Annotated in this window: 101 protein-coding genes and 1 pseudogene (2 of these 102 running past the window's edge); 44 read left to right on the top strand and 58 right to left on the bottom strand. The window is 73.0% G+C overall.

Translation table 11 applies throughout. The annotated features are described in order from the left end of the window. Positions 1–738: the 5' portion of a TIGR00730 family Rossman fold protein gene (locus tag AB0O91_RS10560; protein ID WP_363430042.1), read on the bottom strand. Its footprint begins 72 nt before the window's first position; 738 of the gene's 810 nt are visible here — the first part of the coding sequence; its start codon is at positions 736–738; its stop codon lies off the left edge, out of view. Positions 739–848: 110 nt separating this feature from the next. Then, positions 849–1,925 (bottom strand): succinyl-diaminopimelate desuccinylase, encoded by a 1,077-nt coding sequence (gene dapE / locus AB0O91_RS10555; RefSeq protein ID WP_363430040.1) that lies wholly within the window; start codon positions 1,923–1,925, stop codon positions 849–851. A 142-nt stretch (positions 1,926–2,067) separates the two neighbouring features. On the opposite strand from dapE, the gene AB0O91_RS10550 reads away from it, so the two are divergent. Both AB0O91_RS10550 and AB0O91_RS10545 read left to right on the top strand, forming a co-directional pair. Further along, positions 2,068–3,135, top strand: a complete 1,068-nt coding sequence (locus AB0O91_RS10550) for a hypothetical protein (RefSeq protein ID WP_363430038.1) — start codon at positions 2,068–2,070, stop codon at positions 3,133–3,135. Between the two features lie 320 nt (positions 3,136–3,455). Then, positions 3,456–4,265, top strand: a complete 810-nt coding sequence (locus AB0O91_RS10545; protein WP_363430151.1) for a hypothetical protein — start codon at positions 3,456–3,458, stop codon at positions 4,263–4,265. Positions 4,266–4,366: 101 nt separating this feature from the next. Here the strand turns inward: AB0O91_RS10545 and dapC are convergent, their stop codons facing one another. Together dapC and fdxA are read right to left on the bottom strand one after the other, a co-directional pair. Further along, positions 4,367–5,515 carry a succinyldiaminopimelate transaminase gene (gene dapC, locus AB0O91_RS10540; RefSeq protein WP_363430036.1) on the bottom strand — a complete coding sequence of 383 codons (1,149 nt, stop codon included), beginning with the start codon at positions 5,513–5,515 and terminating at the stop codon, positions 4,367–4,369. A 20-nt stretch (positions 5,516–5,535) separates the two neighbouring features. After that, a complete protein-coding gene (gene fdxA, locus AB0O91_RS10535; protein ID WP_363430034.1) occupies positions 5,536–5,862 on the bottom strand; it encodes a ferredoxin in 327 nt (108 codons plus the stop codon). 133 nt (positions 5,863–5,995) lie between these two features. Between fdxA and AB0O91_RS10530 the strand changes: the two genes are divergently transcribed. Both AB0O91_RS10530 and AB0O91_RS10525 read left to right on the top strand, forming a co-directional pair. After that, complete coding sequence (locus tag AB0O91_RS10530; protein WP_363430032.1) at positions 5,996–7,024, top strand: GNAT family N-acetyltransferase; 1,029 nt, start codon at positions 5,996–5,998, stop codon at positions 7,022–7,024. Positions 7,025–7,091: 67 nt separating this feature from the next. Then, positions 7,092–7,964: a transglutaminase-like domain-containing protein gene (locus AB0O91_RS10525; RefSeq protein ID WP_363430135.1), complete on the top strand. Its 873-nt coding sequence runs from the start codon at positions 7,092–7,094 to the stop codon at positions 7,962–7,964. A gap of 39 nt (positions 7,965–8,003) precedes the next feature. Here AB0O91_RS10525 and AB0O91_RS10520 read toward each other — a convergent pair whose 3' ends face one another. Then, entirely contained in the window at positions 8,004–8,633 is a 630-nt protein-coding gene (locus tag AB0O91_RS10520; RefSeq protein WP_363430030.1) for a response regulator transcription factor, read from the bottom strand. Positions 8,634–8,721: 88 nt separating this feature from the next. On the opposite strand from AB0O91_RS10520, the gene AB0O91_RS10515 reads away from it, so the two are divergent. Next, positions 8,722–9,222, top strand: a complete 501-nt coding sequence (locus tag AB0O91_RS10515) for a GNAT family N-acetyltransferase (RefSeq protein ID WP_363430028.1) — start codon at positions 8,722–8,724, stop codon at positions 9,220–9,222. Here AB0O91_RS10515 and AB0O91_RS10510 read toward each other — a convergent pair. The 4 genes from AB0O91_RS10510 to AB0O91_RS10495 all read right to left on the bottom strand — a co-directional run bounded on the left by AB0O91_RS10510 (position 9,219) and on the right by AB0O91_RS10495 (position 14,503). Further along, a complete protein-coding gene (locus AB0O91_RS10510) occupies positions 9,219–10,478 on the bottom strand; it encodes a histidine kinase (RefSeq protein ID WP_363430026.1) in 1,260 nt (419 codons plus the stop codon). The two genes, AB0O91_RS10515 and AB0O91_RS10510, sit on opposite strands and share 4 nt — an antisense overlap. 8 nt (positions 10,479–10,486) lie before the next feature. After that, a complete protein-coding gene (locus AB0O91_RS10505) occupies positions 10,487–11,209 on the bottom strand; it encodes an ABC transporter permease (RefSeq protein WP_363430024.1) in 723 nt (240 codons plus the stop codon). After that, positions 11,206–12,153 carry an ABC transporter ATP-binding protein gene (locus AB0O91_RS10500; RefSeq protein WP_363430022.1) on the bottom strand — a complete coding sequence of 316 codons (948 nt, stop codon included), beginning with the start codon at positions 12,151–12,153 and terminating at the stop codon, positions 11,206–11,208. Before AB0O91_RS10500 ends, AB0O91_RS10505 begins: the two co-directional genes overlap by 4 nt. Before the next feature lie 181 nt (positions 12,154–12,334). Next, positions 12,335–14,503 carry a prolyl oligopeptidase family serine peptidase gene (locus AB0O91_RS10495; RefSeq protein WP_363430020.1) on the bottom strand — a complete coding sequence of 723 codons (2,169 nt, stop codon included), beginning with the start codon at positions 14,501–14,503 and terminating at the stop codon, positions 12,335–12,337. Positions 14,504–14,814: 311 nt separating this feature from the next. On the opposite strand from AB0O91_RS10495, the gene AB0O91_RS10490 reads away from it, so the two are divergent. From AB0O91_RS10490 to AB0O91_RS10470, 5 genes are all read left to right on the top strand, one after another. Further along, the gene (locus AB0O91_RS10490) at positions 14,815–15,009 is read left to right on the top strand and encodes a DUF2304 domain-containing protein (protein WP_363430018.1); all 195 of its coding nucleotides are present in this window, start codon (positions 14,815–14,817) and stop codon (positions 15,007–15,009) included. A 48-nt stretch (positions 15,010–15,057) separates the two neighbouring features. Further along, positions 15,058–15,966 (top strand): N-acetyl-1-D-myo-inositol-2-amino-2-deoxy-alpha-D-glucopyranoside deacetylase, encoded by a 909-nt coding sequence (mshB, locus tag AB0O91_RS10485; protein WP_363430016.1) that lies wholly within the window; start codon positions 15,058–15,060, stop codon positions 15,964–15,966. Further along, entirely contained in the window at positions 15,963–16,421 is a 459-nt protein-coding gene (locus tag AB0O91_RS10480; protein WP_363430014.1) for a DUF6113 family protein, read from the top strand. The genes mshB and AB0O91_RS10480 overlap by 4 nt, the downstream gene beginning before the upstream one ends. A 239-nt stretch (positions 16,422–16,660) precedes the next feature. Next, positions 16,661–19,129 carry a peptidoglycan binding domain-containing protein gene (locus tag AB0O91_RS10475; protein WP_363430012.1) on the top strand — a complete coding sequence of 823 codons (2,469 nt, stop codon included), beginning with the start codon at positions 16,661–16,663 and terminating at the stop codon, positions 19,127–19,129. A 150-nt stretch (positions 19,130–19,279) separates the two neighbouring features. Further along, positions 19,280–20,998: an ABC transporter family substrate-binding protein gene (locus tag AB0O91_RS10470; RefSeq protein ID WP_363430010.1), complete on the top strand. Its 1,719-nt coding sequence runs from the start codon at positions 19,280–19,282 to the stop codon at positions 20,996–20,998. A 31-nt stretch (positions 20,999–21,029) separates the two neighbouring features. On the opposite strand, the gene AB0O91_RS10465 is transcribed toward AB0O91_RS10470, so the two are convergent. The 19 genes from AB0O91_RS10465 to AB0O91_RS10375 all read right to left on the bottom strand — a co-directional run bounded on the left by AB0O91_RS10465 (position 21,030) and on the right by AB0O91_RS10375 (position 47,468). Beyond that, the gene (locus AB0O91_RS10465) at positions 21,030–22,079 is read right to left on the bottom strand and encodes an ABC transporter ATP-binding protein (protein WP_363430008.1); all 1,050 of its coding nucleotides are present in this window, start codon (positions 22,077–22,079) and stop codon (positions 21,030–21,032) included. Positions 22,080–22,235: 156 nt separating this feature from the next. Further along, positions 22,236–23,306 carry a dipeptide ABC transporter ATP-binding protein gene (locus AB0O91_RS10460; RefSeq protein ID WP_363430133.1) on the bottom strand — a complete coding sequence of 357 codons (1,071 nt, stop codon included), beginning with the start codon at positions 23,304–23,306 and terminating at the stop codon, positions 22,236–22,238. A 13-nt stretch (positions 23,307–23,319) separates the two neighbouring features. Further along, a complete protein-coding gene (locus tag AB0O91_RS10455) occupies positions 23,320–24,372 on the bottom strand; it encodes an ABC transporter ATP-binding protein (RefSeq protein WP_363430006.1) in 1,053 nt (350 codons plus the stop codon). Between the two features lie 16 nt (positions 24,373–24,388). Then, positions 24,389–25,303 (bottom strand): ABC transporter permease, encoded by a 915-nt coding sequence (locus AB0O91_RS10450; RefSeq protein WP_363430131.1) that lies wholly within the window; start codon positions 25,301–25,303, stop codon positions 24,389–24,391. A gap of 76 nt (positions 25,304–25,379) precedes the next feature. Next, complete coding sequence (locus AB0O91_RS10445; protein ID WP_363430004.1) at positions 25,380–26,306, bottom strand: ABC transporter permease; 927 nt, start codon at positions 26,304–26,306, stop codon at positions 25,380–25,382. A gap of 112 nt (positions 26,307–26,418) precedes the next feature. After that, positions 26,419–28,044 carry an ABC transporter substrate-binding protein gene (locus AB0O91_RS10440; protein WP_363430002.1) on the bottom strand — a complete coding sequence of 542 codons (1,626 nt, stop codon included), beginning with the start codon at positions 28,042–28,044 and terminating at the stop codon, positions 26,419–26,421. A 212-nt stretch (positions 28,045–28,256) separates the two neighbouring features. Further along, entirely contained in the window at positions 28,257–29,273 is a 1,017-nt protein-coding gene (locus AB0O91_RS10435) for a dipeptide ABC transporter ATP-binding protein (RefSeq protein ID WP_363430000.1), read from the bottom strand. Further along, positions 29,266–30,318 carry an ABC transporter ATP-binding protein gene (locus AB0O91_RS10430; RefSeq protein ID WP_363429998.1) on the bottom strand — a complete coding sequence of 351 codons (1,053 nt, stop codon included), beginning with the start codon at positions 30,316–30,318 and terminating at the stop codon, positions 29,266–29,268. Before AB0O91_RS10430 ends, AB0O91_RS10435 begins: the two co-directional genes overlap by 8 nt. Positions 30,319–30,337: 19 nt before the next feature. Further along, positions 30,338–31,282 carry an ABC transporter permease gene (locus tag AB0O91_RS10425; RefSeq protein ID WP_363429996.1) on the bottom strand — a complete coding sequence of 315 codons (945 nt, stop codon included), beginning with the start codon at positions 31,280–31,282 and terminating at the stop codon, positions 30,338–30,340. Next, the gene (locus AB0O91_RS10420; RefSeq protein ID WP_363429994.1) at positions 31,275–32,201 is read right to left on the bottom strand and encodes an ABC transporter permease; all 927 of its coding nucleotides are present in this window, start codon (positions 32,199–32,201) and stop codon (positions 31,275–31,277) included. The genes AB0O91_RS10425 and AB0O91_RS10420 overlap by 8 nt, the downstream gene beginning before the upstream one ends. Before the next feature lie 141 nt (positions 32,202–32,342). Next, entirely contained in the window at positions 32,343–33,989 is a 1,647-nt protein-coding gene (locus AB0O91_RS10415) for an ABC transporter substrate-binding protein (protein WP_363429992.1), read from the bottom strand. 432 nt (positions 33,990–34,421) lie between these two features. Then, positions 34,422–36,326: a translational GTPase TypA gene (gene typA, locus AB0O91_RS10410; RefSeq protein WP_363429990.1), complete on the bottom strand. Its 1,905-nt coding sequence runs from the start codon at positions 36,324–36,326 to the stop codon at positions 34,422–34,424. Between the two features lie 280 nt (positions 36,327–36,606). Beyond that, positions 36,607–38,427 (bottom strand): ABC transporter family substrate-binding protein, encoded by a 1,821-nt coding sequence (locus AB0O91_RS10405; RefSeq protein ID WP_363429988.1) that lies wholly within the window; start codon positions 38,425–38,427, stop codon positions 36,607–36,609. A gap of 82 nt (positions 38,428–38,509) precedes the next feature. Next, positions 38,510–41,002 (bottom strand): SpoIIE family protein phosphatase, encoded by a 2,493-nt coding sequence (locus AB0O91_RS10400; RefSeq protein ID WP_363429986.1) that lies wholly within the window; start codon positions 41,000–41,002, stop codon positions 38,510–38,512. Positions 41,003–41,354: 352 nt separating this feature from the next. Beyond that, positions 41,355–44,084 carry a SpoIIE family protein phosphatase gene (locus tag AB0O91_RS10395; RefSeq protein ID WP_363429984.1) on the bottom strand — a complete coding sequence of 910 codons (2,730 nt, stop codon included), beginning with the start codon at positions 44,082–44,084 and terminating at the stop codon, positions 41,355–41,357. A gap of 139 nt (positions 44,085–44,223) precedes the next feature. Then, positions 44,224–44,670 carry an NUDIX domain-containing protein gene (locus AB0O91_RS10390; protein WP_363429982.1) on the bottom strand — a complete coding sequence of 149 codons (447 nt, stop codon included), beginning with the start codon at positions 44,668–44,670 and terminating at the stop codon, positions 44,224–44,226. A 10-nt stretch (positions 44,671–44,680) separates the two neighbouring features. After that, complete coding sequence (locus AB0O91_RS10385) at positions 44,681–44,845, bottom strand: SPOR domain-containing protein (RefSeq protein ID WP_363429980.1); 165 nt, start codon at positions 44,843–44,845, stop codon at positions 44,681–44,683. Positions 44,846–45,037: 192 nt separating this feature from the next. Then, positions 45,038–46,501 (bottom strand): DUF4190 domain-containing protein, encoded by a 1,464-nt coding sequence (locus AB0O91_RS10380; RefSeq protein ID WP_363429978.1) that lies wholly within the window; start codon positions 46,499–46,501, stop codon positions 45,038–45,040. Positions 46,502–46,631: 130 nt separating this feature from the next. Next, positions 46,632–47,468: a methyltransferase domain-containing protein gene (locus tag AB0O91_RS10375; RefSeq protein WP_363429976.1), complete on the bottom strand. Its 837-nt coding sequence runs from the start codon at positions 47,466–47,468 to the stop codon at positions 46,632–46,634. Positions 47,469–47,652: 184 nt separating this feature from the next. Here AB0O91_RS10375 and AB0O91_RS10370 point away from each other — a divergent pair, with 184 nt between their 5' ends. The 5 genes from AB0O91_RS10370 to AB0O91_RS10350 all read left to right on the top strand — a co-directional run bounded on the left by AB0O91_RS10370 (position 47,653) and on the right by AB0O91_RS10350 (position 50,370). Next, positions 47,653–48,345: a RibD family protein gene (locus tag AB0O91_RS10370; protein ID WP_363429974.1), complete on the top strand. Its 693-nt coding sequence runs from the start codon at positions 47,653–47,655 to the stop codon at positions 48,343–48,345. After that, positions 48,342–48,815, top strand: a complete 474-nt coding sequence (locus AB0O91_RS10365; RefSeq protein ID WP_363429972.1) for a deaminase — start codon at positions 48,342–48,344, stop codon at positions 48,813–48,815. The genes AB0O91_RS10370 and AB0O91_RS10365 overlap by 4 nt, the downstream gene beginning before the upstream one ends. Before the next feature lie 58 nt (positions 48,816–48,873). Next, positions 48,874–49,539, top strand: coding sequence for an HAD-IA family hydrolase (locus AB0O91_RS10360; protein WP_363429970.1), 666 nt, complete (start codon positions 48,874–48,876; stop codon positions 49,537–49,539). Positions 49,540–49,844: 305 nt separating this feature from the next. Continuing rightward, positions 49,845–50,114: a type II toxin-antitoxin system Phd/YefM family antitoxin gene (locus AB0O91_RS10355; protein ID WP_228990445.1), complete on the top strand. Its 270-nt coding sequence runs from the start codon at positions 49,845–49,847 to the stop codon at positions 50,112–50,114. Continuing rightward, the gene (locus AB0O91_RS10350) at positions 50,107–50,370 is read left to right on the top strand and encodes a type II toxin-antitoxin system RelE/ParE family toxin (protein WP_363429968.1); all 264 of its coding nucleotides are present in this window, start codon (positions 50,107–50,109) and stop codon (positions 50,368–50,370) included. Before AB0O91_RS10355 ends, AB0O91_RS10350 begins: the two co-directional genes overlap by 8 nt. Before the next feature lie 134 nt (positions 50,371–50,504). Here the strand turns inward: AB0O91_RS10350 and ychF are convergent, their stop codons facing one another. Next, on the bottom strand, positions 50,505–51,578 hold the full coding sequence (gene ychF / locus AB0O91_RS10345; protein ID WP_363429966.1) for a redox-regulated ATPase YchF: 1,074 nt from the start codon (positions 51,576–51,578) through the stop codon (positions 50,505–50,507). An 84-nt stretch (positions 51,579–51,662) separates the two neighbouring features. Next, positions 51,663–52,055 carry a VOC family protein gene (locus AB0O91_RS10340; RefSeq protein WP_363429964.1) on the bottom strand — a complete coding sequence of 131 codons (393 nt, stop codon included), beginning with the start codon at positions 52,053–52,055 and terminating at the stop codon, positions 51,663–51,665. A gap of 163 nt (positions 52,056–52,218) precedes the next feature. Between AB0O91_RS10340 and AB0O91_RS10335 the strand changes: the two genes are divergently transcribed. Continuing rightward, positions 52,219–52,809, top strand: coding sequence for a DUF6542 domain-containing protein (locus AB0O91_RS10335; RefSeq protein ID WP_363429962.1), 591 nt, complete (start codon positions 52,219–52,221; stop codon positions 52,807–52,809). Between the two features lie 51 nt (positions 52,810–52,860). Here AB0O91_RS10335 and ppgK read toward each other — a convergent pair whose 3' ends face one another. Beyond that, positions 52,861–53,607: a polyphosphate--glucose phosphotransferase gene (gene ppgK / locus AB0O91_RS10330; protein ID WP_363429960.1), complete on the bottom strand. Its 747-nt coding sequence runs from the start codon at positions 53,605–53,607 to the stop codon at positions 52,861–52,863. A gap of 135 nt (positions 53,608–53,742) precedes the next feature. Next, positions 53,743–54,717 carry a 4-hydroxy-3-methylbut-2-enyl diphosphate reductase gene (locus tag AB0O91_RS10325; RefSeq protein ID WP_363429958.1) on the bottom strand — a complete coding sequence of 325 codons (975 nt, stop codon included), beginning with the start codon at positions 54,715–54,717 and terminating at the stop codon, positions 53,743–53,745. 110 nt (positions 54,718–54,827) lie between these two features. On the opposite strand from AB0O91_RS10325, the gene AB0O91_RS10320 reads away from it, so the two are divergent. Further along, entirely contained in the window at positions 54,828–56,186 is a 1,359-nt protein-coding gene (locus AB0O91_RS10320) for an APC family permease (protein WP_363429956.1), read from the top strand. A gap of 10 nt (positions 56,187–56,196) precedes the next feature. Further along, entirely contained in the window at positions 56,197–57,423 is a 1,227-nt protein-coding gene (gene xseA / locus AB0O91_RS10315; protein ID WP_363429954.1) for an exodeoxyribonuclease VII large subunit, read from the top strand. On the opposite strand, the gene AB0O91_RS10310 is transcribed toward xseA, so the two are convergent. After that, entirely contained in the window at positions 57,417–57,905 is a 489-nt protein-coding gene (locus tag AB0O91_RS10310; RefSeq protein WP_363429952.1) for a GNAT family N-acetyltransferase, read from the bottom strand. The two genes, xseA and AB0O91_RS10310, sit on opposite strands and share 7 nt — an antisense overlap. Before the next feature lie 94 nt (positions 57,906–57,999). Between AB0O91_RS10310 and AB0O91_RS10305 the strand changes: the two genes are divergently transcribed. After that, entirely contained in the window at positions 58,000–58,257 is a 258-nt protein-coding gene (locus AB0O91_RS10305) for an exodeoxyribonuclease VII small subunit (RefSeq protein WP_350515087.1), read from the top strand. A 138-nt stretch (positions 58,258–58,395) separates the two neighbouring features. Further along, positions 58,396–58,998 (top strand): malonic semialdehyde reductase, encoded by a 603-nt coding sequence (locus AB0O91_RS10300; protein WP_363429950.1) that lies wholly within the window; start codon positions 58,396–58,398, stop codon positions 58,996–58,998. A gap of 77 nt (positions 58,999–59,075) precedes the next feature. On the opposite strand, the gene AB0O91_RS10295 is transcribed toward AB0O91_RS10300, so the two are convergent. Continuing rightward, entirely contained in the window at positions 59,076–59,612 is a 537-nt protein-coding gene (locus tag AB0O91_RS10295) for a DUF4245 domain-containing protein (RefSeq protein WP_363429948.1), read from the bottom strand. 215 nt (positions 59,613–59,827) lie between these two features. Here AB0O91_RS10295 and glpX point away from each other — a divergent pair, with 215 nt between their 5' ends. Then, positions 59,828–60,868: a class II fructose-bisphosphatase gene (gene glpX / locus AB0O91_RS10290; protein WP_188309604.1), complete on the top strand. Its 1,041-nt coding sequence runs from the start codon at positions 59,828–59,830 to the stop codon at positions 60,866–60,868. A 139-nt stretch (positions 60,869–61,007) separates the two neighbouring features. On the opposite strand, the gene AB0O91_RS10285 is transcribed toward glpX, so the two are convergent. Beyond that, positions 61,008–61,436, bottom strand: coding sequence for a WhiB family transcriptional regulator (locus AB0O91_RS10285; RefSeq protein WP_350515083.1), 429 nt, complete (start codon positions 61,434–61,436; stop codon positions 61,008–61,010). 263 nt (positions 61,437–61,699) lie between these two features. Then, entirely contained in the window at positions 61,700–62,329 is a 630-nt protein-coding gene (locus tag AB0O91_RS10280) for a DUF1707 domain-containing protein (protein WP_363430129.1), read from the bottom strand. Positions 62,330–62,665: 336 nt separating this feature from the next. On the opposite strand from AB0O91_RS10280, the gene AB0O91_RS10275 reads away from it, so the two are divergent. The 3 genes from AB0O91_RS10275 (at position 62,666) to AB0O91_RS10265 (ending at position 65,133) form a co-directional block, all read left to right on the top strand. After that, on the top strand, positions 62,666–64,333 hold the full coding sequence (locus tag AB0O91_RS10275) for a fumarate hydratase (protein ID WP_363429945.1): 1,668 nt from the start codon (positions 62,666–62,668) through the stop codon (positions 64,331–64,333). Positions 64,334–64,477: 144 nt separating this feature from the next. Beyond that, positions 64,478–64,711 (top strand): type II toxin-antitoxin system VapB family antitoxin, encoded by a 234-nt coding sequence (locus tag AB0O91_RS10270; RefSeq protein WP_363429943.1) that lies wholly within the window; start codon positions 64,478–64,480, stop codon positions 64,709–64,711. Next, a complete protein-coding gene (locus AB0O91_RS10265) occupies positions 64,708–65,133 on the top strand; it encodes a PIN domain-containing protein (RefSeq protein ID WP_363429941.1) in 426 nt (141 codons plus the stop codon). The genes AB0O91_RS10270 and AB0O91_RS10265 overlap by 4 nt, the downstream gene beginning before the upstream one ends. Before the next feature lie 16 nt (positions 65,134–65,149). Here the strand turns inward: AB0O91_RS10265 and AB0O91_RS10260 are convergent, their stop codons facing one another. Then, positions 65,150–65,908 carry a GntR family transcriptional regulator gene (locus AB0O91_RS10260; protein ID WP_363429939.1) on the bottom strand — a complete coding sequence of 253 codons (759 nt, stop codon included), beginning with the start codon at positions 65,906–65,908 and terminating at the stop codon, positions 65,150–65,152. Positions 65,909–66,045: 137 nt separating this feature from the next. On the opposite strand from AB0O91_RS10260, the gene AB0O91_RS10255 reads away from it, so the two are divergent. Then, on the top strand, positions 66,046–66,264 hold the full coding sequence (locus AB0O91_RS10255; protein ID WP_363429937.1) for a hypothetical protein: 219 nt from the start codon (positions 66,046–66,048) through the stop codon (positions 66,262–66,264). Positions 66,265–66,500: 236 nt separating this feature from the next. Here the strand turns inward: AB0O91_RS10255 and AB0O91_RS10250 are convergent, their stop codons facing one another. After that, on the bottom strand, positions 66,501–66,773 hold the full coding sequence (locus tag AB0O91_RS10250) for a hypothetical protein (protein WP_363429935.1): 273 nt from the start codon (positions 66,771–66,773) through the stop codon (positions 66,501–66,503). 216 nt (positions 66,774–66,989) lie between these two features. On the opposite strand from AB0O91_RS10250, the gene AB0O91_RS10245 reads away from it, so the two are divergent. The 3 genes from AB0O91_RS10245 to AB0O91_RS10235 all read left to right on the top strand — a co-directional run bounded on the left by AB0O91_RS10245 (position 66,990) and on the right by AB0O91_RS10235 (position 73,146). Then, on the top strand, positions 66,990–69,965 hold the full coding sequence (locus AB0O91_RS10245) for a BTAD domain-containing putative transcriptional regulator (protein ID WP_363429933.1): 2,976 nt from the start codon (positions 66,990–66,992) through the stop codon (positions 69,963–69,965). Positions 69,966–70,447: 482 nt separating this feature from the next. Beyond that, positions 70,448–71,212 carry a class I SAM-dependent methyltransferase gene (locus tag AB0O91_RS10240; RefSeq protein ID WP_363429931.1) on the top strand — a complete coding sequence of 255 codons (765 nt, stop codon included), beginning with the start codon at positions 70,448–70,450 and terminating at the stop codon, positions 71,210–71,212. Positions 71,213–71,280: 68 nt separating this feature from the next. Next, positions 71,281–73,146 (top strand): ATP-binding SpoIIE family protein phosphatase, encoded by a 1,866-nt coding sequence (locus AB0O91_RS10235; protein WP_363429929.1) that lies wholly within the window; start codon positions 71,281–71,283, stop codon positions 73,144–73,146. Between the two features lie 39 nt (positions 73,147–73,185). Here AB0O91_RS10235 and AB0O91_RS10230 read toward each other — a convergent pair whose 3' ends face one another. Then, on the bottom strand, positions 73,186–75,375 hold the full coding sequence (locus tag AB0O91_RS10230) for an MMPL family transporter (protein WP_363429927.1): 2,190 nt from the start codon (positions 75,373–75,375) through the stop codon (positions 73,186–73,188). A 143-nt stretch (positions 75,376–75,518) separates the two neighbouring features. Here AB0O91_RS10230 and AB0O91_RS10225 point away from each other — a divergent pair, with 143 nt between their 5' ends. Next, a complete protein-coding gene (locus AB0O91_RS10225; protein ID WP_363429925.1) occupies positions 75,519–76,199 on the top strand; it encodes a TetR/AcrR family transcriptional regulator in 681 nt (226 codons plus the stop codon). Between the two features lie 53 nt (positions 76,200–76,252). Here the strand turns inward: AB0O91_RS10225 and AB0O91_RS10220 are convergent, their stop codons facing one another. Next, positions 76,253–77,224 (bottom strand): LysR substrate-binding domain-containing protein, encoded by a 972-nt coding sequence (locus AB0O91_RS10220; protein WP_363429923.1) that lies wholly within the window; start codon positions 77,222–77,224, stop codon positions 76,253–76,255. Positions 77,225–77,416: 192 nt separating this feature from the next. Between AB0O91_RS10220 and AB0O91_RS10215 the strand changes: the two genes are divergently transcribed. From AB0O91_RS10215 to AB0O91_RS10200, 4 genes are all read left to right on the top strand, one after another. Beyond that, positions 77,417–77,968 carry a peroxiredoxin gene (locus AB0O91_RS10215; protein WP_363429921.1) on the top strand — a complete coding sequence of 184 codons (552 nt, stop codon included), beginning with the start codon at positions 77,417–77,419 and terminating at the stop codon, positions 77,966–77,968. A gap of 3 nt (positions 77,969–77,971) precedes the next feature. Then, positions 77,972–78,511 (top strand): alkyl hydroperoxide reductase, encoded by a 540-nt coding sequence (locus tag AB0O91_RS10210; RefSeq protein WP_363429919.1) that lies wholly within the window; start codon positions 77,972–77,974, stop codon positions 78,509–78,511. 135 nt (positions 78,512–78,646) lie between these two features. Beyond that, positions 78,647–79,000, top strand: a complete 354-nt coding sequence (locus tag AB0O91_RS10205) for a type VII secretion target (RefSeq protein WP_363429917.1) — start codon at positions 78,647–78,649, stop codon at positions 78,998–79,000. A gap of 23 nt (positions 79,001–79,023) precedes the next feature. Beyond that, on the top strand, positions 79,024–80,628 hold the full coding sequence (locus AB0O91_RS10200) for an alpha/beta hydrolase (RefSeq protein ID WP_363429915.1): 1,605 nt from the start codon (positions 79,024–79,026) through the stop codon (positions 80,626–80,628). 36 nt (positions 80,629–80,664) lie between these two features. Here the strand turns inward: AB0O91_RS10200 and AB0O91_RS10195 are convergent, their stop codons facing one another. The 4 genes from AB0O91_RS10195 to AB0O91_RS10180 form a co-directional block, all read right to left on the bottom strand. Continuing rightward, positions 80,665–82,185: an AI-2E family transporter gene (locus AB0O91_RS10195; protein WP_363430127.1), complete on the bottom strand. Its 1,521-nt coding sequence runs from the start codon at positions 82,183–82,185 to the stop codon at positions 80,665–80,667. Between the two features lie 511 nt (positions 82,186–82,696). Continuing rightward, positions 82,697–83,455 (bottom strand): lytic transglycosylase domain-containing protein, encoded by a 759-nt coding sequence (locus AB0O91_RS10190; protein ID WP_363429913.1) that lies wholly within the window; start codon positions 83,453–83,455, stop codon positions 82,697–82,699. 432 nt (positions 83,456–83,887) lie between these two features. Continuing rightward, the gene (locus AB0O91_RS10185; protein WP_363429911.1) at positions 83,888–85,222 is read right to left on the bottom strand and encodes a PhoH family protein; all 1,335 of its coding nucleotides are present in this window, start codon (positions 85,220–85,222) and stop codon (positions 83,888–83,890) included. Positions 85,223–85,531: 309 nt separating this feature from the next. Further along, entirely contained in the window at positions 85,532–86,269 is a 738-nt protein-coding gene (locus AB0O91_RS10180; protein ID WP_363430125.1) for an isoprenyl transferase, read from the bottom strand. Positions 86,270–86,699: 430 nt separating this feature from the next. Here AB0O91_RS10180 and AB0O91_RS10175 point away from each other — a divergent pair, with 430 nt between their 5' ends. Further along, complete coding sequence (locus AB0O91_RS10175; RefSeq protein ID WP_363429909.1) at positions 86,700–88,316, top strand: glycosyl hydrolase family 18 protein; 1,617 nt, start codon at positions 86,700–86,702, stop codon at positions 88,314–88,316. 100 nt (positions 88,317–88,416) lie between these two features. Here AB0O91_RS10175 and AB0O91_RS10170 read toward each other — a convergent pair whose 3' ends face one another. Then, entirely contained in the window at positions 88,417–89,133 is a 717-nt protein-coding gene (locus AB0O91_RS10170) for a prepilin peptidase (RefSeq protein ID WP_363429907.1), read from the bottom strand. A 270-nt stretch (positions 89,134–89,403) separates the two neighbouring features. On the opposite strand from AB0O91_RS10170, the gene AB0O91_RS10165 reads away from it, so the two are divergent. Continuing rightward, entirely contained in the window at positions 89,404–90,618 is a 1,215-nt protein-coding gene (locus AB0O91_RS10165; protein WP_363429905.1) for a pyridoxal phosphate-dependent aminotransferase, read from the top strand. Positions 90,619–90,819: 201 nt separating this feature from the next. Next, a complete protein-coding gene (locus AB0O91_RS10160) occupies positions 90,820–91,386 on the top strand; it encodes an RICIN domain-containing protein (protein ID WP_363429903.1) in 567 nt (188 codons plus the stop codon). 153 nt (positions 91,387–91,539) lie between these two features. On the opposite strand, the gene AB0O91_RS10155 is transcribed toward AB0O91_RS10160, so the two are convergent. Next, the gene (locus AB0O91_RS10155) at positions 91,540–93,369 is read right to left on the bottom strand and encodes a phosphoenolpyruvate carboxykinase (GTP) (protein WP_363429901.1); all 1,830 of its coding nucleotides are present in this window, start codon (positions 93,367–93,369) and stop codon (positions 91,540–91,542) included. Between the two features lie 285 nt (positions 93,370–93,654). Between AB0O91_RS10155 and AB0O91_RS10150 the strand changes: the two genes are divergently transcribed. Further along, positions 93,655–94,347, top strand: a complete 693-nt coding sequence (locus AB0O91_RS10150; protein WP_363429899.1) for a hemolysin III family protein — start codon at positions 93,655–93,657, stop codon at positions 94,345–94,347. On the opposite strand, the gene AB0O91_RS10145 is transcribed toward AB0O91_RS10150, so the two are convergent. Continuing rightward, positions 94,318–94,911 (bottom strand): hypothetical protein, encoded by a 594-nt coding sequence (locus tag AB0O91_RS10145; RefSeq protein ID WP_363429897.1) that lies wholly within the window; start codon positions 94,909–94,911, stop codon positions 94,318–94,320. The genes AB0O91_RS10150 and AB0O91_RS10145 overlap by 30 nt on opposite strands. Before the next feature lie 310 nt (positions 94,912–95,221). On the opposite strand from AB0O91_RS10145, the gene AB0O91_RS10140 reads away from it, so the two are divergent. After that, entirely contained in the window at positions 95,222–96,859 is a 1,638-nt protein-coding gene (locus tag AB0O91_RS10140; protein WP_363429895.1) for an MFS transporter, read from the top strand. An 8-nt stretch (positions 96,860–96,867) separates the two neighbouring features. Further along, positions 96,868–97,524, top strand: coding sequence for a TetR family transcriptional regulator (locus AB0O91_RS10135; RefSeq protein ID WP_363429893.1), 657 nt, complete (start codon positions 96,868–96,870; stop codon positions 97,522–97,524). Between the two features lie 135 nt (positions 97,525–97,659). Here the strand turns inward: AB0O91_RS10135 and AB0O91_RS10130 are convergent, their stop codons facing one another. After that, the gene (locus AB0O91_RS10130) at positions 97,660–98,511 is read right to left on the bottom strand and encodes a hypothetical protein (protein ID WP_363429891.1); all 852 of its coding nucleotides are present in this window, start codon (positions 98,509–98,511) and stop codon (positions 97,660–97,662) included. Between the two features lie 8 nt (positions 98,512–98,519). Further along, entirely contained in the window at positions 98,520–99,188 is a 669-nt protein-coding gene (locus tag AB0O91_RS10125; protein ID WP_363429889.1) for a papain-like cysteine protease family protein, read from the bottom strand. 298 nt (positions 99,189–99,486) lie between these two features. Between AB0O91_RS10125 and AB0O91_RS10120 the strand changes: the two genes are divergently transcribed. Further along, positions 99,487–100,419 (top strand): hypothetical protein, encoded by a 933-nt coding sequence (locus AB0O91_RS10120; RefSeq protein WP_363430123.1) that lies wholly within the window; start codon positions 99,487–99,489, stop codon positions 100,417–100,419. Positions 100,420–100,425: 6 nt separating this feature from the next. Here AB0O91_RS10120 and AB0O91_RS10115 read toward each other — a convergent pair whose 3' ends face one another. Beyond that, positions 100,426–100,740, bottom strand: coding sequence for a hypothetical protein (locus AB0O91_RS10115; protein ID WP_363429887.1), 315 nt, complete (start codon positions 100,738–100,740; stop codon positions 100,426–100,428). Positions 100,741–100,768: 28 nt separating this feature from the next. Then, entirely contained in the window at positions 100,769–102,439 is a 1,671-nt protein-coding gene (locus AB0O91_RS10110; protein WP_363429885.1) for an alpha/beta hydrolase, read from the bottom strand. A gap of 84 nt (positions 102,440–102,523) precedes the next feature. Between AB0O91_RS10110 and AB0O91_RS10105 the strand changes: the two genes are divergently transcribed. After that, positions 102,524–102,892 carry a hypothetical protein gene (locus AB0O91_RS10105; protein ID WP_363429883.1) on the top strand — a complete coding sequence of 123 codons (369 nt, stop codon included), beginning with the start codon at positions 102,524–102,526 and terminating at the stop codon, positions 102,890–102,892. 4 nt (positions 102,893–102,896) lie between these two features. Here AB0O91_RS10105 and AB0O91_RS10100 read toward each other — a convergent pair whose 3' ends face one another. The 4 genes from AB0O91_RS10100 to mca form a co-directional block, all read right to left on the bottom strand. Further along, the gene (locus tag AB0O91_RS10100) at positions 102,897–103,763 is read right to left on the bottom strand and encodes a GNAT family N-acetyltransferase (RefSeq protein ID WP_363429881.1); all 867 of its coding nucleotides are present in this window, start codon (positions 103,761–103,763) and stop codon (positions 102,897–102,899) included. A gap of 38 nt (positions 103,764–103,801) precedes the next feature. Beyond that, complete coding sequence (locus AB0O91_RS10095; protein ID WP_363429879.1) at positions 103,802–105,913, bottom strand: thioredoxin domain-containing protein; 2,112 nt, start codon at positions 105,911–105,913, stop codon at positions 103,802–103,804. A gap of 146 nt (positions 105,914–106,059) precedes the next feature. Then, positions 106,060–106,251: a hypothetical protein gene (locus tag AB0O91_RS10090; RefSeq protein ID WP_350515052.1), complete on the bottom strand. Its 192-nt coding sequence runs from the start codon at positions 106,249–106,251 to the stop codon at positions 106,060–106,062. 48 nt (positions 106,252–106,299) lie between these two features. Further along, positions 106,300–107,205 (bottom strand): mycothiol conjugate amidase Mca, encoded by a 906-nt coding sequence (gene mca, locus AB0O91_RS10085; protein ID WP_363429876.1) that lies wholly within the window; start codon positions 107,203–107,205, stop codon positions 106,300–106,302. Between the two features lie 239 nt (positions 107,206–107,444). On the opposite strand from mca, the gene AB0O91_RS10080 reads away from it, so the two are divergent. After that, positions 107,445–107,858, top strand: coding sequence for a DUF4307 domain-containing protein (locus tag AB0O91_RS10080; RefSeq protein ID WP_363429874.1), 414 nt, complete (start codon positions 107,445–107,447; stop codon positions 107,856–107,858). A gap of 379 nt (positions 107,859–108,237) precedes the next feature. Beyond that, the gene (gene greA / locus AB0O91_RS10075) at positions 108,238–108,738 is read left to right on the top strand and encodes a transcription elongation factor GreA (RefSeq protein WP_363429872.1); all 501 of its coding nucleotides are present in this window, start codon (positions 108,238–108,240) and stop codon (positions 108,736–108,738) included. Positions 108,739–108,882: 144 nt separating this feature from the next. Here the strand turns inward: greA and AB0O91_RS10070 are convergent, their stop codons facing one another. From AB0O91_RS10070 to ilvA, 3 genes are all read right to left on the bottom strand, one after another. Continuing rightward, positions 108,883–109,740, bottom strand: coding sequence for an ABC transporter permease (locus tag AB0O91_RS10070; RefSeq protein WP_363429870.1), 858 nt, complete (start codon positions 109,738–109,740; stop codon positions 108,883–108,885). A 1-nt stretch (position 109,741) separates the two neighbouring features. Further along, the gene (locus AB0O91_RS10065) at positions 109,742–110,761 is read right to left on the bottom strand and encodes an ATP-binding cassette domain-containing protein (RefSeq protein ID WP_363429868.1); all 1,020 of its coding nucleotides are present in this window, start codon (positions 110,759–110,761) and stop codon (positions 109,742–109,744) included. 183 nt (positions 110,762–110,944) lie between these two features. Further along, positions 110,945–112,156: a threonine ammonia-lyase gene (gene ilvA / locus AB0O91_RS10060; RefSeq protein WP_363429866.1), complete on the bottom strand. Its 1,212-nt coding sequence runs from the start codon at positions 112,154–112,156 to the stop codon at positions 110,945–110,947. A gap of 159 nt (positions 112,157–112,315) precedes the next feature. Between ilvA and AB0O91_RS10055 the strand changes: the two are divergent. Then, positions 112,316–112,604 (top strand): annotated as a pseudogene (locus AB0O91_RS10055) (MarR family transcriptional regulator); it runs 282 nt beyond the window's last position.

Here is a 112,604-nt window from a genome sequence, read left to right as displayed (position 1 = left end):
GAACAGCTCCAGGTCGTGCGGGGCCGCCTTGCCCTGCGCGACCAGGGTGTTCTTCAGCCACTCGTAGAGGCCTCCCCAGTAGGCGCTGCCGTAGAGGATCACCGGGAAGCGGGTGACCTTCTTCGTCTGCACCAGGGTGAGCGCCTCGAACAGCTCGTCCAGCGTGCCGAGCCCGCCGGGCAGGACCACGAAGCCCTGGGCGTACTTCACGAACATCGTCTTGCGGACGAAGAAGTAACGGAAGTTCAGCCCGAGGTCGACGAACTCGTTGAGCCCCTGCTCGAAGGGCAGCTCGATGCCGAGCCCGACGCTGAGGCCGCCGGCCTCCGAGGCGCCGCGGTTGGCGGCCTCCATCGCGCCCGGGCCGCCGCCGGTGATCACCGCGTAGCCGGCCTCGGCGAGGGCCCGGCCGATGGTCACCCCGGCCTCGTACTCCGGCGAGTCGGCCGGTGTCCGGGCCGAGCCGAAGACGCTGATCGCGGGCGGGAGTTCGGCGAGGGCGCCGAAGCCCTCGACGAACTCGGAGGTGATCCGCAGCACCCGCCACGGATCGGTGTGCAGCCAGTCGGTGGGTCCTGTGGTGTCCAGCAGCCGCTGGTCCGTGGTGCTGGTGCCGACCTGGTCCCGGCGCACCAGCACCGGGCCCTTCTGCTTCTCGGGCCAGGCCTTCTTCTTCCGCGGCACGCCGACCTGCTCGGGGCCGTGTCCGTAGTGCTTGTCGTCTCCTGTGCCTGTCATGACGAAACCCTACGCCGATCTTCCCCCGTTTTCAGGCAACGGGGGAAGGTCGGTTGGGCGACCGGAAGGTGGCGTTCGACCGCCGGGTGGTCGGTCCCGAACGCTTCGATTCAGCTGGTCAGCCAGGTGCGCAGGCGTTCCTCGGTCTCCGCGATGGCGGTCAGCGAGCAGTGCTCCTCGCGCTTGTGGGCCAGGTTCGGGTCACCGGGGCCGTAGTTGACCGCCGGGACGCCGAGCGCGCTGAACCGGGCGACGTCGGTCCAGCCGAACTTGGCCCGGGCCTGGCCGCCGGTGGCCGCCAGGAAGGCCTGCGCGGCGGGCTGGGAGAGTCCGGGCAGGGCGCCCGGGGCGAAGTCGGTCACGGTCAGCTCGAAGCCGTCGAAGACCTCGCGGACGTGCTTCTCCGCCTCGGCCTCGCTGCGGTCCGGCGCGTAGCGGAAGTTGATCGTGACCACGCACTCGTCCGGGATCACGTTGCCGGCCACGCCGCCGTCGATCCGCACCGCGTTGAGGCCCTCGCGGTACTCCAGGCCGTCGATCTCCACCCGGCGCGGCTGGTACTCCGCGAGCCGGGTGAGCACCTCGGCGGCGTGGTGGATGGCGTTGTCGCCGAGCCAGCTGCGGGCCGCGTGGGCGCGCGTGCCGGTGAGCCGGATCTGGGCCCGCAGGGTGCCCTGGCAGCCGCCCTCGACCATGGCACCGCTGGGCTCCATCAGCACCGCGAAGTCGGCGGCCAGCCACTCCGGGCGGTCCTTGGCGAGGTGGCCGAGGCCGTTGCGGTGGGCCTCCACCTCCTCGCAGTCGTAGAACACGTAGGTGAGGTCGCGGTTGGGCTCGGTGAGGGTGGCGGCGAGCCGGAGCGCCACCGCCACACCGGACTTCATGTCCGAGGTGCCGCAGCCGTAGAGCAGGTCGCCCTCGACGTGCGACGGCAGGTTGTCCGCGATCGGGACGGTGTCCAGGTGGCCGGCCAGCAGGACGCGCTCGGCGCGGCCGAGCCGGGTGCGGGCCACCACGTTGTTGCCGTAGCGGTCCACGGTCAGGTGCGGGTACGCCCGCAGGGCGGCCTCGACGGCGTCGGCGAGCGCCTGCTCGTCGCCGCTCACCGAGGGGAAGTCGACGAGCCGGGCGGTCAGCGCGCCACCGTCGATGGTCAGGTCCAGGGGCGTCGGGTTCGGGCTGCTCATGGCGTCAGCCTATCGGCGGGGCCGTGCACTCCGTGTGGTCGTTCTGTGACCAGGAACGCCCGGCGATCGGCAACCGGAGTGCGCCGCACATCCGTCCGAGTGGGTACGGTGTCGGATCAAGAAGGTGGGCTCGAGAGGGGCGATGGTGGCCAGGAGAAAGCACAGCGATGAGCTGGGCGAGGAGCTGGGCGACGAAGTGGTGCCCCGCCGCGGTCCGGTGCGCGCGCTGCTGCTCGTACTGGTCGGGCTGCTCGGCCTGGCGATGGTCGCGGGCCTGGCGGTGGTCGGGATCTGGTGGTTCGGGTTCCGGCAGAGCGCGTCGGAGGAGTGCACGGTGAAGACCGCGGCCGGCAGCGGGACGCTGGAGCTGCCGCAGGCCGCCAACGCCGCGACGATCGCCGCGGTGGCGCGCTCGCGCGGGCTGCCGGACCGGGCGACGGCGATCTCGCTGGCGACCGCGATGCAGGAGTCCAAGCTGCGCAACCTCGCGGGCGGGGACCGGGATTCGATCGGCCTGTTCCAGCAGCGGCCCTCGATGGGCTGGGGCACTCCGGACCAGATCGCGGACCCGGTGTACGCGACCAACAAGTTCCTGGACGGTCTGGTCAAGGTCCCCGGCTACACCCGGATGCCGCTGACCGACGCGGCCCAGGCGGTGCAGAAGAGCGGCTACCCGCAGGCGTACGCCAAGCACGAGACCAAGGCGACCCTGCTCACCTCGGCGCTGGCCGGCCGGGAGCCCGCCTCGTTCACCTGCGTGGTGAAGGACTACGCCAAGCCGGACCCGGGCGACTCGCCGTCGCCGACCGCGGGCGCCTCGGCCTCCCCGGCCGCGCAGCCGGACCGCACCCAGGTGCTGTCGGACCGGGTGCGGCGGGAGTTCGGCCGGACCGTCTCCGCCACGGCGGGCTACGCCTCGACGATCAAGGGCGCCGAGAACGCCGTCGCGCTGACCCCGGACCCGGCCGCCGCCGCGCTGACCACCTCGGCCGACGCCGGGGCCGACGCCGGCGCGGCCGCCGAGCGGGCCAGCGGCTGGGAGGTGGCCCACTGGGCGGTCGCCCAGGCCCAGCAGCTGGGCGTCGCGACGGTCGCCTACGACGGGAAGATCTGGCGCAAGACCCAGTCGGAGGACGGCTGGCAGTCCCAGACCTCGGGCACCTCGACCAAGCTCGTCCAGGTCACCCTGGCGCCGTACGGCAAGGGCTGACGGACAGGTGTTCGGGTAGCCGCCGGACGGGTGATTCCGGTCAACTCCGGTGGACCGGCCGCCCGTTCCGGCGGCGCCCGGCGGTGAACCGTCACTCCCCTTGACCGGGCCGGTCCGAGGGGGTCCGGAGGGGCCCGGAGCAGGCCCGCGCTGCGGTCGTACGATCCGATGGTCGGTCAGGCACTTTCCTTGCGTCGGCCGAAACCTTCTGGCTTCTCAAGCGGTAACAACGTCGTCCGCCAGGTCCTGTCCGCGCCCGGATCGTCCACCCGGGCGTCCACCCGGCGGACGGGACGGACCCAGACCCCTCGAGGAGCCCCATGTCTCACCCCCTCACGCGCCGGATCGCCCAGGCCGCGCTCGTCGTGGCGGCCGGAGCGACCCCGCTGGTCGCGGCCGGCTCCGCGTCCGCCCTGGGCGGGGACGCCCTGCTTCCCAAGAGCGACCTCGCGGCGCCGCTGGGCCAGCTGACCAACACCGACACCGGTTCCACCCTGCAGCACACCACCCACCAGCTCGGCCAGGCCGCCGGCACCACCGGCGCGGCCACCGTGGCCGCGGGCGTACCGGCCTCCGCCGACGCCGCCGGGAACATCGTCGCCCACCAGCTCCCCGAGGCGAACGAGAAGGCCAGCTCGCTGACCGCACCGGTCGACCAGACCGCCGCCACCACCGGCCAGCTGTCCGCCGTCACCCCCAAGGTCGCCTCGGCCCTGGCCGGCAAGCTCGGCGAGGCCGTCACCGGCAAGGGCATGGGCATGGGAACCCGCAGCGCCAACGCCGGCACCAGCCCGGTCGGCGGCCTCGGCCAGGCGGCCTCCCTCGCCCACGCCCTGCCCGGCGCCGACAAGCTCTCCGGCGCCGTGCCCGGCCCCGACGCCGTCACCAGCGCGCTGCCGACCAGCGCGGTCGAGCGCGCCCTGCCGCTCGGCTCGGTCGAGCACGCGCTGCCCGGCGGCCTGCCCGCCACCGACGTGCTCGGCCTCGCGGAGCACGGCTCGGCCAACCGGCTCGGCGGCGCCGACCTCGGCCCGAACAACCCGCTGTCCGGCCTCACCAACTCGCTCGGCCCGGTCGGCGGCCTGCTGGGCGGCGTGAACGGCGGCAGCATCAGCGGCCTGCCGCTCTAGTCCGCGCCGCGGCCGCGACCCGACGCCCCGGGTCGCGGCCGTCCGGGGATGCGTGAAGGGGTCGGTGTCCCGTCCGGGACACCGACCCCTTCGACGTGCCGTCAGCGGGCCGCGGTGAGCCGCTCCACGGCCGCGGCGACCCGCTCGTCGGTCGCGGTGAACGCGACCCGGACGAAGCGGCCGCCGGCCGGCCCGTAGAAGTCGCCGGGCGCCACCAGGATGCCCAGCGCGGCCAGTTCGGCCACCGTCTCCCAGCACGGGCGGTCCTGGGTCGCCCACAGGTAGAGGCTCGCCTCGGAGTGCTCGACCCGGAAGCCGTACGCCTCCAGCGCCGTCCGCAGCGCCGAGCGCCGGGCCGCGTACCGCTCCCGCTGCTCGACCACGTGCGCGTCGTCCGCCAGCGCGGCGACCGTCGCCGCCTGGACCGGCGCCGGCACGATCATGCCGCCGTGCTTGCGCAGCCCCAGGAGCTCCTTGACCACCACCGGGTCGCCCGCCACGAAGGAGGCGCGGTAACCGGCCAGGTTGGAGCGCTTGGACAGCGAGTGGACGGCCAGCAGGCCCTCGTGGTCGCCGCCGCTGACGTCCGGGTGCAGGACGGAGACCGGGTCGGCCTCCCAGCCCAGCTCCAGGTAGCACTCGTCGCTGACCAGCAGCACCCGGTGCTCCCGGGCCCACTCGACGGCACGGCGCAGCTCGTCCCGGCCGAGCACCCGGCCGGTCGGGTTGGACGGCGAGTTCACCCAGAGCAGGCGCACCCGGGAGCCGTCCAGCTCGTCCACGGAGTCGTACTCGACCGGTTCGGCGCCGCACAGCCGTGCGCCCACCTCGTAGGTCGGGTAGGCCAGCCGCGGGTAGGCGACCTGGTCGCCCGGGCCGAGGCCGAGCTGGGTCGGCAGCGAGGCCACCAGTTCCTTGGAGCCGACGGTCGGCAGCACGGCCTGCGGGCCGATCCCCGCGCCGCAGCGCCGGTTCAGCCAGTCGGCGATCGCCTCGCGCAGCTCCAGCGGGCCCCAGACGGTCGGGTAGCCGGGGGTGTCGGTGTGGGCGGCCAGCGCCTTCTGGATCACCTCGGGGACCGGGTCGACGGGGGTGCCGACGGAGAAGTCGCAGAGGCCGCCGGGGTGGGCGACGGCGGTGGCCTTGTAGGGCTCCAGCTTGTCCCAGGGGAACACCGGGAGCCGGTCGGAAACGCGGCGCGCCGCCCCCGGGTGTCCCGGGAACGGCGCGGGCGTGCTGTTGGTGTTCACAGCTCAGTAGCCACCGATCGTCAGTGCTCGGCGTTCTGCGGCGGCAGCGCGGCGATGAACGGGTGGTCCCGCTCGATCAGGCCGAGCTTGGAGGCGCCACCGGGCGAACCCAGGTCGTCGAAGAACTCGACGTTCGCCTTGTAGTAGTCCTTCCACTCCTCCGGAGTGTCGTCCTCGTAGAAGATCGCCTCGACCGGGCAGACCGGCTCGCACGCGCCACAGTCGACACACTCATCCGGGTGGATGTAGAGGGAACGCGAGCCCTCGTAGATGCAGTCAACCGGGCACTCTTCGATGCACGCCTTGTCCTTCACGTCGACACAAGGCTGCGCGATGACGTAGGTCACGCTGTCGTTCCTCCTCGGAAGGGCCTGGCGGCCCGTTCTGTTCTGCTGCCGTGCGCGGTGAGCGCGGCGTCGTCGATGCCCGCCCCTAGTATCGCGGGTCGGAGCAGGCAAATGCACAGGAGGTGGCCGGATCATGACCCGAGACCAGCTGGAACGCCGTCCGGAAGTCCGGATAGACCGCTCTGACGTGGGTCTTCGGGTGTCCGTGCGGCGCCTCTCGGAGTTCGTGGACGACCGTCCGGTGTTCCGCGATGTGATCGGCGTGCTCACATCGTGGGACGAGCACGGGCTCACCGTCGAACCCCGCTCGGGCGGGCCGGTGAGCTTCCCGGAGAAGCTGCTGGTCGCCGGCAAGGTGGTGCCGCTCTTCCCGGCCCGGCGGGCGCCGCTGCCCGCCACCACCCCGGTCGAGCTCCAGCGCACCGCCGGGCGCGGCTGGCCCGGGACGGAGCAGCAGGAGCTCGGCGCCTGGACGCTGCGCGCCGCCGCCGGGTTCACCCGGCGGGCCAACTCCGTGCAGGCGCTGGGCGACCCGGGCGTGCCGCTGACCGAGGCGCTGGCCGCCGTCCGGGACTGGTACGCGGCGCGCGCCCTGCCCGCCCTGGTCGAGGTGGTCACGCCCGGCACCGCGGACGGGCTCCGGGAACTGCTCGGCCCGCCGCGCTCCCCCACCCTGGTGCGCACCGCCCCGCTGGCCGGCCTGGCCCGCACCGGCGCCGGGCACCCGGCGGCCCCCTCGGCCGAAGGCCGGGGACGGGTGCGGCTCGCCCGGACCGCGGACGCCGACTGGATGTCGCTGTACGGGCGGCTCGGCCAGGACCCGGCGGTGCGCGAAGCCGCCCGGCAGGTGCTGCACGGCGGCCCCTCGGTCTGGTTCGCCACCGTGCCCGGCGCCCCCGGACAGCCCCCGCTGGCGATCGGACGCTGCGTCATCGACGGCCCGTGGGCCTGCTTCGGCGCGATCGAGGTGCAGCCGTACGCCCGGCGGGCCGGGCTGGCGACCGCGGTCATGGCGGTGCTCGCCGCCCGGGCGGCGGAGGAGGGGGCGAGCGGCGCCTACCTGCAGGTGGAGGCCGGGAACGACGCCGCGATCGCGCTCTATGACGGACTCGGCTTCACGACCAGTCACACTTACCACTACGCGCTCCTTCCCCAGGAGTAGCCGCCCGACCGTTCCATCCTGGTTTGTCCGCTTGTCCGTCCGTCGTACGAAGGCCGTCGCCGTCACCGTGACCGAGCAGAGCAGAGACCGCTTCCGGACCGCCGCCCGCGCCGAGCAGCCCGACCCCGTGCTGCTGTGCCTGCTCGCCGCCGCCGAGCACGACCCCGTCCTCGACCCGGGGGATCCCGGCGAGCCGCCGGGCGTGGACACCCTGCTGGCCGCCTGCGAGGCCGCGTTCGAACGGCACGCCGCGGCCGTCCGGCTGGCCGTGGCCGAACGCTCGCCGTCCGGACCGGAGGAGACCGCCGCGCTGCTCGCCGCCGTGCTCGGCGGACGCGAACGCTTCCACGGGCGGCAGTCCGACTACCGGCGGCTGGAGTCCTCGCTGCTGCCGGACGTGCTGCGGCGGCGCCGCGGCCTGCCGATCACGCTCTCGCTGGTCTGGATGGCGGTCGCCCGGCGCGCCGGGCTCACCGTCCACGGCATCGCGCTGCCCGGCCACTTCATCGTCGCGGTCGGCGGCCCGACCGGCGGCGAGGAGTACGTCCTCGCCGACCCGTTCCACGGCGGCCGGCTGCTCGACCCGGCCGACGTCGAACACCTGGTCGCCGTCTCCGGGCAGGACTTCACCCCCGCCCTGCTCACCCCGGCCCAGCCGCTGGACATCGTGCTGCGGGTGCTCGGCAACATCCGGGTCTGGGCCGCCGACCGGCCCGAGCACGCCCGCACCCAGCTGTGGGCCACCGAACTCGCCCTGCTGCTCCCCCGGCACCCGGCCCAGCTCCGGCTGGAACGGGCCGAACTGCTGGTGCGGATGGGCGACTTCCTCGGCGGCTCGGCGGAGATGGACTCCTACGCGCAGATCCTGGACGCCTTCGACCCGGACACCGCCGCCAAGGTCCGCCGGGAGGCCAGGGCGGCCCGGCACCGGCTCAACTGACCTGCCCGGCCGCCGGGTTGTCGAGACCCGGCCGGGGAGTCACAGCCAGCCCTTCTCGCGGGCGATCCGGACCGCCTCGGTGCGGTTGCGGGCCTCGGTCTTCTGGATCGCCATCGAGAGGTAGTTGCGGACCGTGCCCTCCGACAGGTGCAGCCGCCGGGCGATGTCCGCGTTCACCGCGCCGTCCGCGGCCGCGCCCAGCACGTCCCGCTCGCGCGCGGTCAGCGGGTTGGCGCCCTCGGCCAGCGCGGCCGCCGCCAGCGCCGGGTCGATCACCCGCTCGCCGCGCAGCACCCGGCGGATCGCCTCGGCCAGCTCGGAGGCGGGCGCGTCCTTCACCAGGAAGGCGTCCGCGCCGGACTCCATCGCCCGGCGCAGATAGCCGGGGCGGCCGAAGGTGGTCGCGATGACCACCTTCACCGCGGGCGCCCGGCGGTGCAGTTCGGCGGCCGCCTCGATGCCCGTCAGGCCCGGCATCTCGATGTCCAGCACGGCGACCTGCACGTCGTTCGCCAGCACCGCCGCCACCACCTCGTCCCCGCGGCCCACCTGCGCGACGACGTCGAGGTCCCCCTCCAGCCCGAGCAGCGCCGCCAGCGCCTCCCGGACCATCCCCTGGTCCTCGGCGAGCAGCACGCGGATCGAGGGGCCGTTCTCTGCGTTACCCATGGCCATGACCTTAGGGCCTGCCACTTCCCGCCACCGGCCCGGCACCGATGCGGTGGCCCGGCCCGGCGCCGCGCGGGACACTGGCCCGATGCCGACCCTGGAACCGCTCCGCCCCGAGCACGCGCCGGCGCTGCTCGCCTTCGAACTCGCCAACCGCGCCTGGTTCGCCCGGAGCATCTCCGACCGCGGCGACGCCTACTTCGCGGAGTTCGCCGACCGGCACGCCGCCCTGCTCGCCGAACAGGCCTCGGGCGTCTGCCGGTTCCACGTGATCCTCGATCCGGCCGGGGCCCTGATCGGCCGGATCAACCTGCTGGACGTGCGGGACGGCGAGGCCGAACTCGGCTACCGGGTCGCCGAGTCCGCCGCCGGCCGGGGCGTCGCCACCGCGGCCGTCGCCGAGGTCTGCCGGCTCGCCGCCCACGACTACGGCCTCGACGCGCTGACGGCCGCCGCCCGGCCCGACAACCCGGCCTCGCTGGCCGTCCTGGCCCGCAACGGGTTCACCGTCACCGGGGAGTTCCTGCTCGCCGGCCGGCCCGCCCTGCGCCACCGCCGCGTCCTGGACCGGTCCCGGGAGGTCTTCTAGGAGGTCTTCGAGGACTCGGAGGACGGCACCGCCACCGTCCGCAACGGCACCGAGGCCCGCACCCGGAAGCCCTTGCCGCGCTCCCCCGGGCCGGTCTCCAGCCGCCCGCCGACCAGGGCGAGCCGCTCCTCCAGGCCCGAAAGCCCGTTGCCCGGCTGGGACTTGCCGGGGCCGCGCCCGTCGTCGGTGATCTGCAGGACGGCGAACCGTTCGCCGCTGCCCTCCCAGGTCTCGTCCGCCGTCACCGTGCAGACGGTGGCGCCCTCGCCGTGCCGGACGATGTTGGTGACGGCCTCGCGCAGCGCCCAGGCCAGCGCGCCCGCCTCCTCGTTGGCCAGCGACGGCCAGGCGTCCACCAGCTCCGGCGCCGCCTCCAGCCGGACCTGGGCGGCGGACAGGGCGGTCCGGGCGGCCGCGAGTTCGACCGGCAGGGTGGGGCGGCGGAAACCGGTCACCGCCTCCCGGACGTCGATCAGCGACTGCCGGGCGACCTGCTCGATGTCGGCGACCTGGGCCCGCGCCGCCTCGTCCTTGCCCGCGTCCATGAACCGGCCGGCCAGTTCGCTCTTCAGGGTGATCAGCGAGAGCGAGTGCCCGAGCAGGTCGTGCAGGTCGCGGGCGAGCCGCAGCCGCTCCTCGGAGGCCGCCAGGTGGGCGACGGCGGCCCGGGCCTCGCGCAGCTCGTTCATGGTGGCGACCAGCCGCTGCATGCCCGTCATCGCGACGCCGGAGAGGAAGGCGCTGAGGGCGAAGGTGGTGGTGTTGTCCGAACCGGCGTGGGTCAGCACGCCGGTCACGGCGGTCAGCACGGCCATGCCGAGCAGCGCGCGCAGCGCGTACTTCACCGGCGTGATCACCGCGAGGCACACCGAGGCGTAGATGAACATGGTCAGGAACGCGCCGCCGAGCACCGCGGAGGAGGCCACCGCCAGCGCGATCATCGTCGCGACGATCACCTGGCAGGCCCGCGGCCACATCCCGGCCTGCGAGCGGAAGATCACCAGCAGGACGTAGGCGCCCACGAAGACCACCAGGCAGGCCCAGCCGAGCACTTGCTCGGCCGGGCGGTGGCCGCCGGTCACCAGGTCGCTCGCCGGGTAGAGCAGGTAGAGCATCCACAGCAGCATCCAGGCGACCTTCACCATCAGCTGCCGGCGGGTCTCCACCGGGCTGCCCGGGACGTTCATGAACGACGCACGCGCCGGACCCGCCGCCGGCGGTTCGTCGGTGCGGTGGGTCCGGCGCTCGTCACTCATGTCGATCATCATGCCTGGCGGGTGTCACGCCGGTACAGCATCGCGGCAGCGGCCGCGAAGACCGCGAAGAAGGCGGCCAGCCCGGCGACCGCGACCAGGTCCAGGGAGTGCCCGGGCTGGATGAAGGTGGCCAGCTTGTTGTACAGGAACACCGGGTTGAACCGGGCGAACTTCTCCAGCGAGCCGGTCACCGGGAACCAGGTGCCGCCGAGCAGCGCCATCGCCATGTAGATGATCATCACGATCGGCTGCACCGCGTCCGGCGCCGCCGCGTAGCCCAGCGCCACCCCCAGCGCGGCGAACACGAAGCTGCCCAGCCAGAGCGCCGCCGCCAGCCCGAGCCACTGCGCGGCGCCCAGCGAGACGCCCTGGCTCGCCCCCACCGCGAACACCACCAGGATCGCCGGCAGCGTGGTCACCGCGGTCGCCGCGATCTTGCCGACGGTGTACGCCCGGCCCGGCAGCGCGGTCAGCCGCAGCTGGCGCGTCCAGCCGCTCTTGCGTTCCAGCGAGATCCGCTGCGCGCTGCCGGTGAGCACCGCGCCGACCGCGCCGAAGGTGGCCATCGAGACCATGAAGTAGGTCTTCACCGGCACGCCCCCGGCCTGGTTGCCGGAGCCGTAGGCGTTGATGAAGAAGACGTACATCAGCGCCGGGTAGACGACGGTGAAGAACAGGTAGCGCCGGTTGCGGAGGGTCCGCAGGATCTCCAGCTTGATCAGGGTGGTCATCGCGCGCTCTCCTCGGCCAGGTCCTGCTTGTCCAGCTCACCCGTGATGGTCAGGAAGGCCTGCTCCAGGCCGACCCCGGTGACCTCCAGCCCGCGCGGGTACAGGCCCGCCCGGTAGACCGCGGCCATGCTCGCGTCCGCGTCGGCGGTGCGGATCCGCACCGTCCGCACCCCGGGGACCCGGGCCGTGACGTCCAGCGACTGCGCCCCCGGCAGCGCGCGCAGCACGGCCTCGTCGAACTCACCGTCCACGGCGTGGAGTTCGAAGGCGATCCGGCGGGCCCCGGCACGCGCCTTGATCTCCGCGGAGCTGCCGTCGGCGATCAGCCGGCCGCGGTGCAGCACCAGCACCCGGTCGGCGATCGAGTCGGCCTCCTCCAGGTAGTGGGTGGCGAACAGCACCGTGCGACCGGCGTCGGCCTGCGCCCGCATGCTCGCCCAGAACCCCTGCCGGACGCTGACGTCCATGCCGGTGGTGGGTTCGTCCAGCACGATCAGGTCGCTGTCCCCGGCGATCGCCAGCGCGAACCGGACCCGCTGCTCCTGGCCGCCGGACAGCTTGTCCACCCGGCGGTCGGCGAACTCGGTGATCCCGGCGTCGGCCAGCACCTCGGCGACCGACCGGCCGCGCGGGTGCACCTTGCAGGCGAGCTCGACGATCTCGCGGACCTTGACGTCGGTCATCAGCCCGCCGCTCTGCAGCATCGCGCCGACCCGGCCGTCCGCGATCGCCGCCCGCGGGGTGCCGCCGAACAGCGTCACGGTGCCCTGGTCGGGCTCGCGCAGGCCGAGCAGCAGGTCCAGGCTGGTGGACTTCCCGGCGCCGTTCGGGCCCAGCAGGGCGACCGTCTCGCCCGGCCGCAGCACCAGGTCCACCCCGTCCACGGCGCGCACCCGCCCGTAGCTCTTGCCCACGCCGCGGAAGGCGGCCACCTCGGTACCCATTCGCCCGGCTCCTCTCCCCTGATGGTGTCGCGTGCGGAGTCGTCCGCACCACCCCAGGGTCCCGTCCGGGCGGGGGCCGGCGGCAGTGTCGGCCGTCGTGCCTTCGCTATGACGGATGTCATGCCGGCGGCCGGCCCCCGCCTTCCGGGTGCCGGCCGCCGATTCCGCTGGTCGGAGGGGTCTAGAGGGCCAGCGAGCGCTTCACGAAGTCGACCTGGAGCAGCAGCAGGTTCTCCGCGACCTCCTCCTGGGGCGTCATGTGGGTGACGCCGGACAGCGGCAGCACGGTGTGCGGGCGCCCGGCGGCGAGCAGCGCCGAGGACAGCCGCAGGGTGTGGGCGGCCACCACGTTGTCGTCGGCGAGGCCGTGGATGATCATCAGCGGGCGCTCCAGCCCGGCCGCGTACCCGGTCAGCGAGTTCGCCGCGTACACCTCCGGCCGCTCGGCCGGGTCGCCCAGGTACCGCTCGGTGTAGTGGGTGTCGTACAGCTCCCAGTCGGTCACCGGCGCCCCGGCGACCGCCGCGTGGAACACGTCCGGGCGGCGCAGCACGGCGAGCGCGGCGAGGTAGCCGCCGTACGACCAGCCGCGGATGGCGACCCGGTCGAGGTCCAGCGGGAACTCCCCGGCGAGCGAGTGCAGCGCCTCGACCTGGTCGTCCAGGGTCGCCCCGGCGAAGTCGAAGGCGATCGACTTCTCCCAGGCCGGCCCGCGCCCGGGGGTGCCGCGGCCGTCGGCGACGACCACCGCGAAGCCCTGGTCGGCGAACCACTGGGAGTTGAGGTGCGGGTTGTGCGCCTGGACGACGCGCTGGCCGTGCGGGCCGCCGTACGGGTCCATCAGGACGGGCAGCAGGCCGTCCCGCTCGCGGTCGTAGCCGGTGGGCAGGAAGACGGCGGCCGGGATGCGGCGCTCCCCGGCGAAGCGGAAGACCGGGCGGGCCGTGAGGACCGGGGTCTCGGCGTGCGAGGCGATGACGGCGACGTCGTCGACCACCAGGCCCTCCGGCAGGTCCCGGGCGACCTGCACCAGGGTGCCGGGAAGGTCCGGCTCGGCGGTGGCCCGGACGGTGATCCCGCCGGCGTGCACCGCGCTGGTGACGGAGGTGAAGGGGCGGCCGTTGGCGGACTCCCAGGCCAGCTGCTTGCCGTCGTGGCCGATCCGGCCGACGGCGATCCAGCCGGGCTCGGGGTCGGTCTCCGCGGCGCCGCCGGAGGCGCTGAAGAAGACCTCCCGGTCGGTGACCGCGACGACCGAGCGGACGTGCAGGTCGGCCCCGGTGACGGCCCGGTCGCCGATCACCAGTGCCCGCACGCCGCCCTCGCCCGCCTCCGCGGTGTCGGAGATCCGGACCAGCTTGCCGTCCGGGGTCCAGGCCGGCACGCCGGGGAAGGCCTCCAGCCAGACCTCGTCGTGCTCCTCGAACAGCACCTCGGTGGCGCCGGTGGCCGGGTCCAGCCCGAGGATCCGCTGGGCGCGCTGGTCGCGGGACTGGACGAGCAGCAGCGGCGCGCCGCCCTCGGACCAGTGCACCCGGGCCAGGTACGGGAAGGCCCCGTGGTCCCAGACCACCTCGGTGCGCCCGCCGTACAGGTCGAGCACGAAGAGCCCGACCTCGGCGTTGGCGGTGCCGGCCGCCGGGTAGGCGACCTCGGCGGGCTCGCGGTCGGGGTTGGCCGGGTCGGCGATCCACCAGCGGCGCACCGGGCTGTCGTCGGCGCGCTCGACCAGCAGCCGCTCGCCGTCCGGGGACCACCAGAAGCCGCGGTTGCGGTCGATCTCCTCCTGGGCGATGAACTCGGCCTGCCCCCAGGTGACGTTCGGGCCGTCCGGCTCGGCGAGCGCCCGGTCGCCGCTGCCGTCGGCGCGGGTCAGCCGCAGCTCGCCGGCCGTGTTGGCGTAGGCGACGTGGCTGCCGTCCGGGGAGAGCCGGGGGTCCAGCAGCGGGCCCACGGCGGGCAGCTCGGCGGTGGCGCCGGTGTCGAGGTCGGCGGTGAACAGCCGGCCGGACAGGGCGAAGGCCGCCAGCCCGGCCCGCGCGTCCAGGGCGTAGCCGACGATGCCGGCCGAGCCCTCCCGGCTGCGCTCGCGGCGGGCCTTCTCGGCCGGGGAGAGGTCCTCCTCGCCGCCGCCGAGCAGGACGGCCGGGTCGGCGGCGATCCGCTCCTCGCCGGTCGCGGTGTCGAGGGTCCAGAGCAGGTTGGCCCGGTCGCTGCCGGACCTCGAACGGAGGAAGACGACCCGTGAGCCGTCCGGGGCGACGGAGAAGGACCGGGGGGCGCCGACGGTGTAGCGCAGGGTCCGCGCGTACTGCCGGGGGAAGGTGTCCGCAGGGGTGTGGGAGCTCATGGCACCAGACCCTACGACGGCTGACTCCCCTGGCCGGGTGACTGACGATCACTCGTTCGGAGCATCACCCCCGAGTACGCCCCAAAGGCGTCCAAACCCCCTCCGACCGGCCCATGCGCCCCACGAGTGCCCCCGTGCCCCGGCGCGCGTGGACTCACTGAATGTAATGCTCCCCTTACCCATCGGGTATGACTTGTCAGGCGAGTGATCGTCGGGCCCCGTCCCGGGCCCCGGTCACCCGGCCCCGGTTCCCGTACCGTCCCACGGCCGCCCTCCCCGAGGGCGGCGCCCGAGAAGGGGTATGAGCCCAGATGGCCATGAACATCTCCGCAGCCGTGCTGATGCTCGTCATCGTGGCGGTGCTGATCCGCCGCTCCGGCCTCAAGCTGGCGCACGCCATCGTCTGCGCGCTGCTCGGCTTCTACCTGGCCTCCAGCTCGATCGCGCCGTCGATCAGCCAGGTCACCAGCAACCTCGCCGGAATGATCAACGGCCTGAAGCTCTAGGCCCCGTCCGGGCCCGGCCCCTTCCGGCCGGTGGTTAGGCTTCCTCCCATGACCGCGACTACCGGCCGCCGCCTCCTCCTGGTGCACGCCCATCCCGACGACGAGTCGATCGGCAACGGCGCCACGATGGCCCGGTACGCCGCCGAGGGCGCCCTGGTGACGCTGGTGACCTGCACCCTCGGCGAGGGCGGCGAGGTGATCCCGCCCGGGCTGGCCCACCTGACGGCCGATCGGGAGGACACCCTCGGCGCGTACCGGATCGGCGAGCTGACCGCGGCCATGGCCGCCCTCGGCGTCACCGACTTCCGGTTCCTCGGCGGCCCGGGGCGCTACCGCGACTCCGGGATGATGGGCGTGCCCGAGAACGACGCCCCCGGCTGCTTCTGGCGGGCCGACGTGGACGAGGCCGCCGGCCACCTGGTCGCGGTGATCCGCGAGGTGCGGCCGCAGGTGCTGGTCACCTACGACGACGACGGCGGCTACGGCCACCCGGACCACATCCAGGCGCACCGGGTCGCGATGCGGGCGTACGAGCTCGCCGCCGACCCGGCGTACGCCCCGGAGTCGGGCGCCCCCTGGCGGATCGCCAAGGTGTACTGGAACCGGATGCCCCGCACGGTGCTCGACGCCGGGCTCGCCGCCACCGCCGCCGCGGCGCGCTTCCCGGGCGTTGCCCAACCCTCCGACGTCCCCGGGGTGGTGGCCGACGAGCTGGTCACCACCGTGCTGGACGGCACCGGGTACGCCGGGCGCAAGGCCGCCGCGCTGACCGCCCACGCCACCCAGATCACCGTGGACGGCGACGCCTTCGCGCTCTCCAACCACCTCGGCCAGCCGCTGCTCGCCACCGAGTACTACCAGCTCGTGCACGGCCAGGCCGGGCCGGAGCGGCCCGAGCGCGACCTCTTCGCGGGCCTCGACCGCGCACCGACCCCGAGCGAGGAGAACGCCCGATGACCGCGCCCGCCGCCAAGCCGAAGCGCCCTTCGATCGCGACGGCCGTCCTCGGCACCCGCGAGGAACGGCTCGCCGAGGCCCAACCCCCGCGCGCCGCCCGGATCGCGGCCTATGTCCTGTTCTTCCTGCTGGGCATCGCGGTGTCGGTCTGCGGATCCTTTGTGCAGGCCCTGTGGCCGCCCGTGGGGGTTCTGCTGGCGCTCGCCGCCACCGCCGCGACCTTCTACGCCGGCCTGCGGGCCACCGGCACCCGGCTGGGCGCCGCGGTGCCCGCGGCGGGCTGGTTCCTGGCGATGATGCTGATGATGGTGCCGCGGCCGGAGGGCGACAACGTGCTGTGGTCCAACGCCACCTCGCTGGCCTGGCTGTTCGTCGGCTCGATCCTCGGCGTGATCTGCGCCACCCTGCCCACCCGCACCGGCTGGTTCCCCGGGGTGCTCAACCCCCCTCGCTGAGACCGGCCGACGGCCGCGTACGGTAGCGCACACAACGCGCAGTCAGGACCACTCCGCCGTACTCTCATACCGGAGGAACCGGACGTATCAGGATCTGTCCGAAGCCGTTCACCGCTCAGTTCTTCCCAGTATGGTGGTCCCGCAGTACGTCGTACCCGACCGCCGTTTGCCCCAGGCCCGGCGACCACGAACCGCGGTCGCGCCGCACGGCCCGCCCGCGAACCCGGAGCAGAGCAGCATTGAGCAGCCGCGAATCTGACAACGCCAACCCGACGCCCCGGCGCACGGGTCCGGACGCCTACCCGTCGGGCACACCGCCCTACGGCACCCCGGGCCCGGGCTTCCCCGGCGGCGACCGGGCCGCGGCCGGCGCCGACGCCGGGTCGGGCGGCGAGGACGACGGTCCGAAGACCGAGACCACCCTGACCACCCGGGTCCGGATCAACATCCCCGGCTCGCGCCCGATCCCGCCGGTCGTCGTCCGCAGCACCGTCAAGAACGAGCCTGCCAAGAGCGAGGAGGGCCCGGCCGAGCAGGCCGCCGACCCGGCCGGCCCGCGGCACCGCTCCGCGCCCGCCTCGCCCGTCCTCGGCGTGATGGAGGGCGGCGGCCGCTCGGCCACCCCGCCGAACCTGCCGCCGGAGTGGCAGATCCCGCCGATCCCGCCGGCCACCTCGGAGTCCGAGTCCACCGGCGCGTGGTTCCGGCCCCGGCAGAAGAAGGCCCCGGCCGCCGAGCCCGCCCCGGCCGCCGTGCCGGCCGGCGCCCCGAGCGCACCGGAGACCCGCTCCGGAACCGCCGCCGAGGCCCGTCCGCAGGCCGCCCCGAACGGTGCCCTCCCGGCCCCGGCCGCCACCGGCCAGGCCCGGCCGAACGGCCGCCCGGTGCCCGCCCAGGGCACGGCGCCGAACCCGGGCGCCGGGCCCGCCGCCCCGGCGTCGCCGTACGGTGCCCAGGCCCCGGCGGAGGAGCCCGGCGTGTACGAGGCCGCCGACCCCTTCGCCCCGGTCGCCGACCCGTTCGCCCCGACCGGCCCCGACACCGGTGCGCGCGGCCCGCGCGGCGGCCGTCCGCAGCCGCAGGCGCCCCAGCAGGCCGGCCTCCCGCAGGACCGGCCCCGGGCCGACCGGGCCCGTCCGAACGGCCCGCAGGCGAACGGCCAGCAGGCCAACGGCTCGCCGGCGAACGGCCGGCGGGGCAACGGCCCGCAGTCGGCCGGCCCGCTGCCCACCGGAGCGCTGCCGGGCACCGACCCGGGCCCGGAGGACACCTCGGTGGACGGCTTCGCGCCGATCCGCGACCACACCCCGCCGCCGACCGCCATACCCGGACTGCCCCCGCACGGCGCCGACGGCCACCCGCAGCCGGGCCTGTTCGCCTCGGCGCCGACCGGAGCCGACCCGTTCGCCGCCCAGCGACCGGCCGCCCAGCCCACCCCCGGCCAGGACCCGTTCGCCCCTCCGGCGGGGCCCGGCGGGCTCTTCCCCGGCGCGCCCCAGCCCGCCCCGCAGCCCGCCGCCGGCGGTCCCCGGCAGGCCGGCCGCGACCCTGAGGCCACCGAGGTCACCCCGCTGCCGACCCCGGCCCCCGGCCCCCGGGCCGCTGCGGGCGGTCCGGCCGCCGCCCAAGCCGTACCCGGCGGGATGCCCGGCGGAATGCCCGGCGCCGGTCCGGCCGCCGGCCCCGTTCCCGCGCCCGCCCCGGCCCCCGCCAAGGCCAAGAGCGAGCCGGCCGCCCCCGCCAAGGCCAAGCGCGGTGGTGCCAAGAAGCTCGTCAAGCTCTGCGTCTACGCCGTCAGCGGTGTGCTCTTCCTCGGCGCCGCCGCGTACGGCACCGGTCTGATGCTCAACCAGTCCGACATCCCCAAGGGCACCGTGGTGCTCGGCACGGACATCGGCGGCAACGGCCGCGACCAGGCGATCCACGCGCTGGACGCGTCGGTCGGCAAGGTCGGTCAGCAGCCGCTCAAGCTGAAGGTCGGCGACCAGGCGGTCGACCTCGACCCGACCGTCGCCGGCCTGAGCTTCGACACCACGGCCACCGTGGACGGCCTCGCCGCGCACAGCTACAACCCGGTCGACGTGATCAAGTCGATCAAGGGCGGCACCAAGGCCGTCGCCCCGGAGGTCCGGGTCGACCGCGCCAAGCTCAAGGCCGCGCTGGACTCGCTGACGGCCGGCTCCGGCCAGGGCCTCCAGGAGGGCTACGTCAAGTTCGCCGACAACGGCGACCCGGTCGTGGTCCCCGGCAAGGCCGGCCAGGCGGTGGACTCCAACGCCGCCGTGGACGTGGTCGAGCAGGCCTACCGCGACCGCGCCGCCGGCAAGCCCGACCAGCCGATCGCGCTCGCCGTCACGGCCGCCCAGCCGAAGGTCTCCACCCAGGCCCTGCAGGCCGCCGCCGACAGCCTCGGCAAGCAGGTGACCAACGGCAAGGTGCGCGTCATGGCGGGCGTCAAGTCCTGGGACTTCGGCCCCCGGACGGCGGCCAAGGTGCTCACGCTCGCCCCGGACGCCTCCGGCAAGATCGCGCCCAAGTGGGACCTCGACGCGCTGGGCTCCCAGCTGAACGGCGTGTTCGACAAGGTGAAGGCCAAGAAGAACGGCCAGACCGCCGCGATCACCCCGCAGGACGTCGCGGACGCCGTCACCTCGCTGTTCGACAAGACCGGCGACAAGGAACGCACCTTCAAGTTCACCGTCGCCTGACCGCAGTCGACCCGGTCGACCCGGACACGAACGAGGGGCGGGTCCGCCGCATCGAACGGATGCGGCGGACCCGCCCCTCGACAACTCCCCCTCCCGTCAGCAAGATGTGACGCCACACCCTCCGTCACAGTCACCCCGGGAGTCACGCCGATGGGCCGCCGCCTCCAGCACCACCGGACGGCACTGCTCGCCGGTCTCACCGTCCTGACGCTCTCCCTCGCGCTCTGCTCCTGCTCCTCCGGGCAGGACGGCACCGCCGCCGACGCCCTGCCCGGCGCCGCCGGGATGCCCAAGCTCACCTCGGTCGACATCAACGCGCACGACCGCGCCCGGCTGCGCCAGGGCGGCACCCTGAACCTGGCGATCGCCCAGTTCTCCCACCAGTGGTCGCCGATCCACACCGACGGCACCGAGTCCTCGACCGTGGCGGTCAGCAAGCCGCTGCTGCCGACCTTCTTCCGCTCCGACGCGGCCGGCACCCAGACCGTCAACCCGGCCTACCTCCAGGAGGCCCACTCGGAGTTCAGGGACGGCCACCAGGTGGTGACCTGGACGCTCAACCCGAAGGCCCACTGGTCCGACGGCACTCCGATCACCTGGCGCGACCTCGAGGCCAACTGGCGTGCCATGAACGGCAAGGACCCGGCCTACCACCCCTCCAGCACCTCCGGCTTCGAACTGGTCGGCTCGGTCGAGCGGGGCAAGGACGACTTCCAGGCCGTGATGACCTTCGACCGGCCGTTCTCCGAGTGGCAGTCGATGTTCAACAGCGCCGCCAACGCCCCGCTGCTGCCCGCGAGCAGGGTCGCCACCCCGGACCTCTTCAACTCGGCCTACCTGGACGCGATCCCGCTCACCGCCGGCCCCTTCAAGGTCGACCGGCTGGACCCGGCCGCCCAGACCGTCACCCTGGTCGCCGACCCGACCTGGTGGGGCGACAAGCCGCTGCTGGACCGCATCGTGTTCCACGCGATGCTGCCCGACGCGATGCGCACCGCCTTCGCCAAGGGCGAGATCGACCTCCTCAACAACGGCCCGGACCTGGCCGGTTACCAGGCCATCAGGAACACCAAGGGCGCGGCCGTCCGCCGGGCCGGCGGCCCGGACTTCCGCCAGCTCACCCTGAACGCCCGCTCCCCGCTGCTCGCCGACCCGACCGTCCGCCAGGCGGTCTTCCAGGCGATCAACCGGGACGCCCTGATCCGCGCCGACCTCAACGGCCTGGACTGGCCCGCCGTCCCGCTCAACAACCACCTGCTGGTCGCCAACCAGAACGGCTACCGCGACAACTCCCTGGGCCTGTCCCGCTTCGACCCGGCCGAGGCCGCCCGCAAGCTGGACGCGGCCGGCTGGAAGCTCGACGGCGGCGTACGGAGCAAGGACGGCCGCGAGCTGAACCTGCGGATGGTCGTCCCGGCCGGGGTCGCGGTGGCCCAGAACGAGACGGCGTCCGTGTCGAAGATGCTCCAGGACGTCGGGGTCAAGGTCACCCCGGTGACCGCCGCCCCCAACGAGTTCTTCGACCGGTACGTCAACCGCAACGACTTCGACATCGCCGTCTACGCGCTGCTCGGCACCCCGTTCCCGGCCAGCGGCAGCCGCGCGAGCTACGTCCAGGGCAGCGCCACCAACCGGGCCGGCGCGGGCAGCGCCGCGGTGGACGCCGCGCTCGACCGGGCGGCCGGCGCGACCGACGCGGGCAACGCCTCCGAGGCGATCAACCAGGCGGACGCCGAGCTCTGGAAGGTGGCCGGCGTCCTGCCGCTCTACCAGCGCCCGCAGCTGTACGGCGCCCGCGCGGACCTCGCCAACATCGGCGCCCAGGGCCTGTCCGACATCGTCTGGGAGAACGTCGGCTTCACCAGATAGCGCCCGCCGCAGCCCCCGACCCCGGCCCGGCTCAGCCGTGCAGGGTCTCCCGCCAGTAGTGGCAGGCGCTGCGGCGGCCCGGCAGCTCGCCCCCCTCCGCGTCCGCCACCGCCACCAGCGGCGGGAGTTCGCTCCGGCAGACGTCCTGCGCCCGGTCGCAGCGCGGGTTGAAGGCGCAGCCCTCGGGGATCCGCAGCAGGCTGGGCGGCAGGCCCTTGATGGCGTGCAGGTCCTGACCCTTCTGGTCCAGCCGCGGGATGGAGTCCAGCAGGCCCCGGGTGTACGGGTGCGCGGGCTTCGCGTACAGGTCGTGCACCGGCGCGGTCTCGACGATCCGGCCCGCGTACATCACGGCGATCTTGTCCGCGACGTCGGCGACCACACCGAGGTCGTGGGTGATCAGGATCAGCCCCATGTTGAACTCGGCCTGGAGCTCCGCCAACAGGTCCATCACCTGGGCCTGCACCGTCACGTCCAGGGCGGTGGTCGGTTCGTCGGCGATGATCAGGTCCGGCTCCAGCGACATCGCCATGGCGATCATGATGCGCTGGCGCATGCCGCCGGAGAACTGGTGCGGATAGTCGCCGACCCGCTGCCTGGCGGCCGGGATGCGCACCCGGTCCATCAGTTCGACCGCCTTGGCCTTCGCCTCCGCCCGGGAGAGCCCCTGGTGCGCCCGGAACATCTCGCCGAGCTGGTAGCCGACGCTGAGCACCGGGTTGAGGGCGGACAGCGCGTCCTGGAAGATCATCGCGATCCTCCGGCCCCGGACGCTCCGCCGCTGCCCGGGGCTCATGGCCAGCAGGTCCTCGCCCCGGAACAGGATCCGCCCCGAGGAGATCCGGGCCGGCGGCACGTCCAGGATGCCCATGACCGCCTGGGCGGTCACCGACTTGCCGGAGCCGGACTCGCCCAGCACCGCCAGCGTCTCCCCCGCCGCCACCGAGTAGCTCACCCCGTTGACGGCCCGGGCGACACCGTCCTGGGTGTGGAACTCGATGTGCAGGTCCTCGACCTCCAGCAACGGGGTGCCGGGCACCAGGTTCTCCCGGCCCCCGCCGGTCACCTCCACCGCGTCCATCCGGGCAGCCCTCCTCCGCGCAGCAGTGAGCATCGACAGGCGCAGAGCAACTATCAAGGAACTGGGTGCACTTGGCGAGTGCGCGGCAGATCTCGGTTCCATCACGGCAAAGGGCGCGCCCGCCGGGAGGAGGACGCGCCCTTCGGTGCGGGGCACTCAGTCGGCGCTCTGCCCCGCCTCCCGCTCCGCCGCGAAGTGACAGGCCGAGTCGTGCACCGCCGCCCCCGCCAGCCAACCCGGCGCGGCCAGCAGCGGTACCTCCGCCGCACACCGCTCCTGCGCCTTCCAGCAGCGGGTCCGGAAGCGGCAGCCGGACGGCGGGTTGGCCGGCGAGGGCACGTCCCCGGCGAGCACGATCCGGTCCCGCGTCTCGCGCGCCGTCGGGTCCGGCACCGGCACCGCGGACAGCAGCGCCTGGGTGTACGGGTGGGTCGCGTGGTCGTAGATCTCGGTGTCGCTGCCGATCTCGACCATCCTGCCCAGGTACATCACGCCGACCCGGTCGGAGATGTGCCGGACGATGGAGAGGTCGTGGGCGATGAACATGTACGAGAGGTTGAACTCGCCCTGCAACTGTTCCAGCAGGTTGATCACCTGCGCCTGCACCGAGACGTCCAGCGCGGAGACCGGCTCGTCGCAGATGATGATCTCCGGCTTGAGCGCCAACCCCCTTGCGATGCCGATGCGTTGGCGCTGCCCGCCGGAGAACTGGTGCGGGTACCGGTTGATGTACTCCGGGTTGAGCCCGACCACGTCCAGCAGGTCCTGGACGGCCTTGCGGCGGTCGCCCTTGGGCGCCACCTCGGGGTGGATCGCGAACGGCTCCCCGATGATGTCGCCGACCGTCATGCGCGGGTTCAGCGAGGTGTACGGGTCCTGGAACACCATCTGGATGTTGCGCCGGACGGCCTTCAGCGCCGCGCCGGACAGCCGGGAGATCTCCTCCCCCTTGTACCGGACGGAACCCCCGGTCGCCGGCTCCAGGTTCATCAGCACCTTGGCCAGCGTGGACTTCCCGCAGCCGGACTCGCCGACGATGCCCAGCGTCTCGCCCTGCATCAGGTCGAAGCTGACCCCGTCCACCGCCTTGACCGCGCCGACCTGCTTCCGGAACAGCACGCCCTTGGTCAGCGGGAAGTGCTTGACCAGGTCCCGGACCTCCAGGATCGGCTCGCCCCGCGGCACCGGCTGCTGGAAGGCGACCTCCTCCGGCACGACGGCGCTCATCGCGCTGGCCCCGTTAACGGCCATGGAGGGTCTCCTTCCAGAAGAAGCAGGCGCTGCCGCGTCCCGCCAGCGGCAGGCCGTCCTCCTCGGCGACCGGGAACAGCTCCGGCACGTCGCTCCGGCAGACGTCCTGCGCCCGGGGGCAGCGCGGGTTGAACGCGCAGCCCCGGGGGATCCGCAGCAGGTTGGGCGGCAGGCCCTTGATGGCGTAGAGCTCCTGGCCCTTCTGGTCCAGCCGCGGGATGGAGTCCAGCAGGCCCCGGGTGTACGGGTGCGCGGGCCGGGCGTAGAGCTCGTGCACCGGCGCGGTCTCGACGATCCGGCCCGCGTACATCACGGCGATCTTGTCCGCGACGTCGGCGACCACACCGAGGTCGTGGGTGATCAGGATCAGGCCCATGTTGTACTCGGCCTGGAGCTCCGCCAGCAGGTCCATCACCTGGGCCTGGACGGTGACGTCCAGGGCGGTGGTGGGCTCGTCGGCGATGATCAGGTCCGGTTCCAGGGCCAGCGCCATGGCGATCATGATGCGCTGGCGCATGCCGCCGGAGAACTGGTGCGGGTAGTCGTTCACCCGCTGCTTGGCGGCCGGGATGCGCACCCGGTCCATCAGCTCGACCGCCCTGGCCTTCGCCTCCGCCCGCGAGAGCCCCTGGTGCGCCCGGTACATCTCGCCGAGCTGGAAACCCACGCTGAGCACCGGGTTGAGGGCCGACAGCGCGTCCTGGAAGATCATCGCGATCTTCCGGCCCCGGATCCGGCGCCGCTCCTCCTTGCCCATCTTCAGCATGTCCCGGCCGCGGAAGCGGATCTCCCCGCGCGGGATCCGGGCCGGCGGCATGTCCAGGATGCCCATGATCGCCTGGGCGGTCACCGACTTGCCGGAGCCGGACTCGCCCAGCACCGCCAGCGTCTCCCCCGCCCGGACGCTGTAGTCGACGCCGTTGACGGCCCGGGCGACGCCGTCCCGGGTGACGAACTCGACGTGCAGGTCACGGACGTCGAGCAGCGGCCCCTGGTAGGGCGCCTCCCGCTCGCTCCGGCCGGCGTCCACAGCTGTACTCACGGTGCGCTCCCCTCGCTCAGCGAAGCTTCGGGTCGAGGGCGTCGCGCACCGCGTCGCCCAGCATGATGAAGGCCAGCACGGTGACGGAGAGCGCCGCGGCCGGGAAGAACAGCACGTACGGCGCCGTACGGATCACCTTCTGGGCCGAGGAGATGTCGATGCCCCAGGAGATGGTCGGGTCCTGGAGGCCGATGCCGAGGAAGCTCAGCGTCGCCTCGGTGGCGATGTAACCGCCGAGGGCGATGGTCGCGACGACGATCACCGGGGCGATCGCGTTCGGCAGGATGTGCCGGAACATCAGCCGTCCGGTCCCGGCGCCGAGCGCCCGGCCGGCCATCACGTAGTCGGACTGCTTGACGGTCAGCACCGCGCCGCGCATCACCCGGGCGATCTGGGTCCAGCCGAGCACGCCGAGGGCGATCACCACGCTCCACACCGTGCGGGTGGCGAAGGCGTTCAGCAGCACCAGGGCACCGAGCAGCAGCGGGATGCCGAAGAAGATGTCGACGATCCGGGAGATCACCGCGTCCACCGCGCCGCCGAAGTACCCGGCGACCATGCCGGTCAGCCCGCCGAGCACGGTGACCGCAGCGGTCACGAAGATGCCGACGGTGATCGAGGCCCGGGCGCCGTAGACGACCCGGGCGAAGATCGAGCGGCCCTGGGCGTCGTAGCCGAACCAGCCGGCCCCGAACACGTCGCCCCAGTTCGGCCGGCGCAGGTAGTCGTTCACCAGGTCGGCCCGGCGCGGGTCGGCGTCGGTGAAGGCGTACGGGAAGACCGCCATCACCACCAGCAGCAGGATCAGCACCGCCGAGATCAGGAAGATCGGCCGCCGGCGCAGGTCCCGCCAGGCGTCGCCCCAGAGGCTGCGGGCCTCCTCCCGCTTCTCCACGTCGCGTTCGACCAGCGTCTCCTGCTCGACCGCCATGCCCTGCTCCCCCGCGTAGTCCAGGCGGGAGACACCGGGCTTGGGGCTCGGCCGGTGGGAGTCCTCGTCGTGGATGTCAGGCATAGCGGATCCTCGGGTCCAGGACCGCGTAGAGCAGGTCGACGAGCAGGCTGGCCACCAGGTAGACGATCACCAGGACGGTCACGATGCCGACCACGGTGGGGCCTTCCTTCGTGTTGATCGCCCGGTACAGGACGTTGCCGATGCCCTGCACGTTGAAGATCCCCTCGGTGACGATCGCGCCGCCCATCAGGGCGCCCAGGTCGGTGCCGAGGAAGGTGATCACCGGGATCAGCGAGTTGCGCAGCAGGTGCCGCAGCACGATGGTGCGCCGGGGCAGGCCCTTGGCGACGGCCGTGCGCATGTAGTCGGCCCGCAGGTTCTCGCCGATCGAGGTCCGGGTCAGCCGGGCCACGTAGGCGAGCGAGAGTGAGCCCAACACCACGGCCGGCAGGACGAGTTGGGAGAGGTCGTAGCTGTCCTGGACGGTCGGGGTGACCCAGCCGAGGTTGGTGGCGAAGACGGTCTGGGCGATGTACGCCAGCACGAAGACCGGGATCGAGATCACCACCAGGGTGAGGACCAGCACCAGGGTGTCCGCGATGCTGCCGCGCCGCAGCCCGGACACCAGGCCGAGGGCGAGGCCGAGGACCATCTCGAACACGAAGGCCAGCAGCGCGAGCCGGATGGTGACCGGAAAGGCCCCGGCCATGATGTCGGAGACCGGGCGGCCGGTGAAGCTGGTGCCGAAGTCCCCCTGGAAGAGGTTCCCCATGTAGTGCAGGTACTGCTTCCAGACCGGCTGGTCCAGGAAGTACTTGTGCTTGATGCTGGCCACCACGGCCGGGTCGGCCGCCTTCTCCCCGAACAGTGCCGCCACCGGGTCGCCCGGCAGCGTGTAGACCATCAGGAAGATCAGCAGCGTGGTGCCGAAGAACACCGGGATCATCTGCAGCACCCGCCGCAGCACGTAACTGCCCATCCGAGCCTCCTTCCAGGACACGCCCTGCGCGCGTGGCCGACCGGGTCGGTCGGCCGAGAGGACCGGGCCCCGCCCCCCGTGCGGGGAGGGCGGGGCCGGCGTGTGGGGCCGGTCAGCCCTTGACCTCGACCTGGGTCCAGGCCGGGTTGCCGAAGGAGTCGAACTTCACGTTCTGGACCTTGTTCGAGTAGCCCGAGTTGGTGCGGTAGTACCAGAGCGGGATGGCCGGCATGCCGCCCGGCAGCACCGCCTCGGCCTGCTGGTAGCCGGTCACCGTGTCGGCGACGCTGGCGGCCTCGTCGGCCTTGGTGGCCGCGTCGTCGAACTGCGGGCTGCTGTAGCCGAAGTCGTTGGAGGCCGCGCCGGTGCGGTACACGTCGGACAGGAAGTTGGCGTTCAGCGGGTAGTCCTGCACCCAGCCGGTGCGGAAGGCGCCGTTGAGCTGGTGCGCGGTGATCGCCGCGCGGGCGGTCTTGAAGTCGGGCTTCGGGTCGCCCAGGCAGTCGACGCCGGTGCTCTGCCGGATCGAGTTGCAGACCGCGTCGACCCACTCCTTGTGGCCGCCGTCCGCGTTGTAGGTGATCAGCAGCTTGTTGCCGGGGACACCCCCGCCGTCCTGGATCAGCTGCTTGGCCTTGGCCGGGTTGAACGTGCAGAAGTCGCCGCAGGCGCCCTCCTTGTAGCCCTCGACGCCCTCGGCGACCCACGCGCTGGCCGGCTTGCGGGAGCCCTGCAGCACCGTCTTGGTGATGGTGTCGCGGTCGATCGCCATCGACAGGCCCTGCCGCACCTTGGCCTTGTCCGGCGCCGACCAGTCGGCCTGGTAGAGGGTGAAGCCGATGTTCTGGATCGCGCCCTGCGGGGCGTCCACCGCCCGGTCGCCGAGGTCGCCCTTGTACGTCGCCAGCGCGGACGGCGGCACCTGGTCCATCACGTCCAGGTTGCTGGACTGGAGGTCCGCGTAGGCGGCCTCGGACGTGGTGTACATCTTGAAGACGATGCCGCCGTTCTTCGGCTTGTCCACGCCCTGGTAGTCCGGGAAGCTCTTGGTGACCACCTCGGTGTTGTGCGCCCAACTGACGAACTGGTAGGGCCCGTTGCCGACCGGCTTCTGCCCGTACCCGGCCGGGTCGTTGAAGAAGCCGTCCGGCAGCGGGGAGAAGGCGATGTAGCCGAGCTTGTACTCGAAGTACGAGACCTTGTGGCTCAGCTTGACCGTGAAGTGCAGGTCGTCGGTGACGGTCAGTCCGGACAGCTTGTCCGCGGTCGGCTTCCCGGTGGCCGGGTGGACGTCCTGGTAGCCCTCGATGTCGGAGAACCAGGAGCTGTTGATCTGGGCGTTGGCCGGGTTGGCGGACCAGTTCCAGGAGTCCACGAAGTTCTTGGCGTGCACCGGGGTGCCGTCGTGGAACTTCCAGCCGTCCTTCAGCGTGATGGCGAAGGTCTGCGAGTCACTGGTGTCGATCTTGTCCGCGACCTGCATCCGGATCTTGGCGTTGCTCGGGTCGTAGTCCACCAGCCCCTTGAAGAGGTTCTGGATGATGCGACCGCCGCCGACCTCGTTCGCGTTGGCCGGTTGCAGCGGGTTCTGCGGCTCGCTGCTCTGGTAGCTGAAGGTCTTGCCGGCGTCCGACGAGCTGCTGCCGCCGCCTCCACCGCCGCTGCTGCACCCGGTGGCCACCAGGACCACGGACGTCGCAGCGGCGAGGACCAGGCGAGCACGAGCGGCTACGGGCATGGAGGTCCCTCCTCATGGGGTGTGTGTCGCATCACACCCCATGAGAAGCGCGCCCCGGCGACGGCGCGAGCCGGGTGCACCCGGACGGGTGCCGTGACCCCCCTCCCGAGTTGACGCGGCGTCCGCCCCGGAGGACGGCGGGGAAAGGACCCCGGGAACGCCGGAAGGGCCCGCGGCCGGAGCCGCGGGCCCTTCCGGGTGCGTACGGGACGTCAGGCCGCGGCCGACTCCCGGACCTCCGGGAAGTGGCAGGCCGAGTCGTGCGCGGCCGGGCCCTCCAGGGTGGTCGGGATCGCCAGCAGCGGGACCTCCTCCGCGCAGCGGTCCTCCGCCTTCCAGCAGCGGGTGCGGAAGCGGCAGCCGGACGGCGGGTTGGCCGGCGAGGGGATGTCACCGCTGAGGATGATCCGCTCGCGGTTCTCGCGCGCCGTCGGGTCCGGCACCGGCACCGCGGAGAGCAGCGCCTGGGTGTACGGGTGGGTGGCGTTGTCGTAGATCTGCTCGTCGGAGCCGATCTCGACCATCTTGCCCAGGTACATCACGCCGACCCGGTCGGAGATGTGCCGGACGATGGAGAGGTCGTGCGCGATGAACATGTACGACAGGCCGAACTCGCCCTGCAGCTGCTCCAGCAGGTTGATCACCTGCGCCTGGACGGACACGTCCAGGGCGGAGACCGGCTCGTCGCAGATGATGATCTCGGGCTTGAGCGCGAGGCCGCGGGCGATGCCGATGCGCTGGCGCTGGCCGCCGGAGAACTGGTGCGGGTACCGGTTGATGTACTCCGGGTTCAGACCCACGACGTCCAGCAGGTCCTGGACGGCCTTGCGGCGGTCGCCCTTGGGCGCCACCTCGGGGTGGATCTCGAAGGGCTCCCCGATGATGTCGCCGACCGTCATGCGCGGGTTCAGCGAGGTGTACGGGTCCTGGAACACCATCTGGATGTTGCGGCGGACGGACTTGAGCGCCGCGCCGGACAGCCGGGAGATGTCCTCGCCCTTGAAGAGCACCTGGCCGGAGGTGGCCCGCTCCAGGTTCATCAGCACCTTGGCCAGCGTGGACTTGCCACAGCCGGACTCACCGACGATGCCGAGGGTCTCGCCCTTCTTCAGCTCGAAGGAGATGCCGTCGACGGCCTTGACGGCGCCGACCTGCTTCTTGAACAGGATGCCCTGGGTCAGCGGGTAGTGCTTGACCAGGTCCTTGACCTCCAGGATGGTCTCAGCCATGGAGGGTCTCCTTCCAGAGGTGGCACGCGCTGCGGCGGCCGGTGAGCTCCGTGCCGTCCTTGTCCGTCACGTGGTGCAGCTCCGGGGTCTCCGTGCGGCACAGGTCGGTGGCGACGTCGCAGCGGGGGTTGAACGCGCAGCCGGCCGGAACCTTCAGCAGGTTCGGGGGCAGACCCTTGATCGCGTACAGCTCCTGGCCCTTCTGGTCCAGGCGCGGGATCGAGCGCAGCAGGCCCTTGGTGTAGGGGTGCGCGGGCTTCGCGTACAGGTCGTGCACCGGGGCGGTCTCGACGATCCGGCCCGCGTACATCACGGCGATCTTGTCCGCGACGTCGGCGACCACGCCGAGGTCGTGGGTGATCAGGATCAGGCCCATGTTGTACTCGGCCTGGAGCTCCGCCAGCAGGTCCATCACCTGGGCCTGGACGGTGACGTCCAGGGCGGTGGTGGGCTCGTCGGCGATGATCAGGTCGGGCTGCAGCGACATCGCCATGGCGATCATGATGCGCTGGCGCATGCCGCCGGAGAACTGGTGCGGGTAGTCGTTCACCCGCTGCTTGGCGGCCGGGATGCGCACCCGGTCCATCAGCTCGATGGCCTTGGCCTTCGCCTCGGCCTTGGAGGCGCCCTGGTGCACCCGGAACATCTCGCCGAGCTGGTAGCCGACGCTGAGCACCGGGTTGAGGGCGGACAGCGCGTCCTGGAAGATCATCGCGATCTTCCGGCCGCGGATCCGGCGCCGCTCCTCGTTGCTCATGGTGAGCATGTCCTGGCCGCGGAACAGGATCTCGCCCTGGGTCACCTTGCCCGGGGGCATGTCCAGGATGCCCATGATGGTCTGGGCCGTCACGGACTTGCCGGAGCCGGACTCGCCGAGGACGGCGAGGGTCTCGCCGGCCGCGACGGAGTAGTTGACGCCGTTCACGGCCTTGGCGATGCCGTCCCGGGTGTGGAACTCCACGTGGAGGTCCTTGACCTCCAGGAGCGGGGTTCCGACTTCGAGACGGTCGTTGTTCTGCTGGTTGTTCTCGATCACGGTGGTCATCGGGTCGTCACCTCTTCTCTCAGCGGAGCTTCGGGTCGAGGGCGTCGCGCACCGCGTCGCCGAGCATGATGAAGGCCAGCACGGTGAGGCTCAGCATGCCGGCGGGGAAGAACAGGGCGAACGGCGCCGTACGGATCACCTTCTGGGCCGAGTTGATGTCGATACCCCAGGAGATGGTCGGGTCCTGCAGACCGATGCCGAGGAAGCTCAGCGTCGCCTCGGTGGCGATGTAGCCGCCGAGGGCGATGGTCGCGACGACGATCACCGGGGCGATCGCGTTCGGCAGGATGTGCTTGAACATGATCCGGCTGGTGCCGGCGCCGAGCGCCTTGGCCGCCGTCACGAAGTCGGACTGCTTGATCGTGATCACCGAACCGCGCATGACACGGGTCATCTGGGTCCAGCCCAGGGCGACCAGCGCGAAGACCACGCTCCAGACGGTGCGCGAGGTGAAGGCGTTGAGGATCACCAGGGCGCCGAGCAGCAGCGGGATGCCGAAGAAGATGTCGGTGATGCGGGAGATGATCGTGTCGACCCAGCCACCGAAGTAGCCGGCCAGCATGCCGGTGATGCCACCGAGGATGGTCACGCCGAGCGTGACGCAGATGCCGACCACGACCGAGGCGCGGGCGCCGTAGATGACGCGGGCGTAGATGCTGCGGCCCTGGAGGTCGTAGCCGAACCAGTCCGCCTGGAAGACGTGACCGTAGTCCGGCTTCGACAGGTAGTGGTTGCGCAGGTCGCCGGCGCGCGGGTCCACCGAGGTGAACAGGCCCGGGGCGATGGCGATGACGATCAGCAGCAGGATCAGCAGCGCGGAGATCACGAAGATCGGCTTGCGGATCAGGTCGTGCCAGGCGTCGGAGCCGAGGCTGCGCGGCTTCTCGGGCTTGGCGGCGGCCACCACGGCGGTGGCCTGGGCCGGGGTCTCCTCGGCCGTCTTCTTCTCGGTCAGGTCAGGCATAACGGATCCTCGGGTCCAGGACCGCGTAAAGCAGGTCGACGATCAGGCCGGCGGCCAGGTACACGAGCACCAGGAAGGCCACGAAGCCGGAGACCGTCGCGCCCTCCTTCAGGTTGATCGCGTGGAAGAGCGCGTTACCGACACCCTTGACGTTGAAGATGCCCTCGGTGACGATCGCGCCGCCCATCAGGGCGCCCAGGTCGGTGCCGAGGAAGGTGATCACCGGGATCATCGAGTTGCGCAGCAGGTGGGTGCCGATCACCTTCCGGCGCGGCAGGCCCTTGGCCACCGCGGTGCGGACGTAGTCGGCCTTGATGTTCTCGGCTATGGAGGTACGGGTGAGACGTGCGACGTAGGCCAGCGAGAGCGAGCCGAGCACGACCGCCGGGAGCACCAGCTGGGTGATGTCGTTGCTGTCCTGGACGGTCGGGGTGACCCACTTGAGGTTGGTCGCGAAGATCGTCTGGAAGATGAAACCGAGCACCGGAACCGGGATCGAGATCAGCAGCAGGGTGAAGACCAGGGCGCCCTTGTCGAACGCCCGGCCGCGGCGCAGACCGGCGAACAGGCCGATCGCGACGCCCAGCACGATCTCGATGGCGAACGCGAACAGCGCGAGCCGGACCGTGACCGGGAGCGCCTCGGTAATCTTGTCGATCACCGGCCGTCCGTCCAGGGCGGTGCCGAAGTCGCCGGTGAGCAGCTTGCCCATGTAATCGGTGTACTGACCGATCAGCGGCTTGTCGAAGCCCATCTGGTGCCTCAGCGCGGCGAGCTGCACCGGGTCCGGCGCCTTGTCGCCCCACATCGCTGCCACCGGGTCACCGGGCAGCGCGTGCACCATGAAAAAGATGAGTGCGGTTGTTCCGAGGAACACCGGGATCATCTGGAGCAGTCGCCTCGCGACAAAGCGCCCCATCGTGCCTCCATGTATGACTCTGCCGGGCCCGTCAACCCGGCAAGAGATAAGTCGGCGTGCCAACGGCCGGTGCCAGTCCTCGCCCTTGTGGGGATGGGACGGGCACCGGCCGTTGTCACCGGGTCAGGCGGTGCCGACCGATTACTTCTTCTTCTTGACCTCGACGTCGGTGTAGACCGGGTCGCCGAAGGAGTTGAACTTCACGTTCTGGACGTTGTTGGAGTAGCCCGAGTTGGTCTTGTAGTACCAGAGCGGGATCGCCGGCATGTCCTTGGCCAGGACGGCCTCGGCCTGCTGGTACAGCTCCGCGGTCTTCTCCACCGTGGTGGCGGCGTCGGCCTGCTTGGCCAGCGCGTCGAACTCCGGGCTGGAGTAGCTGGCGTCGTTCGCCGCGGCACCGGTGCCGTAGACGTCACGCAGGAAGTTCGCGTTCAGCGGGTAGTCCTGCACCCAGCCGGTCCGCATCATGCTCTGGACCTGCTTCTTGGTGACGATGTCACGCGAGGTCTTGAAGTCCGGCTTCGGGTCGCCGAGGCACTCGACACCGGTGGCCTGCTTGATCGAGTTGCAGACCGCGTCCACCCACTCCTTGTGACCACCGTCGGAGTTGTAGAGGATGGTGATCTTGTTGCCGGGAACGCCGCCGCCGTCCTGGATGAGCTGCTTCGCCTTGGCGGGGTCGTACTTGCAGGCGTCGCCGCAGGTGCCGGCCTTGTAGCCCATGACGCCCGGCGCCACGAACGAGTCGGCGGGCTGACGGCTGTTGTTCAGCACGGTCTTGGTGATGGTGTCGCGGTCGATCGCCATCGAGAGGCCCTGGCGGACCTTGGCCTTGTCCGTACCCTGCCACTCCGGCTGGTACATGGCGAAGGAGATGTTCTGGATCGCGCCCTGGGCCTGGTCGATCGCGCGCTTGCCCAGGTCGTCCTTGTACTTCGGCAGGTCGGTCGAGTCGACCTGGTCCAGCACGTCCAGGGTGTCGGACATGAGGTCCTTGTACGCGGCCTCGGGCGAGGTGTAGTTGCGGAAGACGATTCCGCCGTTCTTCGCCTTGTTGGTGCCGGTGTACTTGTCGTACGCCTTCAGCGTGATCGCCTTGTTGTGCTCCCACGAGACGAACTGGTACGGGCCGTTGCCGACCGGCTTCTCGCCGTAGCCCTTCGGGTCGGTGAAGAACCCGGTGGGGAGCGGGAAGAAGGCCGAGTAGCCGAGCTTGTACGTGAAGTACGAGACGGGCTGGGTCAGCTCGACGGTGAAGTGGGTGTCGTCGACGACCTTGAGGCCGGTCATCTCCTTGGCGGTCGGGTCGCCCTTGTCCGGGTGGACGGCGTCGTAACCGGCGATGTCGGAGAACCAGTCGGAGTTGATCTGGTTGTTGGCCGGGTTGGCGGACCAGTTCCAGGAGTCCACGAAGGACTTGGCGGTGACCGGGGTGCCGTCGTGGAAGGTCCAGCCGGACTTCAGCGTGACGGTGTAGTTCTTGGCGTCGGTGGTCTCGATCTTGTCGGCCACCTGGTTGCGCAGCGCACCGGTCGCGGGGTCGTAGTCGACGAGGCCCGTGAAGAGCTGCTTGACGATACGGCCGCCCTGGTTCTCCATGGCGTTGGCCGGCTGCAGCGGACGCTGCGGCTCCGCGCTCTGGAAGCTGAACGTGCCCGAGGGGTCGACCGCGGCGCTGTCCGAGCTCCCGCCGGAGGAGTCGCTGCTGCCGCTGCTGCTACAAGCAGTCGCGGCGAGCGCGACAGCAACAGCTGCGACAACCCACTTGGCCTGGCTCACACCACGCATCGGTGTGCCTCCTGAATTCGACGTTTGCGACGAGGAGGGCAAGGCGGAACGGTGATCACCGGGCCCGCATTGCCGTCCGCGCTCGTGGTTTCGGCGCGCACCCCTGCGCGTTCACCCTTGACCCGAGCCTGACTGCACCCACTATCCGTCACGCACGGACACGAAAGTGACCAGTGACGATCTCAATTAGGTCACATGAACAGTCGGTAAGTTTCGAAAACCGGACATTTGAGACATAGCCAGACAGGCACCAAACGGACAGTCGTCACGGATGACGAACTGTCACGTTCGCTCAGCGGACACCTGGGTGTGATGAGCGCTATTCGGTGAATAGCCGCCCCGACAACTTGGAGTAGTTGAAAAAGTTCGCCCCCCTCTCCATCGGAAAGGGGGGCGAAGCATTCCGGCCAAAGGCCGATCAAGCCGTCCGGATCACGCCTTCTTGGCGCGCGAGGCGGTGCGGCCGCGGTCCTTCGCGTCCAGCACGACCTTGCGGATGCGAACCGTCTCCGGGGTCACCTCGATGCACTCGTCCTCGCGGCAGAACTCCAGCGACTGCTCCAGCGAGAGCTTGCGCGGCGGGACGATCGACTCGGCCACGTCAGCGTTCGAGGAACGCATGTTGGTGAGCTTCTTCTCCTTGGTGATGTTCACGTCCATGTCGTCGGCGCGCGAGTTCTCGCCGACGATCATGCCCTCGTACACCTCGGTGCCCGGGTCGCAGAAGAGCACGCCGCGCTCCTGCAGGTTGGTCATCGCGAAGGCGGTGACCACACCGGCCCGGTCGGCGACCAGCGAGCCGTTGTTGCGGGTGGTCAGCTGGCCGAACCACGGCTCGTGGCCCTCGTGGATCGAGTGGGCGATGCCGGTGCCGCGGGTGTTGGTGAGGAACTCGGTGCGGAAGCCGATCAGGCCGCGGGACGGCACGACGAACTCCATCCGGACCCAGCCCGAGCCGTGGTTGGACATGTTGTCCATCCGGCCCTTGCGGATGCCCATGAGCTGGGTGACGGCACCCATGTGCTCCTCGGGGACGTCCACGGTGAGGCGCTCGACCGGCTCGTGGGTCTTGCCGTTGACCTGCTTGGTGACCACCTGCGGCTTGCCGACGGTCAGCTCGAAGCCCTCGCGGCGCATGGTCTCGATCAGGATGGCCAGCGCCAGCTCACCACGGCCCTGCACCTCCCAGGCGTCCGGGCGCTCGGTGTCCAGCACGCGCAGCGAGACGTTACCGATCAGCTCGCGGTCCAGGCGGTCCTTCACCTGACGGGCGGTCACCTTGCGGTCCACCTTGACGCCGGCCTTGGCGTCCGCGCCCTTGCCGCTGCCGCCGCGGCCGACCAGCGGGGAGGTGTTGGTGCCGATGGTCATCGAGATGGCCGGCTCGTCCACCGTGATCAGCGGCAGCGCGATCGGGTTCTCGGGGTCGGCCAGGGTCTCGCCGATCATGATCTCGCCGATGCCGGCGACGGCGCAGATGTCACCGGGGCCCGCCACCTCGGCCGGCTTGCGGGTGAGCGCCTCGGTCATCAGCAGCTCGGAGATGCGGACGTTCTGGATCGAACCGTCGCGCTTGATCCAGGCCACGGTCTGGCCCTTGCGCAGCTCGCCCTGCTCGACGCGCAGCAGCGCGATGCGGCCGAGGAAGTTGTCGGCGTCCAGGTTGGTGACGTGGGCCTGGAGCGGCGCGTCCTCGTCGTAGCTCGGGGCCGGGACGTGCTCCAGCAGGGTGGAGAAGAACGGCTCCAGGTTGGTGCTGTCGGCCGGGACGGTGCCGTTCTCCGGCTTGGTCAGCGACGCGACGCCGTCACGGGCGCAGGCGAAGACGATCGGGAACTCGATCTGCTCCTCGTCCGCGTCCAGGTCGAGGAACAGGTCGTAGGTCTCGTTGATGACCTCGTCGATCCGGGAGTCCGGACGGTCGGTCTTGTTGATGCACAGGATGACCGGCAGGCGCTGGGCGAGCGCCTTGCGCAGGACGAAGCGGGTCTGCGGCAGCGGGCCCTCGGAGGCGTCGACCAGCAGGACGACCGCGTCCACCATCGACAGACCGCGCTCGACCTCGCCACCGAAGTCGGCGTGGCCCGGGGTGTCGATGATGTTGATGGTGATCGGCGCGCCACCGTCCTTCGGGTGGTACTTGACCGCCGTGTTCTTCGCGAGAATGGTGATGCCCTTCTCGCGCTCCAGGTCGTTCGAGTCCATCATGCGGTCGTCGAGGTGCTGGTGGGCGGCGAAGGCGCCGGCCTGCTTCAGCATGGCGTCGACCAGCGTGGTCTTGCCGTGGTCGACGTGGGCGACGATGGCGACGTTACGGATGTCGTTGCGCGTGGGCATGCCTAGCGGATTCTCCCGGAATCGTGGGTTACGGCGGGCCCGGCCGCGAGACGCGCACTTGCGGCCCTCGGCCGCCGCCACCCGTTCCGCCTGCTACTACCGGTCCACCCGCCGGGCATCTGGACATGCCTCGGCTTTTCCCTATGGTACGGGGAAGCGCCCGACGGGGCAGAAACGGGCAGGTCGGGCGGGATCAAGATCACAACGGGGTCACACCCTCTTCACCCGCCGGCCGTGTCCCGGCACCCTCCCGTTCCTCCCCCGTCGGGCGCCCGGACGGCTAGCGCTTCCAGCCCACGTCCTGGAACCGCGGCCAGCCGAAACCGAACGCCCCGACCCCGACGACCCCGGAGCGCACCCCGACCAGCTCCGGCCGCTGGTACAGCGGCACCGAGTGGCCGAGCTGCCAGATCCGCACGTCCGCCTCCGTCAACAGGTCCAGCCGGGCCGCCGGGTCGAGTTCGGCGGCCGCCCGGTCGAACAGCCGGTCGATCTCCTCGGTGCCGCCGCGGCCGTAGTTGCGGCCGACCTCGGGCGCGCCGTCGGCGTCCGGCCGGGGCTTGGCGTACACGGCGCGCTGTTCGGCGGCCGGGCTGGGGCCGACCGGCCAGGAGAACAGCGCCAGGTCGTACTCCCCGGCGGTCAGCTGCTCCTCGACGAAGCTCTCGGCGGGGGCGGTGCGCGTCTGCACCGCGATGCCGTACTCGGCGAGGCCGGCGGCCAGGGCGTCGGCGGTGCGCCCGGCGGTCGCGGAGCCGGCCGGGACGAGCAGGCCCAGGGTGAGTTCCCGGCCGTCCTTGACCCGGATGGGGCCGCTGGCCAGCTTCCAGCCCGCCTCGTCCAGCAGCAGCGCCGGGTCCGCCGGGGCGGCCGCGGCGCTGTCGTCCCGGTAGCCCTCCTGGTCCGCGGCCAGCAGGTGGCTGCCGAGCGGGGCACCGGGCAGGCCGAGCGGGCCGAGCGCGGCCTCGGCGATCCGCCGCCGGTCGACGGCCCGGCCGATCGCCCGCCGTACGGTCGGGTCGGTGAGCGGGCCGCGGGTGGTGTTCAGGGTGAGCTGGGTGAGCGAGGCGGCGGACGCCCGGTGGACGGTGACCCCGGGCAGCGACTCGGCGCGCCGCAGCGCCAGCACGGCGGCTTCCGGCGGGGCGGCGGGCGGGGCGGCGGCCGGGGCGCCGGCGGTGGCCGTGGCGCTCACCGTGGGGGGCGCCGTAGGGGTCGCCGTGGGCCTGGCCGGCGCCGCCCGGTCCACGGCGGCGGTGAGCGGGGCGACGTCCAGCCGGTCCTGGTCCAGGGCGTCCAGCCGCCGCTCGGGCGCCGTCGCCAGGAAGTCGATCCGGTCGGTCCTCGGCCGGTCCCCCCACCAGAGCGGGTTGCGCTCCAGGGTGACCTTCCCGTCGTCGGCGTCGTAGCGGGTGAGCGCGTACGGCCCGGCGCTCAGGTGGCCGGTGCCGGTGAGCGCCCGGTCGAAGACGGTCGGCTCGGCGGTCTCGGCGGCCGGGTAGAGCGGTCCGAACAGCGCCCGCCACTCGGCGTAGGGCCGCCGGAAGGTCACCTTGACCTCGTGCGGGTCACTGCCCTGGGTGACCGAGTCGATGGCGTCGTACCCGGCCGCCCGGCCGACCCGGTAGGCCGGGTCCAGCCCGGACAGGGCGGCCCGCTGGGCGGTGAGGTCGGCGGCCGACAGCGGGGTGCCGTCACTCCAGACGGCGTGCGGGTTGAGCCGGTAGGTGACCACCTGGGGCTGCTGCCCGGGCGGGGTGGACTCGGCGCCGGCCAGGTAGTCCGGGTCGGGCACGAGCCGGCCGTGCTCGTCGGGCCGGAACAGCGAGGGGTACAGCGCGTGCGCGAGCAGCGCCGCGTCCGCGCCCGCCGCGCGCTGGTAGACGTTGAGCGTGGTCGGGACGCCGTCCAGTGCCCAGCGCAGCGTGCCGCCGTCCCGGACGGCGTCGCGGTCGGCGGGTCGGACGTCCCCGGTGGCGGCGGTGGGATCGGCCTGGGCCGGTGCGGCCGAGGGCCCGCGGGCCGGGCCGTCGGAGCAGCCGCCGAGACCGGCGGCGAGCAGCAGCGCGACGGCTGCGGCGGTGAGCTGGCGGACGCGCATGGCGGCCATCGAACGCCGCCCGCCCGGCCCGGCCGGTGCCGACACGGCGGGCCGCCGGGCTACTGCACCCGGACGGCCCTGTTCACAGCGCCAGCTCGAACCAGACGATCTTGCCCTTGGGCGTGCGGCGGCTGCCCCAGCGCTCGGCCAGCAGGCTGACCAGCTGCAGGCCTCGCCCGCCCTCGTCGGTCTCCTGGGCGCGCCGTTGGCGGGGCTGGGCGTAGCCGTCGTCCCAGACCTCGCAGACCATGCTGCGGTCGCGCAGCAGCCGCAGCCGGATCTCGCCCCGGCCGTGCTTGAGGGCGTTCGTGACCAGCTCGCTGACCAGCAGCTCGGTGGTGTCCACCAGTTCGTCCAGCCCCCGGGCGAGCAGCCAGCTGCAGGCCAGCTCGCGGGCCTTGGCGACGGAGGTGGGCTCGGGCGGCAGGAACCAGTTGCCGACCGCGTCGTCGGGGAAGGCGTGCACCTTGGCCATCAGCAGCGCGATGTCGTCCTCGCCGTGGTGCGGGTCGAGTTCGCCGAGGACGTGGTCGCAGAGGTCCTCGAGGCCCCGGCCCCGGTCGGCGAGCGCGGCCCGGAAGGCCCGCAGGCCCTCGTCCAGCTGGTGCTTGCGGCTCTCCACCAGGCCGTCGGTGTACAGGCCGAGCACGGCGCCGTCCGGGAGGGTCAGCTCGACCTCCTCGAAGGGCTCCCCCCCGACGCCCAGCGGCAGGCCGGGCGGCACGTCGAGCATCCGGGCGGGCTCGCCCGGGCTGAGCAGGACGGGCGGCAGGTGGCCGGCGTTGGCGAACACGCAGCGGCGGGTGACGGCGTCGTAGACGGCGTAGACGCAGGTGGCGAGGTAGACCTCGCGGGCCTCCTCGTCGGCCGTCGAGGTGAGCCGGCCGTACGGGGTGGGCGGGCCGGCCGGGACGGAGTCGTCGCCGAGGCCGCGGGCGATCTCGTCCAGCGCGCCGAGCACCTCGGCCGGGTCGAGGTCGAGCATCGCCAGGGTCCGGACCGCGGTGCGCAGCTGGCCCATGGCGACGGCGGCGCGCAGCCCGCGGCCCATCACGTCGCCGATGACCAGGGCGGTGCGGTTGCCGGGCAGCGGGATGACGTCGAACCAGTCGCCGCCCACCTCGGTGTTGTTGTTGCTGGGCAGGTAGCGGCAGGCGATCTCCAGGCCGCTGGCGGCCGGGTTGCCGGGGGGCAGCAGGCTGCGCTGGAGGATCAGCGCCCGCTCGTGCTCGCGGCGGTAGAGCCGGGCGTTGTCGATGCAGACGGCGGCCCGGGCGACGAGTTCCTCGGCGATCGCGACGTCGCGGGCGTCGAAGGGCTCGCTGCCGATCGCCCGGGAGAGCTGGACGAGGCCGAGCACCTGGTCGCGGGCGACCAGCGGGACGATCAGGGTCGAGCGCAGCAGCGGGTCGCGGCCGGGCTCGGGGACGACGCTGCGGCCGGTGCGCAGGGCCCGGGCGTGCGGGGAGCGGCGCGGGTAGCAGAGGGTGCCGCCGGCTTCGGCGATCGGCAGGCCGGTGACCGAGCCGAGCACCGAGGAGGCGCCGCCGATCACGCTGGAGACGGCGACCCGGCGCAGTTCGCCGCTGCCGTCGGTGAGCACGGTGTCGCCGAGCCGGCCGGCGCTGGGGACGGTCTCGCCGGAGAGCAGCGCGGTGTACAGGTCGACGGTGGCGAGGTCGCAGAACGGCGGGACGACGACGTCGAGCAGTTCCTTGGCAGTGGTCTCCAGGTCGAGGGTGGAGCCGATGTGCGCGCTGGCCTCGTTGAGCAGGGCGAGGTTGCGGCGCACGCCGTCGGCCTCGCGCTCGGCCACGTGCCGGCTGGTGACGTCGGAGACCTGTCCGGCGACCCCGATCGGCTGCCCGGCGGAGCCGTTGAGCCGGTACAGCGAGACGGCCCAGAGCCGGTTGCCCTCGCGGGTCGGGACGGCGCTGTGGAAGCGCAGGTCGAAGACGGGCTCGCCGGTGGCGAGGACCTTGCGCAGGGCGGCGGTGAGCCGGTCCGCCTCGGACGACGGGAAGAGGTCGTGGGCGGTGAGGCCCTCCAGGTCGGTGGGGACCAGGCCCATCCCGGAGGCGAAGGCGTCGTTGACCCGCTGCAGCCGGAGCCGGTCGTCGAAGAGCACGAAGCCGGTGGGCGTCTGCCCGAAGACGGCCTCGGAGGCGGCGAGGTCGGTCTCGATCCGGCGCAGCCGGCCGAGGTCGACGGCCAGACAGGTGGCACCCGCGGTGGGCAGGGCGCTGTCGGGCATCAGGTAGAGCTCGGCGAGGCCCTCGCCGCCGGCGGCGTCCCGGTACGGGGTGGTGCCGACCCACTCCTCGCCGGCCAGGGTGCGCTCCAGCCGGGTGCGGCCGCGCTGCCAGAGCTCGCGGGGGACGAAGGTGGTGATCGGGTCGGCGCCGACGGCCTCGACGGCGGGGACGCCGAAGAACTCGGCGGCGCGCTCGCTCCACTGGCTGATCCGCCCGTCGGGGCCGATCGCGAAGGTGGCGACCCGGATGTAGTCGTAGATCGAGCCCGGGTCCCCGGCGCCCCAGGGCCTGGGTTCGGCCGTGGGGTGGGCGCCGCGCACCGGGTCGGTTCCCCCCGGGACGGGCGGTCCCGCGGCTGCGGGCAGGTGTGGGGAACCGGCCTGCCCGGGCACAGCGGCATGACCGCTGCTGCTCGGCGCGTTCCGCGCCGGAGTGCTGTTCAACGGACCGACCCCTCCAACCCGCGACCGTCCGGATGTCGAGAAGACCGAGTATTCATCATCGAGGGGTACGTTCACACGCCCTCAACATCACAACATCAGATCGGGCGAAGGTTTTTGTCCTACCGCCCGCGCAACCACAATGCCACGCCCGCGCCCCCTGCCGGAGCGCGCGCTCCCCCAGGGCGCCCGATGGCATATGCAGCACTGTTCTCCTGCGGCTCTACTCGCGTCACTCGCCCGACTCATTACCCGGCAGGGCGAGCTCGAACCAGACCACCTTGCCGATCCCCTCGGCCCGGGCGCCCCAGTGCAGCGCCAGCCGGTGGACCAGCTCCAGCCCCCGGCCGCCCTCGTCGGCCTCGGCCGCGTGGCGCTCCCGGGGCGGGTCCGGCAGCGGGTCGGAGATCTCGACCAGCAGCGTCTCGCCGAGCGTCAGCCGGACCCCGATCGGGGCGCTGGCGTACCGGACGGCGTTCGTGACCAGCTCGCTGACCAGCAGCTCGGCGGTGTCGGTGAGGTCCTCCACGCCCCACTCGGCGAGCGCGGCGCGGACCAGCCGGCGGGCCCGGGAGACGGCGGTGGGCTCGGCGGGCAGGGTCCAGCCGACCGTCGGGGTGCCGGCCTGGCCGTGCCCGAGCCGGGCCAGCAGCAGCGCGACGTCGTCCGGCTCGCGGCCCTGCTCCATGGTGTCCAGCACCGCCTCGCAGGCGGCCTGGATGGAGGCGTGCGGGGTCTGGAGGACGGTGACCAGCCGGCCGAGGCCCACGTCCAGGTCCTTGTCCCGGGACTCCACCAGGCCGTCGGTGCACAGCGCCAGCAGGCTGCCCTCGGGGATCTTCAGTTCGACCGACTCGAACGGGACCCCTCCCACGCCGAGCGGGGCGCCGGAGGGCAGGTCGAGGATCCGGCCGACGCCGCCGGGCAGCGGGCCGCCGGTGCGGGTCGGCTCCACGGCCTCCTCCCCCGGCACCACCAGCACCGGCGGGATGTGACCGGCCTTGGCGACCGTCAGCATCGCCGTGCCCGGGTCGAAGACGGCGTAGACGCAGGTGGCGAGCAGCGCCTCGTCCGGGCCCTGGGCGAGGTCGTCGGCCAGCTCGTGGACGTGCCGCAGCAGGACGTCCGGGGGCAGGTCGAGGGCGGCCAGCACCCGGACGGCGGTGCGCAGCCGGCCCATGGTGGCGGCGGCCCGCAGGCCGTGGCCCATCACGTCGCCGACCACCAGCGCGGTGCGGTCGCCGGGCAGCGGGATGACGTCGAACCAGTCGCCGCCGACCTCGGTGCCGCTGCTGCCGGGCACGTACCGGTAGGCGACCTCGACGCCGGTGGGCTGCGGGACCTGCTGCGGCAGCAGGGTGCGCTGCAGGGTGAGCGCGGCGGTGCGCTCGCGGGCGTACAGCCGGGCGTTGTCCAGCGAGCTGCCGGCCCGGTCGGCGAGCTCGACGGTGAAGGCCAGGTCGTCGCGGTCGAAGCCCTCGCGGTAGCCGGCCCGGCTGACCAGCAGCAGGCCGATCACGATGCCGCGGGCGCGCAGCGGGACGACCAGCATCGAGTGCACGCCCAGGTCGTGGGCGGCCTGCATCTTGGGGTCGCCGGGGTAGGTGACGTCGTCCAGCTGGTCGGCGCCGGACAGCAGCTCGGGCACGCCGGTGCGCAGCACCCGGCCGCACGCGGAGTCCTCGGCGAAGGTGATCCGGGCGCCGCGGCGGAGCATCACCTCGACCTCGGGGCCGTCCTGGACGGAGGCGGTGCCGAGCTGGAGCAGCGAGGTGCGCCGGTCGTGGCCGTGCCGGGGGAGGTCGTCGCCGTGCGCGACGGCCTGGAGCAGGATCACCGCGGAGTGGTCGGTCAGCCGGGGGACGACGGAGCTGGCGAGCTCCTGGGCGATCCGGGCGGCGTCGAGCAGGTCGCCGACGCGGGAGCCGAACTCGTTGAGCAGGGACAGCCGGCGCCGGGCGTGCTCGACCTTGGCCACCGCCCGGTACCGCTCGGTGACGTCCATCACGGTGCCGGAGATGCCCAGCACCCGGCCGGAGCGGTCGGTCATCCGGCTGTACGAGATCGAGCGGTAGCCGGCCCGGGTGGTGACCGGGGAGGCGAGGGTGACGTCGATGACCGGCTCGCCGGTGGCCAGCACCTGGCGCTGGATCGCGGTGATCTCGTCGGCGGCGCGCTCGGGCAGGGTCTCGCCGGTGGTGCGGCCGACGTGGTCCGCCAGGGCGACCCCGTTCATCTCGGCCAGGGTCTGGTTGACCGCGGTGTAGCGCAGGTCGGTGTCCATGATGGCGATGCCCAGCGGGGACTGCTCGAACAGCGCGTCGCGCACCGCGAGGTCCCGCTCGACGGCCCGTACGGCGGCCGCCTCGGCCAGGTTGACCTGGAGGAACGGGGTGCCGTCGCCGTCCACCAGCAGGGAGATCCGGGCGTCCACGGCGACCGGCAGGCCGTCCCGGTCGCGCAGTTCGGCGTGGCCCGCCCAGCGGCCGTGCCGCAGGGTGTCCTGGACCGCCGTCCGGATCCGGGCGACCTGCTCCTGGTCCGGGATCAGCTCCTCGATCCGGCGGCCGACCAGCAGCTCGCTCGGCCAGCCGAGCAGTTCCTCGGCGGCCGGGCTCCACAGCACCACCCGGCCCGCGGTGTCCAGGATCGCGATGGCGACCCGCAGCATGTCCAGCAGGCTGCCGCCGGGCGGCGCGCCCAGGCCCTGCCGGGCGTCGGCCGGTCCGCCGGGGAACGGCCGGCCGGGGCGGCTGCGCGGGCCGGGCTGGACGCCGGACTCGGGGACGGCCAGGGTCGGCGCCGGCTGGACGGGCTGCGCGGCCCCCGGGCCGACGGGTTCGCCGCGCCGCCGGCCGGACGGCGGCTGCGGGGCGGCCGGTCGCGCGGCGCGGCGCAGTCGGGCGCGGGCCGCGGCGCCCCCCTGCCGCGCTCCCCCGCCGCCGTTCCCGGTACTCGACACCGACGGGGCCTCCGGCTCTGGTCGGGATCGGCTTCGCCGGCTGGGACGGCTCACCGACCGGTGACGAATAGTGCCGAAAAGTGACATACCCAGCAGGACCCAGGCTATCCCGGCCGCCGGGTCGTCTTGTCCGATTGACCTATCCGGCGGATTGCGCGTCGTCGGCCGCCGCGAGCAGCGCGACGACGTGCGGCAGCACCTCGCGGTCGTGCCCGATCCAGTCCACCCCGTCCAGCTCCGCCGGGGCCAGCCAGCGCAGCTCGTCGTGGTCCTCCAACGGGCTCGGCTCGCCGGCCAGCAGCTCGGCGGCCCAGAACCGCAGCTCCAGCCCCGGCCGCACCGCCCAGCCGCCGGGCAACCGCCGCAACGCCCGGGCCCGTACGCCCAGTTCCTCCAGCAGCTCCCGCTCCAGCGCCTGCGCCTCGGTCTCGCCGGGCTCGGCCTTGCCGCCGGGGAACTCCCAGCGACCGGCCACCTCGGCGGGGGCGCTGCGGCGGGCGGCGAGCACCCGGCCGGCCCGGATCAGCACGCCGCCGACGACGATCCGGGGCGGGGGCTCGACGGGGATCTCACGGGCCTGGTCCATGCCCCCGACCCTACGGGGCCGGGGCGGCGCCCTCGGGCTCGACCCAGTACAGCTGCTTGTGGCCGCGCGCCTCGAACTCGGCCGCCAGCCGCCGTGCCTCCGCCTCGGCCAGGCCCGCGGCGACCAGGAAGCGGTTGCCGTTGTCGTCCTGCCGCATCACCCGAAAGGTGCCCATGCCGGGAGGGTACCGGCACGGGTCCGCCGCGCTGCCCCGACCGCGGCGCCCCGGCCGCGGCGCCCCGGCCGGCGTGGGGGTCCGGCCGGGGCACACCGGTGACCGTACGGGCCGCTCGCTACCGGCAGGTACGGGCCGGGTTAACGCCGGGTAACCCGGCCCGCGGGCCCGAGGGCCTGCGGGCCGCGGAGCTCAGGCCCGCAGGTCGGGCGCCTGCTCGCCGGTGGACAGGCCCAGCGAGCGCCGGATGTCCACGCTGACCGGCACCGTCCGGGCGACCAGCGTCCGGGCCCGGCGCAGGTCGCCCGCCGGGTCGTCCCCGGTGGCGACGGCGTCCCAGGCGGCGGCCGCCTGGGACTGGGCCTCGGCCAGCTTGTCGACCTTCGGCTGGATGTCGGTCGGCCACTCGGCCGTCGGCCTGCGCAGCGCGGCGGCCTCGGCCCGGGAGGCGGTGGCCATCCGCCGGGCCCAGGCGCGGTACTCGGCCTCGGCGGTGGTCAGGTCCTTCTTCGGCTCGTCGCCGTAGGCCGTGTTGAAGCCCCGGATGGCCTCCAGGTAGGCCAGCTGGACGGAGGTCAGGCTGCGGCGGTCGGTCCGGACCGTCCCCAGGTGCTGGTCGTCGGGGTCCTCGAAGGCGCAGGTGACGTACCGTTCGCCGACCGCCCAGTTGCCCGCGCTCGGGTAGAGGTAGACGTCGTCCATGCCGTCCGGGACGGCCCACTGGTCCAGCGCGTAGTCGTCCAGCACCGTGCGGCACAGCGCGGCCGCCCGCTCGCGCACGACCGCCTCGCCCGGGTACCGGCCACCGGCGTCCGGCACCCGGGCGGTGCCGGCCACCTCGCCGTTGTGCCGCTCCGAGCAGGCCACCCGGCGCACCCAGTAGACCGTCTCGTCACCGTTCCCGTCGGTCTTCCCGGCCACCTCGGGCGAGGTGTAGCAGTCCCCGGCCTTCAGGGCCGACCAGCGGACCGCCCCGGCGGGCGGTTCCTGGGCGTACCGGCCGGGGCGGCCGTCCCGGACGGAGCCGAAGTCCCCCGCCCCCAGCGCGAGCGAGAGCAGCAGGGTGCCGACCGCCCCGAGCACCAGACCGGTCACCGCCATGCCGCGGCCGCGCTGCCCGCGGCGCTTGATCTGGGACAGCGCGATGATCCCGAACACCAGGGCCACCGGCGAGAGCAGGGTCAGACCGGTCGCCAGGGAGCCGACGGCGAAGCCGTTGGTCCGGGGCTCCGGCCGGGGGGCGTACGGCTGGTAGGGGTAGGGGCCGTGGGCGTACGGGCCGCCGGGGTACGGGCCGTGGGCGTACGGCGGGTACGGGTGCGGCGGCTGCGGGTTCGGGCGTGAACGGTCGGGCCCGGGGCCGGGCTCGGCGGAGGGCGCCGCCGAGGCCCAGCCGCCGGCGGGCAGCGGTGGAGGCGGTGGCGGGGGCGGGGCCTGCGAGGGGCCGGGGACGGGAGGCGCCGCCGGTCCGGGCGGCGCCCAGTCGGCGGGGGCCTGCCCGGTCGGACCGGTCGGCGCCGGCTCCGGCTCCGCCGCCACCCGGCCGGGCTCCTCGGCGGCCGCCGGCTCCCGCTCCCCGACGTCCGGCTCCTTGCGGAAGTCCACCCGCGGGTCCGGTCCCGGAACGGTGGGCGGCCCGGACTCAGGCTCGGACACGTGGACTCCCCCGACCCGCCGGGGCGGGCCTCGACTCGGTGCTTCGGCTGTGACACCGCCACCGGGCCGGCGCGGCCCGATCGAACGGTCGCGCGACTTTACCCGATCTTTCCGAAGGCCCGCCCGGCCGTCACCGCCCCGGCCCGTCGGCCCGGACCACGGCCAGGACCTCCCCGTGGAGCATCGAGAACCACCCGTCCTCGGCGGCGCTCCACTCCCGCCAGCCGTCCGCGATCCGCGCCAGCTCGTCCCGGTCCGCGAAGCCCCGCTCCACCGCCGTCCGGCCGAAGGCCGTGCCGGTCACCCGGTCCGCCCACAGTCCGCCCCACCACTCGCGCCGCTCGGGCGTCGCGAAGGTCCAGGTGCCGGTGGTCGCGGTGACGTCCGTGAGACCGGCCGCCCGGGCCCAGGACAGCAGCCGCCGACCGGCGTCCGGCTCACCGCCGTTGGCCCGGGCCGTCCGCCGGTACAGCGCCAGCCAGCGGTCCAGCGCGGGCGCCTCCGGGAACCAGGTCATCGACGCGTAGTCGACGTCCCGGGCCGCCACCAGCCCGCCGGGCACCGTCACCCGGCCCATCTCGCGCAGCGCGCCCACCGGGTCGGCCAGGTGCTGCAGCACCTGATGGGCGTGCACCACGTCGAACTCGCCGTCCCGGTACGGCAGTCGGTGGACGTCGGCGAGTTCGAACACCACATTGGACAGGCCGCGCCCGGCGACGTACCCGGCGGCCTGCTCCAGCACCTCGGCGGACGTGTCCACCGCCACCACCCGGCCGGTCGGGCCGACCAGCTCGGCCAGGTCGGCGGTGATCGTGCCGGGACCGCACCCGACGTCCAGCAGCGCCTGCCCGGGCCGCAGCCGGTCCAGCAGGTAGGCGGCGGAGTCGGCGGCGGTGCGGGAGCGGTGCGACCGCAGCACGGCCTCCTGGTGGCCGTGGGTGTAGGCGGCGGGCTGTGGTCCGGTCATGGGTCCCCCCTGGGGGCGTGGTCGGTGTTCCGTCGTGCCGTTTCCGCGACACCCCGACGCTACGCCTCATCCGGATGCCGAGAAGAACTGTCTCGCATCGCGGTCACCCGGCGTGTCGACCGCACCCGGCCGCCGTACCGTGGAGGCGCCCCGACCGAACGGCCCCGACAGAACGGTCCCGCCCATGCCCGGCCCCGGCCAGCGCCCCTTCGTCCTGCTGAGCGCCGCGGTGTCGCTCGACGGCCACCTCGACGACGCCTCCCCCGACCGGCTGCTGCTCTCCAACGCCGCCGACTTCGACCGGGTCGACCAGGAGCGGGCGGCCGCCGACGCGATCCTGGTCGGCGGCAACACGCTGCGCGCCGACAACCCCCGGCTGCTGGTCAACGACCCCGCCCGCCGGGCCGCCCGGGTCGCCGCCGGCCGCCCGGAGCACCCGCTGAAGGTGACGCTCAGCGCCGGCGGGGCGCTGGACGCCGACCTGCGCTTCTGGCACACCGGCGGCGCCAAGCTCGCCTACACCACGGAGGCCGGCGCGGCGGTGCTGCGGCCCCGGCTCGACGGGCTGGCCGAGGTGGTCCCGCTCGGCGCCGCGGTGGACCTCGGCGCGGTGCTGGACGACCTGGGCGCGCGCGGGGTGCACCGGCTGATGGTCGAGGGCGGCGGCGGGGTGCACACCCAGTTCCTCGCCCTGGGGCTGGCGGACGAACTCCAGCTCGCCGTCGCCCCGTTGTTGGTCGGCCAGGCCGAGGCGCCGCGGTTCGTCCGCCCGGCCGGGTTCCCGGGCGGCCCGGCCCGGCGGATGCGGCTGCTGGAGGCACGTACGGTGGGCGACGTCGTCCTGCTCAGGTACGCCCCGAAGGAGCCCGCGCCGTGAACCGCCCCGCGCCGAACCGCCCCGCCGCCACCGACCTGGACCACCTGCGCCGGGCGGTCGAACTCTCCCGCCGCTGCCCACCGTCCGGGACGGCCTTCTCGGTCGGGGCGGTGGTCGTCGGCGCCGACGGCGAGGTGCTGGCGGAGGGCTTCAGCCGGGAGGGCGACCCGCACGACCACGCCGAGGAGGCGGCCCTGGCCAAGCTCCCGGCCGGCGATCCCCGGCTGCGCGGGGCGACCGTCTACAGCAGCCTGGAGCCCTGCGGCCTGCGGGCCTCCCGGCCGGTGCCGTGCGCCCGGCTGCTGATCGCGGCCGGCGTACCGCGGGTGGTGGTCGCCTGGCGCGAGCCGGACCTGTTCGTCACCGACTGCCAGGGCACGGCCCTGCTGGCGGCGGCCGGGGTCGAGGTGGTGGAGCTGCCGGAGCTGGCCGAGGAGGCCCGGGCGGTCAACGCCCACCTGCTCCACTGATCTTTTGTATCATCGAGAAACAAAGAGCTCGCCTTTCCCCGCCCCCAGGAGTGTCCCCATGACCACCGCCCCCGTCCGGTTCACCACCCGCGCCCTCCTGCTCGACATGGACGGCACCCTGGTCAACTCCGACGCCGTGGTCGAGCGCTGCTGGACCCGCTGGGCCGAACGGCACGGCCTCGACCCGGTCGCGGCGCTCACCGTGGTCCACGGCCGCCAGGGCCACGCCACCATGGCCGCCCTGCTGCCGGACCGCCCGGTCGAGGTCAACCTCGCCGAGAACGAGCAGATGCTCGCCGAGGAGCGCGCCGACACCGAGGGCGTCGTCCAGGTCCCCGGCGCCGACGCCTTCCTCGCCTCGCTGGCCGACCTGCCGCACGCCCTGGTCACCTCCGCCGACCTGCCGCTGGCCCGGGTCCGGATGGACGCCGCCGGCCTGCCGATGCCGCCCGTCCTGGTCACCGCCGAGTCGGTCGGCGCCAGCAAGCCCGACCCGGAGGGCTTCCTCAAGGGCGCCGCCGCCCTCGGCTTCGCCCCCGCCGACTGCCTCGCCTTCGAGGACTCCGGCGCCGGCATCGCCGCCGCCCGCGCGGCCGGCATGCGCGTCGTCGGCATCGGCCCCCGCGCCACCGCCCACCACCCCGACGCCCTCGCCCCCACCCTCGAAGCCGTCACCGTCACCACCGCCCCCGACGGCACCCTGACCGTCACCGTCCAGGCCTGACCCACCCGCCGGCGGGGCCGTCGCCGTGCCACCCCGCCGGCGCAGGCGGCGGCAGGCCTCGGAGCCTGCACCACCACGAGAGCCGAACCGGCGGCACGGACACCGAAGGGGCCGGACTTCCCATGGAAGTCCGGCCCCCGGCACGGGAGTTGCGGAACCCGTCGGACGTTGGAGCGGAACCTTCAACCCAGAGCCATGCCCTCCGGAAACGTCGCACCGCCCGGCGCATCCGGCACACATGACCCCACCCGCACCGCCTGCGGGCGCCGTTGTGTACACATGGAACACTCGGTACGCTTGAGCGCATGACGCAGCCACTGCCCATAGAGTCCATCCGGGATGTGCGCGCACATCTGGCCGAGGTCGTGGAGCGGGCCGATCGGGACGATGTGCCCACGGTGATCACACGCCGGGGCAAGGAGGTCGCCGCCGTCGTCTCCATCGAGGTGCTGCGCAAGTACCAGGAATGGGAAGAGCGCGAGATCAACCGGATCATCGACGAGCGCATGGCCAACCCGGCTCCCGGCGTCCCGATCGAGGACATCATGAGGGAGACACTGGCGCGCGGTGAGTGAGTACCGAACCGTCTTCCGTCCCGAGGCGCAGGCCGAACTCCGGAAGATCCCTCGCGACATGGCGCTGCGCATCCTGGCCAAGCTGACCGAGTTGGAGAGCGACCCCCTCGGCTTCAACACCACCGCGCTCGTCTCCCAGCCCGAACGACGCCGCCTGCGCGTCGGCGGCTACCGGGTCGTCTACACGATCGACAACGGTGAGCTGGTGGTCTGGGTCGTTCACGTGGGACACCGGTCCACCGTCTACGAGACCTGACCGCCACTGACGCACCGCCGGATAGTCCGGCACCCGTCCAGCGCGGGGACGACGAAGGGGGCGGACTCGACCGAGTCCGCCCCCTTCCGGCCTGCGTGTCCGCCACGTCTGCGACGTGGCGTTCCTTCGCCTGCTCAGACGTTGAAGCGGAACTCCACCACGTCGCCGTCCTGCATGACGTACTCCTTGCCCTCGATGCGGGCCTTGCCCTTGGCGCGGGCGTCGGCGATGGAGCCGGTCTCGACCAGGTCGTCGAAGGAGATCACCTCGGCCTTGATGAAGCCCTTCTGGAAGTCGGTGTGGATGACTCCGGCGGCCTCGGGGGCGGTGGCGCCCTTCTTGATGGTCCAGGCGCGGGTCTCCTTCGGGCCGGCCGTGAGGTAGGTCTGCAGGCCGAGGGTGTCGAAGCCGACCCGGGCGAGGGTGGCGAGGCCGGGCTCCTCCTGGCCCATGGACTGGAGGAGTTCGAGGGCCTCGGCGTCGTCGAGCTCGATCAGCTCGGACTCGATCTTGGCGCTGAGGAAGATCGCCTCGGCGGGGGCGACCAGCGCGCGCTGGGCGTTCTTGAAGTCCTCGTCGGCCAGCTCGTCCTCGTCCACGTTGAAGACGTAGAGGAAGGGCTTGGCGGTCAGCAGGTGCAGCTCACGGATCGGGGTGGTGTCGAAGCCCGCCTCGAAGAGGGTCTTGCCGGTCTCCAGGACCGCCTGGGCGGCCTCGGCCGCGGCCAGCACGGGGGCGGTGTCCTTCTTGAGGCGCGCCTCCTTCTGGAGTCGCGGCAGGACCTTCTCGATGGTCTGGAGGTCGGCCAGGATCAGCTCGGTGTGGATGGTCTCGATGTCGTCCTTGGGCGACACCTTGCCGTCCACGTGCACCACGTCCGGGTCGGTGAAGGCGCGCACGACCTGGCAGATCGCGTCCGACTCGCGGATGTTGGCGAGGAACTTGTTGCCCAGACCCTCGCCCTCGCTGGCGCCGCGCACGATGCCGGCGATGTCGACGAAGTCGACGGTGGCCGGGAGGATCCGCTGCGAACCGAAGATCTCGGCGAGCTTGGCCAGCCGCGCGTCCGGGACGCCGACGACGCCCACGTTCGGCTCGATGGTGGCGAACGGGTAGTTGGCCGCCAGCACGTCGTTCTTGGTCAGGGCGTTGAACAGGGTCGACTTGCCGACGTTCGGCAGGCCGACGATTCCGATCGTGAGCGACATGAAGCGCAGTCCCGTGGGCTTGGAGGAGTTGGGTCGGCACCGTACGGGCCGACCCCCAAGTCTACGGGCAGGTCCCGCGTCGGCTCACGCCTCGGTCGGCGCGGGCAGCGGCTCCAGGAACTCCAGCCGGTTGCCGAGCCGGTCCGCGGAGTAGAAGCGGCGGTGGCCGGGGTGGTGGTCGTCCCAGGTCACCTCGTGGCCGTGCGCGGCCAGCCGCTCGGCCAGCGCGTCCAGCGAGGTCACCAGGATGCCCGGGTGCCCCTTGCGGGCCGGGCGGAAGTCCGGGGTGACGCCGAGGTGGACCTCGACCCCGCCGCCGCGGAACCAGCAGCCGCCGCGGGCCGCCAGCACCGGCGGCTTCGGCAGCTCGGTCATGCCGAGCACCCCGGACCAGAAGGCCCGGCACTCGTCCTCGGCGCCGGCCGGGATGTCGAGCTGGACGTGGTCGAGGCGCTCGAAGGTGAAGTCCGCAGTCATTCCCGGTCCCCGTACAGTCATCGGATGATCATCGTGAGTCGATTCGGCCGAGCAGGTCAGCGCTTTGAGTGACGATCACAGGAGTACGCCATCCGGGGACACGGGACAAGACCTGAACGGTCCATTACACAGTGTGGCGATGATCGGACCGTACGTTGGGCGGGTGGAGCAGAGCATCCGTACCCAGCCGCCCGGTCCCAGACGCCGCCCGCCGAACAGCGCGGGCCCGGCCGCCGTACCCGGTCCCGGCCGGGCCCCCGAGAGCGCCGGGGCCCCCGCCGCGTCCCCCTCCCGGCTGCGCCCGGTGGCCGACCGGCCCGCCGCGCGGCAGGCCCCGAAGCGCCGGCTGCGGGTGTACGGGCGGCGCCGGACCGGCCGGCCGACCCGGCTCACCGCGATCGGCACCGGCGTGGTCGCCGTGCTGGCCACCCTCGCGGTGGCGGGCCTGGACCGGCTGCTCTTCGACGACCTCGGCTGGCTGTTCGGCCTCGGCTACCTGGTGGTCTGCTTCCAGCTGGCCGTCCGGGTCCGCTACGCCGACCTGCTGGCCGCCCCGATCAGCGGGCCGATCGCCTTCGCCGTGGGCCTGCTGGCGCTCGCGCCGGTCAGCTCCTCGGGCGTCACCGCCCAGGTGGTGGCGCTGGCGACCGGGCTGGCGCTGCGGGCCGGCTGGCTGTTCTCCGGGACCGGGCTGGCCGCGCTGATCGTGCTCGCCCGCTTCGTCGCCCAGCGCCGGATCCACCGCTCCCGCTGACCGCCCGCCCGGCCCCGCGCCGCCCGAACGCCCGCCCCGCCGCCCGGACGCTCAGCCCGCCGCCCGGGCCGCCGCCATGGCGGCCCCGACGATGCCCGCGTCGTTGCGCAGCTCCGCCGGCGCCACCCGCGCCCCGCGGTCCTTCAGCAGCGGCAGGAACTTCTCGTGCTTGCGGCTCACCCCGCCGCCGATCACGATCAGCTGCGGCGAGAAGAGCATCTCCACCAGGTCCAGGTACTCGTCGACCCGCCCGGCCCACTGCTCCCAGGTCAGGTCGTGCCGCTCCTTGGCCGCCGAGGAGGCCCGGCGCTCGGCGTCCTTGCCGCGCAGCTCCAGGTGGCCCAGCTCGGTGTTGGGCACCAGCACGCCGTCCACGAAGAGCGCGCTGCCGATGCCGGTGCCGAAGGTGAGCACTAGGACCACGCCGGACTCGCCCCGCCCGGCACCGTGGGCGGTCTCGGCGAGGCCGGCCGCGTCCGCGTCGTTGAGCACGGTCGCGGGCAGGTCCAGGGCGTCCCGGAACAGGGCCTCGGCGTCCAGCCCGATCCAGCCCTTGTCCACGTTGGCGGCCGTCCGGGTGCACCCGCCGACGACCACCCCGGGGAAGGTCAGCCCGACCGGGCCCTGGTGGTCGAAGGCACGGACCACCTCACGGACGGCGGCGACCACGGCCTCCGGCTCGGACGGCTGCGGGGTGAGCACCTTGTGCCGCTCCTGGGCGAGCACTCCCCGGGCGAGGTCGACCGGGGCCCCCTTGATGCCCGAACCGCCGATGTCCACGCCGAATACCGCCGTCATCGTTCCACCCTCCGCCGTCCGGCCGCGGACCGGCTTGTCCACAGCCTGTGCACAAAACTACGAGAGCCGGGGCGGCGGTGCACAGCAGAAGGACCCGGCGCCCTGACCGGGCACCGGGTCCGACACGTTCGGGCCTCAGAGCTTGCCCGCGGCCTCGGCGCGCAGGTCGCGGCGCAGTTCCTTGGGCAGCGAGAAGGTCAGGTGCTCCTCGGCGGTCTTGACCGTCTCCACCGTGTCGTAACCGCGCGCGGCCAGGAACTCCAGCACCCCGTCGACCAGGATCTCCGGGACGGAGGCGCCGCTGGTCAGGCCGACCGTGGTGACGCCCTCCAGCCAGGACTCCTGGATCTCCTCGGCGAAGTCGACCAGGTGGGCCGCCTTGGCGCCGTACTCCAGGCCGACCTCGACCAGGCGGACCGAGTTGGAGGAGTTCTTGGAGCCGACCACGATCAGCAGGTCGGTCTCCGGGGCCAGCTGCTTGACGGCGACCTGGCGGTTCTGGGTGGCGTAGCAGATGTCGTCGCTGGGCGGGCTGACCAGGGCCGGGAAGCGCTTCTTCAGCTCGCCGACCGTGGCCATGGTCTCGTCCACCGACAGCGTGGTCTGGGACAGCCAGACGATCCGGGACTCGTCCCGCACCTGCACGTTGGCGACGTCCTCGGCACCGTCCACCAGGTGGATCCGGTCCGGGGCCTCGCCCATGGTGCCGATGACCTCCTCGTGGCCCTCGTGGCCCACCAGCAGGATGTCGTAGCCCTCGTCGGCGAAGCGCACGGCCTCCTTGTGCACCTTGGTGACCAGCGGGCAGGTGGCGTCGATGGTGGCGAGCCGGCCGGCCCGCGCCTCGTCGTGGACGGCCGGGGCGACCCCGTGCGCGGAGAACACGACGATCGAGCCCTCGGGCACCTCCTCCGTCTCGTCGACGAAGATCGCGCCCTTCTTCTCCAGGGTCTGCACCACGTACTTGTTGTGGACGATCTGCTTGCGGACGTAGATGGGCGCCCCGTACTGCTCCAGGGCCTTCTCCACGGCGATCACGGCGCGGTCGACACCCGCGCAGTAGCCCCGGGGGGCGGCGAGCAGGACACGGCGCTGCGCGGTGTTGGACATGGCTCCATCGTACGGGCGGGCGCGGGGCGCGCCGTCCGGGGCGGTCTCCCTCGGCGACCCCGGACCCTTTCCGGTCGCAAAGGGTCGGAACTTGCCCAAATCTGGTCTCCATGAGCGCTGTGAGTGATCAGCCGACGCCGAGCGGCCTGCGCCGCACCCTGGGCGTCCGCGATCTGATGGTCTACGGACTGCTGTTCATCGCCCCGATGGCCCCGGTCGGCGTGTTCGGCGTGCTGGACGCCAAGAGCCACGGCGCCGTCGCCACGGTCTACCTGGCGGCGACGGTGGCGATGGGCTTCACCGCCTTCTCGTACGCCCAGATGGTGCGCGCGGTGCCGCAGACCGGCTCGGTGTTCGCCTACGCGCGGGCCGGGCTGGGCGAGGGGCCGGGGTTCGTCGCCGGGTGGATGGCGATGCTGGACTACCTGCTGATCCCCGCGGTGGCCTACCTGTTCTCCGGGATCGCCCTCCACTCGCTGGTGCCCGGCGTCTCGCGCTGGGTGTGGACGGCGGTCGCGGTGGTGGTGACCACGGCGCTCAACCTGGTCGGGGTGCGGACCGCGGCCGCGGTCGGCTTCGCCGTGCTCGCGCTGGAGATCGCGGTGCTGGCGGTGTTCGTCGCCGCGGCCGTGGTGGTGCTGGCGCAGGACGGCGCCCGGCGCGGCTGGGACACCCCGTTCACCGCCGTCGGGGACTTCTCGTTCACCGCGGTGCTCTCGGCGGTGTCCGTGGCGGTCCTCTCCTACCTGGGCTTCGACGCGATCGCCACCTTCGTCGAGGAGGCCGTGGGCGCCTCGGCGGCGGTGGCCCGGGCGGTGCTGTGGTGCCTGGTGCTGGCCGGGGTGCTGTTCGTCGCCCAGACCTACCTGGCGGCGCTGCTGGAGCCGACCACCCCGCAGCAGTTGGCCGCCGACCCGGCCGCGCAGGGCTCGGCCTTCTACGACACCGTGGAGGCCGGCATCGGCCACTGGCTGCACGTGCTGGTGGCGGCCAGCAAGGCGATCGGCGCGGCCTTCGCGGCGCTCGCCGGGCAGGCCGCGGCCGGGCGGCTGGTCTTCGCGATGGGCCGGGACGGGCGGCTGCCGAGGCTGCTCGGCTCGGTCGACCCGGGCAGCGCGGTGCCGCGCCGGGCGCTGCTGGCGGCCGCGGTGGTCACCATGGCGGCCGCGGTCTGGGCGGCGACCCGGGACGACGGGCTGGACCAGCTGACCTCGGTGGTGAACGTGGGCGCGCTGACCGCCTTCGCGCTGCTGCACGCCTCGGTGGTCGGTTGGTACACCGTCCGGCACGGCTCGCGGGACCGGCTGCGACACCTGGCCGTCCCGGTGCTGGGGATCGCGGTGATCGGCGCGGTGGTCTACGAGGCCTCGACCACGGCGCAGTTGGTCGGGCTGGTCTGGCTGGCGGTCGGCCTGGTGGTGCTCGGCGTGCAGGGCGCCGCGACGGACGGTGTCGGCGGGCGCCGCTAGCCTCGTACGCATGGCCAACACCAGCTCCCCCGAAGCGCCGCTCCCGGTCGGCAAGGTCTCCGCGCTGATCGGCGGCTGGGTCGACCGGCTCGGCGCGGTGTGGGTCGAGGGGCAGATCACCCAGCTCAGCCGCCGCCCGGGGGCGGGAGTGGTGTTCCTGACCCTGCGCGACCCGCAGGCCGACGTGTCGCTCACAGTGACCTGCTTCCGCTCGGTGTTCGACCAGGTCGCGGACGTGGTCCAGGAGGGCTCGCGGGTCGTCGTGCACGCCAAGCCGGAGTGGTACGCGGCCCGTGGGCAGCTGTCGCTGCGGGCCGCGGAGATCCGCCCGGTCGGGTTGGGCGAACTGCTGGCCCGGCTGGAGCAGTTGAAGCGGCGGCTGGCCGGGGAGGGCCTGTTCGCGGCCGAGCGCAAGCGGCGGCTGCCGTTCCTGCCGCAGTGCGTCGGGCTGGTCACCGGGCGCGGCTCGGCGGCCGAGCGGGACGTGCTGGAGAACGCCCGGCGGCGCTGGCCGGCCGTCCGCTTCGAGGTGCGCAACGTCCCGGTGCAGGGGGTCAGCGCGGTGGAGCGGGTGAGCGCGGCGGTGCGGGAGCTGGACGAGCACCCCGAGGTGGACGTGATCATCGTGGCCCGCGGCGGCGGCAGCGTGGAGGACCTGCTGCCGTTCTCGGACGAGGGGCTGGTGCGGCTGGTCGCGGCCGCCCGCACGCCGGTGGTCAGCGCGATCGGGCACGAACCGGACCAGCCGCTGCTGGACTTCGTCGCCGACCTGCGCGCCTCCACCCCGACCGATGCCGCCAAACGGGTGGTTCCGGACGTCGGCGAGGAGCTGGCCAAGGTGCGCCAGCTGCGCGACCGGGCCCGCCGGCACGTGCAGTCCCGGGTCGAGCGCGAGCAGCACGGGCTGGACGGGCTGCGCAGCCGCCCGGCGCTGGCCGCCCCGCACCGGATGCTGGACGGCCGCGGCCAGGAGGTGGAGGGCCTGCTGGAGCGCGCCCGGCGGACGCTGCGGCACCGGCTGGACCACGCCCAGAGCGACCTCGGGCACACCCTGGCCCGGGTGGTCGCGCTCTCCCCGGCGGCCACCCTGGAGCGCGGCTACGCGGTGCTGCAGCGGGCCGACGGCACGGTGGTGACCGACCCGGCGCAGGTCGCGGCCGGGGACGGGCTGCACGCCCGGGTCGCGGGCGGCGGCTTCGACGTGACGGTGGCGGGGGAAGCCGCGCCGGCTCAGTAGGAGCGCCGGCGGGACAGTGCGGTCGAGTACTCGCCGAAGCCGAGGCTGCGGTAGAGCGCCTCGCCGCCGCTGCTGGCGTGCAGGTCGATCCGGCCGGCCCGGCGCTCGTCGAACCAGGCCAGCAGCGCCTCGGTGCAGGCCCGGGCGTAGCCGCGCAGCCGGTGGTCGGGGTCGGTGCAGATGTTGAAGACGGAGCCGAACCGGCCGTCCGGGCTGCCGGGCCCGGGCAGCCGCTGCTCCAGGGTGCCGACGGCGCAGGCGGCGAGCCGGCCCGGCCGCCCGGGGGCGTCGACCACGAAGACCGGCATGGTCAGGTCCTCGGCCGGGACGGCCAGGCGCTCGCGCAGGATCTGCTCGGCGGTGGCCTGCCAGGGGCCCGGACCGGCCAGCGCGGCCATGCTGGGCATCGCCTCGAACATCAGGTTGCGCAGCCGGACGAGCTCGGGCGCGTCGGCGGGGACGGCGGGTCGTACGTCGGTCATGCGGCGGAGGCTAGCGCCGGCCCCCGGCCGGGTGCACCGGGATTTCGGCCCGGGAAAGCGCAGGCTGTCGGCGCCAGCCCCTACGCTGGCACGCATGGCAGAGCAGCAGGAGCAGCAGGACGCGGCGGCGCCGACCCCGGACGACGCGCTGGGCTACGAGCACGCCCGGGACGCGCTGCTGGACGTGGTCCGGCAGCTGGAGAACGGCGGCACCTCCCTGGAGGAGTCGCTGGCGCTGTGGGAGCGCGGCGAGCAGCTGGCGAAGGTCTGCCAGCGCTGGCTGGACGGCGCCCGGGCCCGGCTGGACGCCGCGCTGGCGGCGGAGGAGGGCGCGGCCCCGGGCGGGGAGTGACCCCGCCGGGCGCCCGCGGTCGGCGTGAGGCGGGTCACAGCGGCTTGGGGAATCGTTGAAACTTCACCTATGTTGGAGGAAGTGATCGGCCGCGCCGGTCACACCGACGAACCCCCCTCCCGCATGAGGTGCAGAAGCATGACCACCGACGCCCTGGTACTCGACGCCGCCGCTCAGGACCTGCTGTTCCGCGAGGCCCGCACCGCGAACACCTTCACCGACGAGCCGGTCACCGAGGAGCAGGTCCAGGCCATCTACGACCTGGTCAAGTACGGCCCGACCGCCTTCAACCAGCAGCCGCTGCGCGTCGTCCTGGTCCGCTCGACCGAGGGCCGCGAGCGCCTCGTCCAGCACCTGGCGGACGGCAACAAGGCCAAGACCTCCACCGCCCCGCTGGTCGCCATCCTGGCCGCGGACAACGAGTTCCACGAGGAGCTGCCGACCCAGTTCCCGCACTTCCCGCAGGCCAAGGACGTCTTCTTCTCGGAGCGTTCGGTCCGCGAGTCCTCCGCCGCGCTGAACGGCGCCCTGCAGGCCGCGTACTTCATCATCGGCGTGCGCGCCGCCGGCCTGGCCGCCGGCCCGATGACCGGCTTCGACGCCGAGGGCATCAACAAGGAGTTCTTCGGCGAGGGCGACCACTCGGTGCTGGCCGTCGTCAACATCGGCAAGCCGGGCGACGACGCCTGGTTCCCGCGCTCCCCGCGGCTGGCCTACGACGAGGTCGTCACCACGGTCTGATCGCGCCCCGCGCACGGCGAAGGGCCCGCACCGGTTCGTCCGGCGCGGGCCCTTCCGCGTGCGCGGCCGGCCGGGCGCTACTTGAGCGCCTGGGCCAGCTCGGCCAGTTCCTCGTAGGAGGCGGTGCCGGTGATCAGGGTGGTCGCCGAGCCGGTCTGGGCGGCCAGCGCCCGGGACTTGTCGCCCTGCACCTTGTCCCAGCTGTGCCCGGCGGCGTCCGAGGTGCCGTCCGGCTGGGCGCCGGCGACCTTGTCGGCGAGCAGCCGGTCGCGCGGCACGTCGGCCTGCTCGACCGCCGCGTACTGGCCGGAGGGGGTCACGAAGCCCAGGTGCCAGGCGTTGCCCTTGCCGTTGTTGATGGCGGCCGGGGTGTAGCTGACCGAGGTGGCCCGCCACTTGTCGGACAGCCCCTCCGGGGACAGCAGCGGATAGGGCGCGGCGCGCTTCGCCGAGGCCGCCTCCACCTTGTACCCGACCACGTGCACCGGGTCGCTGTTCGCGTCGTGCGGGAGGAACAGGTACCCGATCCAGACGACGAAACCCACCGCCAGCATCGACAGGACCATGTCCCGTACGGTCTGCCGACCCCTCATGCCCTTGCTCTCTGCAGCCACCCCCACATGGTGACTCATCCACATCCCGGCCCGCCCACCCGGGGTGGGCACGTACGGGTGAACCGGGACGAACCGGCGGTTTCCGACCCCGGGTGGCGACCCGCGCCACAGACAGTCATCTCGTGGGCAGATACGATCGCACTACCCTCACCACGGCGTTCGACCAGGCAGTAGTCGGGCGCTCACTGGCCGTCGCGTACAGAGAGGTAACGACGATGACCACGCAGTACCCGCACCACCTTCCCAGCGCCCTTGAGGTCGCGCCGGAGGCTCCGGACCGGAACCTCGCGCTCGAACTCGTCCGGGTCACCGAGGCCGCCGCGATGGCAGCCGGCCGATGGGTCGGCCGGGGCGACAAGAACGGCGCGGACGGTGCCGCCGTGAAGGCGATGCGCACCCTCGTCTCGACCGTCTCGATGAACGGCGTGGTCGTCATCGGCGAGGGCGAGAAGGACGAAGCCCCGATGCTCTACAACGGCGAGCGGGTCGGCGACGGCACCGGCGCCGAGTGCGACGTCGCGGTCGACCCGGTGGACGGCACCACGCTGACCGCCAAGGGCATGAACAACGCGGTGGCCGTGCTGGCCGTCGCCGACCGCGGCACCATGTTCGACCCCAGCGCCGTGTTCTACATGGACAAGCTGGTGGCCGGCCCGGAGGCCGCCGACTTCGTCGACATCACCGCGCCGCCGGCCGTCAACATCCGCCGGGTCGCCAAGGCCAAGGGCAGTGCCGTCGAGGACGTCACCGTGGTCGTGCTCGACCGCCCGCGCCACGACGACCTGGTCCGGCAGATCCGCGAGGCGGGCGCCCGGATCAAGTTCATCTCCGACGGCGACGTGGCCGGCGCCATCATGGCCGCCCGCGAGGGCACCGGCATCGACCTCCTGATGGGCGTCGGCGGCACCCCCGAGGGCATCATCGCGGCCTGCGCGATGAAGTGCATGGGCGGCGTCATCCAGGGCCGACTGTGGCCCAAGGACGAGGCCGAGCGGCAGAAGGCCCTCGACGCCGGGCACGACCTGGACCGGGTGCTCACCACCAACGACCTGGTCAGCGGCGAGAACGTGTTCTTCGTCGCCACCGGGATCACCGACGGCGAGCTGCTGCGCGGCGTGCACTACCGCTCCGAGACCGCCACCACCAGCTCGCTGGTGATGCGCTCCAAGAGCGGCACCATCCGCGAGATCAACTCCGTCCACAAGCTGTCGAAGCTGCGGGCCTACAGCGCGATCGACTTCGACCGCGCCAACTGACCCTGGTGGCCGGTACCCGCCGGGGCGCACCCGGCGGGAACCGGCGGCCGGGCCGAGCACAGCACGCGGCCCCGGCGGAATCCCCCTCCGCCGGGGCCGCGCGGCGCTCCGGCCGTCGGCGCGGGTCTTCGGCCCGCCGTCAACCCGCTATCCGGCGACCGGCGGTGGCCACCCGGGCCGCCTCGCGCAGCTCCGCGTCCCGGCGGCGGCGCCGGGCCAGCACCACCCGGCGCTCGGCGGCCGTCAGGCCGCCCCAGACCCCGTACGGCTCCGGCTGGGCCAGCGCGTGCTCACGGCACTCCAGCAGCACCGGACAGCGGGCGCACACCTGCTTGGCCTGCTCCTCCCGCGACAGCCGGGCCGCCGTCGGCTCCTTCGAGGGCGCGAAGAACAGCCCGACCTCGTCCCGCCGACAGGCCGCACCGGTGTGCCACGGATTGTCCTCACCCGCGGCCGTACCCGCCGTGCCGCCCGGGGGCTGCGGCTGCGGACGGACGGCCGGACGGCGCTCCAGCAACTGGGCGGCGGCGACTGGCGAGGTGGTGCGGGACTCGATCGGATGCAGCACGGCCGTACTCCTGACGAGGCTCTCGGACACGGGGAACCTCGCTCCCCTGCGCGGCTGCGAGCCCCCGCTGTCCAACGCCGGGGACGGCCGCAGGGCCGCCTCCGGCGCACAGCCGTTCAAGAAGCGATGTGCGGAAGGAACTACCCCGCCCGGCCGCGATTCATGCACACTGCACGCAATCGACTACGGAGTGCACTGGCCGCAACGCCGAACGCCCGGCCGGGAGTTGATCCCCGACCGGGCGCCCAACGGGTCAATTCGGGCTATTCCGTACCGAGTTGCTTGCGCACCCACTCCTTGAGCTTCTTGCCCCGGCGCGGCTTGGCCTCACAACCACCGAACAGGGCAAGGCCCTTCACCCGCACGACCGGAGCGTACGGGTCCGCTGCGGTCTGCTCGCGCACGTCGAAGCCGCCGAAGATGCCGACCCCGGACCCGAGCAGGGTCACGTTCTCCGGCACCCGGATCTCGACCCCGCCGAAGATCGCGGTCACCACGATCTCCACCTCGGGGGACTCGAAGACGGCGTCGGTCAGGTCGATCTCCACCCCGCCGAACGCGGTGAAGGCGGTCAGCTGCGAGCCCACCCGCCAGCGGCCCTTGCGCGACGCGCCGCCGAAGATCGCCACCACCGACGGGGCCTCCTCGCGCGCGGGCGGCAGCGGCCGGGCCGCCGCCGGGGCCGGCTCCGCGGCGTGCAGCGGCGGCTTGTCGAAGGACACCGCCCGGTGCGACGGCAGGTCCCTGGTCAGCGGGACCAGGTCGCCGAAGGTCTTGGCGGCGTACGCGGCCCCGATCCGCTCGGCGTGCTCGTCCGCGTCCAACCGCCCCTCGGCGTAGGCGTCCCGCAGCAGTTCCGCGATCCGCTCGCGGTCGGCGTCCGAGACCCGCATCTCCGCCTGCGCCACCGGCGCGTGCGACGGCCGCGGTCCGGCGGCGGACGCGGGTTCGGGCTTCGGTTCGGGCCTCGGTTCGAGCCGCGTCTCGGGCTGCGGCTCGGGCTTGGTCAGGGGTACGGGCGCCGGCACCGGCGGCTGCCCCGGATCGTCCTGCGACGGCGAGTTGTCCGGCGTGTTGTTCACGGCCCAAGCCTAGTCGCTCGCACTGCTGCCCGAGTGAGCCCCGTCACGCAAGGCTGACCTGTCCGACCGCGTCCCGCGGGCGGGTCCTACCCTGGATGGTGCTTCGCCGACGCAGCCGGACCAACTGGACACCTAAGGACCGCCCCGATGGCTCCCACGCCAGACTTCGAGTACAGCGACCTGCTCCCCCTGGGCGCTGACCCGACCCCGTACCGCAAGCTCACCTCCGAGGGCGTCTCCACCTTCGAGGCCGGCGGCCGCACCTTCCTCCAGGTCGAGCCGGAGGCCCTGCGGCTGCTCACCGCCGAGGCGATGCACGACATCTCGCACTACCTGCGCCCCGCGCACCTCGCCCAGCTGCGCCGCATCCTGGACGACCCGGAGGCCAGCCCGAACGACCGCTTCGTCGCGCTCGACCTGCTGAAGAACGTCAACATCTCGGCCGGCGGCATCCTGCCGATGTGCCAGGACACCGGCACCGCGATCGTCATGGGCAAGCGCGGCCAGCAGGTGCTCACCTCCGGCGCCGACGAGTCCGCCATCGCGCGCGGCGTGTACGACGCGTACACCAAGCTCAACCTGCGCTACTCCCAGATGGCCCCGGTGACCATGTGGGACGAGAAGAACACCGGCAACAACCTGCCGGCCCAGATCGAGCTGTACGCCACCGACGGCGACGCGTACAAGTTCCTGTTCATGGCCAAGGGCGGCGGCTCCGCCAACAAGTCGTACCTGTACCAGGAGACCAAGGCCATCCTGAACGAGGCCAGCATGCTCTCGTTCCTGGAGCAGAAGATCCGCTCGCTCGGCACCGCCGCCTGCCCGCCGTACCACCTGGCCATCGTGATCGGCGGCACCAGCGCCGAGTTCGCGCTCAAGACCGCCAAGTACGCCTCCGCGCACTACCTGGACAACCTGCCGACCTCCGGCGACGCGAAGACCGGCCACGGCTTCCGCGACCTGGAGCTGGAGGCCAAGGTCACCGAGCTGACCCAGAAGATCGGCATCGGCGCCCAGTTCGGCGGCAAGTACTTCTGCCACGACGTGCGGGTCGTCCGGCTGCCGCGCCACGGCGCCTCCCTGCCGGTCGCGATGGCCGTCTCCTGCTCCGCCGACCGCCAGGCGCTCGGCAAGATCACCGCCGAGGGCGTGTTCCTGGAGCAGTTGGAGACCGACCCGGCGAAGTACCTGCCGGACACCACCGACGAGCACCTGGACGACGACGTGGTGCGCGTCGACCTCAACCAGCCCATGCCCGCGATCCGCGCCGAGCTGTCCAAGTACCCGGTCAAGACCCGGCTCTCGCTCACCGGCACCCTGGTCGTCGCCCGCGACATCGCCCACGCGAAGATCAAGGAGCGGCTGGACGCCGGGGAGGGCATGCCCAAGTACCTCCAGGACCACCCGGTCTACTACGCCGGCCCGGCCAAGACCCCCGAGGGCTACGCCTCCGGCTCCTTCGGCCCCACCACGGCCGGCCGGATGGACTCCTACGTCGACCAGTTCCAGGCCGCCGGCGGCTCGCTGGTGATGCTCGCCAAGGGCAACCGCAGCAAGCAGGTCACCGACGCCTGCGCCGCCCACGGCGGCTTCTACCTCGGCTCCATCGGCGGCCCGGCCGCCCGCCTGGCCCAGGACTGCATCAAGAAGGTCGAGGTGCTGGAGTACGCGGAGCTCGGCATGGAGGCCGTCTGGCGCATCGAGGTCGAGGACTTCCCGGCCTTCATCGTCGTCGACGACAAGGGCAACGACTTCTTCCGCGAGACCACCGAGGGCCCGCTGATCACCAACCTGCGGATCCGCTCCAAGGAGTAGCCGCCCCCAGCACGCCCCCGCACGCCCCTCGAACCGCCCCGGCCGCCCCTGCGACCGGGGCGGTTCTCCGTACCGGCCGGGTCGGAGTGTGGGTAGCGTGGGTGATGCACGTGGCCCATCCACATCGTCCACGGAGGTGCACCGATGAGCATGACCAACGTCGACATCGACGACGCGATCCTCGCGGAAGCCATGCGGCTGATGGGCACGACGACGAAGAAGGACACCATCAACAACGCGCTCGCCGACTACGTCAGCCGACTGAAGCGGCTGGAGGCGATGGAGAAGCTGTCCCGCCGCGCCGCCGAGGGCCGGTTCGAGCCCACCGTGCGGCTGCACGAGGCCCGCAAGCGGGCGCTGCGGGAGGAAGCCGGATGATCGGCAGCTTCCTGATCGACACCTCGGCCTTCGTCCGGCTCACATCGGACCGCGACCTCAGGTCGCAGTGGGGGCGGCACATCGAGTCCGGCCTGATCCGGATCAGCAGGTCGACCCGGACCGAGATCCTCTACTCCGCCCGGAGCCCGGCGGACCGGGACGACCTGGAGGAGGAACTCGCGGCCCTGTTCGGCCCGACCGTCGGCATCCCGAAGTCGATCTGGGACTGGGTCGACACCGCCCAGTACAAGCTCACCCAGAAGGCACAGCACCGGGCGGCCGGGCTGGCGGACCTGCTGCTCGCCGGGACCGCCGTCCACCACGACATGACCGTGCTGCACCTGGACGAGGACTTCGCGACGGTCGCCCGGGTGATCGGCGAACTGCGCGAGCAGGACATCCGCCGGCCCGCCGCCGACTGAGCGCTCCGGGCGCCGGTCAGGCGTCGAAGTCGTACTCCAGGACGTAGGAGGCGGCGTCGAGGATCATCTCGTTGAGCTCGACGACCTGGCCCTCGTCGGCGAAGGCGGTGCGGCAGATCAGGATGACCGGGGTGCCGGCGGAGAGTTCGAGGCGGGTGGCCTCCTCGGCGGCCGGCATCCGGGAGCGGACCTCCTCGCGGAAGTGCACGGGCTTGGCGCCGATCTCGGCCAGCCGGGCGTAGGTGCCGCCGGGGCCGGTGTCCTCGCGGGTGATCGCGGTGCCGGCCACCAGCACGGCCGGGAGGTAGGAGGTGGAGAGCAGCACCGGCTTGCCGTCCAGGACGAAGCGGCGGTGCCGCACGCACATCGGGGCACCCGGTTCCACCCCCAGCACCCGGGCCACGTGCTCGGGCGCGCCCCGCTCGGTGACCGACACCTGGTCCACCACCAGGCAGCGGTTGTCGATGTCCGCGGACCATATCGACCGGCCCGAGCCCCACTGCCCCTGCGCCAACCGCTGGATGCCGCGCCGGCGCAGCGGCCGGAAGTCCCGGACGAACACCCCCGCGCCCTTGCGGGCCTCCGCGATGCCCTCGCTCTGCAGCACGCCGAGCGCCTGACGGGCGGTCATCCGGGCCACCCCGTACTCGTCCATCAGGTCGTTCTCGCCGGGCAGCCGATCGCCCGCCCGGTAGCGGCCGGAGTCGATGGCCGCCTTCAGGGAATCGGCGATCCGCTGGTACTTGGGCTGTTTGTCGCCACCGCTGCCGTTCATCGCCGCTCCCTCTCCCTCGGATGAATCGTAAGCGCGCCCGCGGTCGCTGATAAGGAGATACGACCGTTGACATCTCTAGAGATATTAGCTTCTCTAGAGATGTCTGCCAGTCGCTGACCGAGCGAAGGAGCAGTGCGGTGAGCACCCGACAGCGCAACGCCCCGGCCTACCGGCCGCACGTGGGTGAACTCGTCCTCGACCGGAGGACCGGACGCACCGGCATCTACATGGACACCATCGGCGGCGAGTACTACCTGCGCCCCGAGCACGGCGGTCGGGAATGGGCCGCCGAACCCCACGACGTGACACCCGCCCCCGAGCCCCGCGATTCGGCTGAATGCGATCAGCCCCGGTAATTGCGGATGAATCCACGCAAACCACGGCATTCGACCCCGGGTAATCCCCCCGGTGAATCCGGAATTCCGGAACGTCCGGCGCGCGCCGCCGGGCACGTTACGGATGACGGCGGTCACCACGCGTGCACGGGGGGCGGGAATCGGCCACCGATGGACCCGCACACGAATTGGCACGTGCATCACCGACAGTGCCCCCACGCCCGGACGGGGGCGCGGGGGCACTCGGCGGAGACCTCTTACGGGTGGCCGCCGACGATGCTCTCCGGCTTGAGCGGACCCCCCGGCGCACCGACGGGCTCGTCCACGTACTCACCCTCGTCACCGAACGAGCCGTTCTCGAACGCGGCCTTGTCGGCATCGGTCGGCGCGGTGTACCCGGTCGGGTTCGAGGCTGCGGCGACCGCACCCTCGACAGCCTTGCCCGCCTCCACAGCGGCGGCCGGAGCCTCGGTCTGCGTCGCGGTCTGCGGCGTCGACGGCACCGGGGTCTCGCTCTGGTCATTGGCCATTGGGCGGCCGCCTTTCGGTCATCAAATGTGTTCGGCCCGACCTCCGTGGCGCGGGCGCGCGGACAGTATCGTAGGGTTGATTAAATGTCCGATAAACATCGTGCGGCTTGCGGTGCCGTCCGGCAGAGTCGGCCGTCCGCCTAAGCTGAAGCACCACACGGCGGACCGCCGAGCGCCCTTTCACAGAATCGACACCAGAGGCCATCGGGGGACTTCATGGAGTTTCGGGAGACGCCGCAGGCCCCTGCGCTGCGCTTCCAAGTCCTCGGTCCGGTCCAGGCCTGGCTCGACGGAAAACCCCTCTCCCTCGGATCCCCCCAGCAGCAAGCGGTTCTGACGACCCTTCTGCTGCACTCCGGGCGCCCGGTCACCACCCAGGGCCTGGTCGACGCGCTCTGGGGCGACCGCCCTCCGGCCCAGGCCGTGGCCGCCCTGCGCACCTACGTCTCGCGGCTGCGCTCGGTCATCGAGCCCCGGCGGGAGGTGCGCCGCCCCGCCGAGCTGCTGGTCTCGGTCGCCGACGGCTACGCCCTGCGCATCCCGGGCGAGGCCCTCGACCTGTCGGTCTTCGAGCGGCTCTTCACCGAGGCCTCGGCCGCCCGCACCTCGGGCGACAAGCACGAGGCGCACCGACTGCTGGCACAGGCCCTGGACCTGTTCAGCGGCCGTCCGCTCACCGGAATCCCCGGCCCGTACGCCGACACCCAGCGACTGCGCCTGGCCGAGCGTCAGGTCGCCGCCGCCGAGGAGCTCTGCTCGGCCGCCCTCGACATCGGCCTGCACGCCGAGATCGTCGTCGAGCTCAACAACCTGACGGCCGAACACCCGCTGCGCGAGCGCCTGCGCGAGCTGCTGATGCTGGCGCTGTACCGCTGCGGGCGCCAGGCCGAGGCGCTCGGCGTCTACACCGACACCCGCAAACTCCTGATCGAGGAGCTCGGGGTCGAACCGGGCACCGGCCTGTCCCGGATGCACAACCGCATCCTGGCAGCCGACCCGGCGCTGGCCGTCCCGGTCGTCCCGGCGTCGGCCATCCACGAGGACGGACCGGCCTCCCCACCGGCTCCCGCCCAACTCCCCGCCGACGTATCGGACTTCAGCGGACGCTCCGAACTCGTCGACGACCTCTCGACGGTCCTCATGAACGCCACCGGCCAGGCCGTGGTGGTGACTTCACTGGCAGGCATCGGCGGCGTCGGCAAGACCACCCTCGCCGTCCACGTCGCCCACCGTGTGCGCACGGAGTTCCCGGACGGGCAGCTGTACGTCGACCTTCGTGGCGCCGGTGCGTCACCGGCCGATCCGGCCGTGGTCCTGGGCGACTTCCTGCATGCGCTCGGCGTCGCGGAGAACCCCGACTCGCTCGACCAGCGAGCGGCCCTCTACCGCTCGCTGCTCGCCAGCCGGCGGATGCTCATCCTCCTCGACAACGCGCGCGACGCCGAACAGATCCGGCCGCTGATCCCCGGGGTCTCCGGCTGCGCCGTGCTCGCCACCAGCCGCTCCCGGCTGGCCGGGATCCCGGGCGCCCAGCTGTTCGACGTCGAGGAGCTGACCCCGGCCGAAGCGCTGGCGCTGTTCTCGGCCATCGTCGGCGAACACCGGGTCGCCGCCGAACCCGAGGCCGCCATGAAGGTGGTCACCGCCTGCGGGTTCCTGCCGCTGGCCGTCCGCATCGCCGCCGCCCGGCTGGCCAGCCGACCGCGCTGGAGCGTCTCCGACCTGGCGAGTCGGTTAGCCGATCAGCGGCGGCGACTGGACGAACTGCAGCTCGGCAACCTCGCCGTGGAGACCACCATCGGGCTCGGCTACGGACAGCTGTCCGTGGACGAGGCCCGTTCCTTTCGGCTGCTCGCCCTGATCGACTCGCCCGACATCCCGCTGGCAGCCGCCGCGGCGATGCTCGGTGTGGACGAGTACACCGCCGAGGACCTCGCCGAGGCCCTGGTCGAGGCGAACATGCTGGAGTGCTTCGCCCCCGGCCGCTACCGCTACCACGACCTGCTCCGGCTCTACGCCCAGCGGAAGAACGAGCGGATCGGGGACGTCGACGAGCAGGAGCGGGCCGTTCAGCGGTTGCTCGGCCTCCTGATCCCGACCGTCCGCAACGCGGCCCAGGTCATCGAGCCGGACGACCCGCGTCCCGTGCTCCTGACCGCCCTCACCTCACCCGGCCTCGATCTGCCGACGAGCCAGGCCGCGCAGGATTGGATCCGCACCGAGGGCTCGTTGCTGCTCAGCGCCATGGCCGCAGCGGCGAGCGGGCCCCGATCCTCGCAGCACGCGGCGATCGACCTGCTCATCCTGCTGTACGGTCTCGGCCCGGATCCCACTCACGGTCCGCAGGTGCGTCCGATCCTGGAAACCATCTGCCGCAACGCGGAAGCCCGCGGCGATTCGGCCGTACTCGCCAGAGTGCACTTCGCGTTCGGCACCCTGCAGTCCGCCACCAGCGACTTCCAGAGCTCGGAGCAGTCGTTCCGGCGCAGCCTGGACCACCAGGCGGCGAAGGAGCCGACCATCCTGCTCCTGGCCACGGCGAACATGCTGGGCGTGATCCTGAACCTGGGCAACCGTCCGGCCGAGGCCCTGCTGTTCCTGGAACAGGCCCGCGCCACCAGTCAGGCCGTCGGGGCGCCCGTCCTCGAAGCCCGCATCGTCAGCAACATGGCCCGGGTGCAGCAGCGGCTCGGCATGACCGAAACGGCGATCAAGTCGGCCGGGGACGGAGTCACCGCCGCACGGACGTCAAAGAACGGTCCGCTGCTCGCCCAGACCCTTTACCAACTCGGCGTGGTGCTCTCCTCCAGCGGAGACCCCGGAACCGCCGTCGATCACTTGAGTGAGGCCCACCAGCTCTACCAGTCCCAGCGCAACGCCCTCTGGGAGGGCTACACCCTGGCCCGGCTGGCCTCCGCCCTGCTCGTCGCCGAGCAGCCGGCCGAGGCCGCCGAGGCGGCCGGCGGCTCCCTCGCGATCGCCCAGGAGCTGGGCTCCGCCTACTGCCAGGGCCTGGCGAACGCCGCCCTGGGCGAGGCGCTGCTCGCCCTGGCGCAGCCGGCCCGTGGGCTGGCCTGCCTCCAGGAGGCGCACGCCATCTTCACGCGGCTCGGTGTGCCGGAGGCCTCCCCCGTGGCGGACCTCATCTCCCGACAGCACACCGAGCCCTTCTCATCTCCCCCCGCGCCGTGAGGCCTCCGCTCCCCCGCGGAGCACCTCCCCCGATCTGCGCGTCGGCGCCCCCGCAGCCCCCCGGCTGCGGGAGCGCCTTCAACGCTTCCCCGGCGCTGGGCTCCACTGTGCACCTCGCCGATTGACGTTCGATAAACGCCCGATTGTCAGTCCGCGCACCGGCAGAGCCGCAGGTCAGCGCCGCCACCCCGGCGCGCCATCCGGCGTGCGGGGCCGGCCGCACCACCCGACCCGCACCCCCGTGCTTCCGCGGACCCGGTCCAGATCGGCCCAAGCATGACGAGTTGGCCGGAAAGGGACCCCATGGCGCAGTGATCACGCATATTCTCAGATGCCAGTACGCACACGAGTGTCTGCCGGCAACGTGTCGGGGTGCAGGCCGTCTGTGTGATGCGGGGAGCGTGACGTACCGCCACCGGCAGCGGCCCAGGAGGCTGCGGAGGAGCCGACCGGAGGCCACGGGTGGAAGGGTGCCCCTCAACGTGACGACCGGACAGATATCCGACGCGTTCCCCGTCGGCGAGGACGCCGGCGACGACGGTCCCGACGTGCGACGACGCCGGGCGGCCCGGGCCCTGCAGGCGGTCGCCTTCGACACCATCGGGGCCTGCTACGGCGAGGCGTTCCCGGCCAAGGACGGCCAGCTGGAGTGCGGGCGGATGCTGCTCGCCGAGCTCGAACCCGGGGCCCGGGTGCTGGACGTGGGCTGCGGCACCGGCGAGCCGACCGTCCGCCAGCTGACCGCCGGCGGGCTGCGGGTGACCGGGATAGACCTCTCCGACGGGATGCTCACCCTGGCCCGGCAGGCCCGGATCACCGGTCCGCACCCGGCCGAGTTCCACCGCATCGACCTGTACGATCTGGCCACCGAACGGGCCGACCGGGTCTGGGCGGCGCCCGGGCTGGGGCCGGCCGGCCGCGGCCGCTTCGCCGCGATCACCGCCTTCTTCTCGCTGATCCTGCTGCCGCAGGACGAGATCCCGACGGTGCTCGGGCGGCTGCGCGAACTCCTCCGGCCCGGCGGACTGCTGGTGCTCGGTATGGTCGAGGCGGACCTGGATCACGTTCCGCTTCCGTTCCTTGGCAGAGAGCTGCGGATCAGTGGGTATCTGAGGGAGGATCTGGAGCGGGTTCTGGTCGCGGCCGGTTTCGCCGTCGAGGAGTGCTCGGGGCATCCGTACGCGCCGGCCAGTACCACGCTGCCGCCGGAGGAACAGTTGTTCCTGTGCTGTCGACGCGTCGGCTGACCGACCGCAGGACCAGCACAGCCCACCGACCAGACCTCCCGACCACACCGATTCCAGGACAGGCAGCCGTGCGCGACCAGCTCAAGACCGAGGCGGAGCAGCCGCCCGCCGTCCCGGGCCAGCGCAGCGTGGTCCCGTCCAGGGTGCCCGCCCCGGTGAAGCCGCCGGCCGCCCGGCCGGACCACGCCCGGCCGCCGGAGGGGGCCGCGGACGGAGTGGCGGACCGCCTCGCCTACCTCGACGCGGCGACCCGGCGGATCAACAGCGCCCTCGACCTGGCCGCGACCCTGCGCAACATCGGCCGGGTGCTGGTCCCGACCCTCGCGGACGCCGCCGTCGTGCACCTGCGCGACCCGCTGCCCAACGTCGAGCGCGAGCCCGGCTTCCCGGACGAGCTGCGGATCCACCACAGCACCGGCACCCGGATCGGCCGGCGCGGTCGCAAGAGCGGCGCGGACGACCGGCACCGCTCCCGCTTCGGCTCCCGCTCGACCGCCGACTCCGGCCCGGCCACCCCGGTCACCCGCGGCGGCCCGCTGGCGCACATCCTGCTGAGCCGCCGCCCGGCCGAGTCCGCCGTCCTCGGCACCCCCGCCGCCGAGCGCACCGAGGCGCTGCTGCGCGAGCTGTACGGCACCCGCGGACTGGCCCGGCTGGCCGCCGGGACCTCGGTGGTCGCCCTGCCGTTGCGCGGCCGCAAGGCCGTCCTCGGTCTGCTGGTGCTGATCCGCCGTCCCCCTGAACGCACCGGCCGACCGGCCTTCGACGCGGCCGACACCGCGACCGCCGCGCACCTGGCGACCCAGGCCGGGCTGGCGGTGGACACCGCGCTGCGCTACGCCCGCGAGTGGGAGATAGCCAACGAACTCCAGCGCAGCATGCTCCCGTTGCGCCTGCCGCAGTCGCACGGCGTCCGGCTCGCCCAGCGCTACCTGCCCGGTGAGCGCGGCGCCCAGGTCGGCGGCGACTGGTACGACGCGGTGCCGCTGCCCGGCAACCGGGTCGCCCTGATCGTCGGCGACGTGATGGGCCACTCGCTCACCTCGGCCGCCATCATGGGCCAACTGCGCACCAGCGCCCAGACCTTGGCCGCTCTCGACCTGCCGCCGCACGAGGTGCTCTACCACCTGGACGAACAGGCCCAACGGCTCGGCCGGGAACAGCACCTGGCCACCTGCGTGTACGCGGTGTACGACCCGATCGCCAACCGGGTGGTGCTGGCCAACGCCGGGCACGTCCCGCCGGTGCTGGTCCGGCCGGACGGCACGGCCGAGTTGGTGGAGCTGGACTCCGGGGCGCCGATCGGGGTCGGCGGGGTGGACTTCAACTCGGTCGAGCTGCCCGCGCCGCCCGGGTCGGCGCTGCTGCTCTTCACCGACGGCCTGGTGGAGACCCGCACCCGCCCGCTCAGCGACGGCCTGGAGGTGCTCCGTTCACGGATCGAGTCCGCCCGCTGGCAGTCCCCCGAGCAGCTGTGCCAGGAGGCGCTGCGGATCCTGCCGCCCGGCGACCGCGGCGACGACATCGCCCTGCTGGGCGCCTGCTTCGACGGCATCCCGGCCGGGGACGTCGCCCACTGGTACCTCCAGCCGCGCAACGAGACGCCCGGCCGGGCCCGCCGGCTGGCCGCGCACACGCTGCGCCGCTGGGGGCTGGACGAGCTGAGCGAGGCGACCGAGCTGATGGTCAGCGAGCTGGTGACCAACGCCGTCCAGCACGCGACCCGGCCGGTCACCCTGAGCCTGGTCCGGACCGCCCGGCTGCGCTGCGAGGTCGGCGACGACAGCCCGCTGCTGCCGCGCCCGCGCCGCACCGGCCCGGAGGACGAACGCGGGCGCGGGCTGCAGATAGTGGCCCGGTGCGCGGACCGCTGGGGCGCCACCCGGCTGGGCACCGGCAAGGTGGTCTGGTTCGAGCAGCGGCTGCCGCAGTAGCGGAGCGGGCCCGGCGGGGTCCGCCGGGCCCGCCGCGGGTCACACCTTCACCGGCTCCTCGGCCCGCTCCCGGTCCCGCTCCAGCCGGGCTATCAGCTGCTCGCCCTCCATGTCGACCTTCGGCACGACCCGCTCCAGCCGCTTCGGGAACCACCAGGCCGCCTTGCCGAACAGCGCCATCGCGGCCGGCACCAGGGCCATCCGCACCACGAAGGCGTCCACCAGCACCCCCACCGCGAGGGCGAAGCCGATCGGCTGGACGATCGGGTCGTGGCCGAGGACGAAGGCGCCGAACACCGAGATCATGATCAGCGCGGCCGCCGTCACCACCCGGGCGCCGCCCTTCACCCCGCCGACGACCGCCTCGCGCGGCGCCTTGCCGTGGACGTACTGCTCCTTCATCCCGGAGACCAGGAACAGCTCGTAGTCCATCGCCAGCCCGAACAGCACGCCGATCAGCAGGATCGGCACGAAGCTGACCACCGGGCCGACCTTGGGCACGTCGATCAGGCCGTCCAGCCAGCCCCACTGGTAGACCGCGACCACCGCGCCGAGCGAGGCCAGGATGCTGAGCAGGAAGCCCAGCACCGCCTTGAGCGGCACCAGCACCGAGCGGAAGGCCAGTGCCAGCAGCACCAGGGCGATGCCGACGATCACCGCGACGAACGGCGGCAGGGCCTGGCCGAGCTTGCTGGAGACGTCGATGTTGGCGGCGGTGGTGCCGGTGACGGCGATGCTCGCGCCGGTCGCGGTCCCGATCCCGGCGCGCTGGTCCCGGATCTCGCTGACCAGCGCCTCGGTGGCCTTGTCGTCCGGGCCGGTCTTCGGAATGACCGGCACCAGGGCGGTGCCGCTGGCCCGGTCGACCTTCGGCGGCAGCAGGGTCTGCACGCCCTTCAGGCCCTGGAGCCGGCCGGCCACCTCCTGCACCGCCTGCTCCGGGTGCGGCGCGCCGTGGGCGTCCACGACCACCACCAGCGGCGCGTTGAAGCCCGGCCCGAAGCCCTCGCTGACCAGGTCGTACGCCTTGCGGGCGTCCGTCCCGACGGCCTGCGAACCGCCGCCCGGCAGGCCCAGGTTGAGGCTCGCGGCGGGCACCGCCATGGCGCCCAGTCCGGCGAGGCCGACCAGCAGCACGGGCAGCGGGCGGCGGACCACGAAGCGGGCCCAGCGCTCGCCCAGGGTGACCTTGCCGTGGGTGGTCAGCGCCCGCTTCCAGATCGGCAGCCGGTCGATCGCCCGGCCGGTGAAGCCCAGCACCGCGGGCAGCAGCGTGATCGCGACCAGGACGGCCACCACGACGGCGCCGGAGGCGGCCAGGCCCATCACGGTGAGGAACGGGACGCCGGCGACGGCGAGTCCGGCGAGCGCCACGACCACGGTCAGACCGGCGAAGACGACGGCGCTGCCGGCGGTCGCGGTGGCCCGGGCGGCGGACTCCTCGGGCTCCAGCCCCTCGTCGAGGTGGCGGCGGTAGCGGAACAGGATGAACAGCGCGTAGTCGATGCCGACCGCGAGACCGACCATCAGTGCCAGCACCGGCGCGGTGGTGATGATCTCGAACGAGCCGGTCAGCGCGAGCAGGCCGGCCATCGCGACGGCGACGCCGACCAGTGCGGTCAGCAGCGGCAGCCCGGCCGCGACCAGGGTGCCGAGGGTGATCACCAGCACCACCCCGGCCACCACCAGGCCGATCGCCTCGGAGCCGCCCTCGATCTGGGCGAACTTGTTGTACGCGTCGCCGCCGAAGGCCACGTCCAGCCCGGCCGCGCGGGCCGGTTCGGCGGCGGCCCGGACCGCGTCGCGCTGCTCGTCGGTGACCTCGGCGAGCTTGTGGTCGAAGGAGACCAGCGCGATCGCGACCTTCCCGTCCGGGGAGACCGCGCCGGTGGCGTACGGGTCGGGCACCGCGGCCACGCCCGGGACGTGGGCCATCCGGGCGACGGCCTCGCCGACTGCCCGGCCCGCCTCGGGCGAGCTGACGCCGCCCGGCGCACCGGCCGCGAACACCACCTGGGCGGAGCCGTGGCCCTGCTCGGGGAAGGTGCCCTTGATCCGGTCCAGGGTGGCCTGCGCCTCGGTGCCCGGGACCTTGAACTCATCGCTGGTCTTGCCCGCGAACGCGCCCGCGGCTCCGCCGATCGCGATCAGCAGCGCGATCCAGACGGCCAGCACGGCGCGCCTTCTCCGGAAGCAGTGGCGGCCCAGTCGGTACAGGTACGTGGCCAAGGTCTGACCCCTCGCGGTGCGGTCGGCGGACAGGCGGGTGCCTGAGCGAACCCCTCCACGGTAGACGCAACTTTGTCACCTGACAAAGTTGATCGACCAGATCGATCGACGCAGTTGCCCGACCATGGCGCTACTCTGGCTGAATGGCTCATGTCCCCGCCTCCGAACGCCGACCGCAGCTGGTCCGGGCCGCGATCGACCTGATGACCCGGGAAGGGGTCTCCGCCGGCAGCACCCGCGCGATCGCGGCCGAGCTGGGCGTGGCACAGGCGACGGTCCACTACACCTTCGGCACCAAGAAGGACCTCTACCGGGCCGTCGTCGAGGAGGTCGCCGCCCAGTTCATCGGCCAGGTGCGGGCCGCCTCCCCGGGTGACGGCCCGTTCGGCGAGCAGATCCGCACCCTGGTGCACGCGCTCTGGGACGCCGCCACCGGCGAGGAGGGCCGCTGCGTCCTGCTGAGCGAGTTCGGGGCGCTGGCGATGCGCGACCCGGACGTACGGGAGATCATGCTCGGACTCCAGCGCGCCATCGAGGGCACCGCCGCCGAGATGCTCGCCACCCTCGCCACCGCCCACGGACTGACCCCGGCGCTGCCCGCCGAGCGGATCGCCGTCCACTTCCTGAGCGGCTTCGACGGCCTGACCGCCCGCCACCTGATCCGGCAGCAGCCCGGCGAACAGCCCGACCGGGAGACCCTGGAGGCGCTGGACCTGCTGGTCGCGAGCACGGTCGGGCTCTGCCTCGGCGAACCGGCCGACCACACCGGGCCCGGGACCGAAGCCGGAGGCGGGACCCCGACCCGGCCGAGCACCCGGACCTGAGCCGAGGACCCGGGTCCGAGCCGAGGACCCGGGCACGAGCCGGGGGCCGGTGCCTAGGCCGGGGCCGGCTCCTCGCCGCCGACGATCCGGACCGGAAGGTCCGCCAGCACCTCCCGCAGCGCCGCCGCGAAGCGCTCGTACTCGGGGCTGCGGGCCGAACCGGGCCGGGTGGCCAGGCCGATCCGGCGGCCGGGCGCCGGGGCGGCGAAACGGACGGCGGCCAGCCGGTCGGTGCGCCCGGCCTCGACGTCCAGCGCGGTGGCGGGCAGCAGGGTCACCCCGAGCCCCCCGGCGACCAGTTGGACCAGGGTGGACAGGCCCGCCGCGCGGGTGGTGGCGCCGGCCGGGTCGGCGCCGACCTCACGGCAGATGTCCAAGGCCTGGTCGCGCAGGCAGTGGCCCTCCTCCAGCAGCAGCACGTCCAGGTCGAGCAGCGCGTCGCGCGGGACGTCGATGCGCCCGGCGAGCGCGTGCCCGGCCGGGGTGACCAGCACGAAGTCCTCGTCGAACAGCGGGATGTCCCGGGTCGGCGAGGAGCCGCCGGCCGGGAGCGCGAGCAGCAGGACGTCCAGCCGTCCGGCGGCCAGGCCCTCCAGCAGCGAGGGGGTGCGCTCCTCGTGGACGTGCAGCTCCAGCTCCGGGAAGCGGTCGCGGACCAGCCGCAGCACGGTGGGCAGCAGGTACGGTGCGACGGTCGGGATCACCCCGAGGTGCAGCGGCCCGGTGAACGGGCGGCGGGCGGCCTCGACCTCCTCGGTGAGCGCCTGCAGGGAGGCGAGCACCCGGCGCGCGTGATCGCGCACACGCTCCCCCAGGGGAGTGACGATCACCTTGCGCGTCGTACGCTCGACCAGCTGCGCACCGAGCGACTCCTCCAGCGCGGCGACCGCCCCGGACAGCGCCGGCTGACTGGTCCCGGTCGCGGCGGCGGCCTCCCGGAAGTGCCGGTGCTCGGCGACCGCCACGAAGGCCTTGAGCTGGGCCACCGTCGGGGTGCGCGGGCTGCGGACTGTGGCGCTCCCCACAGCGGGCTCGGGTTTGCCGGCGGCGGCCCTGCGGGGGCCGGGGCGGGGCGAGGGCGATTCGGTACTGATAGCAATCTCCGATCAGACACATCCAGTCTAGCTATTTCCCTGATCAGTCCACGATGTGGAATTGTGGATGGCGTCCGGAATCCGGACAAACCTCCCCGCAGTCTCACTTCAGGAGAAGCGAACGTGCTCACGATCGGTGACAAGTTCCCCGAGTTCGACCTCAAGGCCTGTGTCGACCTGGATGCCGCGAGCGCCTTCGCCGACATCAACCACAAGTCCTACGAGGGCAAGTGGAAGGTCGTCTTCTTCTGGCCGATGGACTTCACCTTCGTCTGCCCGACCGAGATCGCCGCGTTCGGCAAGCTGAACGACGAGTTCGCCGACCGCGACGCCCAGATCCTCGGCGTCTCCGGTGACTCCGAGTTCGTGCACCACGCCTGGCGCAAGGACCACAAGGACCTGCGCGACCTGCCCTTCCCGATGCTGGCCGACGTCAAGCACGACCTGATGCGCGCCTGCGGCGTCGAGGGCGAGGACGGCACCGCCCAGCGCGCCGTGTTCATCGTCGACCCGAACAACGAGATCCAGTTCGTCATGGTGACCGCCGGCTCCGTCGGCCGTAACCCCAAGGAGGTCCTGCGGGTGCTGGACGCCCTGCAGACCGACGAGCTGTGCCCGTGCAACTGGACCAAGGGCGAGGACACCCTCGACGCCCAGGCCCTGCTGGCGGGCTGACCCATGGCCCTCGACGAGCTGAAGGCCGCCCTCCCGGACTACGCCAAGGACCTCAAGCTCAACCTGGGCTCGGTCATCGGCAACTCCGACCTCCCCGCCCAGCAGCTCTGGGGCACCGTGCTCTCCTGCGCGATGGCCACCCGCAGCCCCGGTCTGCTGCGCGAGCTGGAGCCCGAGGCCAAGGCCAACCTCTCCCCGGAGGCGTACACCGCCGCCAAGGGCGCGGCCGCGATCATGGGGATGAACAACGTCTACTACCGGACGCTGCACCTGCTCTCCGACAAGGAGTACAGCACGATGCGGGCCGGTCTGCGGATGAACATCATCGGCACCCCCGGCGTCGAGAAGATCGACTTCGAGCTGTGGTGCTTCGCCGTCTCGGCCATCAACGGCTGCGGCCAGTGCCTCGACTCGCACGAGGCCGTCCTGCGCAAGGCCGGCGTCGAGCGCGAGGTCATCCAGGCCTCGATGAAGATCGCCGCCGTGCTCCAGGCCGTGGCCGCCGTCCTCGACTCCGAGGCCGCCCTCGCCGTCAACGCCTGACGCACCCGGTACCCCTGACGGGGCCCCTCCGCTCGCCGGAGGGGCCCCGTCGGCGTTCTCCCGGCGGCGGGGCGGCCCAACTCCGCTACAGTGCAAGGCGATCCGTGCACGACCTCCGGACCGAGGGGAACCGCAGTGCCCGAACTCCCCGGCTTCCGGGTCGACCCCGCCGCACTCCACCGGGCCGCCGCCCGGGCCGGTGAGACGGCGGCCCCGATCCCGGACCAGGCCAGGGCCGTCCTCGACGCGTCCCGGCAGGCCGCCGCCGGACTGCGCGCACTCCGCTGCGGCGGCGCGCTCGACGACTGCACCGACGCCTGGCACCGGCTGCTGACCGACCTCCACGCCACGATCGGCCGCCACGCCGGGCGGCTGGAGACCGCCGCCCACCACTACCGGGACGCCGACCGCTTCCCGGGCGCCGACCAGCGGACCGGGCCCGCCCCGACCCCGGAGCAGCGGCGGAACTTCGTCCGGCACTTCGGCTAGGCCCTCTCCTGTGGAGCCCCTCCATGGACCTCGCGACGCTGCGCGACACCGACTTCGCCCTGCTGCACGGCGCCGCCGACGCCTACGACCGCCTGCGCGACGACGTCGGACGGCACCTGGAGAACTGGCGCACCGGCGTCGACCACCGGATCGCCGCCGACTGGAGCGGCCACGCCGCCGACGCGGCGGCACCGTCCCTCCGGCTCACCACCGGCGAGCTGACCGCGGCCCGGAGCGGCACCGGGCAGATCGGCCGGCTCCTGCGGACCGGCGCCGACGCCCTCCTGCTCGCCCAGTCCGCCCTGCGCAAGGCCCTCGCCGACGCGGGGGACGCCGGCCTGTCGGTCGACGAGCACGGCACGGTCGGCTGGGGGCCCGCGTCCGCCGCCGACCGGCACGACCCCGACCACCGGCGGACCAGCGAACACGCCGCCCGGCTCCTGGCCGCCCGCATCGCCGCCGCCCTCGCCGAGGCCGACGCCGTCGACCGGGCCGTCGCGGTCCGGCTCCGGCACTACACCGCCCGCGCCCACGACGGCACCGGCCTCGACCCGGCCGCGGCCGACCGGGACCGCCTCGACCCGGCGCTGGCGCTACGGCCCGTGCTGGACGCCGCCGTACCGGGCGCGGACGCCCCGCCGGCCGAGGTGAACGCCTGGTGGCGGAGCCTGCCCGCCGACCGGCGGCAGCGGCTGATCGAGGACCGTCCCGACCTCGTCGGCAACCGGGACGGCATCCCCGCCGCCGACCGGGACCGGGCCAACCGGATCCTGCTGCCGGAGCTCATCGCCGCGTACGAGCGGAGCTCCCCCTCCTGCGACCCGCACCACGGCCTGAAGCTGGACGGGTACCGCACGATCGCCGAGCGGCTGCGGCGGACCGACGGGACGCGACCGCCGGTCCTGCTGCTCGGCCTCGGCGAGCAGGGCCAGGGCCGGGCCGTCCTCTCCTTCGGCGACCCCGACACCGCCCAGGACGTCACCTCCCTGGTCGGTGGCCTGGGCACCACGCTGCGGCGCATCGGCGGCGGCGACGCGGACCGGGCGAAGGCCGTGCACGACGCGGCCCGGCGGGCCGACCCGACCCGCAGCACGGCGTCCGTCGCCTGGCTGGGGTACGACGCGCCGCTCGGGCCGGCGGAGGCCGGCACCGTCGGGCGCGCCCGCGCCGGCGTCGAGGCCTACCGCCGCTTCCTCGAGGGGCAGCGCGTCACCCACCGGGGCGCTCCGGCCCACGTCACCGCCGAGGGCCACAGCTACGGCTCCCTGCTGGTCGGCCTCGCCGCGCAGGGGCCGACCGGGATCGCGGCCGACGACGTCGTCCTCGTCGGCAGCCCCGGCACCGGCGCCCGCCACGCCTCGGAGTTCTCCGTGGGAGCCGGTCACACCTACGTCGGCGCCGCCTCCTGGGACCACGTCTCCCACCTCGGCTGGTACACCGGGGACCCGGCCCGCGCTGCCTTCGGCGCCCACCGCTTCGCCGTCGCCGGCGGCTCCCCCGACTTCACCGCGCACTCCTCGTACTGGGACGACGGGCCGCACGACGACCACACCTCGGTCGACAACATCGGCAGGATCGTCAGCGGCCACGGCGACCGGATCAGGCCCGCGCCGGGGCGCGGCGGCTGACGCCGCTGCGCCGCCCGCCGGGGAAGCCCGCCCCTGCTAGAGCTGCTCCGCCGCCGGTTGGACGACTGCCGGTTGGCCGGCCGCCGCCCGGGCCGGCGCGGGCTGGGCCGGTGCCGGCTGCGCGGCCGCGGTGCGCTCGGCGGCCTCCCGGGCCGCTTCGAGCGCCGTGAACACGGCCTGGCCGGCCTCGTTGCGGCGCCGCAGGTGGGCGACCACGGTGTTGATGACGGCGATCAGCGGGACGGCGACCACCGCGCCGCCGATGCCGCCGATGATGCCGCCGGCCGCGACCCCGAGGACGACGCCGAGCGGGTGGACCCGGACGGCACGGCCGAGGATGAGCGGCTGGAGGATGTGGCTCTCCACCTGCATCACCGCGATCAGCACGACCAGCACCATCAGCGCGGTCCACGGCCCCTGGGTGACCAGGGCGATCAGGACCGCCACCGTTCCGGTGACCAGGGCCCCGACCAGCGGGACGAACGCGCCCAGGAAGATGATCACGGCCAGCGGCATCGCCAGCGGCACCCCGAGCAGGTCGATGCCGACGCCGATGCAGACCGCGTCGATGAAGGCCACGCAGACGGTGCCGCGCACGTACGCGGTGAGCGTGGTCCAGGCCTTCGGGCCGGCCCCGGCCATCGCGAAGCGGGACTGCCGGGGCAGGCCGCGCAGCGCCCAGTTCCAGATCTTCGCGCCGTCGTAGAGGAAGAAGAAGGTGGTGAAGAAGGTCATCAGCAGCGCGGTCAGGATCTCGACGGCGATCTGCGCACCGGTGATCGAGGCCGAGGTGATCTGGTCGGTGTTGGTGGTGATGGCCTTGGTGATCTGGTTGGCGAAGTCGGTGATCTGCTGCTGGGTCAGGTGGAACGGCCCGGTGATCAGCCAGTCCCGCAGCTGGTTGACGCCGGTCTTCACCTGGTTGGTGACGTCGGGCAGGTTGGTGGACACCTGCCAGACCACGAACCAGCCGACCAGCCCGATCCCGGCCAGCCCGCTGAGGAACACCCCGCCGGCGGCGAGCGAGCGCGGCACCCCGCGCCGGCGCAGCCAGGAGACCGAGGGCTCCAGCAGCGCGGTGATCAGCAGCGAGGCCAGGACCGAGAAGGCGACCAGGCGCAGCATGTCGACGACGTAGAAGAGGACGTAGAGCGCGGCCCCGAGCAGCAGCAGCCGCCAGGTCGACTCGGCGGCCACCCGCAGGCCCCAGGGCACCGCCTCGGCGGGGGTGGCCGGCCGACCGGGGTGGTACTCCCGGCCGAGTCCGGTGGCCGCGGCCGGTGCGGGCGCCGCGGGCGCGGGCGCCGGGGTCTCGACGGCGGTCCCGACGGCGGTCGCGGTGCTCGGCGCCGCCGAAGGGGCCGGAGCAGCGGTGGGTGCGGGGTCGACGCGCGGCACCGGGACCGGGCCGGGCGCGTCCGCGAGGGCGGGACCGGGGAGCTCGTTCGGGTCGGCCGCCATCGCGGCGCGTCGGCGCCGTTCGATCACGGCGGCCGCGCTCGCCACCACGGCCATGCCCTTGGCCACGGCCTTGAAGGCCTTTCCGCCCCGCGCCATCCTCACGACCACCGTTTCCCTGCCGGATCCGCCGAGTCCGGCGGTACGCCGTGGGTCCCGCCACGGCCGTCAGGGATGACGCTACCCGCCGGGGGCGGGGCGAGTCCGCCCGCCGGGGGTGTTTCGACGCGACGGCTTCGTTCCACGAACCGGGACAAAACGCCAGCATTGCGGTGGTTTCGTCCGGATTCCGCCGGGGAGGAGTCCGAACGGGACCACGAGTCGTCCCCTGCGGACCACTCGTCCCGATCGTCCCCGTGAAGCCAACTGTCGGCGGACCGGCCGGCGCGGGAGGCAACCAGGACCCCTTCCCGTGCCCCGCGTCCGCACCGGGACCGCACCGCCCGCGGGCGCACTGGTCAGCGCCGCCCGGGCGGCGCGGCCCGCCCGGCGACCGCCGGAGCACGCCTGGAGAACGCTGTTGGAGAACGCCACGGCCCCCGGCTCCCGTCCAACGGGACGGGAGCCGGGGGCCGTGCGAGGAGTCGCCGCCCGGGGGCGGCGGGTCCTCCTAGTACCAGCTGTGGGCCTGCCAGAACGACCAGGCGCCGCAGGGGCTGCCGTAGCGGCTGTTCATGTAGCCGAGACCCCACTTGATCTGGGTCGCCGGGTTGGTGCGCCAGTCGGCACCGGCCGAGGCCATCTTGGAGCCGGGCAGTGCCTGGACCAGACCGTAGGCGCCGGAGCCGCTGTTGGTCGCGGTGTAGTCCCAGCCGCTCTCGCGCTTCACGATCTGGCTGAAGCACTGGAACTGGGCGTCGTTGCCGACGATCTGCCGGGCCATGTCCTGGATGGAGCCGGGGCTGACCGAGACCGGCGGCGCGCTGTTGTCGACCGCGGACATCGCCGAACGCGCCTTGGAGCGGTTGGCGGCGGCGGCGTCGGCGGCGCGCTGGTCGGCGGCGGCCTTGGCGGCCTTGTCCGCGTCGGCCTTCGCCTGGGCGTCGGCCTTGGCCTGGGCGTCCGCGGCGGCCTTCTGGCGCGCGGCCTCCTCGGCGGCCTTCTGCTCGGCGGCGGCCTTGGCGGCGGCGTCGGCGGAAGCCTGCTGGGCGGATGCCTGTTGCCCGATGTTGTCACTGGCGGTCTGTGCCTGGGCGCCTGAGGGGACTTCGGCGAGCAGGGTCGCGCCGGCGACGTCGACCGTCTGCGTGGTCTTGCCCTCGCTGCCCGAGGCCACACCCACGACGGCACCGACAGCGGTGACGGCGGTGGCGGAGGCCACAGCAACTCCCCGGACCGAGATCCGAGTCACATGGTTTCCTTCCAGCATCGCCCACGCGTGACCGTGCGGACGCAACATGCCCCTTGGCACGGACCTCCGTAAGTGCTCTGGTCACGGGAGGTGCTGGCCCGGCGTCCGGTCGGGTTGAGGCGACCGGGCGTTGGAATCGGGCGGCGTACGGCTCATCGGTCTTCAATTGTGCGTCCACCGACCGGAGTTGGCGGACCATCCGGGGCCGGACTTCCGTACTCCGGAAGCCCTGCCGCGCCGTACGCGGGGCCTGACAGAACCCTCACCATGCCGCACCGGGCACTGTCGACGCAATTCCCGCCTGCGTGGCGCATGTCACATTCACCGTGCGGGAGTTCCCCGGACAGAAAGCACTCGATGTGATGAAAGGGACGGGGCCTGCCCCGTCAGGAGCAGGCCCCGCGCCGCGAGTTGACCCTATTGTCCGACTATGCCCCGATCAGGGGCAGTTCACGGGTGGATGTCCTCCAGCATCTCCGTGACCAGCGCCGCGATCGGCGAACGCTCCGAGCGGGTGAGCGTGATGTGGGCGAAGAGCGGGTGCCCCTTCAACTTCTCCACCACCGCCACCACGCCGTCGTACCGGCCGACCCTGAGGTTGTCCCGCTGCGCCACGTCGTGGGTGAGCACCACCCGCGAGCCCTGGCCGATCCGGGACAGCACCGTCAGCAGGACGTTGCGCTCCAGCGACTGGGCCTCGTCCACGATCACGAAGGCGTCGTGCAGCGAGCGGCCCCGGATGTGGGTCAGCGGCAGGACCTCCAGCATCCCGCGGGCGATGACCTCCTCGATCACGTCCGGGGTGGTGACCGCCGAGAGGGTGTCGAAGACCGCCTGCGCCCAGGGGCCCATCTTCTCCGCCTCGGAGCCCGGCAGGTAGCCGAGTTCCTGGCCGCCGACCGCGTAGAGCGGCCGGAAGACCATCACCTTGCGGTGCTGCCTCCGCTCCAGCACCGCCTCCAGACCCGCGCACAGCGCCAGCGCCGACTTGCCGGTGCCGGCCCGACCGCCCATCGAGACGATCCCGATGTCCGGGTCGAGCAGCAGGTCCAGCGCCACCCGCTGCTCGGCGCTGCGGCCGCGCAACCCGAACGCCTCGCGCTCGCCGCGCACCAGCCGGACCCGCCCGTCGCCGGTCACCCGGCCGAGCGCCCGGCCGCGCTCCGAGGTGAGCACCAGTCCGGTGTGCACCGGCAGCTCCTCGACCCCCTCGATGTCCACCGCCGCGTCGTGCCCGGCCGCGAACAGCGCGTCGACCTGGTCCGCCGCGACGTGCACCTCGGACATGCCCGTCCAGCCGGAGGTGATCGCCAGCTCGGCCCGGTACTCCTCGGCGAGCAGGCCCACCGAGCTGGCCTTGATCCGCAGCGGGAGGTCCTTGGAGACGACGGTGACGTCGTAGCCCTCGGCCTGGAGGTTGCGGGCGACCGCCAGGATCCGGGTGTCCGCCTCGCCGCCGCCCGCCCGGTAGCCGGCCGGCAGTATCGAGACGTCCGAGTGGTTGAGCTCGACCCGGATCGTGCCGCCCAGCTCGCCGACCGGGATCGGCTCGTCGAGCCGGCCGTGGCGGATGCGGTAGTCGTCGAGCAGGCGCAGCGCCTGGCGGGCGAAGTAGCCCAGCTCGGGATGGTGGCGCTTGGCCTCCAGCTCGGTGACGACCACCACCGGGAGGACGACCTCGTGCTCCTCGAAGCGGCTCATGGCGAGCGGGTCCGCCAGGAGCACGCTGGTGTCGAGAACGTACGTGCGCCGGTCTGGTGTCCGGCGGCTCTTGGAACTGACCACTAGGCCTCCAGAGCGGATGACCCTGCGTCATCCGCGGCATGCCGGCCCCCGCTGCCCCGGTGGCCTCGGGGCCGGACTGCCTGGAGTATTCCCAGGCGGGGGGCGGTGCATTCGCGCCCCCGGCGAACTGACGGATCATTGCCGGTGAACGTTTGGCCTCGCGCGGAGCCCGGGTAGGCCAGCCCTACGGCGGTCATTCCACCCGAATGCGCGCCCGGGGGCCCACCCGAATGCCCGTCGGGAGCTGCCCGGACGCGGTCGGGGAGGGGTCGGAAGAGGCCGGGGAGGCGCCCGGGAGGGCGCCCCGGGTCAGAGGCCGAGCCGCCGGTTCCGCTGTTCGAAGGCGCGCAGCGCACGCAGGAAGTCGACCTTGCGGAAGGCCGGCCAGTACGCCTCGCAGAAGTAGAACTCGCTGTGGGCGCTCTGCCAGAGCAGGAATCCGGACAGCCGCTGCTCGCCCGAGGTGCGGATGATCAGGTCCGGGTCGGGCTGGTTCGCGGTGTAGAGGTGCTCGGAGATGTGCTCGACGGTCAGGATCTCGGCCAGTTCCTCGATCGCGGTGCCGCGCCCGGCGTGCTCCTGGAGAAGCGAGCGGACGGCGTCGGCGATCTCGTGCCGGCCACCGTAGCCGACCGCGACGTTGACGGTGATCCCGTCGATCCCGGCGGTCTCCTCGGCGGCGCGCTTGAGCACGTCGGCGGTGTGCTGCGGGAGCAGGTCCAGCGCGCCGACCGGGTTGACCCGCCAGCGGCGGGCGGCGGCCAGGCCGGTGACGGCGTCCTCGATGATGCCGAGCAGCGGGACCAGCTCGTCGGCCGGGCGGTCGAGGTTGTCGGTGGAGAGCATCCACAGGGTGACGACCTTGACGTGGGTCTCGTCGCACCAGCCGAGGAACTCGGAGATCTTGTCGGCGCCGCGCTGGTGGCCGTACGCGGTGGAGCCGCCGGCGGCCTTGGCCCAGCGGCGGTTGCCGTCCAGGATCACGCCGATGTGGTGCGGGGTGCGCGCCAGGTGGACCTCGACCCGGCGGCCGTACAGCCGGTACATCCCGCCCAGCAGAGTGCGCAGCCCCGGCGTCCGTTCGGCGACATCGCGCAGACCCATGTTTCCCGGCCCCTCCGTGCTCGTTCGGGCTGGTGCGGCACCGCCCCGGCGCAGCCTACTCCCGCGTCCGGGTGCACGGTAAAGCCGCAGGTAGCGGTCTGGTCACGGTCCTGTACGGAGTCTGTCCCGACGGGCGTGTCCGGGCCCCCGGGGCGGCCTCCCTGTCGTGGACACGGAACGGTCTCCGGTTCCTTAAGGGAGCCGTAAACCGGTCCACCGATGCTTGACGTCCGGCAATGGTCTAGTCCAGCTTTTGACCCGGGGCGGAACGAAGTCGGAACCGCCCCGTGAGTCACCTGCGGACCCCTCCCCCACACGCGGCCGCCGCGCCCCCCACCGCGGCGGCCGCTCCTTCCCCAGGAGCGTCACCCCCATGGCCCGTACGCCGAACCAGCCCGCGCACAAGCGCCGGCGCAGCCCCCTCCCGGCCCTCGCGGCCGGTGCCACCGCCCTCGCCCTGGCCGGCGGCGGTCTCGCCCTCTTCGCCGGCGGCGCCAGCGCGGCGGACGGCAACCTGGTCACCAACGGCGGTTTCGAGAGCGGACTGGGCGGCTGGTCCTGCACCGGCGGCGCGGCCGCGGTGTCCACTCCGGTGCACTCCGGCAGCGGCGCGCTCCAGGCCACGCCGGGCGCGGGCGACACCGCCGAGTGCACCCAGACCGTCAGCGTGCTGCCCAACACCAGCTATTCGCTGAGCGCCTGGGTGCAGGGCCCGTACGTCTACCTCGGGGCCCGCGGCACCGGCGGCACCGACCCGTCCACCTGGTCGAACCAGACCACCTGGAACCAGCTGTCCAGCACCTTCACCACCGGGGCGAACACCACCAGCGTCACGGTCTACCTGCACGGCTGGTACGGGCAGGGCGCCTACCTCGCGGACGACGTCGCGCTGGTCGGCCCGGGCGGCGGCTCCACCCCCTCGCCGACCGCGACCCCCACCTCCACCCCGAGCCCGACGGCCACGGCCAGCCCGTCCCCGACGGTCACCCCCACCGCCACCCCCACGGCGACGCCCACCCAGACGCCGACCTCCACCCCGACCCCCACGGCCACCCCGACCGGCACCCCCACCGGCACCCCGCCGGCCACCGGCCTGCCCGCGCACGCGCTCACCGGCTACTGGCAGAACTTCGACAACGGCTCCACCCCGCAGCGCCTGAGCGACGTCCAGAACGCGTACGACATCATCGCGGTCTCCTTCGCCGACGCCGTGCCGACCCAGACCGGCGCGATCAGCTTCACCCTGGACCCGGGCCTGTCCAAGGCGCTCGGCGGTTACACCGACGCCCAGTTCCGCGCCGACATCAAGGCCAAGCAGGCGGCCGGCAAGAAGGTCGTCCTCTCCATCGGCGGCCAGAACGGCGCGATCAGCGTCGGCGACGCCACCGCCGGCGCGAACTTCGCCAACAGCGCCGCCGCGATCCTCAAGGACTACGGCTTCGACGGCATCGACGTCGACCTGGAGAACGGCGTCCAGGCCGGGCCGCTCGGCAACGCGCTGCACGCCCTCCAGGCCAAGGTCGGCCCCGGCTTCGTGCTCACCATGGCGCCCGAGACGATCGGGATGTACAGCACCTCCGGCGCCTACTTCCAGCTGGCGCTGAACACCAAGGACATCCTGACCGTCGTCAACACCCAGTTCTACAACTCGGGCGGCATGAACGGCTGCGACGGCAAGGTCTACAACCAGGGCACGATCGACTTCATCACCTCGCAGGTCTGCACCCACATCCAGGGCGGCCTGCGGCCCGACCAGGTCGGCATCGGCGTCCCCGCCTCCGGCAAGGCGGCGGGCGGCGGCTACGTCGACCCGTCGGTGGTGAACAACGCGCTCAACTGCCTGGCCACCGGCAACAACTGCGGCAGCTTCGTGCCGCCGGCCAAGTGGCCCACCATTCGCGGTGCGATGACCTGGTCGACCAACTGGGACGCCAACAACGGCAACGCGTTCTCCAACACCGTGGGCCCGTTCGTCCACAAGATGTCCTAGAGCCGCAACTCCCCTCGGCGCGCGGCTCCTTGAGGGTGGGGCCCGCGCGCCGACGGCGGGGCCCGTCGTACCGGTGCCGGTACGACGGGCCCCTTCCGCGTCAGCGGGCCAGCACCGCGGCGAGGGCGCCGAGCAGCAGGAACGGGCCGACCGGCACCTCGAGCCCGCGCCACGGGCGGCGGCGGACCAGCAGGGCGACGACCCGCAGGGTGCCCCACAGCCCGGCCAGCACCACCGCGGCGACCAGGCCGCCGATCGCGACCCACCAGCCGTACCAGCCCAGCAGCCCGCCCAGGACCAGCCCGAGCGGGGAGTCGCCGGGCCCCAACACCCCGACCTGGACGGCCACTTCGAGCACCGCCCCGACCGCCAGTGCGACCAGCAGGCAGCGCAGCAGCACCCCCGGACGCCCCTCGGCCAGCGCCGCCGCCGTCAGCAGCACGGCCACCCCGGCCAGCAACGGCCCGGTCAGCCGGTAGGGCAGCCGGCGCACCCGGGCGTCGGTGAAGCCGAGCGCCACCCCGAGCGCGCCCGCCCAGCCGAGCGCCGCCGCCGACGACCCGTCCGCCGCGTACGCCACCCCGACCGCGACCGCCGCCGCGACCGCCTCCACCGTCCCCGCGCCGGCGCCCAGCCGCGCCCGGCAGCCCGGGCAGCGGCCGTTCGGCGGCAGCAGCAGTCCGACCGCCCGGCCGCACAACGGGCAGGCCCCGCAGCGGGGTTCGCCCTCAGGCACGGCGAAGCGGGCGATCAGTCCGCGCAGCAGCGGAGCCAGCAGGAGCCCGACCAGCACGGCCCCGGTCACGACCGCCACCACCGGCCCACCCCCTCCTCGTCGACGCACCGGGCCCCATCTTCCCGTCCGGGGCCGGGCGACGGTGTGCCGTCCGTCTCGTTCCGCACGGAAATCCGGACGAGGAATCGACGGCCTTCCTCGCATACATGAGCATTCCGGACATTCGGCCATCGGTTTGGAAGGCCTTTCGATGCCACCGCCTGTTGATCCAAGGGGGCCCCGAGGAGCCCGGCGAGCCGTCTCCCGGCACACCCCGCGCGGGGCCCCGGCGTGCCCCTAAAGTAGGCAGGCATGCAGGTCATCCAGTCCAGCAAGCTCGCCAACGTCTGCTACGACATCCGCGGCCCGGTGCTCGACGAGGCGATGCGGCTGGAGGAACAGGGCCACCGCATCCTCAAGCTCAACACCGGCAACCCCGCCGTCTTCGGCTTCGAGGCGCCCCCGGAGATCCTCCAGGACATCCTGCGCAACCTCGCGAACGCGCACGGGTACGGCGACTCCAAGGGCCTGCTCTCGGCCCGCCGCGCGGTGGTCATGCACTACGAGGACCGCGGGCTGCACGGGCTCTCCGTCGACGACGTCTTCCTCGGCAACGGCGTCTCCGAACTGATCCAACTCGCCATGACCGCGCTGCTGGACGACGGCGACGAGGTGCTCGTCCCGGCGCCGGACTACCCGCTGTGGACCGCCTCGGTCTCGCTGGCCGGCGGCACCGCGGTGCACTACCGCTGCGACGAGCAGTCCGAGTGGTACCCGGACCTCGCCGACATCGAGGCCAGGGTCACCGACCGGACCAGGGCCATCGTGGTGATCAACCCGAACAACCCGACCGGCGCGGTCTACCCGCGCGAAGTGCTGGAGGGGATCGCCGAGATCGCCCGCCGGCACCAGCTGGTGATCTACGCGGACGAGATCTACGACAAGATCCTCTACGACGACGCCGAGCACGTCCCGCTGGCCACCCTGGCCCCGGACCTCTTCTGCGTCACCTTCAACGGACTGTCCAAGGCGTACCGGGTCGCGGGATTCCGCTCCGGCTGGATGGTGCTCTCCGGCGACCGCCAGCGCGCCCGCAGCTACGTCGAGGGCCTGACCGTGCTCGCCTCGATGCGGCTGTGCGCCAACATGCCGGCCCAGCACGCGGTGGCCGCCGCGCTCGGCGGCCGACAGTCGATCAAGGACCTGCTGCTGCCCGGCGGCCGGCTGCTCGCCTCCCGCGACGCCGCGTACGAGCTGCTCAACGCGATCCCCGGGGTCAGCTGCGTCAAGCCGAAGGGCGCGCTGTACGCCTTCCCCCGGCTGGACCCGAAGGTCTACAAGATCAAGGACGACGCCCAGATGGTGCTGGACCTGCTGCGCTCCCAGCGGATCCTGCTGGTCCAGGGCACCGGCTTCAACTGGCCCGAGCCGGACCACTTCCGGCTGGTCACGCTGCCCCGGCCGGAGGAGATCACCGACGCGGTGACCAGGATCGGCGACTTCCTCAGCGGCTACACCCAGCCTTGACCTCTCCTTTAGCCGGACGCCTCCGACCGCGGCGTAGGATTCCCGCGCGTCGGCGGCCCGGGTACCTCTCCGGGTTGTAGGGGGGACGGGCCGATCGGCGGTGTGCCGTGTGGGCCCGGTCCGACGCGGACACCGGGACGCCGCTGCGCCCGGAGGGCTCCGCTCCCCTGCCTTCGATCATCCGCAAGGGACCGGTCCGCCTTGATCCTCCGTACCCCGCTCTCGCGCGCCCGCGCCGCCGTGGCCGTCGCCGGTACCGCCGTCGCGCTGGCCGCCGCCCTGCCGGCCACCCCGGCCGCCGCCTACTCCGGGGGCTTCCGCACCCCGTCGTCGAGCACCCTGGTCAACGCCAACTCCGGGAAGTGCCTGGAGATCGCCGACTGGCGCACCGACAACGGCGCCCCCGCCCGCCAGTGGGACTGCACCGGCGGCGCCAACCAGCGCTGGGACTACCGGCATGCCAACGGCATCATGATGCTGGTCAACGACTACTCCGGGAAGTGCCTGGAGATCGCCGACTGGCGCACCGACGACGGCGCCCCCGCCCGCCAGTGGGACTGCACCGGCGGCTGGAACCAGGGCTGGCTCTACTCCGGCCAGATCGGCTCGAACAAGGAGCTGGGCCTCTCCAACCTCAACTCCGCGGCCCTGCTGGAGATCGCCGACTGGCGCACCGACGACGGCGCCCCCGCCCGCCAGTGGCACTCGTCCACCGTGGGCGTCTGCCAGGGCAACAAGGCGTGGATCACCGACATCACGCTCATCTGAGCCCTGCTCCCGGCAACACTACGGCCGGAGTCCCGGCCCGGGTGGTCTCCTTGGTCGGGGAAAGACCACCCGGCGGAACTCCGGCCGTCCTGTCACTCGGTCGGCACGCCGTTCGTGCGGCGCGCCGACCTCTCGCTCGGCTGAGGCTCAGGCTCAGCCGAGGCGCGCGACGAGGCTCCGGTACTCGTCCCACAGCTCCTTCGGGGTGTGGTCGCCGAACAGCTCCAGGTGGGCCGGCACCAGCGCGGCCTCCTGGCGCCAGATGTCGGCGTCCACGGTGAAGAGCAGGCCGAGGTCCTCCTCGGACAGCTTCAGGTCGCCCAGGTCGAAGCCCTCGACCGTCGGCAGCACGCCGATCGGGGTCTCGACGCCCTCGGCGGTGCCCTCCAGGCGCTCGACGATCCACTTGAGCACGCGGCTGTTCTCGCCGTAGCCGGGCCAGACGAACGCGCCCTCGGCGTTCTTCCGGAACCAGTTGACGTAGTAGATCTTCGGCAGCTTGGCGGCGTCCGCCTGGGCGCCGACCTTCAGCCAGTGGGCGAAGTAGTCGCCCATGTTGTAGCCGCAGAACGGCAGCATCGCGAACGGGTCGCGGCGCAGCTCGCCCACCGTGCCCTCGGCGGCGGCGGTCTTCTCGGAGGCGATGTTGGCGCCCAGGAAGACGCCGTGCTGCCAGTCGAAGGACTCGGTGACCAGCGGGACGGCGGTGGCACGGCGGCCGCCGAACAGGATCGCCGAGATCGGCACGCCCGCCTGGTCCTCCCACTCCGGGGCGATGGTCGGGCACTGCGCGGCCGGGACGGCGAAGCGGGCGTTCGGGTGGGCGGCCGGGGTACCGGACTCGGGGGTCCAGTCGTTGCCGCGCCAGTCGGTGAGGTGCGCCGGGGGCTCCTCGGTGAGGCCCTCCCACCACACGTCGCCGTCGTCGGTCAGGGCGACGTTGGTGAAGACGGTGTTGCCCCAGAGGGTGTCGATGGCGTTGGCGTTGGTGTCCACGCCGGTGCCGGGGGCGACGCCGAAGAAGCCGGCCTCGGGGTTGATCGCGTAGAGGCGGCCGTCGTTCTTGTTGAACCGCATCCAGGCGATGTCGTCGCCGATGGTCTCGACCTTCCAGCCCGGGATGGTCGGCTGGAGCATGGCCAGGTTGGTCTTGCCGCAGGCCGACGGGAAGGCGGCCGCGACGTACTTCACCTCACCGGACGGCGGGGTGAGCTTCAGGATCAGCATGTGCTCGGCCAGCCAGCCCTCGTCCCGGGCCATGGTCGAGGCGATGCGCAGTGCGTAGCACTTCTTGCCGAGCAGGGCGTTGCCGCCGTAGCCCGAGCCGAAGGACCAGATCTCCCGGGTCTCCGGGAAGTGCGAGATGTACTTGGTGCTGTTGCACGGCCACGGCACGTCCGCCTGGCCCGCGGCCAGCGGGGCGCCGACGGTGTGCACGGCCTTGACGAAGTCCCCGTCCTCACCGAGCTGGTCGAGCACGGCCCGACCCATCCGGGTCATCACGCGCATCGACACCGCGACGTAGGCGGAGTCGGTGATCTCGACGCCGTACGCGGCCAGCGGGGAGCCGACCGGGCCCATCGAGAAGGGCACGACGTACATCGTGCGGCCCTTCATCGCACCGCGGAACAGGCCCTGCTCGCCGCGGAAGACCTCCCGCATCTCGGCGGGGGCCTTCCAGTGGTTGGTCGGGCCGGCGTCCTTCTCCTGCTCGGAGCAGATGAAGGTGCGGTCCTCGACGCGCGCCACGTCCGAGGGGTCCGAGGCGGCGTAGTAGGAGTTGGGGCGCTTCTCCTCGTTCAGCTTCCTGAAGGTGCCCTGAGCCACCAGCAGGTCCGCGAGGCGCTGGTACTCCTCGTCGGAACCGTCGCACCACTCGATGCGGTCCGGCTGGGTGAGCTCGGCGATCTCGCTCACCCAAGCGAGCAGCTGCTTGTGGCGGGTGGGCGCGGATGCGCTGAGAGCAGAGATCTCGTACGACACGATCGCTCCGTTTCACGCCATCCCGGCGGGGAGATGGCGTTGCGGGGGTCTGAGGGTGCTTGCAGCGTAGCTCCGGGTTCTGGCCCTCAACGCGGCGCTGCGGCGAAATTGACGCATCTTTTACTACACTAAGTATGATTACTGGCCAGTAGCCAGCCATCTGCCTCCAAGCCGGAGTGCGCGGCGCCACACTTCAATTGCTCCAAAACGTCCAAGAGTGATGAGCGCCACTTCCTTACGCGCTAGTAACCTACGCTTCCGTAGGTAGCGGGTAGCATGCTGCCCATGACTGCTGCTGCGCTCGCGGAGAGCACTGGGGAGGGCCCGGCCGAGCACCGGGAGGACAAGCCGAAGTGGCGCGGCTGGCTGCACGCCGGGATGTTCCCCGCCACCGTCGCCGCCGGGATCGTGCTGATCTGCCTGGCCGACTCCACGCCGGCCAGGATCGCCTGCGCGATCTACTCGGTCAGCGCCTGGCTGCTGTTCGGCGTCAGCGCGGTGTACCACCGCTTCGACTGGGGCCCGCGCGGGGACGCGATCCTCCGGCGGCTGGACCACGCGAACATCTTCCTGATCATCGCGGGCACCTACACGCCGTTCACGATCCTGCTGCTCAAGGGCGCCGACCAGCAGATACTGCTCTGGGTCGCCTGGGGCGGGGCGCTCGCCGGCATAGCGTTCCGGGTGTTCTGGGTCGGCGCGCCGCGCTGGCTGTACACCCCCGTGTACATCGCGCTGGGCTGGGCCGCCGCGTTCTTCCTGCCGGACTTCCTGCGCACCGGCGGGGTCGCCGTGCTGGTGCTGATGATCGTCGGCGGGGTGCTCTACAGCATCGGCGGCGTGGTGTACGGGCTCAAGCGGCCCAACCCCTCACCGCGCTGGTTCGGCTTCCACGAGGTGTTCCACGCCTTCACCCTCGGCGCCTTCATCGTGCAGTACGTCGGCGTCTCACTGGTGGCGTACAGCGCGGCCGGCTGAACCCGGCGCACCCCGGCGGGCGGCCGTCCGGTCCACGGACCGGGCGGTCGCCCGTTCGGCCGTCCAGGGCCGCTCGTGCCCGGCCCGGCCCTGCGGGCGGCGCGGGTGCGACGCGTGGTCGGCGGCGGACTCGGCCGACTGGTCCGGCGACGGGTCCGCCGCCGGGATCGACGGCGATCCGGGCAGCAGCCCCGACGGCGCCTCGGCCGACGACGCGGCGGAGGGCACGGCCGACGGCTGCGACAGCGGCGCGGGCCGCGCGGAGCGCGCCGTCCGCGCCTGCCGGGCGTCCAGCGCCTCGCGGGCCCGACGGCAGCGCTCGCAGTGGGCGGCGTCCGGAGTGCCCCGCCGCGGCCGGTGCCCGGCCGGGGAGGCCCGGTGGTGCAGGGCCCGCCAGCGCCGGCCGACGTACACCATGACCAGCAGCGTCTCGACCCCGGCGACCGCGAGCACCAGCGGCGCGCCGTTGATCAGATAGGCCGCGACCACGGCCAGCGCGGAAACCACCACCACGACCGCACCCCACACCTGGGCGCTCGCCTGGCTGTCGTCACTGTCGGCCACTTCGGATCCCCTTTCCCGGCGCCGGGCTCGTGGTCGGCTCCTGCCGCCCCACCCCTTCTCCGCTCTCGGCACGCGTCCGGTCAGCACTGACCGATTGCCACATGCTATCTACCGTCCGTCACCCGGGAGCGCACCGAGGCGGCGAACGACAGATCAACGTTGCGTCAATTCCTTGTGCGGAAGCAGCACTTCCAGGACACATCACGGAGCGTGACGGGGTGATCGCCGGATTTTCGGATTGACGACCGACAGATTTTGAGAGTTACTGTCATTTGACAGCATCTTCCATCAGGGGGCTCTGGAGGTCGCCATGCCCGCCGCACCCACCCCTTCCGCCGCACCCGCCGTCGAGGCCGCGGACCCGCGCCGTTGGCTCGCCCTGGTCGCCGTCGCCCTGAGCGTCCTGGTGATCAGCTTCGACATGACGATCCTCAACGTCGCCCTGCCCACCCTGGCCTCGCAGCTCCGGGCCGACACCGGCCAGCAGCAGTGGATCGTCGACGCCTACACCGTGGTCTTCGCCGCCGTGATGCTCCCGGCCGGCCTGCTCGGCGACCGCTACGGCCGCCGGCGCACCCTCACCGCCGGGCTCGCCCTGTTCGGACTCGCCTCCGCCGTCGGGATGCTCACCGACTCCCCCGGCACCCTGATCGCCGCCCGCGCCGCGATGGGCCTGGCCGGCGCCCTCGTCATGCCGATGTCGCTCGCCGTGATCCCCGGGCTCTTCCCCACCGCCGAACGGCGCCGGGCCACCGCCGTCCTCACCGCCGCGATCGCCGGCGGCGCCCCGCTCGGGCCGCTGATCGGCGGTCTCCTGCTCCAGCACTTCTGGTGGGGCTCGGTCTTCGCCGTCAACGTCCCGCTGGCCGCCGTCGGCATCGTCGCCTGCGTCCTGCTGCTGCCCGAGAGCCGCAACCCGGCCGCGCCCCGGATGGACCTGCCCGGCACCGCGCTCGCCGCCGCCGGACTGGGCGCACTCACCTACGGCATCATCGAGGGCGCCGACCGGGGCTGGACCGACCCCCTGGTGCTCGGCACCCTGATCGGCTCGGTGCTCGCCCTGACCGCCCTGGTCCGGCGCAGCCACCGCCGACCCGACCCGATGCTCGACCTCGCCCTGCTCGCCGACCGGACCTTCCGCTGGTCCTCCGTCGCCGCCACCCTGATCTCGCTCGTCCTGTTCGGTGCCTTCTTCGTCCTGCCGCTCTACTTCCAGAGCGTGCTCGGCACCGACGCCCTCGGCTCCGGGCTGCGGCTGATGCCGATGATGCTCGGCCTGCTGGTCGCCGCCCGGCTCACCGAGCGGCTGGTCGACCGGATCGGCACCCGCACGGCGGTCTCCCTCGGCCTGGCCCTGCTCGGCGCCGCCCTGCTCTTCGGCAGCCGCACCGGTCCGGCCGACGGGTACGGACGGGCCGCGATCTGGCTCACCGTGGTGGGCTTCGGCATGGGCCTGGCGCTGATCACCGCGCAGTCGGCCGCCCTGATCACCCTGCCGCCCGCCCGGGCCGGGGTCGGCTCCGGACTGCTCCAGACCCTGCGGCAGGTCGGCGGCGCGATCGGGATCGCCGCCTTCGGCAGCCTGCTCGCCGGCGCGTACCGGGGCGCCCTGGACACCGGCACGCTGCCCGCCGCGGCCGCGCACCTGGCCGGGAAGTCGGTGGTCGCCGCCGACGCCGTCGCCCGGGAGACCGGTCGACCCGCGCTCAGCGCCGCCGCGCACGCGGCGTACGTGCACGGCATGACGGTGGTACTGCTGGCCGCCGGGCTGGTCGCGGTGGTCTCGGCGGTGCTGGTCGCGGCCCGGATGCCCGACGCGTCCGGCGACCACCCGGCCGGTCCCCCCGCCGGCTCCCCCGCCGGTTCGACGGGGGAGCCGGCAGACGGTTCCGCCGGAGGCCCCCCGGCCGACCGGCCCGAACCCGCGGCCAGCGGAGATCACCGATAATCGAGAACATGAACGCCTCGCAGCCGACCGCGGCCCTCCCGGACGCCCCGACCAACCCGGTCCAGGCGCTGCTGGAGGCGCCGCTGTCGCTGCGCGAGCGCAAGAAGCTGAAGACCCGCCAGACCGTCCGCCGCGAGGCCTACCGGCTGTTCTCCGAACAGGGCTACGAGAACACCACGGTGGAGCAGATCGCCGCTGCCGCCGAGGTCTCCCCCTCCACCTTCTTCCGGTACTTCGCCACCAAGGAGGACCTGGTCCTCACCGACGAGTACGACCCGGCGATCCTCGCCGCCCTGCTGGAGCGCCCCGCCGACGAGCCCTTCCTGCAGTCCTGCCGGACGGTGCTGATCGGGCTGATCCACCAGTTGCTCGAACACGAGCGGCGGGAGATGGTCACCCGGATGCGGCTGATCACCGAGGTCCCCGCGCTGCGCGCCGGACTGAGCCGCAGCGGCAGCAGCCCGCACGAGCTCTTCCTCACCGCCCTCACCCGGCGGGCCGGCGTCACGGAACCGACCTACGACATGCGGGTCACCGCCGCCACCCTCGGCGCCGCCGCCACCGAGGCGGTACTGCAGTGGGCGGCGGGCGGCGGTCGGGAGGACATCGCGGAGCTGGTCGACCGCACCTACGCGCTGCTGGAGAGCGGCTTCGCCGGGGTGTGACCGAAGTACGGCCGGGGACGGCGGCGGGGTCGGGAACGGTGTCCGGGCCGGTGCCGGAGACGGGGTGCGGCCGGAGACCGGGCACGGGTGAGGGGCCCGGCCGGGGTGAGCCGGGCCCCCGCGGTGCGCTGCCCGTCAGCCGGCGCTCCGCCGGCGCCGCAGCACCGCCCCCGCGCCGACCAGCGCGGTGGCGCCGAGCGCCGCGGCCGCCGTCACGGCCGGCAGCGTCGAACCGTCGCCGGTCGCGGGCTGCTGGGCGGCCGCGTCCACCGCGTAGCCGCCGCCCTTGCCCTCCCGGTCGTACGCCGAGCCGGGCAGCTTGTCCCCGTACCGCTGGTGCACCAGCTTCTGGTACCCGGCCAGCGACACCCCGCCCGCGCCGACCGAACGCCGGGCCTCGTCGTCCAGCGGCAGCACCCGGCCGTCGCGCAGCACGTACCAGGCGTTGACCTGCGGCTCCCGGAAGGCCGTACCGCCACCGGTGCCGGCCGCCTTCGCCGCGTAGTCGCTCTCGTCGCCCCCGGAGGCGATGTTGACGACCCGCCAGGAGTCGCCCTGGCGGACCGTCCAGACCGAGGCGCTCTGCCCGTCCGCGGCGACCACCTTGCTCGCCGTGAACTCGGCCTTGGCCACCGGCGCGCCCGGGGTGCCGGCCACGAAACCGGCGTCCAGCGTGTAGACCGGCACGGTGTCCCCGGCCAGCCGGGGTGCCGCGTCGCCCGCAGCCTTCGCCTCCTCGGCGGCGCCGATGGTCAGCTGCTGGGTCGGCGGGACGCCCTTGCGGGCGAAGAAGTGGCCCACCTTGTCGAGCACCGACGGGTCCTGGACCGCGCTGCGGGCCTGGGCCAGTTCGGTGGCGGGCACCGGCTCGGGGGCGCCCGGTGCGGGCTGGATGTCGGCCTGCGCGGCCGGGGCGAGCGCCAGCGCGAGGCCGGCGGCGAGCAGGGCGGTGACGGCGGCCCGACGGGTCCTACGGAGCTCGGTCATGGTCGTCCTCACGCGCCGATCCGGTACAGGGAGTGGGTCCAGGAGAACGTGTCGTTGTTCACGTAGTACCAGTAGTCCGCCCAGTTGTAGCGGTAGTTGGACGGCCACGGGTCGCCCCAGTAGACCCAGTTGTTGCCGGTGTCGTAGCCGTACAGGACGTGCATGTGACCGCCGCCCGAGCTCCACTGGATGCGCGTCTCGACCGGCCGGTTGGCGTCCACCTCGGCCTGCACGGTGCTGTAGCGCAGGTAGCCGGTGACGTACGAGCCCGGGGTGATGCCGACCCAGCCGAGCCCGTTCTGCACGTCCGCCAGCGAGGCCTGGCTGTTCGGGCAGTTGGAGTCGATCGAGCGGCCGAACGCGGCGTTGCAGAACTGGTTCTGGCTGTAGTTGTAGCCGAACCAGGTGGCGATGGTGTTCCCGCTCGCCGCCCAGCACCAGTTGGTCTGCTGTTGCTGCTGCATGGTGATGTTGAGCTTCTTGAAGGTGCCGGCCAGGTCGGCCGTACTGCCGGGCGCGGCCGCCTGGCGGACCTGGACGTGGCGCCCCTGGACGCCGGTGGCGGCCGACGCGGGTGTCGACACGGCGGCGGTCAGCGCCGGGGCCAGGACACCCAGGGCCAGCAGCGAGACCGCGCGGCGCAGCCGGCCGCGGGTCCGTATCCGTGGAACTGGCATGGGGGAATGCCTCCTTGCACGAGTGGAGCGAGGTGCTGTGTGGGGGGCGCGGTCCGGATCGCGCCCCGAGCATCGCGCCCTTGACGAAGTCTGGTCAACGGCCCCGGACCGGGCCCGGCCCCGGTGTGAACGCGGCGGCGTGAATGTGAACGGCGCCCCGGAAGCCGCCGCGCGAGCTGCCCGGACCGGTGACAAACCGTCGTGCGGATGTGAATATTCACGGTCAAAACCCGGTCCGTCGGGATCCGTCGATGTCCACCGGGCCCCGCGCCCGGTCCGCATCCGCCAGGAGGCCGCCATCCACCGAAGCGACCCAGCCGACCTCGCCGCCGCCCTGCGCACCGGCCCGTTCCACCTCGCCCTGCGCACCGCCATCACCGCCCGCGGCCTCGCCCTGCACCGGGTCCGCCGCCACCTCGCCCTGCGCGGCGTCAACGTCGGCCTCACCAGCCTCAGTTACTGGCAACAGGGCCGGCGCCGCCCGGAACGCCCCGAGTCGCTGCGCGCCGTCGCCGCCCTCGAAGCCGTCCTCGACCTCCCCGAACACTCCCTCACCCGACTGCTCGGCCCCCGCCGCACCGCCACCACCACCGCCGCCGGACCACCCGTCCGCCCCTACCGCGACCTGATCTCCCCGGCCACCGCCGTCGACGGCCTCCTCGCCACCCTCGCCGGCCCCCGCGACACCGGCCTGCACACCATCACCCACATCGAACGCATCCGGATCGGCCCCGACCGCCAACTCGCCCGCCGCGACTCCCAACACGCCCTGCGCGCCCACCGCGACGGCATCGACCGCTACCTCGCCCTCTACCAGGGCGACCCCGGCAGCGACATCACCCGCGTCGGCGTCCGCGCCGAGGAGAACTGCCGCCCCGGCCGGATCCGCCGCGACCACGCCCACCACCTCCTCGCCGCCGAACTCCTCCTCGACCGCCGCCTGCGCGCCGGTGACACCCATCTCCTCGGCTACGGCTTCGACGACGCCCCTTCCCCCACCCCCAGCTGCGAGTACGTCCGCGGCTTCAACTCCGGCGCCGGCCAGTACGTCCTCCAGGTCACCTTCCACCCCACCGCCCTCCCGGTCCGCTGCCACCGCTTCGCACTCCACTCACCGGGCGAAGCCCCCTACGAGACCGAGGAGTTGACCCTGGACGGCCACCACTGCGTCCACCTGGTCGCGACGGCGGTGCGGCCCTGCCTGCTGGGGATCCGGTGGGACTGGGAGTGAGGAGGGTCAGTGCGACCAGTAGGGGTCGTCGAGGTCCGGCACGGGCTCGCGGCCGGTCGGCCGCTCGCCGATCGGCGGGGCCCCGTAGTCCTTCTCGCGCTGGTTGCGCACCATGAAGGCCTGCGCGCTGATCCGCACCTCCACGCTCGAGTCGGTCGTGGAACCGACCACTGACAGCTCGAACAAGGTGTCGCCGCGCCCGGAGCAGTGCAGGTCCGTGTAGCGCTTCCCCGCGGACTCCACGGTGTCCGCAGGACGGCACTGCCCGTTCCAGAACCGGTTCATCTGCTCCAGCAGCACCGGCACCTTCGCCGGGGACACCCGCGTCCGGACCGAGACCGAGGCCGCCTCACCCGCGCTGACCCCGCAGTCTGACGCCCCCGGTACCGGTGACGACGGCCGCGATGTTGTCCAGCGAGGGGCCACCTCGCCCGTTCAGGTATTTGGTGTGGGCGTCGACGGGGTTGCCACGGCTCCAGTCGTCGACGGTGAAGCGGTTCGCGCCGAAGTGCTTGCTGGAGGGATCCCGGCCGTACCAGCGCTCGTCCGGATCGATGCTCACCTTCGACGGAACGTGCGTCACGACGTCGTTGTCGGCGGCGCCGACCCATACGTGACCGGGGGGCATCCTGAGGTCGGAGGCCTTGTCCACGCCGACACCGGGGCTGCCGATGAACACCACGTCGTCCGGCGGCGCGTAGTGCGATCCGGGCTGGGTGGCCAGCTTGGTGGCCTGGCCGACCAGGTACGAACCGTAGCTGTGCCCGACCGAGGTGATGTGCGGAGGCTCGGCCCCCTCATGGCTCGCCCGTACCCCGCTGAGGAACCTCGCGTACGCCGGGGCGCCCTCCTTGCCCGCCCTGGTCGACGCGGCTCCGAGGTCCATCCCCGGCGCGTCGTAACCGAGCCAGAGCACCGAGGCGACGGAGTGGCCGGCCCCCGCCTTGCCGCTCGCGGCACGGTAGAGGTTCAACCCGTTCTCGGCCTCGTTGGTCCCGTCGTTCTCGCCCGGCCCGAGGCTGGCCGTGGTGGTGGTGATGCCCGGGACGTAGGCGGAGATGTCGGTGGCGGTGTCGGGGTTCCCGTAGGACAGGACCGCCCGGCCCTGGCCCTCACTGCCGAGTCCGAGCAGGTACAGGGGCGGTTCTCCCCCGTGCTGTGAGAGACGCGCGTCGATGGGGCCGTAGAGGGCGAGCAGGTGTTTCTCGCTGGAGTTCAGTTCCTCCGGCTTCTTGCGCCGGATGGGCCCCATCAAGTCGTCCAGGTGCTCCCGGTTCACCTTGTCCCGCACCTCCGCCGGAATGCCGTCGAGGTTGCCCACCGCCTCCGGGTGGTGACCGAGGTACCACTGCTGTCCCTGCGGCCCGAGGCCCTGCCACCAGGAGTTGACCTCGGTCGGATCCGCGTCCTTGTCCGGCAGGTACCGCTTCCACCACGGGTTCGCGGTGTCCGCCCAGGTCTCCAGGTACGCGTCGGCCGCAGCCGTTTTCTCGTCCAAGCCGGTCCTGTCCTCGGCACGGCCGGTGTACCGGTTGAGCGCGGCGGCCAGCGCGGTGTCGGCGGCGGTGGCGTCCGCCAGGGCCTTGCCGATCTGCCAGCCGATCCGCTCCGCGAGCGCCTGCTGCCGGGCCTCCCAGTCGGCGGCCCGGTACGGGTTGGTCGGGGCGGGCCAACTCACCGCGCCGGTGTCACTGACCGAGAAGCCCCTGGCCCGCGCGTCGGAGAGCGCCCGGGTGAGCATGCCCTGGGCGAGCGTCAGCTCGTCGGCGGAGTCCCGGATGTCCTTGCCGATGCAGCTCAACTCGGTCGTGGCCGCGCACAGTTCGGCGGTGAGACCGTCCAGCACGGGGGTCGCCGCGTCGGCCGAGGGACCGGTCCACCGGGATCCGTGCACCCGGTCCGTCGTGCCGCCCTTCCAGTCGTCGACGTGTCGGCGGAACGCCCTGGTCAGCGCGTCGTAGGCCTCCGCCGCCGCGTGGAGGTCCGCCGGCCTGGCGTTCCGCAGACTCGTGATGTCCATCCCCGACCCCCGCATGCTCCGTGTCCGCCGCGACACTCACCGTTACCATAACGTCCGCAGCCGACCCGGAGGTCAGGGGAACACATGGGCCAGGATCCTGGATTCACGGTCAGGCCGGGCGAGTTGACCGCCGCCGGGAACAACGCACTGGCGGTCGCCGGGAAGGTCCCCGAGGAGACCGCGAAGCTCGCCGAGCCCAGCGGCAAGGCCGCCGCGGGCCTGGTCGGCTGGCAGAGCGCGGCGGCGCTGACCGGGTGCGGCGGCGCCTGGAAGACGCTGTTGGACGGACTGGCCGCCGACATGAAGGCGGCCGGCGGCAACCTGATCGCCTGTGCGCAGGGCTACCGGGACGCCGACCACCTGCCGCCGCCGTCCGTATCCATGGCGGTCCCCGACCCGTTCGACACCAGGGTGGTCGGCGTGGCGGGCGTCCACCGGACCGAGGACACGTGACCCGCTACCCCTGCCGGAAGTCCAGCACCAGGCAGTCCTCCACCGGCCGGTACCCGATCTGCTGATAGATGGAGTTGCTGGTCGGATTGGCGAGGTCGGTGTAGAGCAGCACCTCGGCCGCGCCCTGCCCGAGCGCGTGGGCGGACGCCGCCGCGGTGGCGGCGCTCGCGTAGCCGCGGCCGCGGCTCTCGGGCGGCGTGTAGACCGGGCCGACGCGGGACATCCCGGCGAGCACCGGACTGGTGGCGGCCATCGCGACCGGACGGCCGCCGTCCTCCCAGAGATGGAGGCCGCCGACCGCGATCCGGTCGTCCACCACCCTTGCCACGTCGGAGAGTTCGGGGACCTGCGCCTCGACCGTGAACTCCTGGTACCAGCGGATCAGCAGCTCGCGGTCGGCCGGTGCGGCGAGCCGGTGGCGGCCCGCCGGCGGGCGCGGCGGGTCGGTCAACTCGGCGAGCCGGTACAGCCGTTCCTCGACGCCGCCGACCCGCACCGCGCCGGTGGCGGCCGTCCAGGCGTCGGCGAAGGCCCGGACCGCCCCGGCCTCACCGCCGACCCCCGTCACCTCGCCGAACCCACCCTCGACCCGCGCCAGTTCGAGCGCCAGCTCGGCGGCCGCGGCCTCCGGCATGCGGGAGAGCCGGTGGGCGTACGGCGGGGTCCGCAGGAAGGCACCGCCGACCGGGCCGCCCGGCTCGGCCCGCCACCAGCCGAAGACCGGCGGCCGGTCCCCGTACGCGTCGAGACCGGCCGTGGTGAGGCGGTCGACGAGGGTGAGCAGCACGGTGTTCTCGGCCGGGCCGGCCGCCAGGAAGGCGCCCGCCCGGGCCCGGAAGTCGTCGAGCGAGGCGCTGAAGGTCCAGGTCATGACCCATCCTCACCCGCTCGACGCCCTCCCGCCAGGGATTATCCGACGACCGCCCCGAGCCGCTCGGCGAGCACCGCCGGGTCGGTGGTCGGCGCCTCGCAGGCGAAGTGCCGGCACACGTACGCCGCGGGCGCGCCGCCGACCAGCGGCCGGTCCGCCAGCAGCGGCACCTCGGCGGCGTCCTGCCCGGACTCCGCGGACTCCCCGTCCTCCCCGAGCTCCCCGAGCTCCCCGAGCTCCCCGGACCCGCCGGGCTCCCCGACGGCGACGACCGCGCCCGGCGCCGTCCCGAGCAGCGCGGCCCGGCGCAGCGCCGCGGTGGCCGGGTCGCCGGCCGGGCCGACGACGGCGACCTCGCGCGGCCCGTCCAGCAGCGCCTCGGCGACGGCGAGGCCCCAGCCGATGAACCGCGGGGCCCGCCCGGCGAGTGCGCCGACCACGCCGAGGGCGCGCTCGGCGGCGGTGCGGTGCCGTTCGGAACCGGTGTACGCGGCGTAGCCGAGCAGGGCGCCGGCGGCGGCGGTCCAGCCGGACGGGGTGGCGTTGTCGGTCGGGTCCTGGGGGCGGCGGATGAGCTCCTCGGCGTCGTCGGCGGTGTCGTACAGGGCGCCGGAGGCCTCGTCGGTGAAGTGCTTGAGGACGGTGTCGAGCAAGCCGCCGGCCAGTTGGAGCCACTCCGGCTCGCCGGTGACGGCGTACAGCGCGAGGAAGCCCTCGGCGGTGTCGGCGTAGTCCTCCAGCACACCGGCGTTGGCGCCGGCCCGGCCGTCCCGGGAGGTGCGCAGCAGCCGCCCGTCGGGGGTGAGGTGGACGGCGAGCAGCAGGTCGGCGGCGCGTTCGGCGGCCTCGACCAGGTCGGGGCGCTCCAGCAGGGCGCCGGTCTCGGCGAGCGCGGCGATGGCGAGGCCGTTCCAGGCGGCGACCACCTTGTCGTCCCGGGCGGGTGCGGGCCGGGCGGCCCGGGCTTCGGACATCCGTCGCCGGATCTCCTCGAACTCGGCGAAGTCCGCCGGGTCGGCAAGGAGTTGGAGCACCGACTTGCCGTCCTCGAAGGTCCCGGTGGCGGTCACCGTGAACAGCCGGGCGGCGGTGGCCGCGTCGGCCGGGCCGAGCAGGTCGACCAACTGGCCGGGCTCCCAGGCGTAGTAGGCGCCCTCGGCCATCGCCCCGCTCTCCTCGTCCAGGCTGTCGGCGTCCAGCGCGGAGGCGAACGCGCCTTCGGGCGTGCGGAGTTCACGCAGCAGGAAGTCGGCCGTGGACAGCGCGACCCGCCGCCACAGGCCGGTGCCGGTGGCCCGCCACAGGTGCAGGTAGGCGCGCAGCAGCAGGGCGTTGTCGTACAGCATCTTCTCGAAGTGCGGCACCACCCAGCCGGCGTCCACCGCGTACCGGGCGAAGCCGCCGCCGAGCTGGTCGTGGATGCCGCCGCGGGCCATCGCCTCACCGGTGCGGACGGCCATCTCCAGCGCCGCCTCGGAGCCGGTCCGGGCGTGGTGGCGCAACAGGAACTCGATCACCATGGCCGGCGGGAACTTGGGCGCCCCGCCGAAGCCGCCGCGGGTCTGGTCGAAGTCCCGGCTGAGCGTGACCAGCGCCTGGTGCAGGTCGGCGTCGGCGGGCGGCCGGTGGGCGCCGGCCGAGTAGACGGCGGCCCGCTCGGCCAGGTCGGCCCTGATCCGCGCGGCGACCTCCCCGACCTCCTGCCGCCGGTCCCGCCAGGCCGCGTCGACCCCCTCCAGCACCTGCCGGAACGACGGCATCCCGTGCCGCGGCTCCGGCGGGAAGTACGTCCCGAAGTAGAACGGCTCCTTCCCGGGCGTCAGGAACACCGTCATCGGCCACCCGCCCTGCCCGGTCGCCGCCTGCACGGCCTCCATGTACACCGCGTCGACGTCCGGCCGCTCCTCCCGGTCCACCTTGACCGCGACGAACCGCTCGTTCAGGTACCCGGCCAGCCCGGCGTCCTCGAAACTCTCGTGCGCCATCACATGGCACCAGTGGCACGCCGCGTACCCCACGCTCAGCAGCACCGGCACCCCCCGGCGCTCGGCCTCCGCGAAGGCCTCCGGCCCCCAGGGCCACCAGTCGACCGGGTTGTCGGCGTGCTGCAGCAGGTACGGCGAGGTCGCGTCCGCGAGACGGTTCGGCATGCGCCCATCCTCCCGCATCGGGTGCCCCTCCGGGCGCGCCACACGCGCCGGGCGGGCCGACGGCGGGCGACGTGCGGCGCACCGCCGGGCCGGCTCCACGGAGCCGGCCCGGCGGTGGTCGCGTCCTCATCCGCGGCGCGCGCGGGTCACTCCTTGGGGGCCTCCGGCTCCTCCGCGAAGTCGACCTTCTTGAACTGGCGGTTCATCGACTTGGCCAGGAACCACGTCGCCACGCCGAGGGCGGCGAAGACGACGAAGCCGAGGAGACCGGGGGTGACCTTGGCGTCGTCGACGGCGAGGTCAGCGGCGAGGTGGATGAGGTTCACGGGGGCACTCATATCTCTATGGTCGCCCGGCTCACGCCGAGCCGGACCGTCGGGGGTGGGTCAGTCGCGCGGGTCGGCGGCCTCGGCCGCCAGGGTGGGGGTGCGCAGGCCGGCGAACAGGTCGTCCTCCGGGAGGTCCACGTCCAACAGGGTACGGGCGAGCTCGTAGTCCTCGGTGGGCCAGACCTCGCGCTGGACGTCCAGCGGGACCCGGAACCACGGGCCGTCCGGGTCGATCTGGGTGGCGTGGGCGATCAGCGCGCGGTCGCGGGTCTCGAACCAGTCGCCGCAGCGCACCCGGGTGGTGATCTCGCGCTCGGTGCGGCCGCTCTTCTCCCAGCCGGCGATCCACTCGCCGTACGGGGAGTCGTGGCCGTGCTCGGTGAGGTACTGGTGCAGGGCCCGGATCCGGCCCATCGGGAAGCCGTGGTTGTAGTAGAGCTTGAGCGGCTGCCAGGGCTCGCCGGCCCCGGGGTAGGCGTCCGGGTCGCCGGCGGCGTCGAAGGCCAGCATGGTGATCTTGTGGGTCATGATGTGGTCCGGGTGCGGGTAGCCGCCGTTCTCGTCGTAGGTCGTGATGACCTGCGGCTTGAACTCGCGGATCAGCCGGACCAGCGGCTCGGCCGCCTCCTTGACGTCCTCCAGGGCGAAGCAGCCCTCGGGCAGCGGGGGCAGCGGGTCGCCCTCCGGCAGGCCGGAGTCGACGAAGCCCAGCCAGGCCTGCTTGATGCCGAGGATCGCGCGCGCCTCGTCCATCTCCTTGCGGCGCACCTCGTGGATGTTCTCCTCGATGTACGGGTCCCCCTGCAGCTTGGGGTTGAGAACCGACCCGCGCTCGCCCCCCGTGCAGGTGGCCACGAGCACGTCCACACCCTGCTCGACGTACATGGCCATGGTGGCCGCGCCCTTGCTGGACTCGTCGTCCGGGTGGGCGTGCACCGCCATCAGTCGCAACTGCTCAGTCAACGCCTTGCGTTCCTTCCACATCGTCGGGCGTTCCGCGAAGTCCGGTCTGCCCACCGTACGAACCGCTCACTTCGGGACCGCGTCGCCGCAAGGCCGGCCGGCGGCCGGTCTCCGGCGCGGCCGAGCCCCGCCCCCGCCGGACCGGCCGCGGGCGTGCCCCTCCTATAGTGACGGACTGGAGGACCGTCGCATTCCCCGCACCGCCCGCACGGTCCCTCCCGAGGAGAGGACGGAGTCCGATGACCGCACAGAGCACCGCCACCCAGCCGCCCGCGGGCCGGTACGGCCGGAGCGGCGACGGCGAGTCGGACCGCCGCCTGAAGGTGGTCGGCGCGGTGTGCGGCGTGCTCGGACTGGGGCTGATCGCCTGGCTGGGCGGCTCCTACATGCTCCGCGAGTCGAAGATCAACGGTTCGGTGCCGACCTTCCAGGTGCTGTCCGACTCCGAGGTGCAGCTGCACCTGACCGTGCGCAAGAGCGACGGGACGGCCGGCTCCTGCACCGTCCGCTCGCAGAGCGACGACCACGCGGTGGTCGGGGTGGCCGACTTCCCGGTGCCGGCGGCCGGGTCGAGCTACGAGGCGACCGTCACCCTGCGCACCACCGCCCGCGGCACCACCGCCGAGCTGCTGGGCTGCACCCCGGCGAAGTGAGCGGGGCGGACGCCGCCGACGCCCGCCCGGGCGGGGGGACACTCCCGGGCGGCACGGCCCCGGAGTGACCCCGAAGCGCCCCGGGCGACGCCCCCGGAGCGCCCCCGGAACACCCCGGGGACGCATACTCGCCCGGCGGAGCGGGCATCCGTAGGGAGTCCCGCACCCGGTCGCCGTACACCGGGGCGCAACGCCCGCGTCAATGCCGCGACAACACCTCTCCCGCTCGTCGGCAGTACTTGTTAGGCTCGTGGTTTCGCCCCTTCCGTACCGGATGGCACGGGAGCGGGCGTTGCTTTGTAGTTAAGACCGTTATCACCGTCGACCCTGCTGACGACTCACACCCTCAGCACAGCCCCAGCACCTACGAGGAGCACCCGTGACCCAGACCAGCGAGAACGTGACCTGGCTCACTCAGGCCGGCTACGACCAGCTCAAGGCCGAGCTGGATCACCTGACCGGGCCCTGGCGCATCGAGATCGCCCAGAAGATCGAGGCGGCGCGCGAGGAGGGCGACCTCAAGGAGAACGCCGGCTACCACGCGGCGAAGGAGGAGCAGGGCAAGTACGAGCTCCGCATCCGCCAGCTGACCCAGCTGCTGGAGCGCGCCAAGGTCGGCGAGGCCCCGGCCGACTCCGGCGTGGTGGCCCCGGGCATGATCGTCACGGTCGCCTTCGACGGCGACGAGGACGACCTCATGGAGTTCCTGCTCGCCTCGCGCGAGGTCGCGGCCTCCGGCGACCTGGACGTGTACTCGCCGCAGTCGCCGCTGGGCCGCGCGATCGACGGCAAGACGATCGGCGACGAGGCCACCTACGAGCTGCCGAACGGCAAGCCGGCCATGGTGAAGATCGTCAAGGTCGTCCCGCACGCCGGCTGACCCGACGGTCCGCCCCCCGCACACCGCCGAGGGCGGTCACCGAGTCCTGGGACCCGGTGACCGCCCTCGGGCGTTTCCACCGGAAGCGGCGGACGGGACGGCCCCACCGGCGGCCGAAACGGTTCAGCTCGCGGCCGAAACGGATCAGCCCGCGGCCGAGCGGTACCTGCGCACCGACAGCCAGGAGAACACCGCCGTGATCACCACCGACCACAGCACCGACACCAGCGCCGCGTGCTGCATCGGCCAGGCGCTGTCCACCGGCCCGACCTGGTTGCCGAAGAGGTCCCGGCAGGCCTGCACCGTCGCACTGAACGGGTTCCAGTACGCGACGGCCTGCAGCCAGCCCGGCATCGAGCTGACCGGCACGAACGCGTTGGAGACGAAGGTCAGCGGGAACAGCCAGATCAGCCCGGCCGAGGTGGCCGCCTCGGGGCTGCGCACCGACAGCCCGATCAGCGCGCCGATCCAGGAGAAGGCGTAGCCGAGCAGGAGCAGCAGGGCGAAGGCGCCGAGCGCCCGGAGCGGCCCGTCGTGGATCCGCCAGCCGACCAGCAGCGCCACCAGGGCCAGCACGACCAGGGTGAACGCCGTCTGGCACAGGTCCGCGAGGGTGCGGCCGACCAGCACCGCCGAGCGGGCCATCGGGAGCGAGCGGAACCGGTCCACCAGGCCCTTGGTCATGTCCTCCGCGATGCCGGCCGAGGCCCCGGCGACGGCGAAGGTGACGGTCTGGGCGAAGATGCCGGCCATCAGGTACTGGATGTACGTGCCGGAGCTGGAGTTCGTCCCGGGGATCCGGATCGCCCCGCCCATGACGTACGAGAACAGCAGCACGAACATCACCGGCTGCATGAGCCCGAACACCACGATCTCGGGGATCCGGGACATCCGCCGCAGGTTGCGCTTGGCGACCACCCAGGAGTCGTGCAGGGTCGCGGACAGGCCCCGGCGGGGCGTCGGCATCGCCTCGCCGATGGCGTGCTCGGTGGCGGTGGTCATCTCAGCGCTCCGTTCCGGCCGTGACGGCCCGCTGCCGGTCCGGATCCGGGCCGCCGGCGTCGCCGGTGTCCTCCTCGACCGTCTCGGCGACGTGTCCGGTGAGGGTGAGGAAGACGTCGTCCAGGGTCGGGCGGCGCAGGCCGATGTCGTCGATCTCGATGCCCCGGCCGTCCAGTTCGCGGATCACGTCGGCCAGCACCCGGGCGCCGCCGCTGACCGGCACGGTGATCCGCCGGGTGTTCTTCTCCACCGCGGGCTCGCCCAGCGCGTACCCGGACAGGGCCGCGACCGCGTCGGCGACCAGGCCCGGGGCGTGCACCACGACCTCGATCCGCTCGCCGCCGATCTGCGCCTTCAGCTGGTCGGCGGTGCCCCGGGCGATCACCCGGCCGTGGTCGACCACCGCGATGTCGTGGGCGAGGCGGTCCGCCTCCTCCAGGTACTGGGTGGTCAGCAGCAGCGTGGTGCCCTGCTCGACCAGGGTCTCGATGACCTCCCAGAGCGCGAGCCGGTTGCGCGGGTCGAGCCCGGTGGTCGGCTCGTCCAGGAACATCACCGGCGGGCGGACGACCAGCGCGGCGGCCAGGTCGAGGCGGCGGCGCATGCCGCCGGAGTACGTCTTGGCGGTGCGGTCCTTGGCCTCGGTGAGGTTGAACCACTCCAGCAGCTCCAGCGCGCGGGCCTTCGCGGCGCGGGTGCTCATCTGGTAGAGCTCGCCGACCATGGTGAGGTTCTCGAAGCCGGTCAGGTACTCGTCGACCGCCGCGTACTGGCCGGACAGCCCGATCAGGCTGCGGACCGCGTTCGGGTGCTTGAGGACGTCCACGCCGGCGACCACCGCGCGGCCGGAGTCGGGACGGAGCAGGGTGGTGAGGACGCGCACGGTGGTGGTCTTGCCCGCCCCGTTCGGGCCGAGCAGCCCGAGCACCGTGCCCTCCGGGACGTCGAGGCTGACGCCGTCCAGGGCTCGTACGTCACCGAAGGTCTTCACCAGGTTCTCGGCTTGGATGGCTGGCGCCATGGCCTGCCTCATCTCCTCGGACGAATGTGAGCGATCTGTCCCACTTTGCCCCCCGTTCGGGCGTGCGGGCGACTCGGTTTCCGGCCACCGACACAGAACGCGATGTATCGCGAGTCTGGCAACTCGCGATACATCGCGTCAAGGGGGTTTGCGGACGAGCGCCCGCGGACCGGACCGCCGCCCTCAGCCGGCGACCACGTACCCCGCCTCCCGCAGCTCGCCCACCACCAGGGCGCAGTGCTCCGGCCCCTTGGTCTCCAGTTGCAGGTCCACCTCGACCTCGGTCAGGCCCAGCCGCGGGTCGATCCGCACGTGCGCGACGTCCAGCACATTGGTGTCCACCCTGGTCAGCACCGCCAGCAGGCCCGCCAGCGCGCCCGGCCGGTCCGCCAGCCGCACCCGCAGCGACAGGTAGCGCCCGGCCGCCGCCAGCCCGTGCCGCAGCACCCGCTGCATCAGCTGCGGATCGATGTTGCCGCCGGAGAGCACCGCCACCACCGGGCCCTCGAAGGAGTCCGGCTGCTCCAGCAGCGCCGCGATCGGCGCCGCCCCGGCCGGCTCGACCACCAGCTTCAGCCGCTCCAGGCCGAGCAGCAGGGCCCGCGACAGCGCGTCCTCGGAGACCGTGCGGATGCCGTCCGCCAGGGTGTTCACCACCTCGAACGGGATGTCCCCGGGGCGCCCGACCATGATCCCGTCGGCCATGGTGGCGAAGCGCTCCAGCGACACCGGCCGCCCGGCCGCCAGCGAGGGCGGGTACGCGGCCGCGGCCGCCGCCTGCACCCCGACCACCCGGACGTCCGGGCGCAGCGGCTTGACCGCCGCCGCGATCCCGGCCAGCAGCCCGCCGCCGCCCACCCCGACCAGGATGGTGCGCACCTCGGGGCACTGCTCCAGGACCTCCAGCCCCACGGTCGCCTGGCCGGTGACCACGTCCCAGTGGTCGAAGGGGTGGATGAACACCGCGCCGGTCGCCTCCGAATACCGCTGCGCGGCCTGCAAAGCCTCGTCCACGGTGGCGCCGTGCAGCCGCACCTCGGCACCGTACTCACGGGTGGCGGCGACCTTCGGCAGCGGGGCCGCGACCGGCATGAACACGGTCGAGCGCACCCCCAGCAGCGAGGCCGCCAGTGCCACCCCCTGGGCGTGGTTCCCGGCACTGGCCGCCACCACCCCGCCGGCCCGCTGCACCGGCGAGAGCCCGGCGATCCGGACGTACGCCCCGCGCAGCTTGAAGGAACCGGTGCGCTGGAGGTTCTCGCACTTCAGGTGGACCGGCGCGCCGACCAGCCCGGACAGGTGCCGGCTGGTCTCCATCGGGGTCACCCGGGCGACCCCGGCGAGCATCTTCTGGGCGCCGCGGACGTCGTCGAGGGTGATCGGCCAGTTGTGCATGATCCCCACCCTAGGGCGTGCCCGGCCATTCCCGCGGGGCACGCCCCGAGGCACCCCGACCCCGGCAATCCGGGACGTCCGCGCTGTTCCCGGGCCCGCTCCGCCCGCGTACGCTGCTGCTTCTGAGCTTCTCTCACCGCATGACGATCGTGAGCCGCGATGCCGACGACCTCGCCCCAGGCCACCGACCGAACCGAGCCCGTCCACACCCAACTCCAGTACCAGCTGGCGGTGTTCGCCCGCCGGATGGAACAGGTCCGGACCTCCGGCGGCGGCGTCGCCGCACTGGACCGGGCCGCCTACCTGCTGCTCGACCGCCTGGAGCGGCACGGGCCGGCGAACGTCAAGGCGCTGGCCGAGGCACTCGGCGTGGACTCCTCCACGGTGACCCGCCAGGTCGCCCCGCTGGTCGCGACCGGGCTGGTCGGCCGGGTCCAGGACCCGGCCG

This window comes from Kitasatospora sp. NPDC089797, assembly GCF_040684795.1.
In the GTDB taxonomy this organism is placed as follows: domain Bacteria; phylum Actinomycetota; class Actinomycetes; order Streptomycetales; family Streptomycetaceae; genus Kitasatospora.
Note: the sequence above shows the minus strand (reverse complement) of the source record. Positions and strands in the feature narration are given on the sequence as shown.

Bases quoted from the DNA above. Each gene is read 5' to 3' on its own strand.
- dapE (WP_363430040.1), bottom strand. From the start codon at position 1,925: ATGAGCAGCCCGAACCCGACGCCCCTGGACCTGACCATCGACGGTGGC.
- AB0O91_RS10550 (WP_363430038.1), top strand. From the start codon at position 2,068: ATGGTGGCCAGGAGAAAGCACAGCGATGAGCTGGGCGAGGAGCTGGGC.
- AB0O91_RS10545 (WP_363430151.1), top strand. From the start codon at position 3,456: ATGTCTCACCCCCTCACGCGCCGGATCGCCCAGGCCGCGCTCGTCGTG.
- AB0O91_RS10530 (WP_363430032.1), top strand. From the start codon at position 5,996: ATGACCCGAGACCAGCTGGAACGCCGTCCGGAAGTCCGGATAGACCGC.
- AB0O91_RS10520 (WP_363430030.1), bottom strand. From the start codon at position 8,633: ATGGGTAACGCAGAGAACGGCCCCTCGATCCGCGTGCTGCTCGCCGAG.
- AB0O91_RS10515 (WP_363430028.1), top strand. From the start codon at position 8,722: ATGCCGACCCTGGAACCGCTCCGCCCCGAGCACGCGCCGGCGCTGCTC.
- AB0O91_RS10510 (WP_363430026.1), bottom strand. From the start codon at position 10,478: ATGAGTGACGAGCGCCGGACCCACCGCACCGACGAACCGCCGGCGGCG.
- AB0O91_RS10505 (WP_363430024.1), bottom strand. From the start codon at position 11,209: ATGACCACCCTGATCAAGCTGGAGATCCTGCGGACCCTCCGCAACCGG.
- AB0O91_RS10500 (WP_363430022.1), bottom strand. From the start codon at position 12,153: ATGGGTACCGAGGTGGCCGCCTTCCGCGGCGTGGGCAAGAGCTACGGG.
- AB0O91_RS10495 (WP_363430020.1), bottom strand. From the start codon at position 14,503: ATGAGCTCCCACACCCCTGCGGACACCTTCCCCCGGCAGTACGCGCGG.
- AB0O91_RS10490 (WP_363430018.1), top strand. From the start codon at position 14,815: ATGGCCATGAACATCTCCGCAGCCGTGCTGATGCTCGTCATCGTGGCG.
- mshB (WP_363430016.1), top strand. From the start codon at position 15,058: ATGACCGCGACTACCGGCCGCCGCCTCCTCCTGGTGCACGCCCATCCC.
- AB0O91_RS10480 (WP_363430014.1), top strand. From the start codon at position 15,963: ATGACCGCGCCCGCCGCCAAGCCGAAGCGCCCTTCGATCGCGACGGCC.
- AB0O91_RS10470 (WP_363430010.1), top strand. From the start codon at position 19,280: ATGGGCCGCCGCCTCCAGCACCACCGGACGGCACTGCTCGCCGGTCTC.
- AB0O91_RS10465 (WP_363430008.1), bottom strand. From the start codon at position 22,079: ATGGACGCGGTGGAGGTGACCGGCGGGGGCCGGGAGAACCTGGTGCCC.
- AB0O91_RS10460 (WP_363430133.1), bottom strand. From the start codon at position 23,306: ATGAGCGCCGTCGTGCCGGAGGAGGTCGCCTTCCAGCAGCCGGTGCCG.
- AB0O91_RS10450 (WP_363430131.1), bottom strand. From the start codon at position 25,303: ATGGCGGTCGAGCAGGAGACGCTGGTCGAACGCGACGTGGAGAAGCGG.
- AB0O91_RS10445 (WP_363430004.1), bottom strand. From the start codon at position 26,306: ATGGGCAGTTACGTGCTGCGGCGGGTGCTGCAGATGATCCCGGTGTTC.
- AB0O91_RS10440 (WP_363430002.1), bottom strand. From the start codon at position 28,044: ATGCCCGTAGCCGCTCGTGCTCGCCTGGTCCTCGCCGCTGCGACGTCC.
- AB0O91_RS10435 (WP_363430000.1), bottom strand. From the start codon at position 29,273: ATGGCTGAGACCATCCTGGAGGTCAAGGACCTGGTCAAGCACTACCCG.
- AB0O91_RS10430 (WP_363429998.1), bottom strand. From the start codon at position 30,318: ATGACCACCGTGATCGAGAACAACCAGCAGAACAACGACCGTCTCGAA.
- AB0O91_RS10425 (WP_363429996.1), bottom strand. From the start codon at position 31,282: ATGCCTGACCTGACCGAGAAGAAGACGGCCGAGGAGACCCCGGCCCAG.
- AB0O91_RS10420 (WP_363429994.1), bottom strand. From the start codon at position 32,201: ATGGGGCGCTTTGTCGCGAGGCGACTGCTCCAGATGATCCCGGTGTTC.
- AB0O91_RS10415 (WP_363429992.1), bottom strand. From the start codon at position 33,989: ATGCGTGGTGTGAGCCAGGCCAAGTGGGTTGTCGCAGCTGTTGCTGTC.
- typA (WP_363429990.1), bottom strand. From the start codon at position 36,326: ATGCCCACGCGCAACGACATCCGTAACGTCGCCATCGTCGCCCACGTC.
- AB0O91_RS10405 (WP_363429988.1), bottom strand. From the start codon at position 38,427: ATGCGCGTCCGCCAGCTCACCGCCGCAGCCGTCGCGCTGCTGCTCGCC.
- AB0O91_RS10390 (WP_363429982.1), bottom strand. From the start codon at position 44,670: ATGGACCAGGCCCGTGAGATCCCCGTCGAGCCCCCGCCCCGGATCGTC.
- AB0O91_RS10385 (WP_363429980.1), bottom strand. From the start codon at position 44,845: ATGGGCACCTTTCGGGTGATGCGGCAGGACGACAACGGCAACCGCTTC.
- AB0O91_RS10375 (WP_363429976.1), bottom strand. From the start codon at position 47,468: ATGACCGGACCACAGCCCGCCGCCTACACCCACGGCCACCAGGAGGCC.
- AB0O91_RS10370 (WP_363429974.1), top strand. From the start codon at position 47,653: ATGCCCGGCCCCGGCCAGCGCCCCTTCGTCCTGCTGAGCGCCGCGGTG.
- AB0O91_RS10360 (WP_363429970.1), top strand. From the start codon at position 48,874: ATGACCACCGCCCCCGTCCGGTTCACCACCCGCGCCCTCCTGCTCGAC.
- AB0O91_RS10355 (WP_228990445.1), top strand. From the start codon at position 49,845: ATGACGCAGCCACTGCCCATAGAGTCCATCCGGGATGTGCGCGCACAT.
- ychF (WP_363429966.1), bottom strand. From the start codon at position 51,578: ATGTCGCTCACGATCGGAATCGTCGGCCTGCCGAACGTCGGCAAGTCG.
- AB0O91_RS10340 (WP_363429964.1), bottom strand. From the start codon at position 52,055: ATGACTGCGGACTTCACCTTCGAGCGCCTCGACCACGTCCAGCTCGAC.
- ppgK (WP_363429960.1), bottom strand. From the start codon at position 53,607: ATGACGGCGGTATTCGGCGTGGACATCGGCGGTTCGGGCATCAAGGGG.
- AB0O91_RS10325 (WP_363429958.1), bottom strand. From the start codon at position 54,717: ATGTCCAACACCGCGCAGCGCCGTGTCCTGCTCGCCGCCCCCCGGGGC.
- AB0O91_RS10320 (WP_363429956.1), top strand. From the start codon at position 54,828: ATGAGCGCTGTGAGTGATCAGCCGACGCCGAGCGGCCTGCGCCGCACC.
- xseA (WP_363429954.1), top strand. From the start codon at position 56,197: ATGGCCAACACCAGCTCCCCCGAAGCGCCGCTCCCGGTCGGCAAGGTC.
- AB0O91_RS10310 (WP_363429952.1), bottom strand. From the start codon at position 57,905: ATGACCGACGTACGACCCGCCGTCCCCGCCGACGCGCCCGAGCTCGTC.
- AB0O91_RS10305 (WP_350515087.1), top strand. From the start codon at position 58,000: ATGGCAGAGCAGCAGGAGCAGCAGGACGCGGCGGCGCCGACCCCGGAC.
- AB0O91_RS10300 (WP_363429950.1), top strand. From the start codon at position 58,396: ATGACCACCGACGCCCTGGTACTCGACGCCGCCGCTCAGGACCTGCTG.
- glpX (WP_188309604.1), top strand. From the start codon at position 59,828: ATGACCACGCAGTACCCGCACCACCTTCCCAGCGCCCTTGAGGTCGCG.
- AB0O91_RS10280 (WP_363430129.1), bottom strand. From the start codon at position 62,329: ATGCGGGTCTCGGACGCCGACCGCGAGCGGATCGCGGAACTGCTGCGG.
- AB0O91_RS10275 (WP_363429945.1), top strand. From the start codon at position 62,666: ATGGCTCCCACGCCAGACTTCGAGTACAGCGACCTGCTCCCCCTGGGC.
- AB0O91_RS10270 (WP_363429943.1), top strand. From the start codon at position 64,478: ATGAGCATGACCAACGTCGACATCGACGACGCGATCCTCGCGGAAGCC.
- AB0O91_RS10265 (WP_363429941.1), top strand. From the start codon at position 64,708: ATGATCGGCAGCTTCCTGATCGACACCTCGGCCTTCGTCCGGCTCACA.
- AB0O91_RS10260 (WP_363429939.1), bottom strand. From the start codon at position 65,908: ATGAACGGCAGCGGTGGCGACAAACAGCCCAAGTACCAGCGGATCGCC.
- AB0O91_RS10250 (WP_363429935.1), bottom strand. From the start codon at position 66,773: ATGGCCAATGACCAGAGCGAGACCCCGGTGCCGTCGACGCCGCAGACC.
- AB0O91_RS10245 (WP_363429933.1), top strand. From the start codon at position 66,990: ATGGAGTTTCGGGAGACGCCGCAGGCCCCTGCGCTGCGCTTCCAAGTC.
- AB0O91_RS10225 (WP_363429925.1), top strand. From the start codon at position 75,519: ATGGCTCATGTCCCCGCCTCCGAACGCCGACCGCAGCTGGTCCGGGCC.
- AB0O91_RS10210 (WP_363429919.1), top strand. From the start codon at position 77,972: ATGGCCCTCGACGAGCTGAAGGCCGCCCTCCCGGACTACGCCAAGGAC.
- AB0O91_RS10200 (WP_363429915.1), top strand. From the start codon at position 79,024: ATGGACCTCGCGACGCTGCGCGACACCGACTTCGCCCTGCTGCACGGC.
- AB0O91_RS10195 (WP_363430127.1), bottom strand. From the start codon at position 82,185: ATGGCGCGGGGCGGAAAGGCCTTCAAGGCCGTGGCCAAGGGCATGGCC.
- AB0O91_RS10190 (WP_363429913.1), bottom strand. From the start codon at position 83,455: ATGCTGGAAGGAAACCATGTGACTCGGATCTCGGTCCGGGGAGTTGCT.
- AB0O91_RS10180 (WP_363430125.1), bottom strand. From the start codon at position 86,269: ATGTACCGGCTGTACGGCCGCCGGGTCGAGGTCCACCTGGCGCGCACC.
- AB0O91_RS10175 (WP_363429909.1), top strand. From the start codon at position 86,700: ATGGCCCGTACGCCGAACCAGCCCGCGCACAAGCGCCGGCGCAGCCCC.
- AB0O91_RS10165 (WP_363429905.1), top strand. From the start codon at position 89,404: ATGCAGGTCATCCAGTCCAGCAAGCTCGCCAACGTCTGCTACGACATC.
- AB0O91_RS10150 (WP_363429899.1), top strand. From the start codon at position 93,655: ATGACTGCTGCTGCGCTCGCGGAGAGCACTGGGGAGGGCCCGGCCGAG.
- AB0O91_RS10140 (WP_363429895.1), top strand. From the start codon at position 95,222: ATGCCCGCCGCACCCACCCCTTCCGCCGCACCCGCCGTCGAGGCCGCG.
- AB0O91_RS10135 (WP_363429893.1), top strand. From the start codon at position 96,868: ATGAACGCCTCGCAGCCGACCGCGGCCCTCCCGGACGCCCCGACCAAC.
- AB0O91_RS10130 (WP_363429891.1), bottom strand. From the start codon at position 98,511: ATGACCGAGCTCCGTAGGACCCGTCGGGCCGCCGTCACCGCCCTGCTC.
- AB0O91_RS10125 (WP_363429889.1), bottom strand. From the start codon at position 99,188: ATGCCAGTTCCACGGATACGGACCCGCGGCCGGCTGCGCCGCGCGGTC.
- AB0O91_RS10110 (WP_363429885.1), bottom strand. From the start codon at position 102,439: ATGGACATCACGAGTCTGCGGAACGCCAGGCCGGCGGACCTCCACGCG.
- AB0O91_RS10105 (WP_363429883.1), top strand. From the start codon at position 102,524: ATGGGCCAGGATCCTGGATTCACGGTCAGGCCGGGCGAGTTGACCGCC.
- AB0O91_RS10100 (WP_363429881.1), bottom strand. From the start codon at position 103,763: ATGACCTGGACCTTCAGCGCCTCGCTCGACGACTTCCGGGCCCGGGCG.
- AB0O91_RS10095 (WP_363429879.1), bottom strand. From the start codon at position 105,913: ATGCCGAACCGTCTCGCGGACGCGACCTCGCCGTACCTGCTGCAGCAC.
- AB0O91_RS10090 (WP_350515052.1), bottom strand. From the start codon at position 106,251: ATGAGTGCCCCCGTGAACCTCATCCACCTCGCCGCTGACCTCGCCGTC.
- AB0O91_RS10080 (WP_363429874.1), top strand. From the start codon at position 107,445: ATGACCGCACAGAGCACCGCCACCCAGCCGCCCGCGGGCCGGTACGGC.
- AB0O91_RS10070 (WP_363429870.1), bottom strand. From the start codon at position 109,740: ATGACCACCGCCACCGAGCACGCCATCGGCGAGGCGATGCCGACGCCC.
- AB0O91_RS10065 (WP_363429868.1), bottom strand. From the start codon at position 110,761: ATGGCGCCAGCCATCCAAGCCGAGAACCTGGTGAAGACCTTCGGTGAC.
- ilvA (WP_363429866.1), bottom strand. From the start codon at position 112,156: ATGCACAACTGGCCGATCACCCTCGACGACGTCCGCGGCGCCCAGAAG.